The sequence below is a fragment of the Brevibacillus halotolerans genome, assembly GCF_026891775.1.
Classification (GTDB): domain Bacteria; phylum Bacillota; class Bacilli; order Brevibacillales; family Brevibacillaceae; genus Brevibacillus_B; species Brevibacillus_B halotolerans.
This window is the reverse complement of sequence record NZ_JAPTNK010000002.1, coordinates 171,862-287,204: the sequence shown is the minus strand read 5'-3', so window position 1 is coordinate 287,204 and position 115,343 is coordinate 171,862. Positions and strand designations below refer to the sequence as shown.

At 42.0% G+C, this 115,343-nt stretch carries 122 protein-coding genes (2 of these 122 only partly in view); 24 read left to right on the top strand and 98 right to left on the bottom strand.

The genetic code is table 11. From position 1 onward, the window contains the following. From flhB to O0550_RS04115, 35 genes are all read right to left on the bottom strand, one after another. On the bottom strand, positions 1 to 961 hold the 5' portion of the coding sequence (gene flhB, locus O0550_RS04285; protein WP_003336926.1) for a flagellar biosynthesis protein FlhB. It extends 140 nt beyond the left edge of the window; only the first 961 of its 1,101 coding nucleotides appear in the window; its start codon is at positions 959 to 961; its stop codon lies beyond the left edge, outside the window. Then, a complete protein-coding gene (gene fliR / locus O0550_RS04280) occupies positions 961 to 1,740 on the bottom strand; it encodes a flagellar biosynthetic protein FliR (protein ID WP_003336925.1) in 780 nt (259 codons plus the stop codon). The genes flhB and fliR overlap by 1 nt, the downstream gene beginning before the upstream one ends. A gap of 3 nt (positions 1,741 to 1,743) precedes the next feature. Next, entirely contained in the window at positions 1,744 to 2,013 is a 270-nt protein-coding gene (gene fliQ, locus O0550_RS04275) for a flagellar biosynthesis protein FliQ (RefSeq protein WP_003336924.1), read from the bottom strand. Positions 2,014 to 2,028: 15 nt separating this feature from the next. Then, positions 2,029 to 2,811 (bottom strand): flagellar type III secretion system pore protein FliP, encoded by a 783-nt coding sequence (gene fliP / locus O0550_RS04270; RefSeq protein WP_022584399.1) that lies wholly within the window; start codon positions 2,809 to 2,811, stop codon positions 2,029 to 2,031. A gap of 2 nt (positions 2,812 to 2,813) precedes the next feature. After that, positions 2,814 to 3,485 (bottom strand): flagellar biosynthetic protein FliO, encoded by a 672-nt coding sequence (locus tag O0550_RS04265; RefSeq protein ID WP_003336922.1) that lies wholly within the window; start codon positions 3,483 to 3,485, stop codon positions 2,814 to 2,816. A gap of 6 nt (positions 3,486 to 3,491) precedes the next feature. Next, positions 3,492 to 3,854: a response regulator gene (locus O0550_RS04260; RefSeq protein ID WP_003336921.1), complete on the bottom strand. Its 363-nt coding sequence runs from the start codon at positions 3,852 to 3,854 to the stop codon at positions 3,492 to 3,494. Positions 3,855 to 3,880: 26 nt separating this feature from the next. After that, the gene (gene fliY, locus O0550_RS04255; protein WP_022584398.1) at positions 3,881 to 5,254 is read right to left on the bottom strand and encodes a flagellar motor switch phosphatase FliY; all 1,374 of its coding nucleotides are present in this window, start codon (positions 5,252 to 5,254) and stop codon (positions 3,881 to 3,883) included. Continuing rightward, positions 5,247 to 6,242 (bottom strand): flagellar motor switch protein FliM, encoded by a 996-nt coding sequence (gene fliM / locus O0550_RS04250; protein ID WP_003336919.1) that lies wholly within the window; start codon positions 6,240 to 6,242, stop codon positions 5,247 to 5,249. Before fliM ends, fliY begins: the two co-directional genes overlap by 8 nt. A 55-nt stretch (positions 6,243 to 6,297) precedes the next feature. Further along, on the bottom strand, positions 6,298 to 6,747 hold the full coding sequence (locus O0550_RS04245; protein ID WP_003336918.1) for a flagellar basal body-associated FliL family protein: 450 nt from the start codon (positions 6,745 to 6,747) through the stop codon (positions 6,298 to 6,300). Between the two features lie 15 nt (positions 6,748 to 6,762). Next, positions 6,763 to 6,978 carry a flagellar FlbD family protein gene (locus O0550_RS04240; protein ID WP_003336917.1) on the bottom strand — a complete coding sequence of 72 codons (216 nt, stop codon included), beginning with the start codon at positions 6,976 to 6,978 and terminating at the stop codon, positions 6,763 to 6,765. A gap of 96 nt (positions 6,979 to 7,074) precedes the next feature. Next, a complete protein-coding gene (flgG, locus tag O0550_RS04235; protein WP_003341384.1) occupies positions 7,075 to 7,872 on the bottom strand; it encodes a flagellar basal body rod protein FlgG in 798 nt (265 codons plus the stop codon). An 81-nt stretch (positions 7,873 to 7,953) separates the two neighbouring features. After that, the gene (locus tag O0550_RS04230; RefSeq protein ID WP_022584396.1) at positions 7,954 to 8,358 is read right to left on the bottom strand and encodes a TIGR02530 family flagellar biosynthesis protein; all 405 of its coding nucleotides are present in this window, start codon (positions 8,356 to 8,358) and stop codon (positions 7,954 to 7,956) included. A 25-nt stretch (positions 8,359 to 8,383) separates the two neighbouring features. Continuing rightward, a complete protein-coding gene (locus O0550_RS04225; RefSeq protein WP_258425678.1) occupies positions 8,384 to 9,718 on the bottom strand; it encodes a flagellar hook-length control protein FliK in 1,335 nt (444 codons plus the stop codon). 56 nt (positions 9,719 to 9,774) lie between these two features. Further along, entirely contained in the window at positions 9,775 to 10,677 is a 903-nt protein-coding gene (locus tag O0550_RS04220; RefSeq protein ID WP_181748001.1) for a MotE family protein, read from the bottom strand. Positions 10,678 to 10,691: 14 nt separating this feature from the next. Beyond that, positions 10,692 to 11,144, bottom strand: coding sequence for a flagellar export protein FliJ (fliJ, locus tag O0550_RS04215; protein ID WP_035318512.1), 453 nt, complete (start codon positions 11,142 to 11,144; stop codon positions 10,692 to 10,694). A gap of 1 nt (position 11,145) precedes the next feature. Next, positions 11,146 to 12,468 (bottom strand): flagellar protein export ATPase FliI, encoded by a 1,323-nt coding sequence (gene fliI, locus O0550_RS04210; protein ID WP_101668690.1) that lies wholly within the window; start codon positions 12,466 to 12,468, stop codon positions 11,146 to 11,148. Then, positions 12,465 to 13,301, bottom strand: a complete 837-nt coding sequence (locus tag O0550_RS04205) for a FliH/SctL family protein (RefSeq protein WP_176489402.1) — start codon at positions 13,299 to 13,301, stop codon at positions 12,465 to 12,467. The genes fliI and O0550_RS04205 overlap by 4 nt, the downstream gene beginning before the upstream one ends. Further along, entirely contained in the window at positions 13,285 to 14,298 is a 1,014-nt protein-coding gene (gene fliG / locus O0550_RS04200; RefSeq protein WP_003336908.1) for a flagellar motor switch protein FliG, read from the bottom strand. The genes O0550_RS04205 and fliG overlap by 17 nt, the downstream gene beginning before the upstream one ends. 12 nt (positions 14,299 to 14,310) lie before the next feature. Next, the gene (gene fliF, locus O0550_RS04195) at positions 14,311 to 15,885 is read right to left on the bottom strand and encodes a flagellar basal-body MS-ring/collar protein FliF (RefSeq protein ID WP_003341395.1); all 1,575 of its coding nucleotides are present in this window, start codon (positions 15,883 to 15,885) and stop codon (positions 14,311 to 14,313) included. Between the two features lie 37 nt (positions 15,886 to 15,922). Beyond that, positions 15,923 to 16,225 (bottom strand): flagellar hook-basal body complex protein FliE, encoded by a 303-nt coding sequence (gene fliE, locus O0550_RS04190; RefSeq protein ID WP_003336906.1) that lies wholly within the window; start codon positions 16,223 to 16,225, stop codon positions 15,923 to 15,925. Positions 16,226 to 16,244: 19 nt separating this feature from the next. Then, complete coding sequence (gene flgC, locus O0550_RS04185; RefSeq protein ID WP_003336905.1) at positions 16,245 to 16,706, bottom strand: flagellar basal body rod protein FlgC; 462 nt, start codon at positions 16,704 to 16,706, stop codon at positions 16,245 to 16,247. A gap of 3 nt (positions 16,707 to 16,709) precedes the next feature. Continuing rightward, positions 16,710 to 17,120: a flagellar basal body rod protein FlgB gene (flgB, locus tag O0550_RS04180; RefSeq protein WP_003336904.1), complete on the bottom strand. Its 411-nt coding sequence runs from the start codon at positions 17,118 to 17,120 to the stop codon at positions 16,710 to 16,712. 345 nt (positions 17,121 to 17,465) lie between these two features. Then, the gene (codY, locus tag O0550_RS04175; protein WP_003336902.1) at positions 17,466 to 18,245 is read right to left on the bottom strand and encodes a GTP-sensing pleiotropic transcriptional regulator CodY; all 780 of its coding nucleotides are present in this window, start codon (positions 18,243 to 18,245) and stop codon (positions 17,466 to 17,468) included. Positions 18,246 to 18,302: 57 nt separating this feature from the next. Next, positions 18,303 to 19,703, bottom strand: coding sequence for an ATP-dependent protease ATPase subunit HslU (hslU, locus tag O0550_RS04170; RefSeq protein WP_003336901.1), 1,401 nt, complete (start codon positions 19,701 to 19,703; stop codon positions 18,303 to 18,305). Positions 19,704 to 19,709: 6 nt separating this feature from the next. Then, the gene (gene hslV / locus O0550_RS04165) at positions 19,710 to 20,261 is read right to left on the bottom strand and encodes an ATP-dependent protease subunit HslV (RefSeq protein WP_003336900.1); all 552 of its coding nucleotides are present in this window, start codon (positions 20,259 to 20,261) and stop codon (positions 19,710 to 19,712) included. Positions 20,262 to 20,267: 6 nt separating this feature from the next. Next, entirely contained in the window at positions 20,268 to 21,194 is a 927-nt protein-coding gene (gene xerC, locus O0550_RS04160; RefSeq protein ID WP_258425677.1) for a tyrosine recombinase XerC, read from the bottom strand. A 61-nt stretch (positions 21,195 to 21,255) separates the two neighbouring features. After that, on the bottom strand, positions 21,256 to 22,569 hold the full coding sequence (trmFO, locus tag O0550_RS04155; protein WP_258425676.1) for an FADH(2)-oxidizing methylenetetrahydrofolate--tRNA-(uracil(54)-C(5))-methyltransferase TrmFO: 1,314 nt from the start codon (positions 22,567 to 22,569) through the stop codon (positions 21,256 to 21,258). A gap of 60 nt (positions 22,570 to 22,629) precedes the next feature. Continuing rightward, on the bottom strand, positions 22,630 to 24,708 hold the full coding sequence (gene topA, locus O0550_RS04150; RefSeq protein ID WP_003341403.1) for a type I DNA topoisomerase: 2,079 nt from the start codon (positions 24,706 to 24,708) through the stop codon (positions 22,630 to 22,632). Positions 24,709 to 24,792: 84 nt separating this feature from the next. Beyond that, complete coding sequence (gene dprA / locus O0550_RS04145) at positions 24,793 to 25,881, bottom strand: DNA-processing protein DprA (protein ID WP_258425675.1); 1,089 nt, start codon at positions 25,879 to 25,881, stop codon at positions 24,793 to 24,795. A gap of 142 nt (positions 25,882 to 26,023) precedes the next feature. Then, positions 26,024 to 26,926: a succinate--CoA ligase subunit alpha gene (gene sucD / locus O0550_RS04140; protein WP_003336895.1), complete on the bottom strand. Its 903-nt coding sequence runs from the start codon at positions 26,924 to 26,926 to the stop codon at positions 26,024 to 26,026. 54 nt (positions 26,927 to 26,980) lie between these two features. Then, positions 26,981 to 28,141, bottom strand: coding sequence for an ADP-forming succinate--CoA ligase subunit beta (gene sucC / locus O0550_RS04135; protein ID WP_003341407.1), 1,161 nt, complete (start codon positions 28,139 to 28,141; stop codon positions 26,981 to 26,983). Positions 28,142 to 28,348: 207 nt separating this feature from the next. Further along, on the bottom strand, positions 28,349 to 29,410 hold the full coding sequence (locus O0550_RS04130) for a hypothetical protein (RefSeq protein WP_258425674.1): 1,062 nt from the start codon (positions 29,408 to 29,410) through the stop codon (positions 28,349 to 28,351). A gap of 36 nt (positions 29,411 to 29,446) precedes the next feature. After that, positions 29,447 to 30,337: an AlbA family DNA-binding domain-containing protein gene (locus O0550_RS04125; RefSeq protein WP_003341411.1), complete on the bottom strand. Its 891-nt coding sequence runs from the start codon at positions 30,335 to 30,337 to the stop codon at positions 29,447 to 29,449. Between the two features lie 507 nt (positions 30,338 to 30,844). Then, positions 30,845 to 32,032, bottom strand: coding sequence for an outer membrane protein assembly factor BamB family protein (locus O0550_RS04120; protein ID WP_003336891.1), 1,188 nt, complete (start codon positions 32,030 to 32,032; stop codon positions 30,845 to 30,847). A gap of 398 nt (positions 32,033 to 32,430) precedes the next feature. Beyond that, on the bottom strand, positions 32,431 to 34,365 hold the full coding sequence (locus tag O0550_RS04115; RefSeq protein WP_003341412.1) for an ABC-F family ATP-binding cassette domain-containing protein: 1,935 nt from the start codon (positions 34,363 to 34,365) through the stop codon (positions 32,431 to 32,433). Between the two features lie 279 nt (positions 34,366 to 34,644). Here O0550_RS04115 and O0550_RS04110 point away from each other — a divergent pair, with 279 nt between their 5' ends. Then, on the top strand, positions 34,645 to 36,222 hold the full coding sequence (locus O0550_RS04110; RefSeq protein ID WP_258425673.1) for a YifB family Mg chelatase-like AAA ATPase: 1,578 nt from the start codon (positions 34,645 to 34,647) through the stop codon (positions 36,220 to 36,222). A gap of 340 nt (positions 36,223 to 36,562) precedes the next feature. Further along, the gene (locus O0550_RS04105; protein ID WP_003336887.1) at positions 36,563 to 36,814 is read left to right on the top strand and encodes an AbrB/MazE/SpoVT family DNA-binding domain-containing protein; all 252 of its coding nucleotides are present in this window, start codon (positions 36,563 to 36,565) and stop codon (positions 36,812 to 36,814) included. A gap of 305 nt (positions 36,815 to 37,119) precedes the next feature. Here the strand turns inward: O0550_RS04105 and O0550_RS04100 are convergent, their stop codons facing one another. The 26 genes from O0550_RS04100 to O0550_RS03975 all read right to left on the bottom strand — a co-directional run bounded on the left by O0550_RS04100 (position 37,120) and on the right by O0550_RS03975 (position 60,512). Further along, the gene (locus O0550_RS04100; RefSeq protein ID WP_035318515.1) at positions 37,120 to 37,500 is read right to left on the bottom strand and encodes a YraN family protein; all 381 of its coding nucleotides are present in this window, start codon (positions 37,498 to 37,500) and stop codon (positions 37,120 to 37,122) included. After that, positions 37,500 to 37,808 carry an EscU/YscU/HrcU family type III secretion system export apparatus switch protein gene (locus O0550_RS04095; protein WP_003336885.1) on the bottom strand — a complete coding sequence of 103 codons (309 nt, stop codon included), beginning with the start codon at positions 37,806 to 37,808 and terminating at the stop codon, positions 37,500 to 37,502. Before O0550_RS04095 ends, O0550_RS04100 begins: the two co-directional genes overlap by 1 nt. Positions 37,809 to 37,828: 20 nt before the next feature. Continuing rightward, entirely contained in the window at positions 37,829 to 39,904 is a 2,076-nt protein-coding gene (locus O0550_RS04090) for a hypothetical protein (RefSeq protein WP_181747990.1), read from the bottom strand. Positions 39,905 to 40,054: 150 nt separating this feature from the next. Beyond that, positions 40,055 to 40,837 (bottom strand): ribonuclease HII, encoded by a 783-nt coding sequence (gene rnhB, locus O0550_RS04085; RefSeq protein ID WP_258425672.1) that lies wholly within the window; start codon positions 40,835 to 40,837, stop codon positions 40,055 to 40,057. Positions 40,838 to 41,047: 210 nt separating this feature from the next. Further along, a complete protein-coding gene (gene ylqF / locus O0550_RS04080) occupies positions 41,048 to 41,944 on the bottom strand; it encodes a ribosome biogenesis GTPase YlqF (protein WP_003336882.1) in 897 nt (298 codons plus the stop codon). A gap of 31 nt (positions 41,945 to 41,975) precedes the next feature. Further along, a complete protein-coding gene (gene lepB / locus O0550_RS04075; RefSeq protein WP_003341428.1) occupies positions 41,976 to 42,536 on the bottom strand; it encodes a signal peptidase I in 561 nt (186 codons plus the stop codon). Between the two features lie 173 nt (positions 42,537 to 42,709). After that, positions 42,710 to 43,057: a 50S ribosomal protein L19 gene (rplS, locus tag O0550_RS04070; RefSeq protein WP_003341429.1), complete on the bottom strand. Its 348-nt coding sequence runs from the start codon at positions 43,055 to 43,057 to the stop codon at positions 42,710 to 42,712. Positions 43,058 to 43,310: 253 nt separating this feature from the next. After that, the gene (gene trmD, locus O0550_RS04065; RefSeq protein WP_101668700.1) at positions 43,311 to 44,057 is read right to left on the bottom strand and encodes a tRNA (guanosine(37)-N1)-methyltransferase TrmD; all 747 of its coding nucleotides are present in this window, start codon (positions 44,055 to 44,057) and stop codon (positions 43,311 to 43,313) included. Positions 44,058 to 44,071: 14 nt separating this feature from the next. Then, complete coding sequence (gene rimM / locus O0550_RS04060; protein ID WP_003336876.1) at positions 44,072 to 44,593, bottom strand: ribosome maturation factor RimM; 522 nt, start codon at positions 44,591 to 44,593, stop codon at positions 44,072 to 44,074. Continuing rightward, complete coding sequence (locus O0550_RS04055) at positions 44,590 to 45,009, bottom strand: YlqD family protein (RefSeq protein WP_003336875.1); 420 nt, start codon at positions 45,007 to 45,009, stop codon at positions 44,590 to 44,592. The genes rimM and O0550_RS04055 overlap by 4 nt, the downstream gene beginning before the upstream one ends. A gap of 138 nt (positions 45,010 to 45,147) precedes the next feature. Next, a complete protein-coding gene (locus O0550_RS04050; protein WP_003336874.1) occupies positions 45,148 to 45,375 on the bottom strand; it encodes a KH domain-containing protein in 228 nt (75 codons plus the stop codon). A gap of 21 nt (positions 45,376 to 45,396) precedes the next feature. Further along, on the bottom strand, positions 45,397 to 45,672 hold the full coding sequence (gene rpsP / locus O0550_RS04045; RefSeq protein ID WP_003336873.1) for a 30S ribosomal protein S16: 276 nt from the start codon (positions 45,670 to 45,672) through the stop codon (positions 45,397 to 45,399). Positions 45,673 to 45,767: 95 nt separating this feature from the next. After that, positions 45,768 to 47,210: a signal recognition particle protein gene (ffh, locus tag O0550_RS04040; RefSeq protein WP_003341439.1), complete on the bottom strand. Its 1,443-nt coding sequence runs from the start codon at positions 47,208 to 47,210 to the stop codon at positions 45,768 to 45,770. Between the two features lie 11 nt (positions 47,211 to 47,221). Next, positions 47,222 to 47,560, bottom strand: coding sequence for a putative DNA-binding protein (locus tag O0550_RS04035; protein WP_003336871.1), 339 nt, complete (start codon positions 47,558 to 47,560; stop codon positions 47,222 to 47,224). Positions 47,561 to 47,721: 161 nt separating this feature from the next. Beyond that, positions 47,722 to 48,735 carry a signal recognition particle-docking protein FtsY gene (gene ftsY / locus O0550_RS04030; RefSeq protein ID WP_003336870.1) on the bottom strand — a complete coding sequence of 338 codons (1,014 nt, stop codon included), beginning with the start codon at positions 48,733 to 48,735 and terminating at the stop codon, positions 47,722 to 47,724. A gap of 71 nt (positions 48,736 to 48,806) precedes the next feature. After that, entirely contained in the window at positions 48,807 to 52,379 is a 3,573-nt protein-coding gene (gene smc / locus O0550_RS04025; protein ID WP_258425671.1) for a chromosome segregation protein SMC, read from the bottom strand. A 342-nt stretch (positions 52,380 to 52,721) separates the two neighbouring features. Further along, entirely contained in the window at positions 52,722 to 53,411 is a 690-nt protein-coding gene (gene rnc, locus O0550_RS04020) for a ribonuclease III (protein WP_003341446.1), read from the bottom strand. A gap of 33 nt (positions 53,412 to 53,444) precedes the next feature. Next, positions 53,445 to 54,686 carry a beta-ketoacyl-ACP synthase II gene (gene fabF, locus O0550_RS04015; RefSeq protein WP_003336867.1) on the bottom strand — a complete coding sequence of 414 codons (1,242 nt, stop codon included), beginning with the start codon at positions 54,684 to 54,686 and terminating at the stop codon, positions 53,445 to 53,447. Positions 54,687 to 54,817: 131 nt separating this feature from the next. Beyond that, the gene (gene acpP, locus O0550_RS04010; RefSeq protein ID WP_003336866.1) at positions 54,818 to 55,051 is read right to left on the bottom strand and encodes an acyl carrier protein; all 234 of its coding nucleotides are present in this window, start codon (positions 55,049 to 55,051) and stop codon (positions 54,818 to 54,820) included. A gap of 52 nt (positions 55,052 to 55,103) precedes the next feature. Next, positions 55,104 to 55,844, bottom strand: coding sequence for a 3-oxoacyl-[acyl-carrier-protein] reductase (fabG, locus tag O0550_RS04005; protein ID WP_258425740.1), 741 nt, complete (start codon positions 55,842 to 55,844; stop codon positions 55,104 to 55,106). Further along, complete coding sequence (fabD, locus tag O0550_RS04000; protein ID WP_003341450.1) at positions 55,844 to 56,800, bottom strand: ACP S-malonyltransferase; 957 nt, start codon at positions 56,798 to 56,800, stop codon at positions 55,844 to 55,846. The genes fabG and fabD overlap by 1 nt, the downstream gene beginning before the upstream one ends. A gap of 33 nt (positions 56,801 to 56,833) precedes the next feature. Further along, positions 56,834 to 57,847 (bottom strand): beta-ketoacyl-ACP synthase III, encoded by a 1,014-nt coding sequence (locus O0550_RS03995; protein ID WP_003336862.1) that lies wholly within the window; start codon positions 57,845 to 57,847, stop codon positions 56,834 to 56,836. Further along, positions 57,844 to 58,857, bottom strand: coding sequence for a phosphate acyltransferase PlsX (gene plsX, locus O0550_RS03990; protein ID WP_003336861.1), 1,014 nt, complete (start codon positions 58,855 to 58,857; stop codon positions 57,844 to 57,846). Before plsX ends, O0550_RS03995 begins: the two co-directional genes overlap by 4 nt. A 32-nt stretch (positions 58,858 to 58,889) precedes the next feature. After that, positions 58,890 to 59,456 (bottom strand): transcription factor FapR, encoded by a 567-nt coding sequence (gene fapR, locus O0550_RS03985; protein WP_003336860.1) that lies wholly within the window; start codon positions 59,454 to 59,456, stop codon positions 58,890 to 58,892. Positions 59,457 to 59,629: 173 nt separating this feature from the next. Beyond that, complete coding sequence (gene rpmF, locus O0550_RS03980; protein WP_018670782.1) at positions 59,630 to 59,800, bottom strand: 50S ribosomal protein L32; 171 nt, start codon at positions 59,798 to 59,800, stop codon at positions 59,630 to 59,632. Positions 59,801 to 59,993: 193 nt separating this feature from the next. After that, entirely contained in the window at positions 59,994 to 60,512 is a 519-nt protein-coding gene (locus O0550_RS03975; protein WP_003336859.1) for a YceD family protein, read from the bottom strand. Between the two features lie 167 nt (positions 60,513 to 60,679). Between O0550_RS03975 and O0550_RS03970 the strand changes: the two genes are divergently transcribed. After that, complete coding sequence (locus tag O0550_RS03970) at positions 60,680 to 61,912, top strand: nucleotidyltransferase (RefSeq protein ID WP_258425670.1); 1,233 nt, start codon at positions 60,680 to 60,682, stop codon at positions 61,910 to 61,912. Between the two features lie 15 nt (positions 61,913 to 61,927). On the opposite strand, the gene O0550_RS03965 is transcribed toward O0550_RS03970, so the two are convergent. Both O0550_RS03965 and O0550_RS03960 read right to left on the bottom strand, forming a co-directional pair. Continuing rightward, positions 61,928 to 63,016, bottom strand: a complete 1,089-nt coding sequence (locus O0550_RS03965; RefSeq protein WP_258425669.1) for a SepM family pheromone-processing serine protease — start codon at positions 63,014 to 63,016, stop codon at positions 61,928 to 61,930. Next, positions 62,973 to 63,806 carry a patatin-like phospholipase family protein gene (locus tag O0550_RS03960; protein ID WP_181747980.1) on the bottom strand — a complete coding sequence of 278 codons (834 nt, stop codon included), beginning with the start codon at positions 63,804 to 63,806 and terminating at the stop codon, positions 62,973 to 62,975. The genes O0550_RS03965 and O0550_RS03960 overlap by 44 nt, the downstream gene beginning before the upstream one ends. 133 nt (positions 63,807 to 63,939) lie before the next feature. Here O0550_RS03960 and ylbJ point away from each other — a divergent pair, with 133 nt between their 5' ends. Then, positions 63,940 to 65,157: a sporulation integral membrane protein YlbJ gene (ylbJ, locus tag O0550_RS03955; protein WP_003336855.1), complete on the top strand. Its 1,218-nt coding sequence runs from the start codon at positions 63,940 to 63,942 to the stop codon at positions 65,155 to 65,157. 96 nt (positions 65,158 to 65,253) lie between these two features. Here the strand turns inward: ylbJ and coaD are convergent, their stop codons facing one another. Next, positions 65,254 to 65,748: a pantetheine-phosphate adenylyltransferase gene (gene coaD / locus O0550_RS03950; RefSeq protein WP_003336854.1), complete on the bottom strand. Its 495-nt coding sequence runs from the start codon at positions 65,746 to 65,748 to the stop codon at positions 65,254 to 65,256. 1 nt (position 65,749) lies between these two features. Beyond that, positions 65,750 to 66,316: a 16S rRNA (guanine(966)-N(2))-methyltransferase RsmD gene (gene rsmD / locus O0550_RS03945; protein WP_022584370.1), complete on the bottom strand. Its 567-nt coding sequence runs from the start codon at positions 66,314 to 66,316 to the stop codon at positions 65,750 to 65,752. A gap of 431 nt (positions 66,317 to 66,747) precedes the next feature. Between rsmD and O0550_RS03940 the strand changes: the two genes are divergently transcribed. Both O0550_RS03940 and ku read left to right on the top strand, forming a co-directional pair. Continuing rightward, the gene (locus tag O0550_RS03940) at positions 66,748 to 66,891 is read left to right on the top strand and encodes a hypothetical protein (RefSeq protein ID WP_003336852.1); all 144 of its coding nucleotides are present in this window, start codon (positions 66,748 to 66,750) and stop codon (positions 66,889 to 66,891) included. 80 nt (positions 66,892 to 66,971) lie between these two features. Beyond that, positions 66,972 to 67,952, top strand: a complete 981-nt coding sequence (ku, locus tag O0550_RS03935) for a non-homologous end joining protein Ku (RefSeq protein WP_258425668.1) — start codon at positions 66,972 to 66,974, stop codon at positions 67,950 to 67,952. A gap of 70 nt (positions 67,953 to 68,022) precedes the next feature. On the opposite strand, the gene O0550_RS03930 is transcribed toward ku, so the two are convergent. Further along, positions 68,023 to 68,568 (bottom strand): glutathione peroxidase, encoded by a 546-nt coding sequence (locus O0550_RS03930; RefSeq protein WP_003341463.1) that lies wholly within the window; start codon positions 68,566 to 68,568, stop codon positions 68,023 to 68,025. A 173-nt stretch (positions 68,569 to 68,741) separates the two neighbouring features. On the opposite strand from O0550_RS03930, the gene O0550_RS03925 reads away from it, so the two are divergent. The 6 genes from O0550_RS03925 to O0550_RS03900 all read left to right on the top strand — a co-directional run bounded on the left by O0550_RS03925 (position 68,742) and on the right by O0550_RS03900 (position 73,413). Further along, positions 68,742 to 69,371: a YhbD family protein gene (locus tag O0550_RS03925; RefSeq protein WP_121474757.1), complete on the top strand. Its 630-nt coding sequence runs from the start codon at positions 68,742 to 68,744 to the stop codon at positions 69,369 to 69,371. Continuing rightward, positions 69,372 to 70,094, top strand: coding sequence for a polymer-forming cytoskeletal protein (locus O0550_RS03920; RefSeq protein ID WP_003341467.1), 723 nt, complete (start codon positions 69,372 to 69,374; stop codon positions 70,092 to 70,094). 56 nt (positions 70,095 to 70,150) lie between these two features. Beyond that, positions 70,151 to 71,089 carry an ATP-dependent DNA ligase gene (locus tag O0550_RS03915; protein WP_003341468.1) on the top strand — a complete coding sequence of 313 codons (939 nt, stop codon included), beginning with the start codon at positions 70,151 to 70,153 and terminating at the stop codon, positions 71,087 to 71,089. Positions 71,090 to 71,194: 105 nt separating this feature from the next. Then, positions 71,195 to 72,091 (top strand): non-homologous end-joining DNA ligase, encoded by an 897-nt coding sequence (gene ligD, locus O0550_RS03910; RefSeq protein WP_258425667.1) that lies wholly within the window; start codon positions 71,195 to 71,197, stop codon positions 72,089 to 72,091. 130 nt (positions 72,092 to 72,221) lie between these two features. Next, positions 72,222 to 73,016, top strand: coding sequence for a prolipoprotein diacylglyceryl transferase (lgt, locus tag O0550_RS03905; protein WP_258425666.1), 795 nt, complete (start codon positions 72,222 to 72,224; stop codon positions 73,014 to 73,016). Between the two features lie 157 nt (positions 73,017 to 73,173). Continuing rightward, on the top strand, positions 73,174 to 73,413 hold the full coding sequence (locus tag O0550_RS03900; protein ID WP_101668710.1) for a hypothetical protein: 240 nt from the start codon (positions 73,174 to 73,176) through the stop codon (positions 73,411 to 73,413). A 32-nt stretch (positions 73,414 to 73,445) separates the two neighbouring features. Here O0550_RS03900 and O0550_RS03895 read toward each other — a convergent pair whose 3' ends face one another. The 4 genes from O0550_RS03895 to O0550_RS03880 all read right to left on the bottom strand — a co-directional run bounded on the left by O0550_RS03895 (position 73,446) and on the right by O0550_RS03880 (position 76,821). Then, on the bottom strand, positions 73,446 to 74,453 hold the full coding sequence (locus O0550_RS03895) for an inorganic phosphate transporter (RefSeq protein WP_003341477.1): 1,008 nt from the start codon (positions 74,451 to 74,453) through the stop codon (positions 73,446 to 73,448). After that, positions 74,446 to 75,063, bottom strand: coding sequence for a DUF47 domain-containing protein (locus tag O0550_RS03890; RefSeq protein ID WP_258425665.1), 618 nt, complete (start codon positions 75,061 to 75,063; stop codon positions 74,446 to 74,448). Before O0550_RS03890 ends, O0550_RS03895 begins: the two co-directional genes overlap by 8 nt. A 457-nt stretch (positions 75,064 to 75,520) precedes the next feature. Further along, positions 75,521 to 76,219: a GGDEF domain-containing protein gene (locus tag O0550_RS03885; protein ID WP_068791689.1), complete on the bottom strand. Its 699-nt coding sequence runs from the start codon at positions 76,217 to 76,219 to the stop codon at positions 75,521 to 75,523. A gap of 179 nt (positions 76,220 to 76,398) precedes the next feature. Beyond that, the gene (locus O0550_RS03880; RefSeq protein ID WP_258425664.1) at positions 76,399 to 76,821 is read right to left on the bottom strand and encodes a VOC family protein; all 423 of its coding nucleotides are present in this window, start codon (positions 76,819 to 76,821) and stop codon (positions 76,399 to 76,401) included. 282 nt (positions 76,822 to 77,103) lie between these two features. Here O0550_RS03880 and O0550_RS03875 point away from each other — a divergent pair, with 282 nt between their 5' ends. After that, entirely contained in the window at positions 77,104 to 77,553 is a 450-nt protein-coding gene (locus O0550_RS03875) for a MarR family winged helix-turn-helix transcriptional regulator (protein ID WP_003336836.1), read from the top strand. A 165-nt stretch (positions 77,554 to 77,718) separates the two neighbouring features. On the opposite strand, the gene O0550_RS03870 is transcribed toward O0550_RS03875, so the two are convergent. The 3 genes from O0550_RS03870 to O0550_RS03860 form a co-directional block, all read right to left on the bottom strand. Continuing rightward, complete coding sequence (locus O0550_RS03870) at positions 77,719 to 79,392, bottom strand: diguanylate cyclase (protein WP_258425663.1); 1,674 nt, start codon at positions 79,390 to 79,392, stop codon at positions 77,719 to 77,721. Between the two features lie 444 nt (positions 79,393 to 79,836). Continuing rightward, positions 79,837 to 80,448 carry a YhcN/YlaJ family sporulation lipoprotein gene (locus O0550_RS03865; RefSeq protein ID WP_003336833.1) on the bottom strand — a complete coding sequence of 204 codons (612 nt, stop codon included), beginning with the start codon at positions 80,446 to 80,448 and terminating at the stop codon, positions 79,837 to 79,839. A 320-nt stretch (positions 80,449 to 80,768) separates the two neighbouring features. Beyond that, positions 80,769 to 81,761 carry an NAD(P)-binding domain-containing protein gene (locus O0550_RS03860; RefSeq protein WP_258425662.1) on the bottom strand — a complete coding sequence of 331 codons (993 nt, stop codon included), beginning with the start codon at positions 81,759 to 81,761 and terminating at the stop codon, positions 80,769 to 80,771. Between the two features lie 809 nt (positions 81,762 to 82,570). Between O0550_RS03860 and O0550_RS03855 the strand changes: the two genes are divergently transcribed. Both O0550_RS03855 and O0550_RS03850 read left to right on the top strand, forming a co-directional pair. Then, a complete protein-coding gene (locus tag O0550_RS03855) occupies positions 82,571 to 83,776 on the top strand; it encodes a S8 family peptidase (protein WP_035318518.1) in 1,206 nt (401 codons plus the stop codon). 303 nt (positions 83,777 to 84,079) lie between these two features. Then, complete coding sequence (locus O0550_RS03850) at positions 84,080 to 84,322, top strand: hypothetical protein (protein ID WP_258425661.1); 243 nt, start codon at positions 84,080 to 84,082, stop codon at positions 84,320 to 84,322. Between the two features lie 18 nt (positions 84,323 to 84,340). On the opposite strand, the gene O0550_RS03845 is transcribed toward O0550_RS03850, so the two are convergent. Beyond that, positions 84,341 to 84,997, bottom strand: a complete 657-nt coding sequence (locus O0550_RS03845; protein WP_258425660.1) for a hypothetical protein — start codon at positions 84,995 to 84,997, stop codon at positions 84,341 to 84,343. A 416-nt stretch (positions 84,998 to 85,413) separates the two neighbouring features. On the opposite strand from O0550_RS03845, the gene O0550_RS03840 reads away from it, so the two are divergent. From O0550_RS03840 to O0550_RS03825, 4 genes are all read left to right on the top strand, one after another. After that, complete coding sequence (locus tag O0550_RS03840; RefSeq protein WP_003336822.1) at positions 85,414 to 86,040, top strand: stage II sporulation protein M; 627 nt, start codon at positions 85,414 to 85,416, stop codon at positions 86,038 to 86,040. 73 nt (positions 86,041 to 86,113) lie between these two features. Then, the gene (locus O0550_RS03835; RefSeq protein WP_050816493.1) at positions 86,114 to 86,500 is read left to right on the top strand and encodes a DUF2500 domain-containing protein; all 387 of its coding nucleotides are present in this window, start codon (positions 86,114 to 86,116) and stop codon (positions 86,498 to 86,500) included. 296 nt (positions 86,501 to 86,796) lie between these two features. Then, the gene (locus tag O0550_RS03830; protein ID WP_003336820.1) at positions 86,797 to 87,438 is read left to right on the top strand and encodes a GTP pyrophosphokinase; all 642 of its coding nucleotides are present in this window, start codon (positions 86,797 to 86,799) and stop codon (positions 87,436 to 87,438) included. Between the two features lie 167 nt (positions 87,439 to 87,605). Continuing rightward, positions 87,606 to 88,223, top strand: a complete 618-nt coding sequence (locus O0550_RS03825) for an ImmA/IrrE family metallo-endopeptidase (protein ID WP_003341503.1) — start codon at positions 87,606 to 87,608, stop codon at positions 88,221 to 88,223. 380 nt (positions 88,224 to 88,603) lie between these two features. On the opposite strand, the gene O0550_RS03820 is transcribed toward O0550_RS03825, so the two are convergent. The 3 genes from O0550_RS03820 to O0550_RS03810 form a co-directional block, all read right to left on the bottom strand. Beyond that, positions 88,604 to 89,125: a hypothetical protein gene (locus tag O0550_RS03820; protein WP_258425659.1), complete on the bottom strand. Its 522-nt coding sequence runs from the start codon at positions 89,123 to 89,125 to the stop codon at positions 88,604 to 88,606. A gap of 334 nt (positions 89,126 to 89,459) precedes the next feature. Next, positions 89,460 to 89,741 (bottom strand): hypothetical protein, encoded by a 282-nt coding sequence (locus O0550_RS03815; protein WP_003341509.1) that lies wholly within the window; start codon positions 89,739 to 89,741, stop codon positions 89,460 to 89,462. A 267-nt stretch (positions 89,742 to 90,008) separates the two neighbouring features. Further along, positions 90,009 to 90,359, bottom strand: a complete 351-nt coding sequence (locus O0550_RS03810) for a YolD-like family protein (protein WP_258425658.1) — start codon at positions 90,357 to 90,359, stop codon at positions 90,009 to 90,011. A gap of 119 nt (positions 90,360 to 90,478) precedes the next feature. Between O0550_RS03810 and O0550_RS03805 the strand changes: the two genes are divergently transcribed. Both O0550_RS03805 and O0550_RS03800 read left to right on the top strand, forming a co-directional pair. After that, positions 90,479 to 90,925 carry a MarR family winged helix-turn-helix transcriptional regulator gene (locus tag O0550_RS03805; RefSeq protein ID WP_022584357.1) on the top strand — a complete coding sequence of 149 codons (447 nt, stop codon included), beginning with the start codon at positions 90,479 to 90,481 and terminating at the stop codon, positions 90,923 to 90,925. A gap of 12 nt (positions 90,926 to 90,937) precedes the next feature. Continuing rightward, on the top strand, positions 90,938 to 92,206 hold the full coding sequence (locus O0550_RS03800) for an MFS transporter (protein WP_258425657.1): 1,269 nt from the start codon (positions 90,938 to 90,940) through the stop codon (positions 92,204 to 92,206). Positions 92,207 to 92,265: 59 nt separating this feature from the next. On the opposite strand, the gene O0550_RS03795 is transcribed toward O0550_RS03800, so the two are convergent. Both O0550_RS03795 and dinB read right to left on the bottom strand, forming a co-directional pair. Further along, positions 92,266 to 92,649 (bottom strand): YhjD family protein, encoded by a 384-nt coding sequence (locus O0550_RS03795; protein ID WP_003336812.1) that lies wholly within the window; start codon positions 92,647 to 92,649, stop codon positions 92,266 to 92,268. Further along, a complete protein-coding gene (gene dinB / locus O0550_RS03790; RefSeq protein WP_003336811.1) occupies positions 92,646 to 93,881 on the bottom strand; it encodes a DNA polymerase IV in 1,236 nt (411 codons plus the stop codon). Before dinB ends, O0550_RS03795 begins: the two co-directional genes overlap by 4 nt. Before the next feature lie 68 nt (positions 93,882 to 93,949). Here dinB and O0550_RS03785 point away from each other — a divergent pair, with 68 nt between their 5' ends. Both O0550_RS03785 and O0550_RS03780 read left to right on the top strand, forming a co-directional pair. After that, positions 93,950 to 94,207 (top strand): hypothetical protein, encoded by a 258-nt coding sequence (locus O0550_RS03785; RefSeq protein ID WP_217992972.1) that lies wholly within the window; start codon positions 93,950 to 93,952, stop codon positions 94,205 to 94,207. Next, the gene (locus tag O0550_RS03780) at positions 94,167 to 95,456 is read left to right on the top strand and encodes a hypothetical protein (RefSeq protein WP_258425656.1); all 1,290 of its coding nucleotides are present in this window, start codon (positions 94,167 to 94,169) and stop codon (positions 95,454 to 95,456) included. Before O0550_RS03785 ends, O0550_RS03780 begins: the two co-directional genes overlap by 41 nt. A 272-nt stretch (positions 95,457 to 95,728) precedes the next feature. Here the strand turns inward: O0550_RS03780 and recG are convergent, their stop codons facing one another. The 13 genes from recG to O0550_RS03715 all read right to left on the bottom strand — a co-directional run bounded on the left by recG (position 95,729) and on the right by O0550_RS03715 (position 110,809). Further along, positions 95,729 to 97,783, bottom strand: coding sequence for an ATP-dependent DNA helicase RecG (gene recG / locus O0550_RS03775; protein WP_101668716.1), 2,055 nt, complete (start codon positions 97,781 to 97,783; stop codon positions 95,729 to 95,731). Next, a complete protein-coding gene (gene sdaAA / locus O0550_RS03770) occupies positions 97,776 to 98,666 on the bottom strand; it encodes an L-serine ammonia-lyase, iron-sulfur-dependent, subunit alpha (RefSeq protein WP_003336806.1) in 891 nt (296 codons plus the stop codon). The genes recG and sdaAA overlap by 8 nt, the downstream gene beginning before the upstream one ends. Positions 98,667 to 98,763: 97 nt before the next feature. After that, positions 98,764 to 99,429 (bottom strand): L-serine ammonia-lyase, iron-sulfur-dependent subunit beta, encoded by a 666-nt coding sequence (sdaAB, locus tag O0550_RS03765; protein ID WP_003336805.1) that lies wholly within the window; start codon positions 99,427 to 99,429, stop codon positions 98,764 to 98,766. Between the two features lie 93 nt (positions 99,430 to 99,522). Then, on the bottom strand, positions 99,523 to 100,680 hold the full coding sequence (locus tag O0550_RS03760; RefSeq protein ID WP_050816494.1) for a Ger(x)C family spore germination protein: 1,158 nt from the start codon (positions 100,678 to 100,680) through the stop codon (positions 99,523 to 99,525). Further along, positions 100,664 to 101,773 carry a GerAB/ArcD/ProY family transporter gene (locus tag O0550_RS03755; RefSeq protein WP_035318526.1) on the bottom strand — a complete coding sequence of 370 codons (1,110 nt, stop codon included), beginning with the start codon at positions 101,771 to 101,773 and terminating at the stop codon, positions 100,664 to 100,666. The genes O0550_RS03760 and O0550_RS03755 overlap by 17 nt, the downstream gene beginning before the upstream one ends. Then, entirely contained in the window at positions 101,757 to 103,307 is a 1,551-nt protein-coding gene (locus tag O0550_RS03750) for a spore germination protein (RefSeq protein WP_003336802.1), read from the bottom strand. Before O0550_RS03750 ends, O0550_RS03755 begins: the two co-directional genes overlap by 17 nt. Before the next feature lie 326 nt (positions 103,308 to 103,633). Next, positions 103,634 to 104,371, bottom strand: coding sequence for a YheC/YheD family protein (locus O0550_RS03745; protein ID WP_003341531.1), 738 nt, complete (start codon positions 104,369 to 104,371; stop codon positions 103,634 to 103,636). Further along, on the bottom strand, positions 104,371 to 105,498 hold the full coding sequence (locus O0550_RS03740; RefSeq protein ID WP_258425655.1) for a 2-aminoethylphosphonate aminotransferase: 1,128 nt from the start codon (positions 105,496 to 105,498) through the stop codon (positions 104,371 to 104,373). Before O0550_RS03740 ends, O0550_RS03745 begins: the two co-directional genes overlap by 1 nt. Then, positions 105,498 to 106,661 carry a phosphonopyruvate decarboxylase gene (aepY, locus tag O0550_RS03735; protein WP_258425654.1) on the bottom strand — a complete coding sequence of 388 codons (1,164 nt, stop codon included), beginning with the start codon at positions 106,659 to 106,661 and terminating at the stop codon, positions 105,498 to 105,500. The genes O0550_RS03740 and aepY overlap by 1 nt, the downstream gene beginning before the upstream one ends. A 20-nt stretch (positions 106,662 to 106,681) precedes the next feature. Next, positions 106,682 to 107,569, bottom strand: a complete 888-nt coding sequence (aepX, locus tag O0550_RS03730) for a phosphoenolpyruvate mutase (protein ID WP_258425653.1) — start codon at positions 107,567 to 107,569, stop codon at positions 106,682 to 106,684. A gap of 258 nt (positions 107,570 to 107,827) precedes the next feature. Beyond that, positions 107,828 to 108,685 carry a DegV family protein gene (locus tag O0550_RS03725; protein WP_003341536.1) on the bottom strand — a complete coding sequence of 286 codons (858 nt, stop codon included), beginning with the start codon at positions 108,683 to 108,685 and terminating at the stop codon, positions 107,828 to 107,830. Between the two features lie 18 nt (positions 108,686 to 108,703). Beyond that, a complete protein-coding gene (locus O0550_RS03720; protein ID WP_258425652.1) occupies positions 108,704 to 110,431 on the bottom strand; it encodes a DAK2 domain-containing protein in 1,728 nt (575 codons plus the stop codon). A gap of 12 nt (positions 110,432 to 110,443) precedes the next feature. Further along, complete coding sequence (locus O0550_RS03715; protein WP_003336793.1) at positions 110,444 to 110,809, bottom strand: Asp23/Gls24 family envelope stress response protein; 366 nt, start codon at positions 110,807 to 110,809, stop codon at positions 110,444 to 110,446. Between the two features lie 229 nt (positions 110,810 to 111,038). On the opposite strand from O0550_RS03715, the gene rpmB reads away from it, so the two are divergent. Then, a complete protein-coding gene (rpmB, locus tag O0550_RS03710; protein WP_003341540.1) occupies positions 111,039 to 111,227 on the top strand; it encodes a 50S ribosomal protein L28 in 189 nt (62 codons plus the stop codon). 280 nt (positions 111,228 to 111,507) lie between these two features. Here rpmB and spoVM read toward each other — a convergent pair whose 3' ends face one another. The 6 genes from spoVM to O0550_RS03680 all read right to left on the bottom strand — a co-directional run. Continuing rightward, positions 111,508 to 111,594: a stage V sporulation protein SpoVM gene (spoVM, locus tag O0550_RS03705; RefSeq protein ID WP_035292591.1), complete on the bottom strand. Its 87-nt coding sequence runs from the start codon at positions 111,592 to 111,594 to the stop codon at positions 111,508 to 111,510. Positions 111,595 to 111,617: 23 nt separating this feature from the next. Next, complete coding sequence (locus O0550_RS03700) at positions 111,618 to 111,794, bottom strand: hypothetical protein (protein ID WP_022584347.1); 177 nt, start codon at positions 111,792 to 111,794, stop codon at positions 111,618 to 111,620. A 226-nt stretch (positions 111,795 to 112,020) separates the two neighbouring features. Next, the gene (locus O0550_RS03695) at positions 112,021 to 112,737 is read right to left on the bottom strand and encodes a thiamine diphosphokinase (protein ID WP_003342786.1); all 717 of its coding nucleotides are present in this window, start codon (positions 112,735 to 112,737) and stop codon (positions 112,021 to 112,023) included. 459 nt (positions 112,738 to 113,196) lie between these two features. Continuing rightward, complete coding sequence (locus tag O0550_RS03690) at positions 113,197 to 113,919, bottom strand: amino acid ABC transporter ATP-binding protein (protein WP_003336789.1); 723 nt, start codon at positions 113,917 to 113,919, stop codon at positions 113,197 to 113,199. Next, positions 113,912 to 114,571, bottom strand: coding sequence for an amino acid ABC transporter permease (locus O0550_RS03685; RefSeq protein WP_031309001.1), 660 nt, complete (start codon positions 114,569 to 114,571; stop codon positions 113,912 to 113,914). The genes O0550_RS03690 and O0550_RS03685 overlap by 8 nt, the downstream gene beginning before the upstream one ends. Before the next feature lie 67 nt (positions 114,572 to 114,638). Next, positions 114,639 to 115,343, bottom strand: the 3' portion of a protein-coding gene (locus O0550_RS03680; RefSeq protein ID WP_258425651.1) for a transporter substrate-binding domain-containing protein. It continues 108 nt past the right edge of the window; the window shows 705 of its 813 coding nt (coding positions 109-813); its start codon lies off the right edge, out of view; the stop codon is at positions 114,639 to 114,641.

Below are 115,343 nucleotides of genomic sequence, written 5' to 3'. Positions count from 1 at the left end.
CTACGCGGTTCTTTTTGGCGATTTCTCGGATTTTCAAAGCTAAAAAATCCTGACCTTTAGCAATCACCGTCGGCGCCATCATTTCAGCAGAATCATACTTAATCGCTACCGCAAAGTGAGTCGGGTTGGTAATAATGACATCTGCGTTAGGAACTTCCTGCATCATGCGGCGCATGGCCATCTGTCTTTGGCGTTCTTTAATTTTACTTTTGATGAGGGGGTCACCCTCCATTTTTTTATGTTCATCTTTAATGTCTTGTTTGGACATGCGTAGATTCTTTTCATATTCGTAGCGTTGATATAGATAATCAAGGAATCCTAAGATAACCAACAGCATTCCGACTGAAATCCCCAGCTTCACGACCTGCCAGCCTGTAAACTCTAGCACTGCTTCGATTGTGGAAAAGGAAAGCCGTGGAATCTTATCCTTGATGTCCCATAAAATCATGTAAACAACAATCATTCCTGCTGTAATCTTTAAAATAGACTTAAACAATTCAACAAGAGTCCGCATCGAAAAAATTTTCTTAAAGCCTTCGATTGGATTTAATTTTTCTAGTTTAAATTGAATTGGTTCTAAGGAGAAAAGCACCCCGACTTGCAAATAGTTGACCACTAACGCGACCAACATGCAGACGCCAAACACCATACCCAGAATCTTGGCTGCCTCCTTGACGACCTGCAGGGTAATCACCTGAAGATTTTCAGCATTTACTTCCCAGGTCGCATAACTGCCCAACGATTCGCGTAGAATGCCTTCAAAGATGCCTAACATCCAAGAGCCAGCGATCATCAACAAAAAAAATACGGAGCTGATCATAAAAGCGGGGGCCAAATCTGAACTTTTGGCAACCTGCCCTTTTTTGCGAGAATCCTGACGTTTTTGAGGAGTTGCTTTTTCTGTTTTTTCGCCGTTAAAAAATTGCAAGTCTACTGTCACAAAAAAACGTGGATAACTCATCATGCTCCTCCCAAAATCAAGATCAATTCCGCCATAGCCTGAAACATCTTGGAAATATAATTACTAAGTACTAAAAAGAATCCAGGCATGATGAAAATGAGCATTAAAAAGCTAATTAACAGTTTCAATGGAAGACCTACCACAAAAATATTAAATTGTGGAACCGTTTTGGCGACAATACCAAGAGAGAGGTCTACCAGAAATAAGGCAATAACAATCGGTATTGCCATCATGAAGGCGCTCAAAAACATCTGCGAAATAGCCTTCAGCATAAACTCTCCAAATGCTTCAGAAGAAAACGAGACTCCGAGTTTGCTAATCGGGATGGTCTGATAGCTTTTCAGAATGCCCTGAATCATCAAATGATGTCCATTAATACTCAAAAAATATAAGGTAGCTAGGATTTCCTTCAAACGACCCGAAATTGGTACATAAGCACCTGTAGCCGGATCTACAACGTTAGCCATAGCTAAACCCATTTGCAAATCCATGAGTCCACCCGCTACCCGTACAGCCGAAAACATGAGCTGTAGCAAGAACCCCAATAACAAGCCCACGATCGTTTCCTTTACTACATAAGCAGCAAAAGTGATATCCAGCGGAATTTTATCCAAAATGGGTACATAGGCAAAACTGATGAACGCCATAGCAGCAGCGAAGCCAATCTTAAACTGATTAGGCATACCGCGTTGCGTAAATAGTGGAGCCGATACCACAAAGGAAATAATTCGCACAAATACCAGCAGGTACATGGGCAAGAACGTTTCAATCAGTTGCATATTCTACCCCACAAATCTGTACAGGTTACCCATGATATTTGCTGTAAATTCAATGACAATCCGTAGCATCCATGGACCAAAAATGAGCAAGGAAAGAAACACGGCTACGATTTTGGGAATGAACGCCAACGTTTGTTCTTGAATTTGTGTTGTTGCCTGAAAAATACTCACCATTAGCCCGACTAACAGCGCAATTCCCAAAATAGGGGCAAGCACGATCAATATGGTATATACTGAGGATTGCGCAATTTGTAAGATCATATCTGATGTCATGTTTCATCAGGCCTCCTAGAAGCTTAAAAAGAGTGATTTCACAACGAGATACCAGCCGTCCACCATGATAAACAACAGGATTTTAAACGGTAGTGAAATCATGACAGGCGGGAGCATCATCATCCCCATCCCCATCAAAATACTAGCCACAATCATATCGATAACCAAAAATGGAATAAACAACATAAAACCGATTTGAAAAGCTGTTTTTAATTCGCTGATGGCAAAAGCAGGAACCAAGGCTACTAAAGATACATCTTCTATTGACTTTGGTTTTTCAGACTTCGAGTATTGCAAAAATAACGCTAAATCCTTTTGTCTCGTCTGCTTTAGCATAAACGATTTTAGAGGAGTAACTGCTTTATCCAACGCTTGTTGCTCCGTAATTTTCCCCTGCATCAACGGTTTTACTGCGGTATCGTTAATGGTTTGAAATGTAGGCGCCATGACGAAGAATGTTAAGAACAACGCCATACCCACAATCACCTGGTTAGGTGGCATTTGTTGAGTAGCTAAAGCCGTACGTACAAACGACAACACCACTACAATACGCGTAAAGCAAGTCATTAAAATTAAGATGCTGGGTGCTAAGGCTAAGACCGTGAACATTAACAGCAGTTGAATCGTAGAAGCTGTTTTCTCAGGAGTATCTGCTCCCCCGCCGATCTTAAACTCTACCTGTGGAATTTTGGTTAAAAGTCCTGCTGCATCTGATGTACTTGCTTCAGCAACCTGTGTATAGGTCATCAAACAAAGAAACGTTGCACATATGAATAGAAGTGGCAAAAATCTGTTCATGACTAATCCCCTTTGCGGCGGTTCTGTTCCCATTGATTCTTTTGTTGCTCCGCATGGGAGACTTCCCGCCACTGTTCGTCCAGTAGCTGATCAAAAGAGGCATCTGTTTGTTGAGTGTGCGTGGATGTAGTCTTAGATTGTGCTTGAAACAAATGACCAAGCTTATTCCATGACCAGTCAGGAGTTGTTTTATTCTCGATATCGGCCAAAATAACATCCAACTCATCACCAGGCGGAATCTGCCGGATAAGCTGAATATTTTCCCCCACGCCTAACACATAAAGCGAGTCGCCAATCATCACCAATTGAATGGACTTACCTGTTCCAAGAGAAAAGCCTCCTAAAGTTCGAAATGGGCCACTTTCTCGAAAACCGCCAGCTTGTCTCTTTCCTAGCCATTTGAACAACAGATAGATTAGGCCGACAACTACTGCTAATGAAAAGACGATTTGGACCACATACCCAAGAATACTAGGGCTTTTTGGAACTGGAGAATCCGTAGATAACTCTCCCCCAGTCCCTTGTTTTCCCTGTTTTGCATCCTGCTGTAACCAGTCAAAAGCTGACCCTTCTGTCTGTTTTGCCTCCGCATAACTCACTGTTGGTGAAGGCGCTACTACAGCAAAAACTAGTAACATTGCCACGAACAAACTACGAATGTTCATTGCATTCATAATCGTTTAGCTCAACGTCTTTTTGATGGCTTCGATTACTCGATCCGCTTGGAAAGGTTTTACGATAAAGTCTTTCGCACCAGCCTGAATAGCATCGATAACCATAGATTGTTGTCCCATTGCGGAACACATGATAACACGAGCATTAGGATCAAGCTTGCGAATTTCCTTCAAAGCTGTGATACCATCCATCTCTGGCATTGTAATATCCATTGTTACTAAGTCAGGACCTAACTCCTTATACTTCTCAACTGCTTGGGCACCATCACTTGCTTCCCCAACAACCGTAAAACCATTTTTCGTCAAGATTTCCTTTACCATCATTCTCATAAATGCTGCGTCATCCACGATTAACACTTTGTTAGACATCCTACTGTTCCTCCTTAAAGATCTGCTTATTGTAACTTCTGTACACGATCCCATTGACTAATTATATCGGTTACACGCACACCGAAGTTTTCGTCAATGACAACGACTTCACCTTTTGCGATCAGCTTGTTGTTGACTAATATATCAACAGGCTCACCCGCTAATTTGTCTAACTGAATAATAGAACCAGCAGACATCTCTAGTATATCGCGAATTAGTTTTTTTGTACGACCCAACTCTACAGTTACCTGAAGTGGAATATCCAATAGCAGCCCTAGGTTCTGCTCATCTGACTGAGCAGCATTATTCCCTTGGAATGGGGCAAATTGTGCTGGTTGAACATTCGCTGCCGCTACCGGTGAGTTAATCGCTCCCCCAGCCTGTTGTGGAGCCTGAGCATATGGCTGCGGATATGGCGGGTATGGATACGGATATGGAGCATACCCTTGATTTGGCGGATAGCCATATGGTGCTGGTTGCGGCGGATACGGATGCGGTGGTTGTTGTTCATAACCACTCGGAGCCGCCCCCATAGGCATACCAGGTGTTTGTTCCATAACTGGCTGTTGCGGTGCTGATGCTGCCATTGGTGCTTGTGCTGCAGGTGTTCCTTGCGGAGCTACTGCTGGTTTTCCAAAATCCATGGACGCTTCATGCATGATAGAAGCTGTTGCTGATGTCTCAACCATCTCCGGTCCTTCACTTCCCATCAAACGACTAATCATTTGTTTGGCAAAATTAATCGGTAAAAGCTGCATAATGTTAGAATCAATTAGCTCTCCTTGATCTCCAACCTTAATTTGGAAGGAAATCTTGACAAGCTCCTCACCGCTAGGCAATCCTTCTTCTCCTTGCCCATTCTGTAGGTCCATCATATCAATCCCAGGAGGAGAAATGTTCACTAATTGATTAAAAATAGTCGACATCGAGGTTGCGGCGGAGCCCATCATTTGGTTCATTGCTTCCTGCACAGCACTCAAATGCATTTCTGATAGCTCAAGAGCATTATTTCGACCATCGCCACCCATCATTAAATCTGCAATGACAGAGGCATCTGCTACCTTAATAACAAGCATGTTGATACCTTGAAAGCCATCCGTATATTCAACATGCACCGCAACATGCGGTCGCGGAAATTCATCGACTAACTCACTTCTCTTCACGATGGAGACTGTTGGTGTCGTAATATCTACCTTTTGACTTAGCAGAGTAGATAATGCAGTTGCTGCACTGCCAAACGTAATATTACCGATTTCACCTAAAGCATCTTGCTCAAAGGGAGAGAGATATTCATCAACATCGGCGATGCTGTTCTCCACTTGTGTTGGCTCCTCAGAGAGGTTATCGTTGGCTTTTAGCAAGGCATCAATCTCATCTTGAGACAACATATCTCTACTCATAGTTTTCCTCCCCCTCCTCTATCACTTCATCGATTTGTACAGCTACCTTACCTTTTAATGTACCTGGCTGCCCGTAGAATTTCAGGCAATCGCCCACTTTGATATGTAATCTGTTATCGATGGTTTGGTCCAATTGAATGACATCACCTTGAGTTAGTTGTAAAAATTCTCGTACGGTGATGGTGCTTGTTCCTAGTTCCGCACAAATCGGCAATTTAGCAGTTTTGACTTGATCTTCTAAAAGCAGTCTTTCTGCTTCATCTCGTTGTCGTCGTTGTGTTGAGAACCAGTATTGCCCTGATAATTTTGGCATGATCGGTTCTAATACCACGTGCGGCAAGCAAAGATTAATCATGCCTGTCGTATCACCAATCTTGGTGCTAAAGGAAATAACAGCAACAATTTCATTAGGTGAAACAATCTGCATAAATTGCGGATTCATTTCCAGAACTTCCAAATATGGATCTAATTCGATAATTTGTTTCCAAGCTTCGTGAAAACTATCTAGCGCCTTGCTGAAGACGCGTTCCATTACGGTCGTTTCAATCTCGGTCAATGCCCCCATTTTATCTGGGATCATTCCTTGACCGCCCAATAATCGATCCAACATCGCATAAGCGATATTTGGATTTACTTCCATTACCATTCTACCTTCTAAAGGCGGTGCCTCAAAGATATTTAGGATGGTCATCTTCGGTATAGATCGGATAAATTCGTCGTAAGGCAACTGGTCAACAGAGGCGACATTAATTTGCACGAAGGTCCGAAGCTGCGCTGAAAAATAGGTAGTTAAGAGTCTGGCATAATTCTCGTGAATTCGCGTAAGTCCGCGGATCTGATCCTTAGAGAAGCGAAGCGCTCGCTTAAAATCATATACCTTGATTTTTTTCTCGGCATCTTCTTTTTTAAGTTCATTAGCATCCATTTCTCCAGAGGAAAGAGCAGCTAATAACGCGTCTATCTCACCTTGTGAAAGTACCTCGGCCATGGCGGTCACCTCCTTTTGCGCTTTGTTTCATCCCACTCATCGTTTTTCTCATCTCTTATGTCTTTTTTAGGTTCGTTGTGCTAACAAGAATGATTCTACCATCTTGCATAATTGAATTCACATCATTTAGGACTTTGGCCTCAAGCTTGTTAATGCCTTCTGTACCTTTTAGATCCTCTGGAGTTAATCCAGCCAAGCTTTTAATAATAACCTGCTTTACTTGCGGCAATCTTTTTTCTAGCTCAGCTTTGCCTTCTTTACCGTCTGCTGTAATGCTAAAACGTACTACCACGAAGTTATTGGTTAAGAGGTTAGTGGTAATATCATCGGTATCTACCGAGTATTCCTTCATTTCATCTGCATTTAATGCTTTTACTACCTCTGCTCCGTTCGTTTGTTTTGCTGGAGCAAACGTGTACATGTACATAAAGAATGCTGCCACACCTAACAGAGTGATAGCAATTAGAATAATAAGTGCCATATTTACTAATTTATTTTGAAACATAGCGGCCTCCCGTTATTAGCTAGATTCGCCTGGTTGTTTAAGCGTCTTTGCCAAATACGATTCCTGATAGAACTGCTTCATTTGAAGAATGATGTCTTCGACTGTCTCTTTGACCAGATACTTTTTGCCAGTGGTTAAGGTAATAATCGTATCTGGTGTTGCTTCTACTACTTCAATATGAACCGCGTTTAAATAAAATGTGTTTCCGTTAAAACGGGTCAAGCGAATCATCGAACGACTCCTTTCAAAGGTGGCAGAGGAGGAGTTATTCCTCCTCTTGCCTTATCGTTGTGATGCGGATGATTACTTCTTACTACTAGCTGTTACCTAGCGTTTTAGGTTAATCAGCTCTTCCAAAACGGTGTCGGAAGTGGTGATAATACGGGAATTCGCTTGGAAACCACGCTGTGCAACAATCATTTCAGTGAACTCTTCACTTAGGTCTACGTTGGACATTTCAAGTTGACCTGAGAGAATTTTAGAGTTAGCCGCTGTTGGAGTAGTCGTTTCCATTTCAATGTTCCCTGATGCTACTGTCGTTTTAAATAGGGAACCACCCACTTTTTCTAATCCCCCTGGATTTGGAACTGTAACCATACCTATTGTAGCAGCTGTTTGTACTTGTTGATCGTTCCCAACAGTAGTGATTACCCCATCAGAACCAATTGAATAAGACACTACATTATCTCTCTCAATCTGAACAGGTTGTCCAGTCTCATCTAGTAGCTTCATTCCTTGTGGGTTAACAAGAAATCCCTCAACATCGCGTTCAAAGTTACCGGCACGAGTCAGATATTTATTCTCTCCATCCGAAACCACGAAGAATCCATCACCTTCAATAGATAAATCAGATGTCAAATTCGTGGTCATTGGGCTACCAACAGAGTGAACGACGTTAATGGCAGCAACTGTGGTTCCCAAACCTATTTGCTTTGGATTAACACTACCGCGTGTTTCAGATGGTCCTGATTCACTACCAACCTTTTGGCTTAAAATATCCTGGAACATGACACGGCTCTTTTTAAAACCAACCGTATTCACGTTAGCAATATTATTACCAATTACATCTAATTTTGTTTGAAAACCCTTCATGCCGGATACACCGGAATACATCGAACGAATCATCAATAAACCTCCCTTTTTCATTTATGGATTACCTCAGTCATTTGGCAACCCGTGGGCTTCCTACATGAGGGCCGGCCCTATTTATACAAAGACTGCACTGTCAATATTGGTAAATACATTTTCCTTCATTCGGCTTTCATCCATAGCCGTAATTACCTTGTGATTCGAGATGCTTACGACATAGGCGACATTATCCATTAAGATTAGGGACTCTCGTGCTCCTTTGTCCCTCGCCTTTTGAAACCCACTCTCCAACCGCTGCATATCTTCTGGTTGCAGCTCAATACCACTCTCACGCATCCTCTGTACCGCATGCTGGCTAAAGGAGAGGGCTTTTGGAGAGGAGCTCTGACTCTGCTGGGCCGTTAAGGAATCAGAAAGCCATTGATCAAATGGCTTAGTCGCTGGTTGCGAAGCTCCCGTCTTCTTAGGAGTGGAGAGCCGCGAAGGATAATAGGTGCTTCCTACACGTATATGATGGTTCAAAGCTATCCCTCCATCCTTATACCCTTTATGCGTTCAGGTCTACGCGAGATGCTCCTAGCCTTCTACTGCTTTCACGCTCGCTATCGAGAACACTGTCAAAGGAAGCTTCTGCTTGCTCGTTCTGTGTACCTTGATCCTGTGATTGCTCACGAGCCTGCTGACCACCATTTCCTTTGTCCTGATCAAATGAGAATGTGGAATTAGTGTTTTGTTGGCTTACTTCCAGCTTATCCACTTGTATCCCCTGCTGAGCAAAAGCGGTTCTAAGCTGAGCCATTTGTTGATCCAGCATGTCTTTGCCATGTTTGGATTCGGCAATAAAGTGAGCGGTAATCACACCATTGTGTGAGCTAATACGCACATCAACTTTACCTAGCTCCTGTGGATAAAGGATTAGCTTTGCTTCCGTTACCCCTTGGAGTGTTCCTACTTTTAGCTGACGGACAAATATATCCGTAACCTGCTGTGGCATCTGTTCTGCTCGAACAGGGAAGCTTCTCATTTCCGGTGCTGTAGTTGATTGCTTTTGTACCGGAGTAGCTGAAATGTTCTCCACGTGAAGTTGAGCGGTCGCATCTACGTCTCCATCAACGGTCTCTTGGTTCATAGCTACTGGTGTGATTGCTTCCTGCATGGTAGCTTGGAACGATTTCACCTGAATACCCGCTTCCTGACCATATTGGCTCAGTGCATGATGAACTCGAACGGGTTTCATCTGAGTAGGAGTTTGGTTGGAAACCTCTACTCGATTAGCTGTAGTAGGCATCAACTGCTTTTTCAATTGAGGAGTAGCCAATACGGATTGTTGCTCTTCTAAAGCCCCATCCTTTTGTAAGGAAATCCCCATTTGTCCCAGCGTTTTTTGCACGGTTTCAAGCAATTTTTGATAATCTCCCTTTGCTTGATCAGGAGTCATCGACGGTAGCTTCTGCAACAAATCAGTTAATTTGTTAGCATCCTCCGCAGACATTCCCTGTGCTGTTAATGCTTGAAGTAAGGTTTGTTTTCCTTCATTCGTTGTGAGTGTGATGATTGGAAGCTTGCCGGCAGTAGCTTCCTCAGCTTGTCCATCCTCTACGCTGATTTGCTGTTCCTGTGGCAAGAGCATCTGTTGATTGGCTCCTAGCAACTGCTGAAGCATCGCCATCAGATCCTCCAAAGCACTTGCATCTTCATCAGAAAGACCCGGAAACTCCACTTCAGACATGTTAGTAAAGGCTCCAACCGCTAAGCCTAATTGCAAAGAAAAAATTCCTTGCTCCTGGCCGGCAACAGAAGCCTGTCCTCCATTTACTAGTGGAGCCGCTCCTGTTGTGGCAGGTCCCATAGGCATCACAGCTTGCATGTTTCCAATATTCATCTAATCACCTCCTATATAATTTCGTTGCTATGTAAACGATGAAGAACATTTGTACTTCATCGAGGCAACGCATTCGTCAAGCGCGCTGCTAATTCGGGGTTTGTCTTGCTAATTTCACTTAGAAACTCGCCCCGTTTATTGTCAGATACTTGTCCCAGTACGCTTAAAGCACGTTCTGAATTAATTTTATACAGTGAGATTAAAATTTTAGATGCATCTCCTGCATTCATAGATTCAAAGCTTTTCATTAACTTCTCTGCATCTATTTTGCTTGATTCCCTAGTTTCACTTAAGGCTTTCGTTAAAATTTGGACCCGCTGTTGTAAGGCTGCTATGTCATCATCCTTGGAAATTTGATTATCCTTTAGCAGAATAGAAATATCCGCGGCCTTTTTTGGGTCCATCTTCGCCAGTAGCTGAGCCTGTTGATCTGTCTTCATTTTGGAAAGAACAACAACGGCTTCCTCCTTGCTAAGATTACTTACGATCGCAGCTGCATTTTTAGCCGACATAGTGCTGTATATCTTAGCTAAATCCTGAAACTGTTTTTGTCTTTCTTCCTCTTCTATGCGCTTTTCTTCCGTTGCTTTTTGTAGATTCGCGATTTGTTTTTGTAAAGATGCAATCGTGCTATCTTTTTGGCTTACCTCTTTATGCAATTGATCAGCAGCCTGTTTGCTCTTAGCTGCCTCCTCATTTACCTGAGCTTTTTTTGCTTCCGTTTTGCTATCTTCTTTGCTACCTTCTACCGTTTGGCTAGTTGGTGTATCGTCTGGTATCAGCTTTTCTACATATGGAATGTTATTTAGCCAATCTTTTACGCTTCCCACGACATCGTAGCCAAGGAGGCTTGCCAAGATTCCAGCTAACAAACTAGCAAATAAGGCAGGAATAACAATGATGTATAAGAGCCACTCTAGCCTGTTATACTCGCGTTCCTCCTGGATTTCCTCTTCCATGAAGACGCCTCCTTTCACACCTGCTTCAATTGTCGGAGGAATCGATTTGTGCCGATCTCATCCATTTCTTTTTGTTCTACTTGGTTTTGCCATTCTATATATTTGGTTTGCGCTTTATCACGCAGGGTTGACCACAGCTTGGATTCTTGCAAATGGTAGTGCAATTTCTCCTTGCATCGCTCAATTTCTTTATCACAACCAATGATGCGGCGTCTTTGCGTTTCAATCTGGCGGTCAACTACCTGCTGAAATCTCGTTACTGCTAATAAGTCAGATGCGCTGCATGCAGAATGTTGCATATCCACAAGCGAATCGGACATCGTATTTCGCTTATCAACAAGTCGATATAGCTTTTGCTCTTCTTGTTGTTTTTGTTGTACCGATCGACCAAATGCCCATTGTGCTTGTTCTGTTTCTTTTTCCTTTAAATCAAGTACTTTTTGCATATGGAAGCGAAAAGGCTTCACGTTACATCACACTCCCAAAATGAGCGGTTAATGCTTGCAGAGTCGTATCAAAATCGGAGGGCTCATTAACACCCTGTGCCGTAAATGCCCGAATCGTCTCTCTATGACGAATAGCGGCATCAATTTCTCGATTCGTTCCCGTCTTGTACGCTCCAATATTAATTAGATCCTCTGCCTCTTTATATGTAGCCATGTGTCGTTTTAATTCCTGAGCTGCTTGTAAGTGCTGTGGAGTGCAAATCTCACTCATTACCCGACTCACGCTTTGCAAAATATCAATCGCAGGAAAATGCCCTCGTTGGGCAATTTTGCGATCCAACACAATATGACCATCTAATATCCCCCGCACAGCATCGGCTATTGGATCATTCATATCATCAGAGTCAACCAATACGGTATACAAAGCGGTAATGCTGCCTTTGTCTGATGTACCTGAACGTTCCAGTAGCTTAGGCAACATAGCAAATACAGACGGGGTATATCCGCGTGTAGCTGGTGGTTCACCAATGGCGAGACCAATTTCACGCTGAGCCATAGCAAAACGTGTCACAGAATCCATCATTAACATCACGTTAAGCCCACGATCTCTAAAATATTCAGCAATCGCAGTAGCAATCATCGCACCTTTAATACGAATCATTGCTGGTTGATCTGATGTAGCAACTACAACAACAGACCGTTTTAATCCCTCTTCGCCCAAATCTCGCTCGATAAAGTCCCGCACTTCACGTCCACGCTCTCCGACAAGAGCAATAACATTAATGTCAGCAGTCGTATTGCGAGCAATCATACTCATCAAAGTACTTTTTCCTACCCCAGAGCCGGCAAAGATACCTACACGCTGACCTTTTCCCATTGACAATAAGCCATCTATAGCTCGAACACCTAAACTTAGGGGTTCTGCTATTCTCGGTCTTGTCAATGGGTTAGGTGGCATGTTATCAGTTGGATAGTTCGTTAGTCCATAGGGAAGCGACTCATTTGATAAAGGACGACCTAAACCGTCAAGAATACTTCCTAAAATTTCGGGTCCTACCTTCACTGATAAAGGTCTACCTGTAGCTACTACATCACATCCAGGACCGATGTACGACAAATCACCAAGTGGCATTAATAGAACCTTTGTATCTCGAAACCCCACCACCTCAGCCATAATTGGCTCTTTGTGATGAGGCGATTCAATCATGCAAATCTCACCTAACTTAGCTTCAGGTCCCTGGGATTCTACAGTGAGTCCCACTACCTGTGTCACCTTGCCATTTATCCGGTGAGGCGTGATTGTTTGCATAGCAACTTTATATTTTTCTGCGTTTAATGTAATCATTGGGATTCACTTCCCCGCGCTACGTCCATCAGAATTTGTTTGATTTCTTTTAGTTGGGTATCAATTTTGGCATCCACGCTTCCGTAGGCTGTCCGAATAATGCAACCTTCATCTTCAACGGCATAATCTGGATAAATGCCTAGTTCCGCTTGTCCATCGATTAACGAAAGCAATTGTTCACGGTGTTCTTCGACAAATGGATACAGTTTGTGATTCACCAAAATAGATACTTCTCCATGCGAGCGTGAGCTTTTTAAAGCCTGTCGAACAATCTCAACGACCTTTTCAGGTGCCAGCGTCAGCTCATCATGAATGATTTTACGAGAGATATCTAAGCTCAGTTCTACTAAAAATGGCTCGGCTTCCGCTATAACCTTCTCTTTGGTCTCATAAGCTTGCGTTAAAACATCCTTAGCCTTTTGAACATTTTCCTCCTGTTCAAGACGTGCCTGCTCTAAGCCCTGCTCCTGACCAAGAGCGTATCCTTCCTCACGAGCCATTTCCTTAGTCTGCTGCGCCATTTCCTCTGCTTCTTTTTGCTTTTGCTCCCACCACTCGGCTATCTCCTGCCGTGCTTGCTCGCGCAATTGCTCTGCTTGATTAGAAGCATCAGCCATAATACTTTCAGCTAGCTCTTCCGCATCTCGTATAATGGCTTTCGCTTCTTCTTCAAGTTTCTGATGATCAAAAACTTTATTTTCCAGCAACATTTCGTCTACTTCATCCGTCTGTACTTGTAAAGCAGCATTCATTTTCTGAGTTACTTCAAGTACATAGGCATCTACAGACTGGACATATCGATTTGCCTTAAAAATCCTAGACAATGATATCATCTCCTCCACCGCGGGCGATGATGATTTCTCCAGCTTCTTCTAAGCGACGAATAGTAGCAACAATCCGGGATTGTGCCTCCTCAACATCACGCAATCGCACAGGTCCCATAAACTCCATTTCTTCTTTGAAGGTATCTGCCATCCGTTTGGACATGTTGCGGAAAACCGTTTCGCGAACTTCTTCACTTGCCACTTTAAGCGCAAGCTGTAAATCGTTGTTGTCCACATCGCGAATAACACGTTGAATGGAACGATTGTCCAGTGTAGCAATGTCTTCGAATACAAACATGCGTTTTTTGATCTCTTCCGCAAGCTCTGGGTCTTGAATCTCCAGTGAATCAAGGATGGTTCGTTCTGTACTACGGTCAACACCATTTAAGATGTTTACGATTGATTCAATGCCACCCGCTTGTGTGTAATCTTGGGTTACAGTTGCAGAAAGTTTTTGTTCCAATACCTGTTCTACCTGGGCAATTACCTCTGGAGATGTACTATCCATTAAAGCTATCCGTTTAGCTACATCTGCCTGACGATCCTGCGACAGTGATGACAAGATCATGGAAGATTGCTGCGGTTCTAGATAAGCTAGAACCAATGCAATGGTTTGTGAATGTTCATTTTGAATAAAGTTAAGGATTTGACTAGGGTCCGCTTTTCTAGCGAAGTCAAACGGGCGCACTTGCAAATTGGCTGTCAATCGGTTCAAGATATCTAGCGCTTTGTTTTCTCCTAATGCTTTTTCCAAAATTTCCTTTGCGTAGGTAATACCACCTTGTGCTATTACTTCCTTGGCAACTGCAATCTGATGGAATTCTGCTAGAATTTTGCCTTTTTCTTCATGATCCACTTTACGTACACTGGCAATTTCCAGTGTAAGCTGTTCAATCTCATCTTCACGTAAATGCTTAAATACCTGTGCCGAGACATCTGGACCAAGCGAAATGAGCAAAATCGCAGCTTTTTGCCTTCCAGTTAACTCTTTTGCGACACGAGCCACTATACTCACTCCTTAGTCTTCTGCTAGCCACGTACGAAGCAGAACGACGAACTCGTCTGGATTGCTTCGAGCCAATTTTTCCAGCTGTTTACGAACCACCGCTTCATCTGTATCATCTTCCAAAGAAGATAGATCTGGAATATCAGGCGATGGAGTAAACGGAAATTCCTCTTCGAACTCTTCCTCTTCTTGCTCTTGCTGTTTGCGTCGACGAATAAGCATAAACGCAAGTGCTCCTATGGCTAATAAAGCTACTGCTCCGACTCCATACATCACGGTTGGAGTAAAGAAGCCATTGTTGTTATCATCTTGGTTTCCGGAGAACGGTTTTGCAAAAACAGAAATACGCTTGTTCACTTCATCATCGGGTAAATTCTTATTGCTGACGGCTACACGAACAACATTACCAATTACTTTTTGTATGTTTTCTTTGGTAGCGTCATCCAACGTTCCTCCATTTGGAGGCTCAACCCCAACGTTGATAGAAATATCGACAATTTGATATGGACTAGCGGTTACGTTCTTCGTTATACGATTTACTTCACGATTGACAGTATCAGACAGCTCTTCATATTCACTATTGCTACCTTGAGTTGTAGCAGACTGATAACTGCCAACTTGGTTATCACCTGTACCGGCTACACCACCGATCGGCGGAGTTCCTTGTCCGGTATATGCTTTTGATAATTTTTGAGAACTAATTATAATACCTTCATCATTTACAACAGGTGAAACTAAATTTTCTACACGGTTTTCTTTTGAGAAATCCATTTGTACCATTGTATGTACGACAACTTTATCTCGGCCCATAATGGTGGATAGCATGTTGAATAAGTTCTTCTGTATTTCTCTTTCTACTTTGTTACGTATCCGTTCTTGCTGTTCAAAAGCAGTAAGTGAATTGCCCTCTTCTTTACCAGCTAACTCCAATGTATTGGAATACTGATCGGTAATCGTTATGTTTTCTACAGGTAAGTTTTTCACTGAGCGTGAAACAATATGATACAAAGATTTGATTTGTGCATCGTTTAATTGAGTACTTGGGTCTACCTCTACCATGACTGATGCTGTGGCTTTATCTGTGTTGTCCGTGACAAACGTGGTTTCTTCCGGCATGGTTAGGATAACTTGGGCAGTACGAACCCCTTTGACTTTTTCCAAGATTTTTCGAATCTCCTGTTGAAGAGCATCTTTCTTCATCACTTCAAACTGGCGATCGGTCATGCCAAACATATTATTAGAGAAGATTTCAGAGCTGATCCCAGCATCCTTAGGAATTCCTTGAGCTGCTAAATCAACTATGACATCTTGCGCCATTGTTTGCGGCACTTGAATACCTGTCCCATTTCCAGTTAAACGATATGGGATGTTTTTTGCTTCTAGTTCTTGTTTTATCGCACCAACTTCTTGCTCGCTCAATCTGTCATATAAATTTACATATACAGGACGAGAAGCTATGTATAAATAAAGGGAAAGCGCGATAAGTAGGAAAAGAGCTGAAGCACCTATCAATAATTTTTGTTTTTTCGTGAGCTTGTCCCACATTGTCTTTATCTTGTCTCGATATAACAATAAACGTTCGTTCATGGTTCACCTCTACAGAGCTGCATACCCGTTTGGAACCTTACACCTGCATGCGCATGATTTCCTGATATGCTTCGATCGCTTTGTTACGTACTTGCATCGTCATTTGTAACATGAGAGAAGCTTTTTGACCCGCTACCATCACCTGATGGACATCGGTCACTTCTCCTGCGGCATATTTTATTGCCATTTCTTCTGAAACTAATTGCGCCTGATTCACCTGATCAAGGGCATCGGTCATATAGGCCGAGAAATTGCGCGCTACTTCAGCCGGTGAAGCTGTATTTTTTACTTGTTGTAGCGGCTGTGCATTTATGACTGAACCTATGTTATTAATTTCCAACTGTCAGTCAACCCCTTTATTATTTACCATTAATCTCTAGTGCTTTTTGCATCATGCCCTTTAATGCATTCATAGCTGTAACATTTGCCTCATAAGACCTAGAAGCAGAAATCATGTCAACCATTTCTTTTGTCACGTCTACATTAGGCATCAGGACGTAGCCATCTAGGTCCGCGTCCGGGTGTTCAGGATTATAGACCCTTTGAAATTGACTATTGTCCTCTTTAATCCCGGTAACATGTACCCCAGATTCCTGACGACCTGCTACATTCCCGACCGCTGCTTGTAGAAGATTGTCGAATGACTCTCCTGTTCTTGGTGATAATTCTACCATCTTACGTCGGTACGGTTGCCACGCCCCATTTACGAATTTCCCACGAGTCGTATTGGCATTTGCGATATTAGAAGCAATCGTATCCAGCCTTAGCCGATTGGCAGTCAAGGCAGAGGCACTTGTATCAATTCCACGAAACAGACTCATCTACTATCTTCCTCCCTCAACAACACTCTTCAGTTTCGTAAAGTATCCATTTGTTAGCTGAACTAGACCGTTATACCAAATGGTGTTCTTGGCCTGTTGGCTCATTTCAAAATCAATGTCCACATTGTTTCCATTATTTTGAATTGATGTCTGGTTGTTCGTTATGGTCCGGGCCTGAGGGATATTACCTAAACCTGTGCCAAATGGAATGTGTCTCTGATTCGTTCGATATGCTTCTAAGGTTCGACCACTATTTCCTTCCAATGCCTCCTTCAGCAAGCTTTCAAATACTACATGCTTGCTCTCAAAATGAGGAGTATCAATGTTAGAAATATTGTTGGCAATCACTTTTTGTCTAAGCATAGCGGCGTCCAATGAGTTTTCTAGTACATTTAATTGCGTAGATTGAATCAAGTTTCTCTCCCCTCCTTTGTGCCTAAGCTTACATTTTTCTTCTATTTTCTTTGCAATTCGACATCTAACACGCACCTATAATACCATGAAGAAAACTACTAAGAAAGCCCTATCTTACTAGGACTAGGAAAAATGTTACAAAAGTCTCAATTGGTTAAAATGCCTATAAAAACAGTGCTTTTTACCAATTTTGTCACATTCGTTTCATAAATGTATTAATAATGTGAATACTTATTGTGAATACTATATAACTAAGTGATAAATATGAAAAAAAAGAGAAGAAGGTCAATAGACCTCCTTCTTCATTTTTCAACAAAGCGCATAACAACTGGGTTTTATGTCAGTTTATGGCGTTTTAAGCTTTTCTAATTCCGGAAGAAGTTTGCCATTTAGAACTTTAATAAATGTACCCTTCATACCCAAAGAACGTGATTCAATAACACCAGCACTCTCTAATTTTCTCAAAGCGTTAACAATTACAGAACGCGTAATACCTACGCGGTCAGCAATTTTGGAAGCAACAAGTAGGCCTTCTTTCCCATCTAGTTCTTGGAAAATATGCTCAACCGCTTCAAGTTCACTATAGGACAATGAGCCAATAGCCATTTGTACAACAGCTTTGCTGCGCGCTTCTTCTTCAATTGCCTCAGCACGTTCACGCAAAATTTCCATCCCTACTACAGTAGCGCCCACTTCAGTTAGAATTAGGTCACCTTCAACAAATTCTTTATTTACACGAGCCAAGATCAATGTACCCAATCGATCTCCGCCACCCATAATTGGAACAATTGTAGTCCAACCTGTAGGGAATACTTCTTTCATTTCCACTGGGAAAGCACTATGTGGACTGTTTACATCAAGGTTTGCAGATGTTTCTTCAACTTTTAATAGACCATTGCTATATTCTTCTGGGAAACGGCGATCTTCAAGCATTTTGCGAATACGATCATTGTCGATTTCCTGTGCAATTGCATATCCCAGTAATTTTCCTTTTCTACTTAAAACGAAAATATTTGCATCAATAACGTCACTTAGTACGCTTGACATTTCATTAAAATTAACCGCGTTACCAGCCGTTTTTTGAAGCATACGGTTAATCCTTCTAGTTTTTGTTAGTAAATCCATCGTATATTTCCTCCTGACATCTTCTCACAAATAGATCGCCAATATATATATTTCTCTCTATAAAATGTATTGACTTAGGTCGCGATTCTGTACAATGCTATTTAACTTTTCTTGTACATATTGAGCGGTAATATTAATCACACTCAGGTTAATTTCTGTTGCTTCAAAAGATAAATCCTCAAGCAATTTTTCTAATAGGGTGTGAAGTCTTCTTGCTCCGATATTATCGGTACTTTGATTCACCTCTGTTGCCAATCGTGCTATCTCATGTATAGCATCTTCAGAAAACACAATTTTAATTCCTTCCGTTTCCAAAAGGGCTTGATATTGTGTAATTAATGCATTTTTAGGTTCTGTCAATATTCTTATAAAATCTTCGGCTTTCAGGCTTGAAAGCTCTACTCGAATCGGGAAACGCCCCTGTAATTCCGGAATAAGATCAGATGGTTTGGCTACATGGAACGCTCCAGCAGCCATGAAAAGCATATAATCTGTCTTCACTGGTCCATACTTGGTCATAATCGTAGAGCCTTCCACAATCGGTAAAATGTCACGTTGGACTCCCTCTCGTGACACGTCAGGCCCACGACTATCCTTTCCGGCGATTTTATCAATCTCGTCGATAAAGATAATCCCAAATTGTTCAGCTCGAGCTATTGATTCTTGAGTCACTTCATCCATATCCACCAGCTTTTGAGCTTCTTGTTGAATCAAGATTTTACGTGCTTCTCGGATGGTCAGCGTGCGTTTTTTGGTTCGCTTAGGCATTAAGCTCCCAAACATTTCCTGCATCTGATTCCCCATCTGCTCTGCACCAGGAATTTGCAACATATCGAACATGGACGGTGACTGATCTTCTACTTCTATTTCGATCTGTTCATCCTCAAGCTGACCTGCCGCTAGCTTCCAGGCCATTTGTTTTCGTCGTTGCTCTAGGGTTGGATCTTCCTGATCGCTTTTTTCGGTTTGTTGCTGGTTAGAAAATAACATCTCAAAAGGATTCTTAAAGTTGTTTTGCGGTTTCTTTGAAGGAAGTAAAAGCTGAACTAGCGCTTCTTCAGCATTTTTCTCCGCCTGTTCCTTGACTTTTTCCATCTTTTCCATTTTGACAATTCGGATAGATGATTCCACTAAATCGCGTACCATCGATTCTACATCGCGACCTACGTAACCGACTTCTGTATATTTTGTAGCTTCTACTTTTATAAACGGAGCTCCGGTTAGCTTTGCGATACGACGCGCAATCTCCGTTTTCCCGACTCCAGTCGGTCCAATCATCAAGATATTTTTAGGAATCACTTCATCCCGAATTTGTTCCGGCAAGCGACTACGACGATATCTATTGCGAAGCGCTACAGCAATGGCGCGTTTGGCCTGCTGCTGCCCTACAATGTATTTATCCAAATGTTCTACAATCAAGCGGGGGGTCAATTGCTCCCAATTTAATAACAAGGACATCTCTCCCTACCCTTCCATTTTCATGTCTTCAATTACTAAATTCGTATTCGTAAAGACGCAAATTTCAGCGGCTGTTAAAAGACTGGCTTCAGCAATCTGTCTAGCAGTAAGCTCTGGTGCATATTTTTTCAAAGCCCGTCCCGCTGCAAGGGCAAAATTTCCGCCTGACCCGATGGCTAGTATGCCGTCGTCCGGTTCAATAATTTCACCATTACCTGAGATTAAAAGAAGATGTTTGCGGTTACAAACAATCATCATGGCCTCCAAACGGCGCAATACTTTATCAGAACGCCATTCTTTAGCTAGCTCGACCGCCGCTCTCTGTAAATTCCCATGATACTCTTCCAGTTTGCCTTCAAAAAGTTCAAACAAAGTAATTGCATCAGCTACAGAGCCAGCAAATCCTGCCATAACTTCCTCTCGATATAGTCTTCGTACTTTTTTGGCTGTATTTTTCATTACCATACTGTTGCCAAACGTAACCTGACCGTCTCCTGCCATCGCCGCTTCACCCTTATGCTGGACGGCAAAAATGGTTGTAGCATGAAATTGTTCCATAGTCGTTCACCCCCTGTGAAAATTTGCACGCGGATGTGCAATATCGTATACCTCTCGTAATCTTTCTTTTGTAATGTGAGTGTATACTTGTGTAGTGGAGATATTCACATGTCCTAATAGCTCTTGTACCGTCCGCAAATCTGCCCCTGCATTTAGTAAATGAGTTGCAAAAGAATGACGGAAACTGTGCGGTGAAATCCCTAGATGAAGGGCTGCTTGCTGTAGATACTTATCTACCATTCGGCGCACACTACGATCAGATAAAGGGGTTCCCCTATAATTTAACAAGAGTATTGGGTTATCTTTTTCAGCCTTGGCTAATAACTTCGGACGTCCTGCCTGTAAGTATTCTTGCATAGCTTTGATAGCAAAACTCCCAATTGGCACATATCTTTCCTTAGCACCTTTACCGAACACAAGAGCAATTCCATTCTGAAGGTCAACATCATTAATAGACATTGTTACCAATTCAGACACGCGCATTCCACTTGCATATAAAAGTTCCATAATAAGGAAATCACGAAGACCAAGCGGTGTAGATGTATCAACTACTCCCAATAGAGCTTCTATTTCATGCGGATACATAAAGGTAGGTAGCTTCTTCTCTACTTTTGGTGTAGAAACCATTTGGAAAGGATTTTGATCCAAATGCTCTTCACGCATTAAAAAGCGATAGAAGCTCCGCAAGCTAGACAGCTTTCTCGCAATACTTCGACGGGAAAGACCTTTTCTCGCAAGATGAGCTAAAAAAGACCGACCATGTAAATAAGAAACAGCAGCAAATTCATTGATTTGTTGCTGTTTCATAAATACGACAAATTCATTGATATCTGCTACGTATTGCTTCAGCGTATGAGGAGAGACGTTTTTTTCCACCTTTAGGTAATGGATGTAAGATGTGATCCATACGGAAAACTCTGATGAATTGTCCATCTGAGATGTACTCCTCCCAAATCACATATATAGTAACATAGTGGTAAACAATGAAACAACTTTAATTATGTCTTTTATGTGTAAAATTCTGAATACTGCCAAGCGCACGTTCAGCAAGCTTTTCGTTTTTTTCCTTTTTGTTCCTGATTTTAATTCCTAAACTTGGTAAAAGACCAAAATTAGCATTCATTGGCTGGAAATGTTTGGCGTTGGTTGTTGTGATATAATGTGCCATACTGCCCATTACGGTCTCAACCGGAAGAATGATTTGCTCTTCACCCTTAGCAAGACGCGCTGCATTGATACCTGCTAGTAACCCAGAAGCCGCAGACTCAACATATCCCTCAACACCGGTCATCTGTCCAGCAAAAAACAAACTATCTCTATCTTTGTATTGATAAGTTGGTCGTAGCAACTTTGGTGAGTTGATAAATGTATTGCGATGCATAACTCCATAGCGAATGATTTCACAATTTTCCAATCCTGGAATCAATTGAAAAACCCTCTTTTGCTCTGGCCATTTCAAATGAGTCTGAAAGCCTACTATGTTATACAAAGTTGCAGCGCTATTGTCTTGTCTTAACTGAATAACAGCATGTGGTTGTTCCCCAGTACGTGGGTCTATTAGCCCTACTGGTTTCAACGGACCAAACAGCATGGTTTGCCGCCCGCGAGAAGCCATGACCTCAATCGGCATGCACCCTTCGAAAAAGACCTCTTTTTCAAATTCCTTTAGAGGAACGGTTTCAGCAGAAATTAATGCATCATAAAAACGATTAAATTCCTCTTCGTTCATAGGGCAGTTTAGGTATGCCGCTTCCCCTTTATCATACCGAGAAGCAACAAACACTTTTTCCATGTCAATTGAATCCTTCTCAATAATAGGGGCCGCTGCATCATAGAAATACAGATACTTTTCTCCCGTAAGCTGCTTTAATTTATCGGAAAGTGCTGGAGAAGTAAGCGGACCAGATGCAACGATCACAATTCCCTCAGGAATCTCCGTAATTTCTTCATTAAGTACCTCAATTAACGGATGGTTACGTACTGCTTCCGTAACATACTCTGCAAATTCATGACGGTCAACAGCCAAGGCCCCACCAGCAGGAACCTGGCATTGATCGGCTGCCTTCATGATTACAGAATCAAATTGACGCATTTCTTCTTTTAAAACCCCAACGGCATTGGTTAATGAATTAGCTCTAAGCGAATTGCTGCAAACCAATTCAGCAAATTTATCTGTGTGGTGCGCAGGAGTTTGCTTAACCGGTCTCATTTCGTACAGCTTTACAGCAACACCAGCCTGAGCGATTTGCCAAGCAGCTTCACTTCCGGCAAGACCTGCTCCAACCACAGTTACAAAAGGTTGTGTCATGGTGAAAAATCCTCTCTATACCTACTATTTAATTAATCAGGGGAATAGAACTAAAAAGTTCTAAGAATCCCCTTCTTCTTCGTAATCACATTTTGTGCAGACAATATTTACGCCTTGTTTTTTTCGTTTCTTTTCAACAAGCAACTCGCCACACTTTGGACAAGGTCTGGAAATTGGTTTATCCCAGGACAAAAATTCACATTCCGGATAGTTGGTACATCCATAGAAAATACGATTCTTTTTGCTTTTACGCTCAACTACCTCACCACTTTTACAGCTAGGGCATTTAACACCGATATGCTTAACAATTGGTTTGGTATTTCTACAGTCTGGAAACCCAGAACAAGCGAGGAATTTTCCGAAGCGCCCTAATTTGTAAACCAAATGCTTACCGCATAGCTCACAAATCTCATCAGACACCTCATCCTTTAGCTCCACTTCCTTCATTTCTTCTTCTGCAACTTTAACCCGTTCAGAGAAGCCTTGATAGAAAGAATCGAGAACCTTTACCCAGTCTGCTATCCCATCCTCAACCTGATCAAGCCCACCTTCCATTCCAGATGTAAATTCTACATCTAAAATCTCAGGGAAAAACTCTTCAATCAAAGAGATGACGATCTGACCAAGCTCGGTAGGTATAAACCTCTTCTCTTCTAAAGCCACGTATCCACGCTTTTGAATTGTTTCTAGAGTAGGAGCATAGGTGGATGGACGACCAATTCCGTTTTCCTCTAACGTCTTGACCAATCTTGCTTCCGTATAACGCGGCGGTGGCTGTGTAAAATGCTGTTTTGGTTCAATGGCTTTCTCAGATAGAAGCTGCCCTTCCTCGATTGGAGGTAACAGCTTATCATCTTCATTGGAACCGTCATCATTTCCCTCAACATATACTTTCATAAAGCCTGCAAATTGTACTTTAGAACCGCTGGCACGAAACATCACACCATTGTTTTCTATGTCTACGCTCATTGTATCGAGAACGGCTGAGGCCATTTGACTTGCTAAAAAGCGTTCCCATATTAAGCGATACAATCGCAGTTGATCTCGACTTAAGTATTCCTTCATGTCATCAGGCGTACGTAAGACAGACGTGGGGCGAACTGCTTCATGAGCATCCTGAGCATTTTCCTTCTTCGGTGCTTGACGAGGTTCCTTTACAGAAAACTCCTGCCCATAATGATTGTTTATGAATTCCTTCGCTTCGTCTTGAGCGATTTGGGATACGCGTGTTGAGTCAGTACGCATATACGTAATTAAACCGACTGTACCTTCTTTGCCTAAATCAATACCTTCGTATAGTTGTTGAGCAATCATCATCGTCTTAGCAGTACGGAAATTAAGCTTACGAGCGGCTTCCTGTTGCAAGGAACTCGTGATAAACGCAGGAGCCGGATGACGCTTGCGTTCCTTCTTCTGCACTTTTACGACTCTGTATTCGTCTTTCTTGATTTTTCTCAAAATCTCTTGGACATTCTCTTCTGAAGAGAGTTCTACCTTTTCGTTAGCATATCCATAAAAACGAGCTTCAAATGGTTTTTTATTGGATTCTAATGTAGAAGTAATCGTCCAATACTCTTCAGGAATAAACTTCTGAATCTCTTTTTCTCGATCGTTTATCATTTTTACTGTTACAGATTGTACACGACCTGCACTCAAGCCCTTACGTACCTTTTTCCATAAGATAGGACTAATATTATAGCCCACGAGACGGTCTAAAATTCTGCGAGCTTGTTGAGCGTGAACCAAATCCATATTAATGTGTCTTGGATGCTTAAATGCATCTTTAATAGCTTCTTTCGTGATTTCATTAAACACTACACGTAGAGGCTTTGTCATATCAAGACCAAGATATGTGGCTAAATGCCAAGCAATAGCTTCCCCTTCACGATCCGGGTCGGCTGCGAGATATACTTTAGTCGCTTTCTTAGCTGCATCTTTCAATCCTTTTAAAATGTCACCTTTACCACGAATGGTTATGTATTTGGGTTCAAAATGGTTACCAACATCAACCCCCATTTGACTTTTAGGGAGGTCGCGCACATGGCCCATTGACGCTTTCACGACATATTTGCTGCCCAGATATTTACCTATCGTCTTTGCTTTCGCCGGGGACTCGACGATAACGAGAGTATCAGCCATTCTATTTTTTTCCCCCTTACAAAATGAATCTCCCCTATTATTCAATACGGGATATCCATTTGTCAAACTTCTAATATTTTCCTTCTACACTTCTCTTCTTCTATAAAATTGTCCAGCTTCCTCTTCAACCAAACCTTTTCCTACCAATAAAAGTAAAAAAATATGAAAATCACTCTGAAATTCCTTTGCTATTTTACCCCTGATCTCATCGATATGAAGACTCTTCTCCTGCATACTTGACAATAGTGCTATTTCACCTGTTGATAAATCTATCGCCTTCGTATCTACAGATTTTTTCTGGAATGTAGCTTGTAAATGATAAGGTAGTTCCTCTATGATATCTTCTAATGAACCTATTAATTTCGCTCCTTCTTTAATTAAGGAATGAGTCCCTTCACTTCCTTTAGCAAAGATGGAACCAGGAATAGCAAATACCTCTCTATTTTGTTCCAAGGCACAACGAGCTGTAATAAGTGATCCGCTTTTCTCTGCTGCCTCCACAACTATTGTCCCCCAGCAAAGTCCGCTAATAATCCGATTGCGTTCAGGAAAAAAACCAGTCCTCGGAGCTGTCGCTTCTGAATATTCAGATACAAGCAATCCATGCTGTGCCATTTGCGTATATAATACCCTATTTTGCGCGGGATAAATCCGGTCCAGTCCGTTTCCAAGAACACCAATGGTTTCCGCCCGATGTTGGAGTGCAGTTTGATGCGCTATGGTGTCAATTCCTTTCGCTACCCCCGACACAATGACCATGCCAGATTTTGCTAAACCACTCACCAACATCTTACAAGCATCTCGACCATAAGCTGAAGGATTTCTTGTTCCCACAACTCCAATCGAGATTTTATGCAGCAACTCCAAATTCCCACGATAATATAAAAGGATGGGAGGGTCAGGTATTTCGCGTAAATTCTCTGGATACTCTTGATCCCAATATGTAATAAATTGGATTTCCTTCCGTTCCCTTTCTATTTTATCCTCATACACCTGTTTTGCAGTGAGACTAGTAAGAAATCTCCCGTCTTCCTCTCTTTTCTCGAACCAATTTAGGTTATAAGGAGGTTCAAAGCCTCTCTTTTCTTCATATATAGCCCACAACGTTTTTCTTCCTACTCCACGCTGTCTACTCAATGTATATACCCAATCACGTTCCTCTAGCACTTTCATCTACCTTCACTCTTTCTTTTTCTTCATTATAAAAAGAGTAAGAGGGGGAGCACAAAAATAAAAAACAAAAAGCCAAGCAAACCCAAACATGTCTCCAAGTCTTGTTTTGGAGTAGTTCAGCTTGTTGACTTTTTGTAATCAATTATTTACTCATTACTTTATCTAGCATTCCTTTTTCTGTCAGGAATTCTACTAATGTTTCACCGATAACAGCAGGAGTTTTAGCAACACGTACACCGCATTCCTCTAGTTTAGCAATTTTCTCAGCGGCTGTTCCCTTACCACCTGAGATAATCGCTCCTGCATGACCCATACGTTTCCCTGGAGGAGCTGTTTGACCACCGATGAATCCAACCACCGGCTTTTTCATGTTAGCTGCAATCCATTCAGCCGCTTCCTCTTCTGCTGTACCCCCAATTTCTCCGATCATAATAACCGCTTCTGTATCAGGATCTTCATTAAATAGTGCTAATACATCGATAAAGTTAGTGCCGTTTACTGGGTCGCCACCAATACCAACTGCTGTTGATTGGCCCATACCGCGGGTTGTTGTTTGATGAACTGCTTCATATGTCAACGTACCAGAGCGGGATACAATCCCCACTTTGCCTGGAGTATGGATATATCCTGGCATAATCCCAATTTTACATTCTCCTGGAGTAATGACCCCTGGGCAATTCGGACCGATTAAACGCGTCTTTTTGCCTTCCATGTAGCGTTTTACTTTAACCATATCAAGAACAGGAATTCCTTCGGTAATGCAAATAACTAAATCAAGATCGGCATCTACTGCTTCCATGATGGCATCTGCTGCACCTGCTGGCGGTACGTAGATTACAGAGACAGTGGCTCCTGTTTTTTCTACAGCTTCCACAACGGTATCAAAAATTGGAATCCCGTCTACTTCTTGTCCACCTTTTCCAGCGCGTACTCCACCTACCATTTGTGTTCCGTATTCAACAGCACCGCGAGTATGGAACAAAGCTGTAGAGCCTGTAATCCCCTGTGTAATCACTTTCGTATTTTTATTAATTAAAATACTCATCGCGTATGTTTCCCACCTTTTTATCGTCTTCTTGCTTCTGTAACGGACAACATGCTACTTTACGAGAGCAACGATTTTCTCGGCTCCATCAGCCATGGAATCAGCTGCAACGATATCTAATCCTGAGTCCTTCAGAATTTGTTTACCAAGCTCAACGTTTGTACCTTCCAGACGAACGACTAGAGGCTTGTCTAAACTTACTTGTTTCGCCGCTGCTACTACACCGCTCGCGATAATGTCGCATTTCATAATACCGCCAAAGATATTGATGAAGATACCTTTCACCTTAGGGTCTGACAGAATGATCTTGAAAGCTTCCGTTACTTTCTCTTCTGTCGCACCGCCCCCAACATCAAGGAAGTTAGCTGGATCGCCGCCATAGAATTTAATAATATCCATGGTTGCCATTGCTAAACCAGCACCATTTACCATACAACCAATGTTACCATCCAGAGCGATATAGGATAGATCATATTTAGAGGCCTGAATCTCTTTTTCGTCTTCTTCTTCTAAGTCACGTAATTCCACTACATCAGAATGACGATAGAGGGCATTGCTATCAAAGTTTAATTTTGCATCTAAAGCCATTACTTCGCCGTCACCTGTGACAACTAGGGGGTTAATTTCAGCGATGGAACAATCCTTGTCAACGAATGCTTGATATAAGCTCATCATGAAACTAGCTGCTTTATTAACTAACTCAGTAGGAATATTGATCGCAAAAGCCAAGCGACGAGCTTGGAATGGTAGTAAACCCGTAACAGGATCAATTACTTCTTTAAAGATCTTCTCAGGTGTATGAGCTGCTACTTCTTCAATCTCCGTACCGCCTTCTTCTGATGCCATCATGACAACGCGATTGGTGGCACGATCCACTACTACCCCTACGTAATATTCTTTCTTAATGTCACAGCCTTGCTCAATTAGTAAGCGCTTAACTTCTTTGCCTTCTGGACCTGTTTGGTGGGTTACAAGGACCTTACCAAGAATTTCGTTTGCATATGTACGAACTTCATCCAGATTCTTAGCGACCTTAACACCACCAGCTTTTCCGCGACCACCAGCATGGATTTGTGCTTTTACCACTACGACCTGGGTGCCAAGCTCTTCTGCTGCTTTCACTGCTTCATCTACGGAAAAAGCTACTCGGCCTTCCGGTACCTTTACTCCGTATTGTTTTAGTATCTGTTTTCCTTGATACTCATGAATGTTCATTCTGCAACCTCCTATGGCAGTTTGAATCAATAATGGTGAGCAAAAGTATAATTTCTTGCTAGACCAAGCAAAAACCAGCCCTAAAAAGCTCTGGTCGGACAAAAAGTGTCAATGTTATGACGTATTTATTTTACGATAAGATATGAAAAAAGTCACTCACTTAATGGTACGTTATCATTTATGAACTCAGTAAATTATTTAGTCTTCTCACGTAAACAGAATAGCCTCTATATTCGCTTGTAAATTAGGCCAATAGTATTTCTTCCCTTGATAAAAAACATAATTTCCTTCTATCTTCATCGGATATCGTTTTTTATTGAGAGAAAAGGTTAGGTTCAATGATGTATGGGGGCTGTCTTCTTGTCGCCACATGGTAGAAGTAGAAGGCTGGGTACGTGAAAGCACACGAATGACTTGATGAATTTTGCCCTGCTGTATCAGATTTTGTTTGATAAGATAGGCTTCTCGTTTATTGTCGTGAGCTCGGATATCCTCTGCTTCTAATTGTGTTGCTTCATATAATTCCTCCCATACTGACTTTTTAGGACTATCTGGCAATAACTTAGATATGAGTTGATACAAGGAAGGATTTGTTTTGTAATATATCGTTTCCCTTCCTACCACACAGCGAAGCAATGTTGGTTGAAGCAGTTCATAATGAGGTTCACTCGGTCGCTGAGGATATTTCATCTGAAAGGAAGGATAGATCGGGTAAGCCTGGACAGGTTGATCTACCATTTTGCTATCTGCTAACAACCTGATAGCCTCCTGAGCTACTGTCCCTTTCACTGTTAAGGTTTTGGATTGGGGTAAATCCAGTGCTTTGAATTCTACCCCATCCAATTCTTGAACTTTTATGATAGCTAGCCCGAGTTGCTTACGTGCGGTTTGGTAGAAGACGCTGGCATTTTCACCTCGATATGTATTGTTTGCATAGGTGAAGCCCTGCTCGCCAACCTCTAAAACCAGTGGAGCCTCTTTTTGTCTATAGGCAATTAGTCTAAATTTAACTTCCTGATCCTTCAGCCTATCCTTTGACATCATCAAAGATAGACGACGGCCGGTGAAGTTTTTCTCGAATTCTTCTATAGATAGTGGTATTTCTTGTCCTGTTGTAGTGAGGACAGAGACTCCTTCCAATGCCTGAAAAACCTGTGAAAGGTCTACTTTTTCCTCAGACCCATAGCCGTTTGATTGCGTGGAGCACCCAACAACGACAAGACAAGTCCATATAACGGACATTAAGCAAACATGCCAGCTTTTTTTCACGCATGTCCCCTCCTAATCTACTTCTATGTTGTCTATCTACAGCAGTCCTAGACGACGGCTTATATCGCTGCCTAATCTACGCTTTACATAAATTTCGCCGATTTGATGAGGGTCCTTCACAATAAAGGAGCGATTGTTGGTTCGAATGGAGACATATTTTTCATTATTTTTATCTAGTCCGCATATCAATTCATTACCAACCTCTACGAATATACTAACTACAAATTTCCCCTCAACCTCCCGTAACGAGATTTTTGGAAAAGGATGTAATATCGGCGTAGTTTTAATTTGAATATATTGGGTAATAGCAAGTAAGTATTTATCTGGATCACCATAATGGGCAAGCTCATCGTTAACACCTATTATCTTTGAATCATCGCTAATCCCTAAAAATATATTTCCATTATTACTATTGGCAAAGGCGACAATCGCTTTGATGATCGCTTGCTTTGAATGTAAGAAGTCCTGTTTAAATTCAATCATATCGTTCTCACCCAGCTTAGTAGCGATGATTGGGTCATCCAGCCTGCCAAGATGGCGAAAACGACTCAGTGCTCCTAGTCGATAAACATAATCCTCAAATAGATCGGCCGGTAATGATATATCTTCAATAACTGCATCCATTTTCTGCCATAGCTGATAGGTTTCTTTAGAAAAACACATATCGAATAAAACCGTGCTTCCTAACGATTTCATGTTCATCCCAACTGCGACACTGTTGCGATAGGCAGGCTGATAAGTATCCACTCCTCTTACCTGCATAACCCCTTTTTCAATAAGGAAGTCAAAATAGATACGCGGTAATACAAGTAACCGTTTAAGCAGCATCGGATGGAGAGAAGGAAGACGATCATGGAACAAATCAAACAGAATTTCATTTTCCGAGACACGATGGATCTCGGCAAGAAAAGTACATAAGGTTTTCATCATTCACCTCGTTGCCCCTCTAGTGTTTTTATGAAGATGTTCATTATGCAGACTTTTTGTTCAATCATTCATCCTGTAAGAAGGCTCCTTGCTCTTACATTCTTATTCCTTTTTAGTTTATGTTATCTATACTCATTTCAATTAATTTTTCTTATCATACTAAAGTAATATTACAAAACAAAGACAAAAGCTGATTTGATTTCAATTTCTTCGTTCTTACTGTTTTGTTAACAGAAAAAGCGCCCCACAATGGAACGCTTTTCTGAAAATGAACGTATTTAAAAATATTGTTTCATTAAATAGTCTACCCAGTCTGGCATTTGTATATCTGAAACATGATCAAAAGCTGGAAAATATGGGTGGTCTCCTAATACGATGCTTCTTCATACCGATCCGTTATCGAATTTTTGATCCATACCAAAAAGGGAATCACTCATTAACAACCATAAGTGATTCCCAATCAATCCATATGTGTAGGCTAGCCTCTTGCCTATTTTTTATAATCTGTTACTTGCCAACAGCCGTCACACGTCCATTTTGAGACACAAGATAAATAGTACCATCTGCACCGATAGCAGGTGCTGATACCGTATTGTCTTTCATGTTGTATTCCCAAATTCGATTTCCTTTTTGATCAAGCGCACGCAGCACACCGTTTCCTGTTACCATGTAAATCACTCCATTGGCGTCAAGGATTGGTGCCGATTCAATTTGATGTCCTCCATTATAGGACCACTTGGTTTTCCCGTTTTTAGAATCTAACGCAAAAAACATACCGCTATCTGTTCCAACGTAAAGTGTTCCATTAGAATCAATAGCAGGGGATGAGGTTATTTTTTTTCCAACAGAAGTAGACCATTTTTCTTTCCCATTGGATGCAATTGCGTATATCTTTCCATCTTCCGTACCCAAATAAAGCGTACCATCATTTCCGATAACCGGAGATTGCTTCATTGGAGCATTCAATGCCAATGTCCATTTCGATTTTCCTGATGCTGCATGAACAGCATATAATTTACCGTCAGAATTTCCTACATAAACCACTTGATCCTTTGAAATGATTGGCGCTGTCGTTACTGGGGCTTTTGAGCTAAATGTCCATTTCTCGGAACCATTCTCGTTAAAAGCTTGTAGTTTGCCATCGCCCGTTCCTACATAAATCGTGCCATCTGAACCAAGAGCAGGGGATGTAGTTACTTCACCAACCGTACGTTTCTCCCACTTTTTCACTCCGCTTGGGTAAACAGCAAACAAGAGGTGTTCAGTCGACCCCGTATAAATCGTTCCATCCTTCCCAATTACACTACTGGTCAGATCGCCTTTGAGCAGAGTTTTCCAATTAATGCGCCCGTTTTGATATGCATAAAACTCTCCCCCATTAGAGGTTACGTATATCGTGCCATTAGCTGTAACTACAGGTGAGGATTTGATAGATTTTCCTGATGTAATCGACCATTTCTCAACTGGGTTAGGAGCAACATTATAACGCGATTGGCGGGTCCAGTTATATGTAGAAGGTTGTGCTGCTTGATAATCATAGCTACCAGCGTGATAACCTGTTCCTTGCGTAAAGGCTGTTGTTGTTTGAACTGGCTTCACGGCTACAGGCTTAGCCAAAATTGCCTGAGGTACTACCACTGAAGACAAAATCATGGTTCCCGCTACTAACAGTTGGATTCTATTCTGTTTTTTCATGTTAATTCCCTCTCTCTTCCACAGGTTTTTAATGAATTGATCATGTTATGCTTTTATTCCGACTATACGCACAGAAAATGATGGGTTTACTACCAGAAACGTGCGTGATTTCCTTTTGAATATACTGTAAATTGCTAGGTGAGTCTACCGTTTATTGTCAGGTAATTTCACCCATTCTTTCTTAGGACTTTTGTCTGAATATTAGTAAAGATGGGTGAAGATGGTCATTGAACCCATGGTATCATTTTATGTAAAGCGCCTTATAGCATAAGTTTACACGTTTGACATAGGAATGAATCAGTGTGGTTTTTTCCCAAAAAAAAGAAGGAAGGTTTCTTCAACCTTCCCCTCCATGATCCAACAATTACCTGTATGCTGTTAGACCCTTCATCATTTAGTTATCCTCTTTTATTGGCTTCCTCTAGCTCTTCCACCATAATCGATAGCTCAGTCCAACGTTCCATAGCCTGCTCCAATTGATTGGCTATCTCCTGTTCCTGAGCAAACAGCTCCTGCGCTCGCTCTACGTTACTACCAGCATTTGCAACCTGATTTTTTATCTCTGAAAGCTTTTCCTCCAAATCAGCAATACGATCCTCTATTTCATCCCAATCTCGTTGGTCTTTATAGGATAATTTTTTGGTTCGGTTTCCACCCCTATTGGCTTGGGCAGATGACTGATCTGATTTTTGTTCATTCGCTTTTTCCTTTGCTGCTTTTTCAGCTAATGCTTTCTCTTGCTTGCTCTCGTCTAGGTACTCCGAATAATTTCCCATGTAATGACGAATTGTCCCTTGCCCTTCAAAAGCAAACAGATGCTCAACCGTTCGATCTAAGAAATAACGATCATGGGAGACAGTAATCACAGCCCCTGGGAAGTTATCCAGGTAGTCTTCTAAGATACTAAGTGTTTGGATATCCAGATCATTGGTTGGCTCATCAAGGAATAAAACATTGGGTTCGCCCATTAACGTCCGTAGCAAATACAGACGGCGACGCTCCCCACCAGACAGCTTAGAAATATACGTCCATTGCTGATTAGGAGTAAATAAAAATCGTTCCAGCATCTGTGAAGCAGACAAGGTAAATCCATCTGCTGTTTTGATTTGTTCGGCTACTTCTTTGATATATTCAATGACCCGTAGATTACCATCCATCTCCACATTTTCTTGTGTGTAGAACGAAAGCTTAACCGTTTCACCTGTTTCAATTGTTCCGCTATCAGGCTGAATACGACCTGCAAGCATGTTTAGCAGTGTTGACTTCCCGCTACCATTAGGTCCAATAATCCCAATTCGATCTCCAGGTACTACAATGTAGCTAAAATCAGTAAGCAGTCTACGTTCGCCAAAAGCTTTAGAGACCTTCTCTGCTTCAATGACCTTTTTACCTAGACGACTTGCCCCCAAAGCAATATCAAGCTTAGCCTGTGGCCCCTCCACCTTCTTGTCTCGTAGCTCTTCAGCTCGCTGCACCCGGGCTTTTTGCTTCGTAGTTCGGGCTTTAGCGCCTCTTCTTAGCCATGCCAGTTCTCTACGCAGTAGATTTTGGCGTTTGCTTTCTTGAGCCAATTCATTCTCTTCACGCTCTGCCTTCTTTTCTAAAAATGACGCATAGTTGCCCTCATAGCTATACAGCTTGCCGTTGTCCAATTCAAAAATACGATTTGTAACGCGATCGAGGAAATAACGGTCATGGGTTACTAGTAATAGTGCACCTTTAAAGGAAGAAAGATACTCTTCTAGCCACTCTACTGTTTCATTATCAATATGGTTGGTCGGCTCATCTAAAATAAGCAAATCGGCAGGCTGAATTAGCGCACGTGCCATCGCTACCCGTTTACGTTGTCCACCAGATAACTCGGCTACTTTCTGCCCAAACTGGGTAATGCCTAATTTGGTTAGTATCGTTTTTGCCTTCGTGTTTGCATCCCAAGCATTCGTTGCATCCATTTGTTGCTGGGCACGTAATAATCGTTGTAGCTTTCGCTCATTTTCCTGATCCTGCTGCAGTTCTTCCAAAGAAACCTCATATTCCCGTAGGGCCTGCATAAGAGGAGTATCTCCATAAAATACTTGCTCAAGGACAGTTGAATCTCCATCAAATTCTGGATTCTGCGGCAAATATTCTACACGAAAATGATTGGAATGAATAATCTCCCCCTGATCTGCTTCCTCTATCCCTGCTAGAATTTTAAGCAAGGTAGACTTACCAGTACCATTTACGCCAATCAACCCAATCCGTTGATTCTCAGCAATATGAAAGGAGATCGTGTCAAACAAGACCTTTTCTCCAAAACTTTTTTTAATATGTTCTACTGTTAGTATATTCAATTTGACCATCCTTACTTCTATATAAGATGTCCGTTCGTAATACTCTACAAAATCCGTTTTTAACGAAACGTAGAGTAAAATATTGTTATCGTACATGGACTTACTTCTCATTGTACAAAATGACAGGCCTAATGGGAACAGCTAGCGGGATTTTGAGACACGAAATCATTTTTGTTGCAGATACCCTTTAACTTTTTATACAGTCAAACTTAGATGGCTTGAAAATGGATTATTCTAGTTCAAATCAATTCGTAACGACTGGTAAAGGGGTTATCTAACATGTATGCAAAAATTTATTCAGCTACCATTCATGGAATAGATGGCATGCTAGTTACAGTAGAAGTGGATATTTCGAATGGATTGCCACATTTTGAAGTGGTGGGTTTAGGAGGTAGCGCTATTAAAGAAGCACGGGATCGTGTCCGAGCCGCCTTACGAAATTCCGGATTTGACTTCCCTATGCAGCGAATTACCGTCAATCTAGCCCCCGCAGATGTGCGAAAAGAAGGCTCCGTTTTTGATTTAGCTATCGCCTTTGGAATCTTGCTAGCATCTAAACAAATTGAAATGACATCAGCTATTCCACTTATTATCGGTGAGCTGGCGCTAGATGGTAGCTTACGTCCCATTCCAGGTGTCTTGCCCATGCTACTGGAGGCTCAGCAAAGAGGATTTAAGAGAGTAATTTTGCCCATTGCCAATCAAGCAGAAGCAAAACTTGTTCCCTTAGAAATTCTGCCTGTACCCCATTTGCGAACCGCTGTGGAGGCTAATAAAGAAAAGGAATGGGTTCATGTAAGCGATCCTGCTGCATCTCATTTGGACTGCACTAATTCAAGTCCTATTGAGCTTAACACCGAAAGTAGACATCCTCCTGATGCGATTCCTACATATGATTTTGCTGATGTCATGGGACAACATTTCGTAAAAAGGGGTCTAGAGGTTGCAGCCGCTGGATTTCATAATGTAATGCTAGTTGGTCCACCCGGCTCTGGAAAGACCCTATTAGCCAACTGTTTTCCAACCATCATGCCTAAAATGACTCAGGAGGAATCCTTTGAGGTTACTAAGATTTACAGCATTGCTGGCTTAACAACGCGACATGGGCTTATTGAGACTCGCCCCCTGCGTGCGCCACATCATACAATCACCCAAGCCGCTCTAGCAGGTGGAGGATCTCAAATTCCACGTCCGGGAGAATGCAGTCTGGCTCATGGCGGAATTCTTTTTCTTGATGAAATGCCTGAATTTCCCAGAGGTGTTCTTGAAGTGCTACGACAGCCCCTTGAAAATGGCCACATTACCATAAGTAGGGCCAAACAAGCCTATTTGTATCCAGCGCGTTTCTTACTAATTGGATCTATGAATCCTTGTCCATGCGGATATTATGGTTCCAAAGATCAAAATGTCTGTCGATGCTCACCCTCACAAGTATTAAAATATCGTTCAAAAATTTCTGGTCCCTTGCTAGACCGCATCGATATTCATTTGGAAGTGCCTCGTGTTTCAGTCGAACAGTTAACTAAGCGAGAGGGGGAGGAAAATTCAGCTTCAATCCTCACACGTGTAGAGATGGCTCGAAGTATTCAACGTCAGCGTTATCGTCAAAACAAGCGCTCTTCATTTAATAGCTCAATGACTGGACAAGATTTACGAGCATACTGCTCTCTTGATAAAGGCGGGCAGGAGTTAATGAGCATAGCTTTTAATCAACTGGGACTGAGCGCTCGTGGATATGATCGAATTGTTAAAGTAGCTCGTACGATTGCTGATTTAGATGGTTCTGAGAACATCAAAACCTCACATGTAGCTGAAGCGATTCAATATCGTTCACTTGATAAGGCTGTTTTAGCATGATCCAAAAATATCTCTTCAAAACAGGTTAGCCATACACCTTTTTGGGGTAAATCTTTGTTGAGCATATCTGCTATCTATGAATTCCTGAACAAGTTGTCCTTCGCAAAAGATAGCATTATGTTCATACACTGTTTAGCAGATTGGGTACTATTTTACGAGTAAGAATCATAATAAGTAAACAATCTCATGTAAGCGGAATCAACGTTATAAATGTTAGGAGAATATTCACTTTTTTAAAAGAAGTAAAGATTGACTTATTTATTAAATATTGGTACGATAATAATCAGATAACCTGTCGAATTTTGACTAAATACATCTGACAGAGAGGGGATTTACACCTATGAAATCAACAGGTATTGTAAGAAAAGTGGATGAACTAGGACGTATCGTTCTTCCTATTGAATTGAGACGCACATTAAACATTGAGATCAAAGATCCTATGGAGATCTATGTAGATGGAGAACGCGTAATCCTGAAAAAATACTTGCCATCTTGTATCTTCTGTGGAAATGCTGACCAAATTACTCACTTCAAAGGTAAAATCATTTGCCATGATTGTCTGAATGATATGCCTGTTAGCACGAAAGAATAAGCTTTCCTTGTTACATACGCACTAAATATGTTTTCCTTTATGTATAACTAAAGAAACCGTTCTCTTCCTCGGAAGAAAACGGCTTTTTTATTTCATCCTGCAAAATGTGGTTTTTACAAAAAAATGGCTGTCTTCACGTCATCCCCGACTAAAGACAGCCAAACCAGATGTATTACTTAATATGGAGGAGTTACAACTCGTCGAGTACATTGTATTGTACGCTTGAAGATATATTATTGATGTAGTTAAATCACTATGAACGGCCTATTTCTTGCAAATTTAGGTGCTATCATATTAACCATTGCCTAAATACATTTGTAATGCTCAAGACCTTCTCCACTCTGTGAAAGATCAGGCGGAATCCATACTGCAATGGCATCAATTCGAAATGAATCATAGGACTGAGTATGATTTTGCAGATAGGCTAGAGCTAGCTGTCGCAATTTTTGCTGTTTGCGTGGTGTGATTGATTCAACAGGACTCCCATACCTAGGAGTAACTCCTTTTTTACCTATACGAGATCGAACTTCAACAAACACAACTGTTCTCTGCTCCATTGCAATAATATCAATCTCTCCCTGAGAAAGTCGGACATTACGACCAATAATACTGTAGCCTAGGCTTTCAAGGTAATCACATGCTCTCGATTCCCCAATTTGACCAATTAGCCTTCTTCGGTCTGTCATTAACTCCACTCTTTCTTCTCTAACCGATAAACAAACGCAAGAATTTCTGCTACCACCTGATATAATTCAGGGGGAATTTGCTGCTGTAAATCCAATTTAGACAGAACCTCTAATAATGAAGGGTCCTCCTGAACAGGGATGTTATGCTCTTTTGCCTTTTGCAGGATACTTTCAGCAATATAACCTCCCCCTTTAGCAACCAGACGTGGAGCATCGTCCTGATCCTCTTTATAGCGCAACGCTACTGCCTTTTTTAATCGTGGTACTGATTTTTCTTGAAAGTCATTGTTGGTAAAGGACCGATCCATTACGTTCCCCCCTTCCTATATTAGACACGCAAATCAACACCTGTGTAATTACTGTTTAATTGCTCTGTTTCTCTTATAAGTCCCCCGTTACCAGATTTGGCTTCTGGTAATGGCAAGACACGTAAAATAGATAGCTGATACCCTACTTCTTGGAGTTGCTGAGTAAACGTTTGCTTTTCTGACTGAATCAGCTTCTCCAACCAAGGTTGATCATTATAAACCTGAATTGTTGTAATTCGATTGACAATACTCACATCCACCATGGTCATTCCTAGCGCATGTAGATCTAATTGAAAAAATAATCTACAATTTCCCGGGTCTAATTGCCCACCTTTTTGCTTACGTGCCTCCACTTGTACAAAAGCCGTATCTTCTCCTTGCTCAGTTTTAATTGGAATTTGCATCATCACATGTGTCAGTGGTTGTGTTTGCTGAGAAGTCGACATCATTAATTGTTGTCCGGTAATATGCTGAAGCAATTGCTCTGCTGTTTCCTTTAATACTAAAGATACGCCTTGGGAAGCCTGTGCAACTTGTAATAACAAACTTTTTATATTTTGTAATTGCTGCTGATCAATTGCTTCTTTGCCTGTCCGTCCAGCCTGAAAAATATGTCTTTCATTAGAGACACCTAATAGTTCCAGTTTTTGTTGTAAAATTCCAGTTTCTTTCCGTAACTGAGCTTGATTTGCTGACGTTCCCTCATTTGATTGGGAAGATACTGCTTGATTACTTATTGTAGATGGCTGTTTCAATGATTCTTCTGGAGCAAGCATGCCAGAAGCTTGAATCTTAGTATTTACAGAAAAATTCTGCATGGGAGCTTGCATACTGGTTTGTTGTTGTCTATTTTGGTTAGATTCCCCTACACCTGTGAGTGTTTGGTTGCTATTACCTGTGATAATGACTGATTCTGTAAGAGTGCGTGTATTGCCAGATGAAGGAAGGGAAGACGATTGACCTGTACCTTCTGTTTGCTTCAGAGTAGCCGGGCCATTTCCTCCATTTATCCCCCCATTCAATCGTGTTTGCGCATCTGCTTCCGCTCCACTTATAACTCCAGCATTTCCTCCTTGTTGTGCATTTGAACCTTGAGTGGATGAAAAAGGTGCCGTGTTATCAAATAAGGCTGACGACATAGGTCTCTGTTGGATTGGAACTTGATTCAAAAGATTCGTCTGTTGCCCTGTTTGCTGGCCGATACCAACAGATGAGGTACCATTTTGTACTCCTGTCCCTGTTTGTTGCCCTGCTTCAGCTTCTTGATTGCCAATATGTTGAGGCAATGACGTTTGCGAAGGATTCCCAATCACTTGTTTTCCCAACATTCCTAAGTTCCCGTTTAGCAAAGGGGGTTCTTCATTGAGCTGTAGCGGCAACGACTGTAATAAGCTTGCAAGTGTTCGTAAGGTTTGTTGTAATTGTGGTTGTGGTGACACAGAGGCTGAAGAGCCACCTTGCGGGGTTGTTTGAGTCTGCTCATTAGCCCCCGTAGCCTCACTTTGCAAGGAAAGCGTAGCGAGTGTATCGGTCACCTGCTGTAAAAAAGCGCGAATAGAGTCTGATATGTTATTTCCAAATAAAAAGCTGCGCAACGCCAAGACTACATCCTGTGTAATTGGGATTTGTTTCGTAAGTGCTGTCTGCACTGCTTGCATGACATCTGTACCTGATCCTTGCGTCTTTATTATCTGACCAAGCTCCATTAATGTTTGCTTGTTTACAGGCAAATTCTTATCAAGTAAAAATTGCAGAGCTTCTTTTAATTCTGGTTGATTCGGTAAACCAAAAGAGCGCAATAAACCCTCCTGAGAGGCTTCCTTTGTGGTTTGACCTGCTTCCGTATGAACCACTTTTAACGTAAGTGGTTCTGTATTCCCCTGAACCTGTAACCATGCTTTTTGGCCTGCTTCCAAATTCGTCTCCATTTTAGCTACCATCTGCATTCCGCCAATTTGCACGATAGCACCCTGATCTGGAAGTACTTTTACGATGGTTCCCTTTACCACCTGATTCGGGCTTAGCTCTATCTGTTTGCTTCCGCTTGTGCGGGTTTGCTGCAGCATATTAGATAGTAATTGACCAGCTTGGATCATCGGTTCCTCCTCCTTTCATGTAAAACGAATAAACCTTTATTCCAAAAAGAAATTTTATGTACGAAATAGGCTGAAATGATTCTTATCAATGCTGATTTTGATCAGGAAAGATTTTTGGCCACTCAAGCCTCGAACATATCTTATCCCCCTCTATCCAGTAATAAGCTCCTTAACTCCCCCAAAGGTTTTGCGATGCAACGCAGAAGGGCCATGCGTGCGTAAGGCTTGTAAATGTTCGGCTGTGCCATAACCAGCATTTTGCTCAAAGCCATATACCGGATACTCTGCCGCATATGCTTCCATAAGACGGTCACGCGTCACTTTTGCTACGATTGATGCAGCTGCGATCGAAATACTTTTGCCATCACCGCCAATAATCGAGAGTTGTGGAGCTTCTAAACGCGATAGATGTACAGCATCAATTAAGCAGAGGTCTGGAGTGATTCCTGCGTCATTTATGGCTGTATACATTGCTTCGCGCGTCGCTTCTAGAATATTAATTTCATCAATGCGTTCAGCAGAAACGATCCCAATACCTACAGCGATTGCTTCGCGCATAATAACTTCATAATAAGCTTCACGCATGGTGACATTTACCTTTTTCGAGTCATTTAAACCTGGAAGATAAAAATCAGCGGGTAAACAAACGGCTGAAGCAACCACGGGCCCTGCTAGAGGCCCTCTTCCAACCTCGTCTATTCCTACTATGTATTGATTACCTTGTGCCCAGTATAATTTCTCTGTTTCTGTCATAGCTTCCCAAAGGGCTTGCTGCTTTTTCAAATGATTTTCCTGAGCAATAAATCTACGCCAAATTGCTTGGACGCCTTTTCTTGGGTCTGTAGAAAGCTCCAATCGTTCCTCAGAGGAAAGCTGGTCAGCTCCTTCGACCCATTCTCTTATCTTTTGTATCGACATTTCCGCAATGTTCATTAATTCTCTCTCCCGACTTCCTTTACATTCTTTCTTTATTCTATCGTAAGACTAGCCCCGCGACAAAAATTTTTCGCATCTATCGTAACCAAACAATCTATTACAACCATTCTTACATAGTGCAATCTGATTGAATGATTCACACATTTTATCATTTGATCAAACAACTAAAAACCCCTGCCATGTAGGCAAGGGTCAATACGTACATTTTTATTCATCATAGATAGAACGCGGCTCGCCAATGGTTACTTCCATTTCCCAATCAATCGGACGTTCTAACGAAATTTGCCCAATCTTTCCTGAGCGCAGTTCACGTAGCAATAGCTCAGAAGCTTTGTCATAGTCAATATATCCACCTGACGCCATACAGCCACGTTTTTTACCGATCATTTCTAGTAATTCTACGCCATCCTCAGGTAAATCAGTCAGCTTAAAGCGGTCTTTTAATCGCTCTGGATAGTAATGCATCATATAACGAACAGCATACAGGGCCACCTCAGAGAAATCAATCAGTTCATCCTTAATAGCACCACTTGCAGCTAATCGTAATCCTACCATTTGATCTTCAAACTTAGGCCAAAGAATACCTGGTGTATCCAGAAGCTCTAGTGTATCGCCCATTTTTACCCATTGCTGCGATTTGGTCACGGCAGGACGATCTCCTGTCTGTGCAACAGAGCGTTTTGCTAAACGATTAATCAGTGAGGATTTACCAACGTTTGGAATACCTAAGATCATGATTCGTACTGCTCTTGCCAGCATCCCACGATCTGCACGTTTTTGTAACATATCTGAGGCTAACTCCTGGCAAAGCTCAGGGAGCTTATTCACTCCTCTTCCTGATAAAGCATCAATCGGTAGCGTACGGAGGCCTTGTTCTTTAAAATATCTTATCCACATTTCTGTTACAGATGGATCAGCTAAATCCGCCTTGTTTAGCAATATCAAACGTGGTTTTTCTGCCACGATCTCATCGATCATCGGGTTACGACTAGATAAAGGTAGTCTTGCATCCAGAAGCTCGATGACCACATCAACCTGCTTTAATTTCTCCGTAACCTGGCGGCGGGCTTTAGCCATATGTCCCGGAAACCATTGGATTGTCATCGTACATTCACCTACTTTGTTTACACAGCTATTAGCGTGTCATGCGTATATCTTTTAACGGCCAGAAGACAAACTCTGCCCGGCCTACCACCTTGCTTATTTCAACTGGCCCAAACTCTCGGCTATCTGAACTATTTTGGCGATTATCCCCCATTACATAAATATGTCCGGGTGGAATCGTTATTTTTTCGAAAGGAGTGGTTAGTGGTAGATCCTTCTCTTTTTGCGCAATTTCACGTTTCTCTTTTAAGTATGGCTCTTCCACTGGCTTATCATTAACGTACAAAACATCATCTTTTACCTCAACGGTATCTCCAGCAACAGCGATAACCCGTTTGATATAATCTCTCTTCTCAGACGCATGGAATACGATAATTTCCTCACGTTGTGGCTCTCTTAGATGATAGAGAGCTTTGTTAACCACGAGTTTTTCTTCGTTATGCAAAGTAAAATCCATGGAATGACCCTCGACGATAAACGGGGCAAATAAAAAGGTACGGATGAAGAATGCTAAAGCTATGGCTATGACAATCGCTTTAATCCATTCCCAAGCTTCATTTTTCTTCTTGGTAGTCGAGGCGTTTTCGTTCATAATCTTTCCTCCTGCTCTAGAGTCTCATTTATCTATTATATATGACAGAAGATATCTTTACACTTTATAAGTGCATCTATCTGAGATGAACTGTATATTCTAGAGAACTGAGGGCATTCAAAACAGAATGTAACTGAAAAAAGGGGGACTGGCAAGCAGCCCCCCTCTTATTCTTATCGACGAATTTCTTTAATGCGAGCAGCTTTACCTACGCGATCGCGAAGATAGTACAATTTCGCACGACGTACGCGACCATGGCGAACTACTTCAAGTTTGTCGATCTTCGGTGTGTGTAGTGGGAATGTACGCTCAACACCCACGTTGTAAGAAATCTTACGAACAGTGAAAGTTTCGCTTACACCAGTACCACGGCGGCGGATAACAACGCCTTCGAACACCTGAATACGCTCACGAGTACCCTCGATAACCTTAACGTGTACACGTACAGTGTCACCAGGACGGAACGCAGGAAGATCCTGTTTCAGTTGTTCTTTTTCCAATTCACGAATAATTTGATTCATCATGATTCACTCCTTCCACACAGACGTTCTTACTCGCCTTACTTGTTAAACCTCTGTTAGGTTAACGAACGAATAGCGGACCGTCGTAGTCAGTGGCAAAATTGCCACAAGTGATATTCTAGCATAACTATAGGCCGTTAACAAGCATTATTAGAAAATAATCAAGGATAAAATTCTCTCAATCTACTACTATAACTGGATGATCAAAAATCAGTGGCAAATTGGAAGGATTAGTCTTCCCATGCTTGTAATATCAAGCGTTACTTTCTTCCTGCTGAATCTCTATTAGTAGCTTTTCAATTTCTTTGGTTTTCTCAATCTTCTCCAGTAACTCTGGTCGACGTTGCAGGGTGCGCTTTAGAGATTCTTTCAGTCTCCATCTCTCAATGTTCGCGTGATGTCCAGACAAAAGGATATCAGGCACCTTCCAGCCTCGGAAATCAGCAGGGCGTGTGTAATGGGGATGCTCTAAAAGTCCCGTAGAAAAAGAGTCTGTGACAGCAGACATTTCATTACCGAGAGCGCCTGGCTGTAAACGCACAACACTATCAATCACAACCATAGCGCCTAATTCTCCACCTGTTAGTACATAATCGCCTATCGAGATTTCATCCGTGACCAGATGCTCACGGATTCGCTCATCGTAGCCCTCATAGTGACCACAAATAAACAAGAGGTGCTCTTCACGAGCTAACTCCTCAGCCATTTTCTGATCATATCGTCTTCCTTGCGGGCACATTAGAATAATACGCGGTTTCGAGGTACCCTCACGAGCCTGAAGGTCTTCCACGGCATCAAAGATCGGATCTGGCTTTAAGACCATGCCACCACCGCCTCCATAGGGAGTATCATCTACGTTGCCGTGTTTGCTTTTCGAATAATCGCGAAAGTTAATGACTCCAAAATCGACGATTCCTCGCTCTGCTGCTTTTCCTAAAATACTGGTAGATATTACCCCTGTAAACATCTCTGGAAACAGTGTTAGTACGTCAATACGCATGATCTAACTCTCCTCTATAGCAATCCATCCATGAGGTGGCAAATTACTTTTTTGTTCTGAACATCTACCTCTTTAATGCAATCATCAATGAAAGGTAGCATAATTTCTTTGCCCTTGTTACCTTTTACTACCCAAACGTCATTGGCACCTGGCTGTAAAACCTCTGTAATCTTGCCTAATACCTCACCTGTGTCCGTAATCACTTCGCATCCAATAAGCTGATGAATATAAAATTCGTCTTCTTCAAGCTCTAGCAGTTCCGTTTCCGGAACCTTTAATTCTCCACCCTTATACTTTTCCACGTCATTAATAGATGAGTAGCCTTTAAAGGTTAAAATGGTAAAATCTTTGTGTTCGCGATACGAAGCTATTTCCACAATCACTGGTTCGGTTAAGCTTGGATGGAACAAATGTAATTTATTCCCCTTTTTAAAGCGAACATCTGGGAAATCTGTTGTAGAAACGACACGCATTTCTCCACGTAATCCCTGTGTATTAACCAATTTTCCTACTGTATAAAATTTTGGTTGTGTCACAAGCTTTTGCCTCCTTGACGTATTTCTATTACAATCCCGTCACGAATGATAATTTCAGCATCTGCCATTTTTTCATTCCAACGGTCCCCTACTTTCATTTCAACTTGACTTTTAAGGGTTTGCTGATGGAGTTCACTTTCTAAGGGAAGCCTTTCTACTTGTTCAAGTTGAATAGAAATCAGTTCCAATTTCTCACGTAGGGCTCCTTCTTCCTGATCCAACCTCTCCAGAGCCAGACGTACCCCTTCGCTTCCTCTTTTTTCAGCCTCAGCTAATATTTTTTTACGCTGGAATCGCCATTGCTCCAATTCCATATGCACATATTGTGCTTGTTTTTCATATTCTTCCCGTAATAACGCCTTAGTTTTCTCTGTCAAAACAACTTTTACATGCACCAATCTCTCAATGCTGATCATAGGAACCGCCTCCCGACAGCTAAGAAGGTTATTTCGTTGCTTTCCTTTATATAAACACATGTAGTAACACTATATTTTGCATGTGGGGTTAACACGTATGTAGATACGAAAAAAGACTGGAGAACCCCCCAGTCTTTTTTATACGATTTCAACGGTAATCCGCTTATCAGTCTGAACTGCAGCAGCCGTTACAACCGTCCGCAGGGCTTTCGCAATGCGACCTTGTTTTCCAATAATCTTACCCATATCATCTGGATGAACGGAAAGCTCGAAAACTAAGATACGCTCCTTGTCCACTGCGTTCACTTTCACATGTTCCGGATGATCCACAAGAGCTTTCGCGATCGTTTCGATCAAAGCCTTCATCTAAAGATCACCGTCCCAATCTTACTTCTTGCCGATTTTTGCTTCGTGTACTTTCGCAAGTACGCCTACTTGAGAAAGCAAGTTACGAGCTGTATCGGTAGGTTGCGCTCCGTTCATGATCCATTGAACAGCTTTCTCGCTGTCAATGTTAACCACTGCTGGTTGAGCAACTGGATTGTAATAGCCGATCTCTTCAATGAAACGACCATCACGTGGGGAACGAGAATCCGCAACTACCACACGGTAGAAAGGAGCCTTTTTAGAACCCATGCGCTTTAGACGAATTTTAACTGCCATGTTGTTCACCTCCTAAAAGAATCAACGAAAAACGTTGTATGTGTCTATATATCTGAACTATCGCCTTTATAGAGCGAAGAGAGTTCAAGCTTACATTATTTAAACGGATTAAATGGGAAATTGAAGCCACCTTTTTTATCATCGGCATCTCCGCCCATGCCACCAAACGGATCGATCGGTGCATTTCCTTTAAAAGGAAAGAATCCGCCTTTTTTCTTGCTTTTCTTTTTCATTTTGTCCGTCATGCCTGTGAATTGCTTCATCATTTTCTTCATATCCTCGAATTGCTTGATGAAACGATTCACTTCCTGGATCGTGGTTCCGCTACCAGCAGCAATACGCTTGCGGCGGTTTGCATTCATGATATCAGGGTTAGCCCGCTCTTCCTTTGTCATCGACTTCACGATGGCCTCCGTACGAGCAATTTGCTTTTCATCCACCTTTAGATCCTTCATGCCCTTCATCTTATTCATGCCAGGCAACATACCCAACAGGTCCTCAAGCGGCCCTAGCTGACGCATTTGCTGCATGGAATCCAAGAACATGTCAAAAGTGAATTCCCCTTGGCGCATTTGGCGCTCCATCTCTTTTGCTTTATCCACGTCGACGCTTTCCTGTGCTTTTTCTATCAAGCTCAGTACATCGCCCATTCCCAGAATGCGTGATGCCATACGATCTGGATGGAATGGTTCCAAAGCATCAAGCTTTTCACCCATTGCTGCGAACTTGATCGGTTTACCAGTCACTGCTTTAACAGAAAGGGCCGCACCACCGCGTGTATCTCCATCTAGCTTAGTAAGAATCACACCTGTAAGCTCTAGTTGATTGTTAAAGCTCTCTGCTACATTGACTGCATCCTGACCAGTCATAGCATCCACAACCAACAAAATCTCATCTGGCTTTGCCACTTCACGCACTTGTTGAAGCTCTTCCATGAGAGTTTCATCAATGTGCAGTCGACCCGCCGTATCAAGAATCACATAATCGTAGTGATTTTCTTTAGCATGTTCAATCGCTTTCGTAGCGATTTCTACAGGACTTACCTGATCACCCATAGCAAATACAGGAGCACTCAATTGTTCACCTAGTACTTGTAGCTGCTTAATGGCAGCAGGGCGATAAATATCGCAAGCAACCAGCATAGGCTTACGATTTTGTTTTTGTAACAGCTTGGCCAGTTTACCGGTTGTGGTCGTTTTCCCCGCACCTTGTAGACCAACCATCATAATAACAGTCGGTGGTCGGTTAGAGACAGCCAGCTTGGAGACGTTACCGCCCATAAGCTCAGTCAGCTCTTCATTTACCACTTTAATAACCATTTGTCCTGGCGTTAAGCTTTTCAAAACATCTTGTCCAACTGCACGTTCCTTGACCCGAGCAACAAATTGTTTCACGACTTTAAAGTTAACGTCTGCTTCCAATAAAGCCAGACGCACTTCCCGCATCGCCTCATTCACGATGGTTTCGTCGATTTTACCTCTGCCACGCAGCTTATCAAAGGCGCCCTGCAATCGGCTTGCCAAGCTTTCAAATGCCATATGTGCCCCTCCTAATCCATCTCTGACAGTTGGCGGAGCAAGATAAGCAATTCCTCTCTCGTATCGTCCCCACCTGTGGCCTCTACCAGATTGATCATCATTCTCACAACCTCTTGACGCTGTTCATACTTCGCTGTTAGCTTCAGCTTTTCGTCATATTCATAAAGCTGCTTTTCAGCTCGCTTGATATGATCATAAACGGCTTGTCGGCTTACTTCATGCATTTCTGCAATCTCGCTTAACGATAGATCATCCAGGTAGTAAAGCTCAAGGTATTCACGTTGCTTTCCTTTTAACAGAGAAGCATAGAAGTCAAATAAGAGATTCACTTGATTCGTTTTTTCCAGCATGGAACCAATCCTTTACAGTTAGATCGGTTGCTACTGTGTAAAGTTTTTTTCCTTTACAGAGCCAAGTAATATACTATACAATCCTGCGCCTACTGTCAAGTCTTTTTGTTGACATTAATTTTTTCAAGATCTATTCTGCAAAAACAACGCTCGTAAGCTTGCTATTCTTGCTCGGATTCAGCTTCCTGCTCTGTCTCTTTTTCAATCAAGCCAGCAAACAAAGCATGAACGAATTGTTCTGGATCAAAGGCTTGTAAATCATCCATTTTTTCACCCAAACCTACATATTTCACCGGTATATCCAGCTCATTGCGGATAGCAATAACGATACCGCCCTTCGCTGTCCCGTCTAGTTTGGTCAAGACAATACCTGTCACGCCAGCGGATTCCCCAAAAGCCTTAGCTTGGTTCATAGCGTTCTGTCCAGTCGTCGCATCCAGAACCAGCAATACTTCATGAGGAGCATCTGGGATTTCACGTTGTAGGACACGGAAGATTTTATTTAGCTCTTCCATTAGATTCACCTTGTTTTGCAAACGACCTGCTGTGTCGCAGAGAAGAACATCTGCCTTACGTGACTTAGCCGCTTGTACCGCATCATAGATAACGGCTGCCGGATCAGCGCCCTGCTGATGCTTAATCACATCTACACCAACACGGTCGCCCCAAACCTCCAACTGTTCAATCGCAGCAGCACGGAAGGTATCCCCTGCTGCCAAAACTACTTTTTTCCCTTGTTGTTTAAACATATGAGCCATTTTACCAATCGTAGTGGTTTTTCCTACACCATTAACCCCTACGAATAACACAACGTTTAAACGTCCTTCCTCTATCTGTAGTGCCGTATTGTGGGCTTCATCGTTGCGTAATAGGTTAACTAGCTTTTCCGATAGAATCGGTTGCAAGTCTAGGGCATTCTCGATTTTGTGCTTGCGAACCTCTCCTCGCAAATCATCAACGAGCTCCATCACCGTATTTACGCCTACATCGGCTGCTATTAGAATCTCTTCTAGCTCCTCGAAGAAATCCTCATCAATTTTTTTGTAGCGACGGACTAAATCCTCTACTTTCTCTACTAAAAGATCTCTTGTTTTGGTTAACCCATCCGTAAACTTCTGCGTTACCTCTTCTGATTTTTTTACGATGGAATCACGAAGTTTTTTAAAAAAGCTCACAACTGACCCTCCTTGAATGTTGTCTGTTTGTTTTGGTGAATCGGCGAGTCTTAAAAGACTACAAATACGATCTATGAAGCGGATTCAATCAGTTTTTTCGTATCTTCAAGCTTAACAGACACCAGCTTGGAAACGCCGCCTTCCTGCATAGTGATACCGTACAGGACATCAGCACTCTCCATAGTTCCTTTCCGATGTGTGACACAAATAAACTGGGTCTCGCCGCTAAATTGATGCATATATTCGGCAAAGCGGCTAACATTGGCTTCATCCAGCGCAGCCTCTACCTCATCTAATACACAGAATGGCACTGGCTTCACGCGCAGTATAGCAAATAAGAGAGCCATAGCTGTTAATGCGCGTTCTCCCCCAGATAATAACGCTAAATTTTGTAGTTTTTTACCCGGGGGTTGGGCTACAATATCAATCCCTGTTTCCAGTAATCGATCTGGTTGTGACAACAGCAGATCCGCCCTACCTCCTCCAAATAACTGCACAAATACATCTTGGAATTGAACTCGAATCTCATCAAATGTCTGTTGGAAGCGGCGTGACATCTCTGTGTCCATTTCAGCAATCACCTGATAGAGCATTTCTTTTGCCTCTATTAGGTCCTCTTCTTGTTTCCGCAAGAAATCTAACCTCTCTGCTAGGCGATCAAACTCTTCAATTGCACCTAAATGAACGGTTCCGAGTGCAGCTATTTGCTTCTTCAATCCATTAACGATTCCCTGCTGCTCAGCAATCTCTCCCAACGGAGGATATTTTTGCTTAGCGAGATCAAAGCTTAGCTCGTACTCTTCTGATAGTTTGTTTAGCAAATGATCTAATTCTACTTCATACCGGTTTCCCTTTACTTCTTCGGCATGCAGCTTCTCTTCAAGTGCTTTTACTTGTTTACGAATCTCTTTTACCTCAAGCTCCAATTGCTCCTGCTTAGCAAATAGACTCGATCGATCTCCACGCCGTTCGGAAATCAGATTGGCTACACGGTCCTTATCCTGACGAAGCTCAGAAATTTTTTCATCCAGCTCTCCAAAAAAGGAATCATTATTATCATCTAGGCTATGCAGATCCATCAAAGCCTGATTTGCTTCTTCCCATTCCTTTGTCAATAAGGTACGTTGTTCACGTAAACGCTCCACCTGTTCGATTCGAGAGGCATGCTCCTGCTTTACTTGTGCCACGAGGACCTTCAGACTGGTAATCTGCTCATTCATTTCTTCCTTGCTAAGCATATGCTCTTTTCGTCTTGTTTCGGCTGTAGCGATGGCAGTTGTGAGCAAATGCTCTTCTTCCTCTAGCACCTTCAATTGCTGGCTAAGTTCTGTCAGCTTATGCTGAGCATCATTCATCTCTTTTTGATAAAGAGCCATATCCTGATCAAGTACAGCCATACGCTCCCGTAAGGATTTTCCAGATAACTCCGCTTGTTGCAGCAAACCTTTTAATTCCTGTTCACGTAAGCGAAGAACCTCTCCTTGTTCACGTAGCTTTTCCTGTTGCTCTTCTGCTTGTTTCGCTGTCTTTGTAACAGCTTCAATGCTAGCCTTCTTCTGTGCAATTTCATTTTGCAAGGTATCTAACATGCCTTCTAGCTCTTCTACCTGACGGTTGCGGCCTAGAAGATTTGCATTGTTCTTCTTCACAGCTCCGCCCGTCATAGAGCCGCCTGCATTAACGATATCACCATCTAGCGTGACCACCCGATAGCGGTAATGACAGCTTCTGGCTACACGGTTTGCCTGCTCCAAGGTTTCTGTAATGATGACATTGCCAAGCATAGACTCGACAACAGCCCGATAGGCTTCATCAAAGGAGACAAGACGACTAGCAATGCCTACCACTCCGCTTTCATTGCGCAATTGACGTTCATCTTCACTAGTAAGGGAACGAGAACGAATGACCGATAGTGGTAAGAAGGTAGCACGGCCCAGATTATGCCGTTTCAGGTAGCCAATCGCTTCACGCCCCGCTGCTTCATCATTTACGACTACATTTTGCAGGGCTCCTCCCAAAGCAACCTCAATAGCAGTTTCCACCTTGCGCGGCACTGTCATGAGCTCGGCAACTGCTCCATGGATTCCCTTCATGCCTTTTTCACGAGCGCGTAGGATTTCTTTAACCCCCTGCTGGAAGCCCGCGAAATCATGCTGCATCTCTTTTAATAGGTCTAGCCTAGAGCGCGTAGCTTCGCGTTGCTGTTCAAGACGGCGAATCTCCATTTCAGCCTCTTCGATTTGTTGCTCTTGTCCACGGGTTTGGGCCATGAGTTCACGGAAACGGGTTAGCGTTTCATTTAGCTTTTGCTCAATTGTTGCAAGCTCAGAGGCATGCCCTTCCCCTGTATTTAGCTGAGTAGATTCTTCACTAACTAGGCGATCTCGGTCTGCCTGCAAACGCTCCATTCGTGCCTTGCTGGTATCACGCGTCTGTTCCTGATGCCGAATATCATTACGGAGGCGAGCCATTTCATTAAGCTTGTCGAAGTAATCGCTTTTCAGCTTCTCCAGATCATCTGTCAACCCACGCACGACCACTTGGAATTCAGATTCCGCCTTCTTGAGCTTTCCTTCTGCTTCTCGCATCTTTCCCTTGGCTTCTTCTCGGCGTGCTTCTTCCGCTGTCAGCTCTTCCTCTATGACATGCTGCTTCTCGGTTAATCGGTGCATTTGCTCCATTGTTTGCTTACGATTCGCTTCTAGATTTCTTTTGCGCTCCCGCAATACCTCACGGCGGCCCTCTACCTTCTCCGCCTCTTCACTCACCGTAAGCAAAACCTGCTGTAGCTCTTCAATTGATTCGTCAATCTGATTAACCTTGTAGCGAGCCTGCTCTAGCTCCGCTTCTTGCTGCCCTGCTTGTGCGGCACGCTTGGCTAATTGATTTTCTAAATCAGCAGATTTTCTTTTCGTTTCCTCCCATTTGGCATGCGTCTGCTCGATTTGCTGCACGTAGAGAGCTACCTCATGCTGGATAAGCTTTTCATGTAGGCCTTTATAGGTCTTGGCTTTTTCCGCCTGCTCCTGCAAGGGACCTACTTGCTCTTCTACCTCATTGCGAATATCATAAATACGCACTAAATTTTGGGTTGTTTCATCCAGTTTCTTTTCTGCTTCCCGCTTGCGAGACTTATATTTTACAATTCCGGCTGCTTCTTCAAAAATGCCCCGGCGATCTTCTGATTTCGTGCTCAGTATTTCTTCGATTCGGCCTTGGCCAATGATAGAGTAGGCCTCTTTTCCTACACCTGTATCCATAAACAGTTCCATGATATCCTTTAATCGGCAGGAACGCTTATTAATAGAATAGTCGCTGTCCCCTGAACGATAGACTCGACGTGTTACGGTCACTTCGGAGTATTCGGTATCCAAAGAGCCATCCGAGTTATCTAGGGTTAAAGATACTTCCGCGAAATTTACCGGTTTGCGCGTATCGCTACCGGCAAAAATAATATCCTCCATCTTGGAGCCGCGAAGCGATTTAGCGCTTTGTTCACCAAGTACCCAACGAATCGCGTCCGATACATTACTCTTGCCGCTCCCGTTTGGACCAACTACCGCAGTCACTCCCGGTACAAACTCCAATTCGGTCCGGTCTGCAAACGACTTAAAGCCGATCAGTTCCAACCGTTTTAAATACATGATAATCTCCCCTAAACATACTCAATCCTCTTTAACTCTCCTAGTTTATCATAGATGACCCATTTGGCGTAGGGTGACTTGGGAAATACCTGATTTTCTGTATTTGTAGAAAAAAAATTGCCCTGCACTTTGCTACTTATTCATTCGTTAATGGTACTTTCCAATTAATACTTTGGTCTACCACAAGCGTTTCATCGAACCCTGTTTCTCGAAAAAACGTACATATGATTGCAAAATAATTTGCAAATAACTTTTTCAGTTTCAGTAAAAAACTAGGCTTCTACCTTGTAGACACACAAAGTAGAAGCCTAGTTTTTAACATGCTTTCAGCTATTTTTTACGTTACGCTTTCGTTTCAATTTTCATGAGAGCAAGTGCAGCAGCGCGTTGTTCTGCTTCTTTCTTGGAACGACCGGAGCCTACTCCCAACTGATTTCCATTCAATATCACTTCGGATACGAACTCACGGTTGTGGGCAGGTCCTCTCTCCTGCAAAATGCGATAAATGATTTCTCCCAAGCTGTCCTGTTGAACAAGCTCTTGCAATTGACTTTTAAAATCGGTCACTTGTGTAAATTCACCTTTATCAATGCGCGGATACACATATTTTTCTAGGAATTGAAAAACCGCATCCAAGCCTTGATCAAGGTACAAAGCGCCGACAAAGGCTTCAAAAACGTCAGCAAGGAGAGCTGGTCGTTGTCGCCCACCTGTAAGCTCCTCGCCTTTTCCCAATAGCACCAGTTCACCAAACTGAAGCAACTCTGCAAACTTAACGAGTGACGGTTCACATACGATCGCCGCACGAAGCTTGGTCATTTCACCTTCACTCATTTTCGGGAACATTTTGTAGAGAAATTGGGAGACCGTTAGCTCCAACACCGCATCGCCTAGAAATTCTAGGCGTTCGTTGTCGGAAATCCGTTTGCCCCTTTGCTCGTTCACATAGGAAGAATGGGTGAATGCTTGCCGCATCAAGGACTCATCAGTAAATACGATTCCGATTTTTTCTTGCAGCTCTTTAAAATTCATCCCTCTTTCACCTTCCCTCACCGAATGCATGCTCTACTCCGCATAACGTTTTAAAAGAATGGTCGCATTATGCCCACCAAAGCCAAATGTGTTAGACAAAGCATATTCTACCTTTGCCTCTCTCGCTTTGTTTGGTACATAATCCAGATCGCATTCCGGGTCAGGGTTCTCTAAGTTGATGGTTGGAGGTAAAATCTGATCACGCAGGGCATAAGCTGACGCCATCGCTTCGATAGCTCCTGTCGCTCCCAACAAATGACCTGTCATTGATTTGGTAGAACTCACAGCTAGCTTGTAGGCGTGCTCACCAAACAGGCTCTTAATTGCTTTTGTTTCAGCCACATCACCGGCTGGAGTAGATGTACCATGTGCATTGATGTAGTCCACTTGCTCTGGAGATACACCCGCATCCTTTAACGTATTTAACATACAGCGTCGGGCACCGTCTCCATTTTCATCCGGAGCAGTAATATGGAACGCATCAGCGCTCATACCATAGCCAACTACCTCGGCAATAATGGTTGCTCCACGCTGTTTAGCATGCTCTAGCTCTTCCAAAACCAATACTCCAGCACCTTCACCCATAACAAAACCATCTCGACCTTGATCAAAAGGGCGACTTGCCTTTTGTGGCTCGTCATTGCGAGTAGACATTGCCTTTAATGAACAAAAACCAGCCATACCCATCGGACGAATTGTCGCTTCTGTACCACCTGTAATCATAGCATCGGCTTGACCGAACTGAATGAGACGGAAAGCGTCACCAATTGAATTCGTACCTGTTGCACATGCAGTGATTGCACTCGAGGTTGGACCCTTTGCACCTAGCTCGATAGAAGCAATTCCAGAAGCCATGTTAGCGATTAGCATAGGAATAAAGAACGGACTAACGCGACGCGGACCCTTCTCCATCAAAATTTGATGTTGTTCTTCCCATGTACTAAGTCCACCTATTCCTGAACCAATATAGACACCGATACGCTCAGCATTCTCCTCAGTAATGGTCAAATTTGCGTTTTTCACTGCTTCCTTCGCTGCTGCTAGACCAAACTGCACGAAACGATCCATCCGACGTGCTTCTCGTTTGTCCATATATTGTTCGGGATCAAAATCTTTAACTTCTGCTGCAATTTTTGTAGGATAATCGGTTGGGTCAAAATTCTCAATCCGGCTGATCCCTGATTTACCTGCAAGCAGGTTCTTCCAAAGAGTTTCTGGGTCTTTTCCAAGTGCGGTTATACACCCAAAACCCGTAATGACTACTCTACGTCTCATGTTCATTCACCTCTATATAAATCAGCTTGCGCATCCTAGCTTAACATTATTAGTAACGTATCGTTTGTTGAAAAAATCACCTATTTGCGTAAAGGGAGAAGCCCCGTCGAAACGGAGCCCCTCCTTAGCGATTACTTGTGGGAAGATATGTAATTAACTACTTCACCCACAGTAGTAATTTTTTCTGCATCTTCATCAGAGATCTCTAGGTCGAACTCGTCTTCTAATTCCATAACAAGCTCAACAACATCAAGGGAGTCTGCCCCTAGATCTTCTTTGAAAGAAGCTTCTAACGTTACTTTATCTTCGTCTACGCCTAAACGGTCAATGACGATTTTCTTAACACGATCAAGAATTTCTGCCACTTACTTCACCCCCTCTCACGTATTATACGGGATGTCTCTTGTAAAAACCAGTTTACATATACATACCGCCGTCTACATGTAAGGTTTGTCCTGTCATGTAGCTTGAGGCATCAGATGCTAGGAAAAGTGCCACACTAGAAATTTCGTCAGCCGATCCAAGACGGTTAAATGGAATCTGTGCTAAAATTCCACTCTTAACGTCTTCCGGTAGAACATCTGTCATATCAGTGTCAACAAATCCCGGAGCAATCGCATTTACCTTAATGTTTCTGGAAGCGAGTTCACGAGCAGTGGTTTTGGTTAAACCAATGACTCCAGCCTTGGCAGCCACATAGTTAGCCTGTCCTGCGTTACCTAATACACCTACAACCGATGTAATATTGATAATGCTTCCGCTGCGCTGTTTCATCATTGGACGAGTCAACGCTTTTGTCATATTAAATACGCCTTTTAAATTGACGTTGATAACCTCATCCCATTCTGACTCTTTCATGCGCATTAAGAGATTATCCCTAGTAATTCCTGCGTTATTTACGAGAATATCAATTTTTCCAAAGCGCTCTAGCGCTGCTTTTACCATATTCTCCGCTTCTTCTGTATTTCCTACATTGGCGCGAATCATAATTGCTTCACGACCCATTTTTTCGATCTCAGCTACTGTTTCCTGAGCTTTCGCTTCGTTTCCTGAGTAATTAACGATGATATTGGCTCCGGCTTCCGCATATTTTAGTGCGATGGCACGACCGATACCACGAGAAGCCCCTGTAATCAAAGCTACTTTACCTTCTAACATTAACATGCTTCTCCTCCTCCAACGAATTCAGTAAGTGAATCCATGTCTTGCAGGCTAAAGATTTTTATGTTGGCTTCTTTTGGTGCAATTTTTTTCACCAAACCAGCTAATACTTTTCCGGGACCGATCTCAATAAACGTAGTGACGCCTTGCTCGATCATCCAAGCAACTGAATCCTCCCAAAGAACAGGAGAAGATACCTGTTCAACCAAGCTCGTAGCAATTTCGCTAGAATTCGTCACAGGACGTGCTGCAACATTCGTCACTACTGGTACATTGGCATCGTTTATTTCGATATCTGCTAAAACAGCCTGTAAAAGCTCAGCCGCTGGTTGCATCAAGGAAGAATGGAAAGGTCCGCTAACATTTAGTGGCATGACGCGCTTAGCGCCCGCTTCTTTTGCCAGTACTCCCGCTTTCTCTACACCTTCAGCACTACCTGAAATGACAATTTGCCCTGGGCAATTCATATTTGCAAGCTGAACAGGGTATCCGGCTTCGGTAACTTGTTCACATATGCCTCGCAACTTTTGGCGATCCATATTAAGTACGGCCGCCATAGCCCCTTGACCAGCAGGCACTGCTTGTTCCATATATTGTCCACGTGCACGCACGGTTTTCACAGCATCGGTAAAGCTGATTGCTCCTGCGGCTACCAATGCAGAATATTCGCCCAAACTGTGTCCTGCCACGAAATCTGGCTTCAGATCAGGGCATTTTTCTTGTAAAACCTTAAGAACAGCAACGCTCATGGTCAAAATAGCTGGCTGCGTATTTACTGTCAAACGCAGCTCCTCTTCAGGTCCTTCGTAGCAAAGATGTGAAAGCGAGAAACCTAGTGCTTCATCCGCCTGACTAAAAATCGCTTTTGCCGCTGATGATTCTTCACATAACTGCGCTCCCATTCCAACAAACTGAGAGCCTTGTCCTGGAAAAACAAATGCTAGTTTACTCAAATCCATTCGACTCCAATCCCTGTGTACTTCGTATTATTCGCCGTTTTGCTCACGTGTGCACCATGTGAGCAGTGCTGCTCCCCAAGTCAAGCCGCCACCAAAGCCAACGAGAATAACATTGTCTCCTTCTTTAACTCTTCCCGCTTGGATAGCTTCATCCAACGCAACGGGAATAGAGGCAGACGACATATTTCCATAGCGATCTAAGTTAATTACCACTTTATCCTCTGACAAACCAAAACGTTTCACAGCCGAATCAATGATACGTAAATTTGCTTGATGTGGTACCAAGAGATCGATTGCTTCCTTTTCTAGTCCTGCTTTTGTTAACACGGTGTCAGTTGCACTGTTCATGACTCGTACAGCAAATTTAAAAACCTCATTGCCAGTCATGGTCAAATAGTGCATTTTGTTCTCTACGGTTTCTTTTGTAACTGGGTAACGAGAACCGCCACCTGGGAGAGATAGCAACTTAGCACCTGATCCATCCGCACCTAGGTCAAAGGCTTTAAAGCCCATTCCCTCTGGAACAGGACCAAGAACAGCCGCTCCTGCGCCGTCACCAAATAGTACGCATGTATTACGATCTTCATAGTTTGTGATTTTGGATAATGACTCTACCCCGATAACCAGCACATAACGATACATGCCGTTCGCGATAAATTGTGTAGCAGTCGTCACCCCGTAAATGAATCCCGTGCATGCTGCGGAAAGGTCGATAGCCGAGGCTTTCTTAGCACCCAATCTTTCTTGTAATATGCATGATGTAGATGGAAAGGAATGGTCTGGAGTTACTGTTGCCACAATAATCATGTCAATGTCTTCAGCACTGATGTTTGCCTTGTTCAGCGCTCTCACGGCAGCTTCATAGGCTAGGTCTGAAGAAGCTTGATCTTCCGCACAAATTCGACGTTCACGAATCCCTGTACGAGAGGTAATCCATTCGTCAGAGGTTTCCACCATCTTTTCCAAATCGGCATTACTTAACACTTTATCAGGTGTATAGGAGCCTGTTGCCAGGATTCCTACAGGACGTAATCCATTCATTCTTTTTCCCCTTTTCCGCTATGATCGATCTGTAGCTCCTTTAAGATGAGCTGATTGACATCAGACTTGCAAAAACGCGCCGCTGCTAGCAGGGCATTTTTAAATGCTTTTGCATCGGATGAACCATGCGCCTTAAAGACAGGTCGTTTCAATCCAAGCATCGGAGCACCACCGTACTCTGCATAGTCCATGCGGTTAGCAAAACGTTTTAGACTTGGCTTTAAGATGGCAGCAGCCAGTTTATTCATGAAGGTTGAGGTAAGCTCACGCTTCAACTGAGAGAAAATAGCTAAAGCCGTTCCCTCTGTATTTTTCAATAAAATGTTGCCAGAGAAGCCCTCACATACTAGTACGTCGCAAGCATCCTCTAGTAAATCTCGCGCTTCTACGTTCCCAATAAAATGGACCGGACTCTCCTTTAGCAAGGGAAAGGTGCTTTTAGCCAGTTCATTCCCTTTCGCTTCTTCTGTACCGACATTTAGTAGACCAACGCGTGGCTTTTTTATGCCTAACACTTTTTCTACATATAGGCTACCCATAATAGCATATTGCACGAGGTGCTGGGGTTTCGCATCCATATTGGCGCCAACGTCAAGCACCAATGTAACGCCACCCTTGATTTTGGGAATCATCGCAGCTAGAGCCGGACGTTCAATTCCCTTCATGCGTCCCGTAATCAATAAGCCCGCTGTCATCAATGCTCCGGTGTTACCAGCAGAAATGACCGCCTCTACTTCCTCTTGACGCGCTAGTTCTACTGCTTTTACTAAAGAAGAATCTTTTTTACGGCGCACAGCTTTGACCGGTTCTTCATCTGTTGCTATTTTTTCTGTTGTATGTAAAATCTCAATATTAGATGGACGGGGTGTAGGCAGATAGCTGCCAATAGCTGATTCATCCCCAACTAAAACAATTTGTAAGGAGGGTTCAACAGCGATAGCCTCCAAAGCGCCTTCTACGGCACTGCGGGGTGCATGGTCGCCCCCCATGGCATCAAGTGAAATACGCAAGTACAATTCCCTCCTGTTTTTTCCTGACCTTACTACTCACGGATACGAAAAACTCTAAACGTAGCAGTAAACACATTTTCCCCTTGAACCTTCGTTTCGACGCGCACCTTGCTTTCGTCCCCTTCCGTAGAACGAACCACAGCCTTAGCAACCAGCTTCTCGCCTTGCTTCACAGGCCGAATAAAACGCATGCGGGCTGTAGCCGTTAAAGCAACATCCGCGTCGATAACAGCAACCGCCAGGGAGTTTGCTTGAGCAAAGATATAATGCCCACGAGCAATCTGTGTTCGAGTAAACACATACTCCTCTGTTATTTCTAAGACAGAAATTCCATAATCATCCAGTTGCAGATCTATTACTTCGCCAATCACCTCTTCAATTCCTAGTGATTTGACTGGATCCAAACTTTTCTCTGCAACAGATTTAATCCGTTCACGTAATTCCGGTATGCCTAGCTCTAAACGATCCAGCCGTATTGTTTGGATGCTAACATCAAACATCGCGGCCAAATCTTCATCCGTAGCGAATGGATTTCGTTCTAGACTATCCACGAGCTGTCTTTGACGATCTCTCTTAGCTATGCGAGCGATTTTCGGCACCCCCCTTAGCTTTTTCTATCTATGCTTACGAGTTGTTTTTAATACCAGGTACTAAATTAGTATACGGGAGGGAGGCTATTTTTACAACCCTATTCATAAAAATAACTTAATCCGTTAGATTCCCCCGTTTGAATAGAAAAAAAGCAAGGTGATCACCTCACCTTGCCTCTTACTTATTGAACCACTTTCTTACCTTTGTAAGTTCCGCAGCTTGCGCATACGCGGTGAGCTAGTTTGTGTTCGCCGCAGTTATCGCATTTAACCATACCTGGAATCTCTAATTTGAAGTGCGTACGACGCAATCTTTTACGAGTTTTGGAAGTTCTACGTTGAGGTACTGCCATCTTCCTTACACCTCCTTCGAAGTCAAAATGTCTGAAGGTTCCCCATATAGAAACTCAAGGCATAAAGCCGTAAGTGAAATGGTTATCTGTGGAACCGATGTATGTGGGTTAGGGCTAATTCACAGGAATCGACCAACCCGTTCAAAAATGAAGCAATTCATCCAAAGAGAAGCGCTTCATCTTGAAAACAAGCTTATTCTTCTGCTTGAATGAAGAATTTTTTTAGGGCTTCTAAACGCGGATCAATACGTTCTGTGGAACAATTGCATGACTGTTCATTGCGGTTAATTCCGCAACTCGCGCACAGTCCCTGACAATCCTTGGAGCACAATGGGAATGCTGAAATTGACAACAAGAAGTCTTCTTCCAGGAACGGGTCCAACTCGATCTCTTCGCCAGTCACCTGATGAATATCGCTATCCTCATCAAATTCGATATCGGATGTATTCGGCGCAAAGGTTTCAGAAAAAGGAATCGAAAGCTGTTCCGTGTACGGTGTCAAGCAACGCGCACAAACGAACTTAGCTTCTGCTTGTATTTCTCCCTTGATATAGATTAAGCCACCGAGCTCCATAGCCTCTCCTGTAACAGTAACAGGTGATAAGTCTCGAATCTCTTGATGACGCTTCTTTAAATCCTGGGAATCCAAGTTTGTTTGAAAAGGAAGTGGTTCTCCTTTTCTGTGGTGCAATTCTATTAGTTTAATATTCATGTTATCACCTCATGCACAACAAAGATGATTATAGCTTTTGCCTACATCTTTGTCAACCTATTTTCCTTGACACCTTATCGGCTGCAAATAGAATTTGCCAGAACAAATGAACTTGTCTACACTACCAGTACAGATAGGTTCTGGTAGAAAGGATGTAATTTTTACAAATGAAATCAGTGGGCCTTATAGTAGAATACAACCCTTTGCACAATGGACACAAGCTTCATTTTGCATTAGCGAAAAAAATGACAGGCGCTGATGCCTGTGTCGCCGTCATGAGCGGCAACTTTTTACAACGGGGTGAACCTGCCATCGTCTCAAAATGGGCTCGCACGGAAATGGCTCTGCGTTTAGGTGTTGATTTGGTAATTGAACTCCCTACACTCTTTGCCACCTCGAACGCTGAGTTGTTTGCCCACGGTGCGGTCTCACTGTTAGATCGCATCGGAGTAGTTGATACGCTATGCTTTGGTTCGGAGTGCGGAGACATTAGCTGGATGAAACAAGCGGCACAGCTACTCGCGCATGAAGCACCTGAATTTTCTCATTTACTAAAAGCAGGGTTACGCGATGGTCTTCCGTATCCTAAGGCATATGCTGAAGCGGCTCACACGTACCTCACCGATCACGGCATTCACGGCGCAGCTCTCGATCAACCAAATAATATACTCGGTTTTAACTATCTCCTATCACTGGCTAGGTTAAACAGCAAAATTGTACCTGTCACCATCCAACGTCAAAAAGCAGGCTATCATCAAGAAACAATCACAGACGAGCAGATAGCAAGCGCTACCGCTTTGCGAAAAATATTGACAGAGCAACAACAAAAGATAGCAGCAGTCGCCGGATACGTACCGAGAGCTACTGTAGAAGTGTTGCAACGTGAATGGCTTTCTGGGCTTTGTCCTATGACGTGGGAAAATTTCGCTCATCCTCTATTCCATCGTCTGTTACAGCTCACTGCACAAGAGCTTGCTACGTATCATGAAATAGAAGAAGGAATGGAACATCGGCTCCTTGAATCGGTACGGCGATCAAAAACCGTTGCACAGATGATCACCTCTGCTAAAAGTAAACGATATACGCAAAATCGCATTCAACGTATGTTGCTTAACGTGCTACTCGATGTAAAAAAAGACCAGATATCTGCTTTCAACCTCCGCCATGGCGCCTCATACGCCCGTGTACTTGGGTTCAGCCAGAAGGGAAGAGCATTACTTCAGCAGGCTAAACAAAAAAGTGCAATCCCCCTCTACACGAATGTAAGGGATGGATTGCACCCTATGCTTGATGTTGATATTCGATCAAATGCTTTGTACCGTTTGGCTCATTCGACTCAAATCGAGCAGCCCTTTTTGGAAGAATATCGCCGGATTCCTTTACAAATCACACCTGAGTAAGAGAGATCTTTTCTTTTACTCTGTTCCCTTTGGCTTTAGGTGCTGAAGGTATTGTAGTGCATCATCTACCGTTTTTACTGGAACAATCCGCATAGAGGTATGAATACGTTTCGCCGTTTCCACCGCTACTTCATAGTTTGATTTATCGCCGCTTGTATCGTTTGGCGCAAAGAAAATTTCTGCTCCTGCGGCATCAGCGGCGATAACCTTGTGATTGATGCCACCGATCCTTCCTACAGTACCATCGGAATTCATTTCACCCGTTCCAGCAATACGATAGCCACGCGTGATATCGATTTCTGGACGCAATTGATTATAGATTTCCAAGGTAAACATTAAGCCTGCGGACGGTCCACCAATATTATTAGCGGCAATCGTAATTTTCTTATCAAATAGGATGCGTTTTTGATCCTGCGGTGTAATCCCAAACCCAGCTCGATGGGACGTTGCTCCATTATTTTCCGGTAATTGCGCCAGAATCAATTCCGCCTGTTCTTGTTTTCCATCCCGTTTAAATTGTAGTTGGATAGCATCACCAGCCTTCTTACCTTCCAATAAGAGGAATAGATCATTCTTATTTTTAACCGGCTTGTTGTTCAGCGAGGTAATGACATCTCCCACCTTCAACACGTTTTTAGCTGGAAAGCCATCCATTACCGACAAGACTAAGACTCCTTGATCCTCCATTTTGACTGGATAGCCAGCTTTTTTCAGGGCGACCGCTTCTGCAACCTGCTGCGATCGCTGCATCACCAACAGCTCCCGTTTTGCATACTCCTCATCGCTTTCACCCTGCGCTGTAATAAATTTATCGGAAATGAGATCAGCATCCTTAGAAAATTGTGCGTATAAATACGTTAAAGGTGTTGCTCGGGACATGCGTACAGTGGTCAGCATAAATGTACCCTTCTCATCCTTTACGCCGCCTTCTACGGTAATCATAGGCGAAAGCTCTTTAGCCGTCCCAGCACGCTGTACATAATAAGGCATAGGTATATAAGTACTAATGACCATAAGAATCATAATGATCATAGCTACCAGGACGGCTATATTCCGTTTATTAGTTCGTCTTAAGCCCTCGTTCGATTGATTTTCGTTTTGCATCTGTTTCCTCCCAATTCTTTATCATCTCTTTAATTTGATCAATATGCTTTCGAGCCGCTATCTCTCCTAATTCGACAATTGAATCTATTTGTGTAAAAGACAAGCTACCGATGTGACCTACCTCTGGACGGATCACTAAATCTGCTGATAGCATCCTATGGCGCAAAATTTCACGTTCCATTACATCTATCGTTTGAGCAATCACATCAAAGATGCTTGACACTTTCATTCTGGTGTCAAAATTCGCTACATCAATGGCCAGGACTAGATCAGCCCCCATTTCTTTCGCAACGGTTATCGGCACTCGATCAATTACACCTCCATCCACCAGCATTCTGCCATTTACCTGCTCTGGCACAAAAATTCCTGGCATAGCAATACTGGAACGCACAGCGATATCTACAGGTCCCTCTGTAAAAACAACTCGTTCTCCCGTCTCTATATCAGTTGCTACAATTGCTAAGGGAATTTGTAGTTCTTCAATATTTTTGCCATGAGTTAATAAGCGGATGATTTCTTTTATCTTTTGACCGGCTACCAATCCCATATGAGGGACCACTAAATCTAACCAGTGCTTGCGCTTTAAATTTATTGCCAATTTCTCCATCATGTCTGGTCGAATTCCATTTGCATAAAAGGCCCCTACCAAGCTCCCCATACTGCTTCCTGCTATAAAATCAACAGGAATATCATGCTCTTCAAGTACCTTTAGAATACCGATATGAGCCAATCCACGGGCACCCCCCGCTCCAAGTGCTAAACCAATGGTTGGTCGTTTCTTGTCTGTCATAAAAAACGCCTCCTCCCCTCAATCATATGAAAACAGCCCACTTCTCCATTCATTTTTTAGCTAGTAGAGAGTATGAATAGTTTGTACCTCTCCAACGTAGACATGTACTAACGCTTACATCCGGGAGGGTTATATGTCGCATCGTTCTCCTTATCTCACAATTAGTTTAGCGATTTTGTCGCTCCTTTTGGTTTTTGTACTTATTATTAATCCGGAGCCATCCTTTCAAGCTGCCGTTCGCGGCTTAAACATTTGGTGGGAAGTCGTCTTTCCTGCTCTTCTCCCCTTTATATTTGTATCGGAGGTTCTGATGGGAGTTGGTGTTGTTCATTTTATCGGGGTATTACTGGAGCCACTGATGCGTCCTCTCTTCAATGTCCCGGGTACAGGAGGGTTCGTGCTGACAATGGGGTTCTCTTCCGGCTATCCAGTCGCAGCCAATCTAACCACGCGTTTACGAGAGAAAGGCCACATTACAAAAGTTGAAGGGGAAAGGCTCGTTACCTTTGCTACTACGGGAGATCCACTTTTTGTTATCGGTGCAGTAGCCGTTGGTTTTTTTAACAGTGAACAGCTCGGATATGTAATCGCCTTTACCCATTATGGTGCTGCAATCCTGCTTGGCATGCTTTATCGTATGTACTCCCCTGTTTCCCCCATAACAGCGATTTATGAAAAATCACAGCATCCCTTACTTTACCGGGCCTTACAAGCTATGCATCGTGCCAGACTCAGTGATAATCGCCCCTTCGGCAAGCTAATGGGAGATGCCGTGCAATCCGCTCTACAAACCCTAATGGTGGTCGGGGGCTTTATTATCATGTTCTCTGTCTTGCTTCAAATGATGCAAACCGTTGGCATTACCAGCTTCTTAAACCGGGTTCTCTTTTTATTGCTGGGCCCGTTTGGATTTACAGACGCGATGGGTAAGGCTGGCTTAGCTGGGTTATTTGAAGTAACAATGGGTGCTCAAAATACTAGTGAAATTCAGAATATCTCGATGATGGTCAAAGCAGCTATTACCGCTGCCATCATATCCTGGGGTGGTCTAAGCGTCCATGCACAAATTGCAAGCATTTTAAGCAAAACGGATATTAGCGTGAAGCCTTATCTCATCGGGCGGGCTATCCATGCTATTTTTGCAGCGGTGTTAACAATCGTGTTCTGGAAACCACTTACGATCATCACGCAAAATGTAAATACAAGCATCCCAGCATTTTTACCTAGCGAGCACTTACTTCAGGCTAAATCGTGGTGGCTTATTTTTTCTCAAATGAGCACCATTGCAGCTTGTATCGCAATTGTCTTATTTTTAATTTGTTTTTTATTACACAAGCTTTGGAAGCAATAATGGCCTAATATGTATACAAATAAAGGAAGGGTAAGAAACCCGCGTTCCTTACCCATTTATTGAAGCCTTTCCCTACAGGCCGGCTAGCAACCATTCCTAGCTGTTTCCCTGTAATTCCTGAAACTTTAACCGCATCGATTGCTCTACAATCGGGGGCACCAAATCAGTTACATTGGCATCATACTTGGCAAGCTCCTTTACGATGCTTGAGCTTAAGAAAGAATATTGATTATTTGTCATGACAAACAGTGTTTCAATCTCCTCATCCAGCTTGCGATTAATAGAGGCCATCTGCATTTCATATTCAAAATCAGATACTGCCCGTAAGCCCTTTAACAAGACCCGAGCCTCTTTTCTTTGCATATAATCAACCAACAAGCCATTAAAGGTATCTACTTCTACATTAGAATACTCGGCTGTTACTTCACGTAATAATGCCATGCGCTCTTCTAATGTAAATAACGGCTTTTTATTTGAATTAACCAGTACAGCCACAATAACCTTGTCAAAAATTTTAGCTCCACGCTTAATGATATCTAGATGCCCATACGTGACCGGATCAAAACTGCCTGGGCAAACTGCTATTCTCATGCTAGGAATCTCCTTCCACTATATAGCGATAAATAGTAACCCTCGTATCTCCATAAGTAGAGCAACGATATTGCTCACACATTCCAATCTGTTCAGGTAAAGTTAGCTTAGCATCATGCTCGGTCACAATCCAAGCATCAGCGGCTACCATATGTAATTGTTGGAGTTGTTCAATCTCTTGCTCAAGCTTTTGCTTTGCATAAGGAGGATCAAGAAATACTAAATCAAATTGCACCCCACGAGTAGAAAGCACCTTAAGGGCACGTGCTGAATCGATTTTATAAACCTCTGCCTGCTCATCCAAACGCAAGGTTTTAAGATTTTGTTTGACCGTGTTAAAAGCTTTGTTGTCACTGTCTACAAAAATGGCCTTTGCAGCACCCCGACTAAGAGCTTCAATCCCTAAGCCTCCTGTCCCTGCATATAGATCCAACGCCCATTCCCCATCAAAATATGGTCCGATCATGTTAAAGATGGATTCCTTTACCTTGTCTGTTGTGGGCCTTGTGCTTGTACCAGGCACGGCAGCTAGCGAACGACCTCTATGTTCTCCTGAAATCACTCTCATTTTCTCTTCACCTAACTTGTATACATATCCGTTGTCACACTTTTTCGTGAGACAGTAGTTTTCATACTACCATATAGGAAGGAAAAACGTAAAATTTTCAATCCAAACGATAAAAAATATAAATCAGGATGTATAACTTACCAGTTTGCTGGTAAAAATGTGTTACAAGCGATGCTATGGTGTCGCTGACAACCGCGGAGAAGACTTACGTTTCCCCATAAGCTCTTCCTCCGGTTTCTCCTCTCCCATAATTGAAGTCAGTTCAGTTGACACCTCATGTAGATAGGAGCATGAAGGTGACAGGTTTCCCTCGTGGAAACAGCTTGAATGACTGCCTCACTCTTTTTAAGAAGAAGTGAGGTATTTTTTTGTCCAAAACAGAGATATTAGTAAACGTCCCCATTCATAAAGAATAGAAGGAGAGAACCAGCATGGCTGCTAAAAATCCATCAGAACGTAAGATTAAAGCCTCTAAAGCTCAATCGCAGGCGGATCGCACTGGTGTTGGAATCGAGCGTGCCCGCGATATGCAATCGGAAGCGGATCTTCTTGATGCCAAGAAGCATAACCAATAAATATTGTTGACGTCCCAAAAGTTACATGCCAATACATTATGCCTCCTTGTGGATACTACTTCTATAAGGAGGCGTTTTTTATGCACACCGTTTGGAAAGGTTCCATTAGTTTTGGTTTAGTGAATATCCCTGTTCGTATGTTTACAGCAACAGAAGACCGCGATATTCGTTTTCGTCAATTGCATAAGGAGTGCCATACGCCCATTCGGTACTCCAAGGTTTGCCCAACCTGTGACCGTGAAGTAGCTTCCGATGAAATCATAAAAGGATACGAATATGAAAAAGGTAATTTTGTTATGATTCAAGACGAGGATTTGGACAAAATCGCCCCCGAAACGAAACGGGCTATTGAAATTGTCGATTTCGTTCAACTGTCAGAAATTGATCCCATTTACTTCGATAAAAGCTACTACCTCTCTCCACAGGAAACAGGGGAAAAGGCTTATTCCCTCTTACGGGTTACTTTGCAGCAGACCGGTAAAATCGCAATTGCTAGAATCACCTTGCGTAATAAAGAAAGCTTGGCCGTATTACGTATCTATCAAAATGGTATGGTGTTAGAAACGATCTTCTATCCCGATGAGGTACGCTCCTTAACTCAAGTACCAGCTCTCCCTCAAGCAGATGCGCCACTAGTCGAGAGTGAGCTAGCTATGGCCATTCAATTAGTCGAAAGCATGTCTCGTCCCTTCCACCCTGAACAATACCAAGATACGTATCGACAGCATTTACAAGAGCTCATTACGACAAAACTGGAAGGGAAAGAGGTGGCAACAGCGCCTTCCGCACCACGCGCTAATGTCATTGATCTCATGCAGGCATTAAAGGAAAGCTTGGCTCAAGCTGAAGCCCCCCAAGAGCTGGCAACAAAAGAAACAAATGAGAATCGTGACATCGTGGAACGATATCCTGAGCCGCGGCCTATTGCTCAGAATCCCAAAAAGAAAAGCAAAGCATCTACAACTGCGGCTACAACGAAGCTAACCCCTGATACAAGCACTACCAGTGTAACAAAAGCCTTGCGACGAAAGAAAACACAGACACCGAATACGAAATCATAACGAAAAAGCTGAGGGCCCAGCTTGTTGCTCTCAGCTTTTTCATTTTTACTTTCTAGGATAGCTGATATGTCTATAATACATCCTTAATTGGAGCTTCTAAATCCATTGGCTCAACAGGCGACTCAAAACGCCCCACTACCTTCCCTTCTCGATCCACTAAAAATTTTGTGAAATTCCATTTTATAGAGTCATCCATCAATGTCTCAGGAAATTTTTCTTGTAAAAACATATGTAAAAGTCGCCCAGATGCCTGTGACTCATCAAAGCCAGCAAATGGAATTTCCTGACATAGATAACGAAAGAGCGGATTCGCATTCGTTCCCTTTACATCCGTTTTCGCAAATACCGGAAATTTCACCCCATAATTCAACTCGCAAAACTGAGCAATTTCCTTGTTATTTCCTGGTTCTTGTTGCTCAAATTGATTGCAAGGAAATCCTAAAATTTCTAAACCATCATCTCGGTAACGGTCGTACAGCTTCTGTAAATCTGTATATTGCGGTGTAAAGCCACATTTGCTAGCTGTATTAACAATAAGTAAGACCTTCCCTTTATAACGTTCTAATGACACCGTTTCCTCATGCATTGTTTGTACGGAAAAATCAAAAATGCTCAAACAAATCACCATCCTCTCTCTACATTATAATCATTCTAAATAAATTACGGCAATTATTTTTGCACTTACATACACTTTTGATCCATTTACAACGTAACATTGTTATGTTACGATCGTTTGCACAAAGTAAACTTCTATCCTTACAAAAGGAGGTCACCCAAATTAACCAGGAATTGCTTTCAAAAAAACAATTGCTAGAGCAAACCGGAATCTCCTACGGCCAGCTTTACCGCTGGAAACGTAAAAATTTAATTCCCGAGGACTGGTTTATTCGCAAGTCAACCTTTACAGGGCAGGAGACTTTTTTCCCTAAGCAGGAGATCCTGCATCGAGTGAACAAAATTCTAAGTCTGAAGGACGATCTTTCACTAGATGAGTTGGCAAATATGTTCTCTCCTATTCCTTTAGATCATGCAATGAATAGACAAACGATCCTTTCTCGAAACATTGTTACACAAACTTCACTTGAGCTATATGAGGAATGCTTTGCCAAGCAGCAGGAATACTCTTTTGAAATCGTCTTGTCCTTGTATGCTGTTGATCAATTACTGCTCAGCGGTGAGTGTAGTCGAGAAGAAGCCAAAACCGTTCTGCGCACCTATGCAGCTAACTATGCTTCCTTACAGGGGAAAACGGCTGAACTTATTCTTGTTAGAAAAATGGGCGTATCCATCTGTTTAATCACATCATCTCCTGAAGAACTATTTTGGGAAGAGCATGCTCGAATTGTTGCCCGTCTTTCTCTTCCTGTTTTACTTGAAAATTTGAAGCAGAAATGGGACATACTCAAGGAGGAATTGTAAATGTCAAGAAAAGAACCCGATGATCTCGTAATCAATGGTTCCATGAAAATACCCGGAGGAACTTTTCATTCTGTCAAAATAGCTGGTAGTGCAAAAATCACGTCTGATCTTGTATGTAAGGAATTTTCTTGCGCGGGGCATGCTACTGTGGATGGAGATGTTGAGTCTGAAACCTTTGTCGTTCGAGGCAACTCCTCGGTTCATGGAAGCGTCGAAAGTCAAATCTTGAAAATTAGTGGAAATACAAAAGTCAATGGTCAGGTTAAAGGTCAGGAAATTAACATTGATGGCAGTATTTTGGTTGATGGCTCCTGCCATGCAGAAGAGATGAGAGTACGTGGCTATACTAAAATTGCTGGCGATTGTGAAGCAGAGTCCTTTCAGACGTATGGCTGCTTTCAAATAGAAGGATTACTAAATGCGGGACGAATTTATATTCAGCCAAGCGGTGAATGCAGAGCAAAAGAAATAGGCGGGGAGCATATAGAAGTAAAACGACGCGGTTCCTTCCTCCCTTCCCTGCTTCGCCCGTTTTTTTCCAACAGTCTAACTACACATATTATCGAAGGCGACGATATTTATTTAGAAGACACCAAAGCCACCATTGTCCGTGGCAATCATATCACCTTAGGTCCAGGATGCGACATCCAGCTCGTAGAATACAAAACGAGCCTTATTTGCGATGATAAAGCAAATGTGAAGGAAAAAGTTCAGCAGCAATAAAATCTGTTAAGAAAGCGATCTGTACATCTAATCATTCCATTGTTACGAGGTGGCATATGAACCCAATCATCCCATTTGAACCAACCATTTGTGAAAGTATTCCTCAAGGCTCTGAATGGATAGCTCAGATTAAATGGGACGGTGTTCGCATCTTAACCTATTTTGATGGTCAACAGGTTCAGCTATTTAACAGAAGAGGCAATGAACGAACCTGGCACTACCCTGAAATCACAAATATAGCTACGTATAGTTCAGCCACTTCCCTCATTTTGGACGGTGAAGTAATTTCCCTTGGTTCTACAGGAAAACCATCCTTTCATGAAGTAATGCGTAGAGATGGAATTCGCCGTCTTGAAAAGGTATCTCATATAAAATCCCAGGTTCCCATTACTTATATGATCTTTGATATCTTATTTGTTAATGGGGACTGGGTCAATCATCTTCCCCTACGCGATCGAATGGAACTGCTACAGCAGTGGATCAAGCCTTCTGAGCATATTCAGTTGGTAACCAGTCATCCCGACGGACATGCACTATATAAGGTTGTACAAGAACATCAATTAGAGGGCATTGTTCTAAAAGATCTAACAAGTAGCTACCTTATCAATGGAAAGGATAAGCGTTGGCAAAAGAAAAAATACTACCGTGATCTAATTGCTGTTATAGGCGGTGTTACATTTCGCGATCAGGTGGTCAACTCGCTTCTATTAGGACTCTACACACCCGATGGTCATTTACACTATATTGGTCATGCTGGTACAGGAAAACTGACAAACGCAGATTGGTTAGCATTAACACAGGTTATCAAGCCGCTCCTTCAAAAGGAGATGCCCTTCATGAATCGACCAGATCGGTATAAGGATGCCAGTTGGCTTTCACCTGAACTAACGGTAAAAGTGCATTTTGCTGAGTGGACAAGCGGTTTAACATTGCGACAACCAAGTATTCAAGCCTTTGTCGATGTACCAGCTCAGTCATGTCGATTTGATGTGTAATATTTGCGGAAATGATCTGGACAAAAAAGAAGCGGATGCTGTGAAGCAAATACAGAAATATCGGGAAGAATAAGGCACATCCGAATAGCAGGAGGTGTTTATTCCTTGGCGATTGCTACGAAAGAGTATCGTTTAGAGATCGAAGGAAAAGAACTAGTTATCACCAATCCCGATAAGCCTCTTTGGCCTAAAGCCAGCGTAACCAAACTCATCTATTTACAATATCTCATACAAATGGCTCCTTATTTACTCCCTTATACAACTGATCGATTTTTAACTGTGATTCGCTATCCGCATGGAGTCGAGGATAAATCGTTTTACCAAAAAAATCTTCCAGATTATGCGCCAGAGTGGATTCCACGTGCTGTAGATGGCTCTATCACCTATGCATTGTTAAATGATACTGCCACACTGATCTGGATGGCCAATCAGGCTGTATTAGAATGGCACATTGCTTTTCATACCTATCAAGAGGAATGGCCTACTGAGTTGGTTTTTGATCTTGATCCATCCACTCCCGATTTTAGAGATGCAATAGAAGCTAGTTTGTATCTAAAAGAGATTCTGGATGAGCTACAGCTCAACAGCTATCCCAAAACATCGGGGGCCAGTGGTATCCAAGTTTATATTCCTATTCAGCCAGGCTATGCTTTCGAACAAACTCGAAAGGTAGGAGAATTTATTAGTAACTATCTGACGCAAAAATATCCGAAAACATTAACCATCGAACGTTTGACGAAGAATCGAGGAACGAAGTTATATCTCGATTACTTACAGCATTGGCGCGGCAAAACATTACCCGCTCCCTACACAACCAGAGCCAAGGAGCTAGCAACAGTCTCCGCCCCTCTAAGCTGGTCGGAAATAGAGAGTGTACATCCTAGTGATTTTACTATCCACACAATGCCTGAACGGGTCAAACAAAAAGGAGACTTATTTCTTCCTTTACAACAGCGAGAAAATCGATCTACTCTAGATCATATTTTAGATATATTAAGCTAAGACATAGACGGATTTTTTGTTCCAATCCTTATCTTGATAGAAAAACAGCTTTCGTGAGAATGGAGGAGGAAATACGTGTGTATTCTATGTTATACTTTCCCCATGAGTAAACATGAGGAGGAGATTCACTTTGTATGATCCGATTGCCTTTTCCATCGGAAGCTTAGATGTCCATTGGTATGGACTTATTATGGGGACTGCTTTTTTAGTAGGAACATATCTCGCGCGTTATAATGCCAAGCGCTCTGGTATAGATCCCGATCACATTTTAAACATGGTAGTCTGGATTATTCCTGCCGCTATTGTTTGTGCTCGTCTTTATTACGTAGCCTTTGAGTGGAACACGTATAAAGAGAACTTGCTCGATATCTTTAAGGTCTGGAATGGTGGTCTGGCAATCCACGGAGGACTCATTGGCGGATTCATCGCTGGTGCTTTGTATATAAAAAAATACAACCTGCCTTTCCTTACATTAGCAGATGCTATGATGCCTAGTGTTATCTTGGGTCAAGCCATCGGTCGTTGGGGTAATTTTATGAATCAGGAAGCACATGGGGATGTAGCTTCTGCCGCATTCATGTCTCACTTCCCTGCCTTTATCCGTGAACAAATGTTCATCCAAGGTCAATACTACCATCCTACTTTCTTGTATGAATCCTTGTGGAATATACTTGTCCTTGCTCTCTTATTATTGATGCTGTACCAGTTCAAAAAATTTGATGGGCAAATTTTAGGCAGTTACCTGATTTTATATTCATTTGGTCGTTTCTTTATTGAAGGAATGCGTACAGACTCCTTGTATCTCGGACCTTTACGCATCGCCCAAGTAATGAGCCTTGTTTTGATGGCAGCAGGCTTCATTGTCCTAGTTTACTGCTATCGCAGACAAAAAAAGATCGGTTCCAAGCAAAAAGATAGTATGTAGCAAGACCCATAAATAAAGCACTCTGTCCCAGTAAAAGGGGCCGGGTGCTTTTGTTATTTTCAGAAGAGCTGTTGCTCGTTTAAAAAAAATAGAATCAGGTCATACTGGATTTACAGTCATAATCGACTGGCATTTCTGATAAGGAAGGGCTGAAAAAATGACTAGTGAACTGTTAGAAGAATATTTAGATCACGTTGTAATTGTGCATTATCAGCTAGCCAACGCTTCGAATACGCTCCCCGCCCATCATACAGAAGAAGGGTTGCTTTATGATTTTGACAGTGCTGGAATCTTGCTATGTCAAAAAAATCTGTGTTATATTCCATTTCATTCCATCCAAAAAATAGAAATAAAAGCTAGGCCCACTCTCTGGCAACGCTTAACAGGAGTGTCCTAGCTTTTAGCTTATAATCTTACTATTGTTACATTTTATAAAAACACATCAAGAACACGATAGCTGACAGCAGCTAAGAGAGCTACTGTTGGAAGCGTAATCACCCATGTGAAAACGATACGTCCTGCAACCCCCCACTTAACAGCAGAGAATTTCTGTGAGGCACCTACCCCCATAATAGCGGAGGAAATAACATGAGTGGTACTAACCGGCAATTTCAGAATCGTAAATAGAGTAATGATAAACGCAGAGGATATATCAGCCGAAAAGCCTGAAATCGGCTTGATCTTCATAATCTTGCCACCTAGCGTTTTGATAATTCTCCATCCCCCAACAGAGGTTCCGAATGCCATGGCAAGAGCGGCTGAAACCTTCACCCATAGCGGGATATCTGTTGTTGTAGCGAAACCACCTGAAACCATTGCAAAAGTAATGATTCCCATCGTCTTCTGTGCATCATTTGCACCATGGCTAAATGCTTGCCAGGAAGCAGACAGCACCTGTAAATAGCGGAAGCCTCTGTTTGTCTTGTGATAAGGCATGTTAGCGACGATTTTGGAAACAAGTTTAATAACAATAAAGCCAACTACAAAGGCAATGAGCGGAGAAAAAATCAAACCTTGAATGATTTTGATAAAGCCACCATAATTAACCGCACTAAAGCCTTCAGCTCCTACCACCGCACCTGCAATTCCACCGATTAATGCATGGGAGGAAGAGCTAGGAATACCGAACCACCAAGTAATCAGGTTCCAAAGAATTGCAGCCACCAAAGCAGCAAGAACTACCACTAAACCATTTTCTAGCTGAAATGGGTTAGCAATATCGCTACCAATCGTTTTGGCAACACCTGTATAAGTAAGCGCACCGACCAAGTTAAAGATCGCAGCCATGAGAATGGCCGTACGTGGGCTTAGTGCACGGGTTGACACCGAGGTTGCAATTGCATTGGCTGTATCATGGAATCCGTTGATAAAGTCAAAGCTCAAAGCCATAATCACCACAAGAATGAGGATGATTAGTTCTGGCGACAGATTAAGCATTCTTCAGCACAATCCCTTCAACCAGATTAGAGACGTCCTCAGCAAAATCAGCACAGTCTTCCAGTTTTTCATATATCTCTTTCAGCTTAATCGCTTCAATTGGGTCTTGCCCTGGTGTATTTAACAGCTCAGAAACCATTTTGCGATAGTTCGCATCTGATTCATGCTCAAGTGCTTTAATATCCTTTGCGATACCCTCCACTACGTTATGATCCAGCTTACGTAGAGTGCGAATCAATTCAATTAGTTTAGAGGTTAGCTGGTGTAGGATATTCGCTTGAGCTAGAACACGCTTGTCTACTTGTTTTACCTGGTAGAGATACATGCATTCTGCAGTACCATCAATCAAGTCAATAACGGAATCCAGTGTATGAGCCAACGCGTGAATATCCTCACGTTCCAACGGTGTGATAAATGTTGAGTTCAACTGGTTCATTATTTGACGACCAACAGCATCGCCTTCTTTTTCAACTGCTTTAATTTCAGCTACTTTCTCCTGTAAATTTTGGTAGTTACTAACCATTTCAAAAAAGAGATGGGAACCTTTATGTACAGTCGCAGCTTGCTGTTCAAAAAGATCGAAGAATGTTGTTTTGTTAGATTTGATCATGGAAGAAATCTCACTCCTTCAGAATTATCACCTCTACGATTATATAAAACATGGTTTTCTACGTAAATTGATTTATAGTCAAAATTCGACAAAACTATGTTAAGTTTTTGTAAAGATATTAATAAGATTTGATAAACCGCTAGATGACAGGGTTTTTAGCACTTTTATTTTTTATTTATTTGCAAAAAAATCCTTTATTTCCTCCATGAAAATTAAACAAAAACATACTTATTTTGTATTTATTGATAATTTATACATTAATTTACTGGTAATATTTAGATATTTTTTGATACTTGATCGCAAATTGTTAACAAAATGTTTGCTTGCCAAATTCATAGGTCATTTGTATCAGATGCTCTCCCATTTTTTTCGTCATCAAAAAAACCAGGGGGTATCCTGGCTTCATCTTAGCTCTTTTCTATTGTGTACGTTGTTACATGCATTCATGTATATGTGTTTAATGAAGTGGAATGTGGTTGGTGTCACGATGCCAAAATTTTATCTCCCCGCCTACTGGACCACTATATAAGCAATCACGTTGTTTTTTAGCTTGGTACATAATTTGGTCTGCATAGGCAGTAAGCTCCGTAGCTGTAGCAGCATGATCGGGATAGGAAGCTACCCCTATACTAACTGTCACTTCGCCTACTTCCTGTCTAATTTTGTTCTGTAAACGCAGACCTACATCCACTCCTTCCTCTAGGCAGGTATGCGGAAGTAGCACCACAAATTCCTCTCCTCCCCACCGTCCAACTAGATCATTTTCCCTGACATTTTCACGTAAAAATCCCGCAAAGCGCTTCAAGAGCCTATCACCTTCCAAGTGACCATGCTCATCGTTGTATTTTTTAAAATGATCCAGATCAATAACCAGTAATGTGACTGAATATTCGTGGATTTTTGCTTTTTGAATTTCCCTGTCCATCATTTTAAAAAACTGTCGATTAACCAGAACCTCTGTTAGTGAATCATGATGAGCCTGTTTTTTATAGTCCTCAAGCTTTTTTCCATAATAAAAGCCGCATGCACCTTGGAGAACTGCTAAAAAAAATGGAACATAGACAGATTGAAAAGAGACCTGAGAAACGGCGCCAAGCCACCACCATAAGCAACCGAGCAGAAATCCGATACCTGCTCCTCTATATCGATATCTCAATTTGATACCTCCCTCAAGCCGGACGCTGTTTCATAAAAATCAGAAGTAAATCTTAAGTACCATATTCTCTAGTTCATTTTACCCACTGATTCTGCTCATTTCAAGCTGTAACATTTCCAAATTGCACCTAGAAAAAGGATGCATCTATGTTTTTTTCCAAATTATAGGCAAGAGATGATTTAGGTCCAATTACTCATCCTTTGATGCAATGTACTGGTATGTAGTTCTAGCATAATCTTATCGGGATCATGAAAATATACGCTTTTGCCCCCTCCACGAAAAATGGGGCCTTTTACTAGCATGATTTCCCTCTTACGTAGCAGATCCACTGCTATGTCAAAATTCTCCTCGTTTATATAGAAGGCACAATGATGAAGGTGCTGTTGCTCAAGTTTAATCGGAAATATTTCCGGCCTCTCCAATAGGCATATCCAAGCACTTCCCCATTCCAAGTATGCATCTGTTCTCCCTTGATGAACCATTTTCATTTGCAATTTCTCACAATAGAAACGTAAAGATTGTTCCAGATTTGAGACCTGTAGAGTGACATGACTAAAGCCTATAACTCCTATATTTCCAGATGAAATTGCCTGTTCATTCATGTTTTTACTCGCTCCTTATCATCATTTCTTTTCCAATGATACCCCTATCCAAATGGAAAATCCCTAGCACGAGTCTAATAAACCCCTTCTACACCTATAATTTTTGCCACAAACATTTTCCTTACCAAAAGAAATATGCTGTTAAAACATACTATCCTCCCGCTTTTTCTTTTCTGTTTCCTTAGACATTACACGAAAGCATCGTGTGTCTTGCTTTGACGAAGCTTTCTATCTGTGGTTATATAAAAGGAAAACGCTTTTTGAATGGAAAGGACCCTGTTTATGAACCCTAGCTCGTACTTAGCTGATGTATGTAATAGTTTAGGTCATAATCTTCATCGAATTGGTCAGCTTACCCGTGAGGAAACGAATAAGGTATTAAAGCCTTACGATCTCACCCCTGAACAGTGGCAAATGCTTGCTGTCTTATATAAAACAAATGGTGTTACCCCAACAGAACTAGGGGAGATTACCTTACGTGACAAAACGACTATCTCTCGAATTTTGCCTGGATTATTTAAAAAGGGATTTATTTATAAGGAAGCACATCCTCAAGATTCCCGTAGTTATGTGGTTAAGCTAGTAGATCAGTATCAAAGTATGGTAGAAGAATCATTAATGAAAATCCGAGAGCATTATCAAACTAGTTTTTTTGCCCCTCTATCAAAAGATGAGCAACAGCAATTATTACAGTTGTTAGTTAAATTACGCAAAGGTGTAGGCGACTTGTAAGCATTCGGTTTCATGCCGCTTATTGTCGATTATAGGCATTATTTCCACGGAAATGATGCCTGTATTTTTTATGAAGCTTTTTATGACGCTTTTTATGACAGAAAAAAGAGTAAGATCGCTTGATCGTAAGCCTCTTACTCTGTTGATACACATATAGGTTTGTCATTACTCGGCATACAACAGCCTCTTTACACGCAATTCCAATTCAAGCATTGAAAACGGTTTTGACATATAATCGTCTGCTCCTAACGACAATCCTTGAATGATATCTTTTTGATTATTTCTTGCTAAAAGCATAATGATTCTCATCTTACGTAATGCTTGATCTTGTCGAACTATCTGTAATAAGGAAAATCCATCCAGTTCGGGCATAATTCCACCTAAAATACAAAGCTGTGGTCGCCTTTTCCTCATAGCTTCCAGCGCCTCTTTCCCATCTGTGGCTTCTACGATATCCACTTCTAAATGTGCAAGCTTTGTTCTTAGGATTGAGCGAATCATTGGATCATCATCAGCTATAAGTAAGCATTTTTTCTTTTTTGCTTCCGGCTCATTTCGAGGCTTGTCCCGTTCCAGCTTAGCTCTAACAATTTGGTTACGCCCTTGGCGCTTCGCCTTGTACATAGCCCGATCAGCTAGCTCCAGCCATTTGTGCTGCGGCATTATATGGTCCCAATCAGCAACTCCTGCCGAGAACGTAATATGAAAATCTCGCCCATCTATTTGTAATACAGGAGATTGCTGTAGCTGATCTCGGATTCTCTCTAAAACCATTGTAGCCTGCTCAGCAGACGTCCCAGGGAAGGCAATTACAAATTCCTCTCCTCCATAACGCGCTAATATATCTGTTTCACGTAAGCTTTGTTGTATTTTATGTCCCACCCCTTGTAATACTAAATCACCAATATGATGTCCATAACTATCATTAATTTTTTTAAAATAATCGATATCAAGAAAAGCTATAGAAATGGGCTCCTGTTTCCTGCGGGTTTGAGCCAGTTCTACCTGCAACTGGTGATCAAAAGAACGTCGATTGTTCACTCCTGTTAATGGGTCACGAAAAGCCATATGCTCATAGTACTGAGTTCTCGTAAGCAGACGGTAGATACAGGCCTCCAGTTCCTCAAAATGGAAGGGTTTGGTTACATAATGATCCGCTCCCATCCGATAACACCTAATCTTATCCTTCCTATCCTTCTTTCCAGATAATACGACAAGTGGAATCCACTTTAAGACGAGATCATTTCTTACATATTCAAAAATCTCATACCCAGACTGAGTTTGCATCGTTAGGTCGAGCATGATTAAATCAAAGGTTCGTTCCCATAATAAACGCTTCGCCTCTTCCGCACTATTAGCCTCTTCCACAAGATATCCCTCTTGAGAAAGGCGTTTGAGTAAATAGGCTCGCGAAACATCATCGTCATCAATTAAAAGCAATCGATATGCTTTTTTATTTACTAGCCGATCCTCCTGCATTTGTTTCTCTTCCTGTACCGTTTCCATGTGACTCAAGCTCAGTTCCATTTTTAATTGACTAATTAGCATATGAACTTTCTGAAGCTGTTGAGGAGCCCGTCTTTTTTCATAATCCGTTTGTGTCCATTCCAATTCCTTTAGTAATAAATCAGCTACGTTGCCAATTGCCGCTAAACCATAGATAGAGACATTCTCCTTCCAAGTCTGAGCAATGTGGTAAATGGCTTGAGCTGACTGCCGATTTTGTTCATAAACATATTGCTCCAGATACTGCTCCATACGTTTTAGTTGATTTGTTAATCCTCTCAAAAATAACTTACGTGCCTCATATAACTGTTTTTGATTTTTATTTATACTCATGGCAACATGTCACATCCACTTCCATCCGCTCCCCCATCAGTTCAAAGCAACGATCATATATAAAAGCTGGTAACCGATTGTAGGAAGTAGAGAGCGGTACCATACTTAAAGTGCTGCTTGCTTCTAATAGGGATTTGTCTTCATTGGTTTTATATGTTTGGTATTGGCTATTACATATATGACGATAAAATTGTTATTTTTGTTACCTGTAATACATATCCAATCGTACATGTAATCCCTATTTGAGCAACCTAATCATTCTGTAGCAACCCCTGCCCTAGACTTGATCACGAGTTAATCATTCTCGCTACACTCCCTTGCGTAGAACTGCTACATTTTTGTACCGTTATTTATCTCATTTTGCGAAGTGTAATATGATTATGTATATTTATTTGAAAATAAAAAGGCGGCAGGTACTTTAAAGTACCTGCATACCTATAATCTCTAGTAAGCACCAAAGCCCTCTGTATATGCACCTACATCATTAATTAAACGTCTGAATTCACTGTCGTCCACATACTCACCTGCCAACAATCTGTCATGGACAGATAGAATTCGTTTATACATTTTATAATCAGGCGTAATAAAGACGAGACGTGCCTTATCCTGACGAATTAATGTGTCTCGTATGCCCCGAATAATCCGATTATCGTGTCCATCAACATTTAATTTTAAGCTTAGCTTTGGTCGTAGTTCACTCGTTGGATCACGTTGAATCGGTTTTCGTTCATATTTTCCGTTAGGAGTTCCATCTGTGATTACACCGATCAACATGGTATCTCCATAAATAATCGCTTTTGCATCGAGTACGCCAGGCACCTTCTTAGCCCGTTCCTCCACGGCGGTTAACTGATAGCTATTTGTATTTTTTCCTTGGTACATCATTTTCACTGGTCCAGGTTCTACAAATTCATGGTTATTGCGACGATCACTTTTGTAATCCTGAATGCCAATTTGCGTATTCGTGCCACCTGGAGAACGGGTAGCACACCCCACTAGAGATAGACTCAGTACCATTGCTAAGCTCCATATCATAGCCGTATATATTTGCTTCATGCTAACACCCCCAGTAGTTATAGCATGCTTGTTTTAAAGGGGTTTTACTCGATTAGCCGTAATGGTAAAAGTTCTTAAGAAACAGAAGGTAACATAACAAATAGACCTCCCTGACTTATGCCACCAACGGAGGTCTATCTTCGTTTCCTTTTGCAAAACAATGTCATTTTACAAATAAATAGCTCATGGGGAAATTTCGTTTGCATAATACGTACTCTTGGGTCTAGCAGAAATATCTCGGGCCTGATTTATTTAGCCCTGTTCCGACTGCCACGGACTCTCTTTTAGCGAAAAAAATAGCTGTTTAATACACATCTTGTCTACACAAGCTCAATTTCTTGACCTATCCCCGCTTGTCTCGCCTTTTTATAGATTGCCCAAGCCACTCCTACATCCATTACAGCTAGACCTACTGATTTAAATAATGTTACCTCATTCGTAGTTTCTCTTCCTGGCTTTTGACCGTCCGCAATCTCCCCTAGCTCAGCGTACACCTGTTGGCTGGAAAAACCCCCCTCCTGTATAGGAAGTAGCAAATCTCCCGACTCTGCTAAAGCCGCTTCCTTCCCCTCTACAATCACTTTATCGGCCTTTGTAAGTACATCTGTAGGAATCTCCTGCATATGAGGCTGAAATGATCCTATCGCATTGATGTGAACTCCCGCAGATATTGCGTCTGCTGAAAAAACGGGGTTTGTTGCATTGGTTGCTGTAATTACAATATCTGCCCCCATAACAGCTTGATTTGCCTCTGGTACGACGTGTATCAGCAAATCTCTCCCTTGTTGGGATTGCTGTAGCTCTATTTTAAGTTGCTCCGCCTTTTGTTGCGTGCGATTATATAGCCGGATCTCCTTAAGTGGTCGAACCGCTAGCATTGCTAAGATTAATCCTTGCGCTTGTGCCCCTGTACCAATCACTCCAAGAATGCTGGCATCCTGACGAGCCAAATGCTGGGTAGCTAAACCAGATACTGCGCCCGTACGTATGATCGTCAAATAAGACGCATCTAATAACAGAAGGGGTTCCCCCGTCTGCATATCACACAGAATCATGAGCCCTGTAATACTAGACTTCCCCTTTGTCTTATTATCTGGAAAAAAGGAAACATATTTCATGCCAAGGCTCTCCATAGCTGGAACAAGAGCTGGCATAAACAAAGCTGTACCGTTGCCTTGTTTTACAGGTACAGACAATCGAATGGGACTAACTGTTCTTTTGTTCGAAAATTCAATCAAAGAATGCGACACGGCTTCAATAGCTTCTTTCATACTAAGCAACTGTTTCACTTCCTGTTGCCTTACAATCAGCATTTTATCCTCTCCTTGATGTGATTTGTCATACATCTATTCCCTTCTGCTCTTTTTTACTTTTTGTGCAAATGCATTCTTTTCCTGCTAATTCAATACGATTTATTTCTGTTCAGTTGAAGCGTTCCCGATTTATAACCCTGTAAAATTAAGTCCTTATTAACACTTCCCCCTCCTTTTAGCTTGCAACACAGTGTGAGGTTTGTGGGTAGTTGTTCAGATTGTTCACATTCCGTCGTTTTTTGCTTCCTGCTCTTTTACTCGTTTTTCAGTTTATTAGCTGTAAAATTCCTCACTTCACCACAAAACCTCTTTCCTCTCCTATACAAATGAAGGAATCTATACAAGCTTTAGCCTCCATTACAGGCAAATTAGTCAAGGAGACTGAAATAAAATAATAACTTAATTTTCCCTAAACTTACAAATAATGTTTTTAGCAACCTCGATACAACTATTTGATCTGATATTTTTTGATAATTCCATAAATTTATCCCGAAAAATTTAGTCTTTTTTTCTCCATTTCTCTAACATGTTACGAAAATGTTTCTAGAATTCCAGATTACTTTTATATATAGATTCTCCTGATTTATTCTTTATTTATCTAATTTTTATATATTATCTCCGATTTTTTTACAAAAACCAATTGATTCCTACAAAAAATAATGACAAAAATTGTTATTTTAAAATTAACATTCTGACATAAAATGATAAATTTAGACATTTTTTGTCGATAAGTTATATATTGTGTTTTTTCGTAATTTTCGTATAATTTAGACAGTAACAAAATATTTTATAAGGAGATGTTGTTAAAAATGAAAAAATCACTAAAAGTCCTTTCTCTTTGCACCGCGTTAGCCACTCTCTTGCCTATCAATGTTTTCGCTTCGATGACTGAAAAAGTTGAGCATCATGTACAATCCGCTGATGCTCCCGCAAAAGGTGAATTTAAAGATGACGAAATATTGGTTAAATTCAAACAATCTTTAGCGCCTATTGACACAGAACAAATTCATTCTACCCTAGGTGGTGAAGAAGTAGAAGAGTTGGGTAACGGAACTTCAGAATGGCAATTAGTAAAAGTTCCAGATGGACAAGCTGAGGAATTCAAACAAAAATATTTATCGGATCCCAATGTAGAATCTGTTGAGTACAACATGCTGTATCATGTAGATTACACACCAAACGATCCTCTGATCAGCAGCCAATGGCACCACAAAAAAATCAATTCATATGAGGCATGGGATGTTATTAAAGGGTCCACAAAGAAAATAGCTATTTTAGACACAGGTGTTCAATTAGACCATCCTGATCTAAAGGATAGCCTGTTGCCTGGAACGAGCTTTGTCCCTGGTGTAACCTCTCCCAATGATGACCATGGCCATGGTACGCATTGCGCAGGTCTAGCTGCAGCTATCGGTGACAATGGTATTGGGGTAAGCGGAGTTGACGGTTCAGCTAAAATTATCCCGGTAAAAGTTCTAAATGCTCAAGGTTCAGGCTACACCTCTGACATCATCAAGGGAGTAACTTGGGCTGCTGATAATGGCGCTGACATTATCTCTATGTCACTTGGAGGCGGTGCTTTCCAACAATCCTTCCAAGATGCTATTAACTATGCTTGGGGCAAAAACAAAATCATCGTAGCTGCCGCAGGTAACAACGGATCTTCCTCTCTTACCTATCCTGCTGCCTACAACAACGTACTTGCTGTAGCTGCTACTGATTCTAACGATGGACTAGCTTATTTCTCCAACTATGGAAAATGGGTTGACATTGCTGCTCCTGGTGTATCAGTATACTCCACTTACAAAAACAGTGGCTACACCAATATGTCTGGTACGTCCATGGCTACTCCAGTTGCTGTATCTGTTCTAGCATTAACTTGGGGTAAACAACCGAATGCTACAAACCAACAAATCGTCGATCGTGTATTATCTACAGCCGATCAAACATCTGCTACAGGCACTAGCTACCAAAATGGTCGCGTAAATGCATACAAAGCAGTTAACGGATTTTAAGTCCAACATAACAAGATCGGTTGATACAAATTGAGCCTTTGCCTTTGAACAACCAGTTACTTCAAAGACTTAGCTAGAGGGAGCGAATCAACAGCATGACAATGAGCAATCAAGCTGAATGTACATTCTAAAAACAGCCCTATGACTGGATGGCATTACTCCACTCCAAGACAGGGCTGTTTTCATTATGGCTAAGTTTACATACATCGTATTGCTTCTAAGCGCCCCCATGATTATGATCTTTTTTCTATTGATGTACAGGGGAAGAATAAGCGGCAAATTACACACGCTAAAGAATATCAGATGTCAGACCTGTCAATATCATCGGATGGACAGAAGCTATTCTTCACCAAATTTACCAATACTTCTGATAATCGCGACTTTAGCCAAGATAAGCTCTCGTTATTTGCTACCGATTTACAGGGAAAAACGCTGGCTAGCTATCTACCAGTCAATGAGGTACTCGGAACTCCTGAAATGTATGATGTTCATATTTCACCAGATAATAAGCAAATCACCACTTTACATAAGCATACTTTTTCATAAACATATTTAGCCTTCCTTCTATAGTTTCCGTTCATGCCCCTCTGCCTGCACCATAATTTCTGGACTTGTAATGCTACCGCTCACTCTTCTTTCCGATTCGTCGGTTTGATTTGTTTGGGCCAGACGAATCTGAAACGGCATTTCAAAAATCTCTTCTGCACGTGGTTGAATTACATACTCGGCTCGCAAGGGTTCTGGCTCAGTAGTGTTATCATCGAATAGATGAAAGGGCATATCTATGGAAAAATGGACTTCTTGCCCACCGTAATTTTTAATACGAAATTGACAGCTTCCTTTCATTAGCCCATCTGTGTCACTTTGATAGTGGCAGAAGCTTCTTTTTTTCTCATAATCAAGGGCATAGACACCATTGGCAATAAAAGATTGAAACCCGCTTAAAAGAAGATACGTTGCAACTGGCACGGCAATCCATAGTGTCACAATTGTTTTACCTGCTCCGTATTCTTTCAGGAAAAGGACAAGCACAGAGATAAATAATAAGAGAAGGAATATACCATCTACGTGGAATGACTCTATTCTGGTAGGAATGCCTATCTGCTGTAAAAGTCGGTATAATATCGTGGTATTATGTGGAAAGGAGGCTTTCAGAAGGAGCAACAAAGCTAAACTAATCCAAGCCGCCCAGCGTAGTTTTTGATGTTTTTTAGGGATCAAAGAAACACTCCTTTCTCTTGGCTCAGACTGTCGGCTTACAATTGGGACGTTATCAGCGCACATTCTAGATGGGGAAGGCTTCGTTTTCTTTATTTTACCATTGTTTTCCCGATTGCAACATCAACTTCTGCTTTCTTTTTCATTGAAAAGAATTTTTAGTTCATGCTGTTTTGTACCACAAGGAATTCATGCTCAACATGTTCTTAAATTTACTTGGATGGTAATATAAATAATATGGTTATAGGTCTTTAGTAAAGGAAAGCAAGTGTAAGCACCCCTGAATCATTTCAAGCTTTAAAGAACTGAGGTGAATACCAAACCGCATTACATGCGTATTATTGTTGCAATCATGATTTTTAGGTGTACATAACTAAGTAGACAAACCATTATTTTTAACTGATAAGGAGAGAAATGCTATGCTTCGTGATTTGTATGCCCAAGAATGGGAACATTTCCGCAAAGATTACAAGAAAGGTTTTTGGATTGTTACATTCGTGGCTTTAGTCACCGCTGTTGTTTTTTATATGCTCATTGTAAAAAATCCGCAAACGGTTAAAGAGCTGTTGACTACACTTACTCAAGCCTTTGAGGCAAAAGGGATCAAGTCGGGCGGAACACCCACCAATTTTTTCTGGTCCATTTTTAAAAATAATACGCAAGCGACCCTTCTGTCCGTGGTAATCGGAATCATTCCGCTAATTGTTTTACCTGCCTTTTCAGGTATTATCACCATTAGCACGATTAGTATTTTACTTGCTTCTGTTGCGATTCAGAACCAGCCTTGGATAGATATCTTAGTTTACGGAATCCTCCCTCATGGCATTATTGAGATGATTGCTATTTTCTTAAGTGGAAGTGTTGGCATTTTTCTTAGTCTTACTGTGTTTCGCCGCCTATTTTCGCGCAATCGACATCAGTATTCTGTTAAAAATGCGATCCTCCAGTCACTTAAAACCTATATTTTGGTTATTTTACCGCTTGTCTTGCTCGCAGCACTTATTGAAGGCTATGTGACACCCATTCTGATTCACAAGGTGGTATAAACTGTAAACCGCTGCTACTTATGCTATAATACAAGTGAATATTCCCTATTTTTGTAATTAGGAGGATTCCACTTTGTTTTTTTCTAATCCACTTGAGCTTGGTTCACCCATGTTTGATTTTACGTTCTCTTTTATGGCTAACGTGATTCCTGTGATTGTAATTGGTTGCTTTATTTTTGTGATTGGTCGTGCTCTATTTACCTGGACAACTAATAATCATTCTCCCGTCGAAAATAAACAAGCTCACATTGTTTCAAAGCGGGTTCAAGTGTCTGGCGGTTCTGGAAATCATGCTTCCCACACTTCATATTATGTAACCTTTGAATTAGTGAGTGGTGAACGCAAAGAATTTCAATTGTCTGGATCTCAATACGGACTGCTAGCTGAGGGAGACCATGGTATCGTTTCTTATCAAGGAACACGTTTTAAAGGCTTTCAGCGTCAAACTACTTCGGCTTAATACTCCATTTTACATTGATCATACATGAAGCTGTTATTGTTTCTTGGTAAAAATATTGGTTAAATGGTCTAGACTGTTGATTGCAAAAAGACGAGCGCCTGTTTGTTTGAAATGATGTCATATTTCCCTGATCTGACGTTGCTGTTTCAATCAGCAACGTCCTTTTTCGCCGCTTACACATTTCTCCCACAACCATCAGGTACAATCATCACGTACAATAAATGAATTTTGCTCACCGTGCCTATGAATTGGATTTAGGCTTGCATACAAGTCACAGAAATACAAGGAGCGTACCTATGCTAGAAAATATGGATGTCTGGAAAAACATGGCCTTTCATTATCAATTTGCTTTACGCGAGTTGGAAACGAAGATCATGATCGTGAATACAGAATGGAAGCTGCAAGATGGATATTCCCCTATTGAACATATTAAAACGCGTTTAAAAGAACCGGCTAGTATCATGAAAAAGCTAGAGCGTAAACGTTTGCCAAAGACTTTAGAAAGCGTGCGAGACAAGCTGTTTGATGTAGCTGGTGTTCGAATCGTTTGTGCCTTTGTTGAAGACATTTATCGCATTGCGGATCATTTTAAACAGCGAGAGGATTTGCGCCTTGTTGAGATTAAGGATTACATAGCCTCTCCAAAGCCAAATGGCTATCAAAGCCTGCATCTCATCGTTCAGGTCCCTCTCGTTCTAAATGAAGGAACACAATGGGTAAATGCAGAAATTCAACTACGGACCTTAGCTATGGATTTCTGGGCGAGCCTTGAGCATATTTTGTACTATAAGTACGACAAGCAGGTGCCGCCTTATGTCTTACATGAATTGACTGAGGCCGCTGAGGCAGCAAATAGCTTGGATCAAAAAATGCTGCGATTGCGTAAAGAAATCTTAAATGGGAAAGAATTTAAAGTAGTTGCCGGAGCTAAGGCATAGCTGTTCTCCCCGTACAAAAGAAAAAGGATAATTGGACGCGTCCCGTACGCTTGCAATTATCCTTTTTTTTCTTATATACGACCATCATATAAAATTAAGCAGATATTCCTTAGAACACGAACAAATATTCCTGTTTTTAGGGTATAATTTAGAGGGAGGAGGTTTTCATGAATCTCGAATTATATCAAATGACACCCTTAGAGGAATGGATTACAGCTAGGTATCAACGACATGGATTTCTAGCTCCTGAGGAATTACACCTGGAAGAGATTGCAGAGTTATTTGGAGGAGAAATTGCTTTTACAAGATTACCATCCCACGTAAGATGGTGCGAGAATAGTGGAGACTTTCTGATTTTTTTACAGCAGCATCTCTCAGAGGTAGATCGACGAGCCGAATTTTTTCATGAATTATGTCACCCGTTGCGCCATTCTGGCAATCAGTTGTCATTGCCACCTGCTTTACGCGACTTACAGGAAATGCAAGCCGGACACTTTCAGTTGTATGCAGCTATGCCTTTTTATTTGCTTCAAACCTTACCCATGCCTAAATACGAACGGGATTGGTTACACCAGCTAGCTCTAGCTTTTCGGGTCCCCATCTCATTGGCTTCCCGCCGCTGGGAGCAGATCAAGCGCCGAATCTGGCTAGCACAGGAACAAGAATGGAGTATGATGGTATATCAGCAAAAACAAAGGTCAGCTCTGAAGAGACCTTCTCTTACTCCCGAAACGAAGCGCCTGCTTAGTCAATTGCAAAAACAGCTGTCGAGGGAGTGGGATTAGCTTCTTACATGTTTTCTCCAAGAACCTTGATTCACGGAAGAAATGTGGAAATGAAAGTTTAAGCTTTATTCCTGATAGTTATCTAGAAATTTTTATTGCCAACCATTTATTTACTTTATGTACGAATGAAAATATGACTATTTTACTCAGCAAGGACTTTTTACTTTATTGCATTTTACATATTTTAAAAACCTTTACTTATTTTCAACTTATATTTTTAGTACAAATAAGCTTCATTTCCCTGAGCTATAACTTCCCATTGCCAGCAACAGTAGCGTGGTTTTCTTATTGATTTGGATGCTTTATCTTCATCATTACTCAGATTTGTTGGGATGCGGTATACTTACTCTACTTAAGTGACCGCTTCCTCCTCGTTTTGTTCATCTAACTGCCTGTTCAGCTGCAATATCTAAAAATACCGTACTATATACTTCTTTTATATTTTTATCCGTTTTTTTATCATCTTTCAATCCGTAGCCTTTGATTTTGATGACCTCCTTATTTGTTCCTTTTAAAATTCCCATGATATACATTCCATCTTTTATTTTCGGTGCACTTTCATAGGTCATATCGTCTTCGGTAAAAGGAAGGTATGAGCTTGCGCTATCTACAAAATAAATGGAATATTTCCCAGTTTTATAGATTGGCTTATAAGGCTTTTTGGAAGCTTCTTGTAACATATCAGGCATAATAAACAAAGCGTCTAACGTTATATTCTGTTCCTTTATTAATCTATCCAATGTTAGTTCTATAAATTGGACATTCTCTTCGTTAACCGATGGCTTAGATCCTACAACCCCAATATTTAGCATGTTTTTACTTTCTTCCACCGTTTGATTTCCTTGACATCCAGATAAAACAAATAACAATAGGGGCAACACCAAACAAAATATTTTTTTCAACCAGTATTCCTCCTTTAAAGGATTTTAGAAACTCAACTTCAATCTTTACCACTCTTATTCCTGCCAAAATAATTAATTTTTACATTTCTTCCAATTTATCTAACTATATTTTAGATTCAATTCCTTTTTTATAATTAACGGGTTAATCATAATTCAATCACTCTATGACCCAAATGATTGACTTTTGAAATAAGAACTATGGAAGGAAGAAAGAAAGAAAGTAAATAAAAAGCTCTCTTTCCCAATGAAAGAGAGCCATGTAGCAGTTGCATTCGTGTGTAATTGGTTTCATTTTAATAAGTTTAGTTTATGATTATTTTCTTTTTCGTTTGACCTATGATCCGCTAGCGACATCTACTTGCTTTTTAACAATATGGTGGCCAATATCTAAGCCTTTTGCTAGCAATTCTTCTTCTGTCAAAACCGTCAGCTGTTGATTCTTTGAAGGCATCGGCATCAATCCACCTAGTGGACTGAGCATGCGGCAGTTGGTATCAGTCTCGATCACGACGTACAAGCCCTTCTTTTCCATCTGTTCAATCAGATTCGCCCAACGCTTCGCATCCATTACTTCCGCGTGCTTGGTTAAAACCATGCCCATCTCTTGTGCTAACATTTATAATCCCCTTTTGTGCTCACGTGTTTTCGTAAAAATCTCACGTTACATACAATACAGCCAAAACGCTTTCCAACGCAAAATGCATTTTCACGCAAAATTCCAGCGAAAAATCCATAAATTCAATTAGAAACGTAAAATAGATCGTTCAATCTTGGCCAATCATGATTTTTTGCGTTACTACTCATTTTCTCTCTATTTCCATGATATTTACTTAGGTTTATTTTATTTTTTTCCTCAAATTATTTTCCAGACCCCTACAAACTTTTACCAGCTATCCTCCACTTCAGCCGCCAGAATCGTCTGGCAGCTAATCCAGGACACCCCGTGCTTTGTCTGCAACTTAAGTCGTTGTGACACAGGATCAACATGCAGAGCATGCCCGATCATGCATTGCTCCCCCGTATCATCGTAATAGCGCAATGTCAGCAAACGCTTTTGTTGTAAGCCTTGAAATAATGTGACGCTAATGCTGGCACGCTCCTCTTCATCTAGATCAGGCGGACAGTATCTCTCTTGCTCTGCTTTCATTCGCAGATATAGCTCCCGATGCTCTGGCAAAATAAATCGGCTAGTCGCAAAAAGATTTTCCTTCTTGGAAACAGGCTTATTTTTCATGATCGTCACTGCTTTCTTTTTCCATTTTTTACTTATACAAAAAGTACAGATATTTACAAGAATAGTTGTCTTACATATAATTGTTGTAGCAAGTATTTTTGAAGAAAGGAGGAGCCCCTTTGACCAAACAAATTGTTTCGGAGGACTCTATCGGCTTTATGCTGGGGCAGACCTACCGCAAAATCGTTTATCTGCTCTCTTCACGCTTAAAGGATTTTGACATTACGACGGAGCAATTTTCCCTTCTGTATCAATTGGATAAACAAGACGGGATCAATCAAAAAGAACTAGCACACCGTACATCTAAAGATCAACCAACAACAACCCGAATTTTAGATGCACTGTATAAAAAAGGCTTGATTCACAAAAAAACGTCTGAAAATGATCGCCGCGCTTTTTTGCTTTTCTTAACCGATGCTGGCAAAGAAATGGTCAAACAGACACTCCCCATCGAGCAACAAACGATTCAGGAAGCACTCCAGAACATCTCGGATGCTGATCTAGCGTTTATGAAACAGCTTTTACAACAAATGAGTGAGAATGCTCAAAAACAGATAGAGTCTTAGGAGTGGTACGTTTTGATAGGAGAACAAGAGAAACTTTGGTCTAAACAATTTATATTGTTAACAATTTGTAATCTGCTGTTATTTCTTAATTTACAAATGATCCTTCCCGCTTTTCCGGCCTATGTGAAAGAAACCTTCTATGCTAATGATTTTACGATTAGTCTAGTAACAAGTCTTTTTGCCTTGTCTGCTATTGTGACACGGCTATTCGCAGGTGAGTTGTTAAAGCGGGGAAAGATCACTTTCCTATTATTCACGGGCTTAGCAATTGCTGCTCTCTCTACAGCCGGCTATTATTGGTGCGGAACTATTGCTGTCTTGCTTGTTATGCGCGTTTGTTACGGGATTGGCTTTGGGATGTCTAGTACCACCTTTCCCACAATGGTTTCTCATGTCATTCCCATTCGCCGTATGGGAGAAGGCATGGGTTACTTCGGTTTATCTACCAGCCTAGCTATGTCTATCGCACCAATGATTGGATTATGGGTATTAGCAACGTATGGCTTTGGTACATTAACTGCCTCTTCTACCCTATTGATTTTATTGATCTTCCCTTTGCTGTACCTCGTTTTACCCAAGCAACAATCAATAGCAACGGAAAATGCTGAGTCTATTAGACAAACGGACCCTAAGACGTTCACTACGCAATCCACGTACAAAACCATATCATCCAATAGTAGCTCTTCCTTTTTGGATAAGAACGTCTTGCTTCCTTGCCTGTTAAATCTGTTGCTATCAGTTACCTATGGCGGCTTACTGAGCTTTTTGGCCTTATTTGGAAAAGAAATGCAAATTGACAATGTAGGTAACTTCTTTTTGTTTAATGCACTAGCGATTCTGTGTATTCGTCCGCTTTCTGGCAAGATTTTTGATCAAAAAGGGCATGTAGCTGTTTTGATTCCAGGTGCTTTATTGGTAATCGCTGGTCTGCTTTCTCTTTCCTTTACGACTGGTATGATCGGTCTAATTGGTTCGGCTGTGTTGTATGGACTCGGTTATGGAACTCTCCAGCCTTCCATGCAAGCGTGGATCATTAAGGAAGTAAGTCCAGATAAGCGAGGAATGGCTAATGCTGCCTTTCTCAACTCGATTGACTTAGGAGTTGCCATCGGTTCTATGTTGCTCGGCGTAGTAGCAGCTAGTGCCAATTATGCAATCATGTATCGCATCTCTGCTTTAGCCATGGTGACCTATTTGCTCATTTATTTATTCTTCTTAATGACACGTGGAAAACGTATGAAAAGAGAGCTAGCCAAGCACGCTGAGAACGTAAAAATGTAACCGTAGCGAGTAGGATCATGCACGCCAGATGGTAGTGCATACAACGCTGGTATCATTCACTAGCGACCGTTTCCTGCATCACCTTGTTGCGTCTCTCCCGTCAGCCATTGTTGGACGCGCTCCTGACATTCTGCCCGCAATAATTCGGGGGAATAGAGGAATTCGTGTACATAGCCGTTCAACCGAACCTGTACGCGATATAAGCCTTCTTTGGTCTGTGCGCCAATCACCTCGCATCCTCTGTCTAGTAGGGCTCTGCGCAGATCATGATGTCTACGCTCTGCCCAACGTGACAGATGCTCTAATAAATGGATATAGGACAGAGACAATGGAATCTGTCGCAAAGTCTGCTGATCCACCATCGCTACTTTAAATAACAAGCCAAATAAAATAGATTCACGCACATGCTCCTGCCACTCGGGTGGCACGGTTGACTGGCTCATTTATAATGTCCTCCAATCTTGTGTGCCCTCTCCTTCACTTGACCAGCCGAGAGTATCGATACTGCGCGCATAATCGCATCATTGCCAAAGCGAGATCGAATTCCATCCATGGTGTAGGCAAGAGAACGCTTTTTCATTTTGTCTTCAAATAAGCTAAGCTGACAAACATCATCCGGGGTCAATTGGCCAATCTGAACGCCCACGCTACGTACTGGAGACTGCTCCCAATGACGCTCAAACAATTCTAAGACAACAGCATAAATCGTCATCACATCATTGGTTGGCTCCAGCATTTTCATCTGTCGAGAAAAACCTGTTGGTACGTCAAAATCCGCCCCTCTGCATCCTACAGCTACGACCCAGCCCATTAGTTGCTTGCTTCTAGCCCTTCTACACACTTCTTCACATAACTCCAACAAAACCACCTTAATCTCTTCCGCTGTATGATAGTCACGTGGCAATGTCATATGATGACCGATCCCCTTCTGAACATCATGCGCCTGAACCGATACAGGTGACTCATCAATGCCATGTGCAGTCCGCCACAGCACCTCTCCATTTACTCCAAAACGTTTCATCATGACATCAAGCGATGCTTCTGCTAACTGACCAATTTTGTACATTCCCATCCGATGAAGATGCCGCTTCATCCGTGAACCCACACCAAACAGCTTGTCGATCGGTAACTGCCACAGCGTTTCAGCCAGCTCCTCTTTTTTTAGCCAAAAAATCCCCCCTTCCTGCTTTTTAGCCATATCGCAAGCCATTTTAGCCAGCACCTTATTTTCGCCAATTCCTACTCGGCAGACTACTCCTGTCTCCATGAGAACACGCTGTCTAATCCTAGTCGCAATCGCTTCTGGATCATTCCCAAATAATCGCAGGCTCCCCGTAATATCAAGGAACTGTTCGTCAATCGAGAAAGGCTCCACTAAATCGGTAAAGGACTCAAAAATAGCCGTAATGTGCCCCGCTACCTCTAAATAACGCTGCATGCGGGGGCGTACTACCACAAGCTGGCGGCACTTTTGTTCGGCTTTCCACAAGGGCTCTGCTGTAGTCACACCATATGCTTTCGCTAACGAACAAGCAGCTAGTACCACACCGCTCCGTCTCTTCGGATCACCAGCCACCACGACAGGTTGATCACGCAGTTCTGGATTAGCCGCTTTCTCAACGCTTGCATAAAAGCTTTGCATGTCAATTAGAAAAATCACCCGCTTCTTGTTCACCTCAAACACCCCTATCGAACATACATTCCTGTCGAATAGTATACCAAACACTTGTTCCTATTTATACTATGAACCAGGAGGTAATTTTATACAGGAATGAAGCACTTCAGCATGAGAAAATAAACGGAACAATTGGAGATGCTGCTACATGTAAATGGAGTAAACCAGATCAGCAGAATCAGGTTAGCTTTTGCCTAGAAAAAATTCGAGCCGAGGTTGATCGGTATACGTTTCCCGTGAAACCTTCCAAGCAAAATAACGTACTTACTATAGAGGTGATTAAGAGTGGACAAGCGCATACAGGAGATTATTACGGCTACAAGTGAAAAATTTGGCCTTCAAACGTATCACTTACATACGAGCCGTTTATCGACAACCGTGGATTTGATTCGTGGCACAACCTATCAATTGAACATGGAATGGTTTGTAAACGGAGTAACAGAACGTACGGAGGATGATGTAAATCCACCCGGTACGGCCGTAATTGAATATGATATTAGCTCCAAACGCTATAAAAGTGTTATTTTTGTCGGTGGAAAAACTTTTTCTACAAGCTCTACACGCTTTTCAACCCATTCCGAAATAATAGAGTGGATAGAAGCAGAAACAGGCCTACGCCATGCCGAACAGTTCATTCCAAGCGATCGGACACACTCCTCCACCATCCATCATTTTAAAGCCTGCCATAATGGGATTCCTCTTGCCCCAGGTGGAATGATAACAGTAGAGCATAATGATAAAGGACAGCTTCTTTCGTTTACAGTAGGTGGCGTGTTTCCTATAAAAGAAATGATAAAAGAGGAGCCTTATGCATTGGCCCTAGATACAGATGTCATACAGATCGCAAAGGAACAGGTTAGCTTAATCGAATTTCCTTCAACAGAGCAAAACAAATGGATTTTGGCTTATGCACTTGAGGAAATTTATATAGCCCATGATTTATCAGCAACTTATCCTTTTGAATTTATGATAGATAATCGTTTTTGCTTGAAGGTTGACCATGTTTTTCATTGGGTCACACCATTAACGCTAACGTATGAGGAACAAAATCCTTTCCTATTTCAGAATCAGCCGGAGGTGTCTGCCAAGCAAGCATTTGCTAATGAACCACACCCAGATATGCTACCTATTACACGGGAAGAGCAGCAGCAGGCTATTCATGCAATCTCCGACTTTTTGCGTTCTATGTACCCAACAGAGTCAGGACAGTGGAAGCTAACCCATCTATATCGGCAAAACAGCTACATTCAGGCTGTACTCCGGCCTGTTTCTAGTCCCACTAAATTGATCTCACCTAAAATCACAATATTCTTAGACCCGAAACAACTGCAAATCGTCTCGTATTTTGATAATCAGCTCTTTTGGAAAGAGGTACATGGAAATCTAACGCAAGCTGAGCCCGTCACCATTGACAAAGAACTTGCCTTCGAACGGCTTAAACAGCATCTTACTCTGACGCCCACGTATGTGTTGCATCCAGAAAGAACCCATTATGTATTGTGTGGAAAGCTAGATTGCCACTATGGAGTGCTAGGAATAAATGGTGACGTTATTTTATTAGATTCCATCGATTAGAACGTGCCTTGACCACCTATTACCACACTAGTTTTTCTAAACAAGAATGTGTTCCTTGAACATACGTACATCAAAACGATCCGTATTTCCGCCGTTTTCCAAATGAAAGCCCCCTCACCCTTCTAACATTAAGAAGAGTGAGGGGGCTTCTTACATCGTCCTAAACAAACGTGTATTCTTATTCGAAATCTTTTTATCATCCTAGCAAAGTAAAAAAATCAAAATCATTTGCATCCATATCAAAAGGAGCAAGCATAGCCATTTATACTAGTCTAATCTAAAACGGTACCATCCAGAATTCCCTGCTCTCGCAAATAGGAGCGTAAATATTCATACGCAGGCTCTGTCCAGAACTCATCCTTATTGACCATAACCGCTGCTTCCTGACGAGCTACCTCTAACGCTTTATAGTCGCTTAGTAAATCTGCTACCTTAAAGTCAGGAACCCCGCTTTGCTTAGTACCAAAGAAATCACCTGGACCACGTAGCTCCAAATCGCGTTGAGACAGTTCAAAACCGTCATTGGTTTCGCACATGACACGCATCCGTTCTTTTCCAACCTCTGATTTTGGATCGGCAATAAGTACACAATATGATTGATCAGCCCCACGACCGACACGTCCACGCAACTGATGCAACTGAGCAAGACCAAACCGCTCAGCATCATAGATGACCATAAAGGTTGCATTCGGCACGTTTACCCCAACCTCTACTACGGTTGTAGAAACAAGAATTTGAGTCTTTGCACGAGCAAACGATTGCATGACCTCATCCTTCTCTTTCGATGGCAAACGCCCATGCATCAAGCCTACCTGATACTCCTGGAAATACATGCTTAATTGCGCATGTACATCAATCGCATTTTGAACGTCCAGCTTGTCGGATTCTTCGATTAAAGGACAGATTACATACGCTTGGCGACCTTGTGATAATTCTGCTCGCATGCGTTCTAGCACTTGATGAAACTGCTCGTGCTTAGCCCATGAGGTCTCTACTGGTTTACGTCCAGCCGGCATCTCATCAATTACAGAGACATCCATATCGCCAAAAGCCGTGATTGCCAACGTACGTGGGATCGGTGTAGCTGTCATGAATAAGACATCTGGACAAAGCCCCTTGTTGCGAAGGACACGACGTTGTTCGACCCCAAAACGATGCTGCTCGTCTGTTATCACCAGTCCCAGCTTAGAGAAAAATACATCGTCCTGAATAAGTGCATGCGTACCAACTACTACATCCAAGCTTCCTGATTGCAAAGTTTCAAGCAGCTCACGTCGTTTTTTGCCTGTAACAGAGCCTGATAACAGCGCAATCCGTAGTCCCAATGGCTCCAATAAGCCTGTTAATGAGTGCAAATGCTGCTCGGCCAAAATTTCGGTGGGCACCATTAAAGCCCCTTGAAAACCAGCTTTTACTGTAGCATACAAAGCAATAGCTGCTACCACTGTTTTACCGGAGCCTACATCCCCTTGCAATAAACGATTCATTGCATAGGGAGCCTGCATATCATCAAGCACCTCTTTTACCACACGCTTTTGAGCTCCTGTTAACGGAAACGGTAGGGAACGTACGAATTCTCGCACCAGCTCCAGCGGAATGGCTTGGGCAATCCCCTCTGTTTGCTGACGTGTTATCCGTCGAAATGCCTGCATTTTTACTTGAAATAAAAAAAGCTCCTCAAACATAATACGGCGGCGCGCTTGATGACCTTCTTGTGCATTGCCTGGAAAATGGATCAGCTCAATTGCTTCATGACGCGGCAATAAACGATAACGTTCTACTAGTTCCGGAGGCAGAATCTCAGGAATTAGCTTGCCGTATTTTTCAAGGGCATGCTGAATCGTTTTGCGTAAAAATAAAAGATTAACTCCCGCACTTAACGGATAAACCGGGACGAGATCATTACGTTTCTTGGCCCGCGGTGAATCCTTTTGTGTCATTTCACTCACGGTAATTTGTAGTTTATGCTTGTCCCATTTACCTGTAACTACGATCTCTTTACCAGTAGATAGCTGTGTTTTAACATACATTTGGTTAAACCAAACAGCCGTGACAACTACACGATCCATGACAAGCTTGACGCTGATCCGCGATTTCTTTTTGCCAAAAAAGCGAACAGAGGGCTCGCCGTAGACTGTGCCTACAAGAGTAACCCTCTCCTCATGCTTCACTTCAGTTAGATCGCGAATACGATAATCCTCATAACGCGATGGAAAATACTCTACTAAATCCTTGATGCTGTATATGCCAAGTGCCTCTAAATCTTTAGCCCGCTCGGCTCCAATGCCATAGAGATTGCTAACAGGACCAGCTAATAAATCAATCATGCTGTTTCACCGGCACACCAAAGATTTTCGCCTCAATTGCACGGCCTGTCTTCGTATCCGCCAACCCGCCTTGTGCCGTTTCCTTCAGGGTATTTGGCATGCTACATCCGATACGATACATCGCTAAAATTACCTCATCAGTAGGGATCACACTCTTAATGCCCGCCATTGCCATATCGGCAGCTACGGTTGCGATAGCGGCCCCCATTGCATTACGCTTCACACAAGGAACCTCAACCAATCCTGCCACCGGATCGCATACTAAGCCAAGCATATTCTTCAAAGCGATAGCTACCGCTTGTGCTGATTCCTCTGGTGTACCTCCAGCCATTTCAACGATCGCTGCCGCTGCCATCGCTGTAGCAGAGCCTACCTCCGCTTGACACCCACCGGCTGCTCCTGAGATGAAAGCATTGTTAGCAATGCAATATCCAATCGCTCCCGCTGTAAAAAGGTAATTCACCATTTGCTCGCGTGTTGGATTTAGTTTTTCTGATACAGCAAACAAGGTTCCAGGAACAATCCCACAGGCACCTGCTGTTGGTGTGGCAACAATCGTCCCCATCGCTGCATTTACTTCATTAACAGCCACAGACATGCTTACCGCGTTAAGTAGCGTCTTGCCAGATAAAAACGGCTTTTCTTTCATATATTGTTGCAGCCTTTTAGCATCTCCACCAGTCAAACCACTATATGAACGAATGTCCTCGGTCAATCCCCGTTGCACCGCTTTTTCCATCACATCCAGATTGCGATACATCTCTTCCATAATAGACTCACGAGATCGCTCAGAAAAGTTCATTTCTGCCTCAATCATGATTTGAGAAATGGGTTTCCCTTGTGATTCCGCCAGTTCCACTAATTCTGCTACATTGCGAAACATGGACCTCAACTCCTTTTGCACTTACCTTCCAGCTCTATCTCTATTCCATAAAGGGCTTTATTTTTCACGACAATATCCAATTAAAAGCAGCTCCAAGCTACACAGTAGGTAGCAACAATACCTGCTCAATGGACGACAGTTTTTCCATCTCCTGTATTGTAGCCTGATCAACCAGCGTATCTAGCTCAATGATCATGAGAGCTAAACTGCCTCGCTCCCGTCGTGATACCTCCATAAAGCCAATATTGACACGATGCTCAGCCAAAACCTCGGACACCTTAGCAATCATACCGAAACGATCCTCATGGAAAACCAATAATGTAGGAGCGCTTGCTGACAATGTTAATTGAAACCCATTGATTTCAGTAATCAGCATTTTGCCCCCGCCAATGGAAATTCCAACAATCTCTACACTATCCTGCTCATCTGAGAGCTTAATCCGAGACGTATTCGGATGCTCCGTCTGTAGCTCTGAGGTAGTTAGGATCACTTCAATTCCAAAGTCTTTGGCTATTTGGATGGAATCTTTTAATCGTAAGTCACTTGTATCAAAATCAAGGATTCCTGCCACAGTCGCTACATCTGAACCATGACCCTGATAGGTTTTTGCAAAAGAACCATAGAACGTGATTTCCGCCTTCTTTGGTTGCCTCCCAAATAAAGTGCGAGCAACGCGTCCAATTCGAGCCGCTCCTGCTGTATGTGAACTGGATGGCCCAACCATCACGGGTCCAATAATATCGAAAACGCTTTTAAATTTCATTTGAGCAGCCCTCGCTCTCCCAAAAGTCTCGTACACCTTATTGTATCGTAGGTTAGGGAAATCGGCTACTTCTAAAAACACATGTTACTCAATCTATTCGATTACTCCTCGGCTTTCTATATTGATAGTCGGCAGGATATTCACCCGTGCTTTTGAAAATTGAGCAGGCCACTGATCTTGGATTTTTTTCCAATGCGGATACTGATACGCTCTTGCATACCATCCAAACCCGAATGGGTCCAATTTTTTTTGTTGTACCTTTTTTATGAGCGTCTCCATTTCAGTTTTCATTTTATTTTCTATGAAATGTGCCAGCTTATCCTTTTCTTTTTCCAAATCAATCGGTAAGGTTCGTTCAATAACTCGGACGTCCATTTCCAGATGAACCGTAAAAACAAATTGATTATCCTGATAGGAGGTTTCTATCTTTGGTTTTAATCGTTGAATATTCACTGTCACAAAGCCTTCCTTTTTCGCTTTACCTGATGACTGACCTTGCGAAAACGAAGCTGTTGGAACTGCTATGGTATAAGAGATCGGAATTTTGGCTTTCCGCTGTAGCATTAGCAGATACAAATTCTCTCGACGATTCAAGGACAAATGCTGTCTTCCTTCTTTGTCTAAGAGAGCCGCTCCCAATACGACGATCCCATTCTTATCTTTTTTTACCTCCGCGATAGCCGGTGTGATTCCCTTGTCATATAGCAATGTATGAAATTTTTGAAGAGTAGTTTCTATCCCTTGATTAAGCTTGGCACTATTTTGAAGAGAATCTGTAATATAGCGAGGCAGGATGGATTTATCCGGGAAATTACTATTTACAAGATCAGACATGGAGCCTTTAACTCCTACCATCACCATATTCGCCACATTTTTAGAATCACGAAAGGATACATCCAGATCAGGAACAATTCCCTCCTTTAACATTGCCTCCCCGAACAGTAGAACCTGTACTTTTCCTACAACTACCTGTCCTTGAGCCACACTGTTGAACACGTCCTTCGCTTGTCGAACAGTGTGTGCTTTTGCTCCATAGACAGCATATTTCTTTTTTGCATCTTTATCAAAGATCGGACTCATTTCATAGACTAGTATTTGGTTGTCAGGGGTCCGATCCATGGCATAAATCAGCGCTAAATTAATATCCTCCACAAGAACCTGATCTCCACAGCCGCTTAAGCCGAACAAACAGGCACATGCACCCATGCAGCTCAGTAGCTGTGACACTTTACTTTTACCCCGCTTTTTCATTTAACTGTCGCCCCCTCCATCGGCTAACCAGCATGGTATACAATAAAAAGAGTACTGGAAACGCAAATACCGTGTAATAGCCCATCCATTCCCACGAATTCTTCCAAAACGTAATACCTGTATACGATGGCTGATAAAACAGGTAGCTAAGCGCATAGATAAGTAAGATAGTGTAAGGCATCTGCCAATCCGTTTTATGAAACAGTTGCGAAATATTCTCCATCGCGAAAAAGAAGTAAGGGATGACAGACGTGGAAAAAATAAAGATATAAAAGGAAAGATAAACGATCTCAAAACGCTCGAGAAAAGAAAACCGAACCGGCTTGACCAAGGTGAGCGTAGGCCAAATAAATTTTGTAATTTCATCTGGGCTAAAAAAGGTAAAGCAGCTAAACGTAATTTGCAAATAGACGAGCAGCGTAATTGTATTTGCAATGATGACCCCTTTGACTGCTTGCTTTTTATTCTCCAAATAAGGATAAAACAAAAAGATCCATTCAAAGCCTAAGAACGCTAATATCGTTGTTTTCACTCCATGTAAGATAGGCATCCAGCCCTCTTTAAACACTGGCAGCAAGAAAGTAAGATGACCATTCTTTAATGAGAACAGCAAAATTAGAGGCATCCACAAAGTAAAGAAAAATACGAACACCTGATATCGGCAAATTAGGCGAATGCCTCCTCTTAGACCAATGTAAGTACAAAAGAGAAAGAGAGCAACTATCAGAAATGTCATTGTATTAGGTAATACCCATTCTTTTATAATATAGATGCTCGTATAAAAGATCGTGATAGCCCCAAGCAAGGAATATAGAATCCAGACCACCATGATTGATTTCCCCAAAAAGGAGCCTACATAGTAAATCAACACATCGAGCATCGTTTTATTTGGATGCTTAGACATAATCCCGATGATACAAAGACTGATAATAATCGTACACAAGTATCCGATAATAATAGAAATCCACCCATCAGTGCCAGCTACACGAGACAAATCTGCTGGTAGATTCAAGATGCTAGTACCTAGCTCAATTCCGCTGATCGTTAAAATAAATTGCAGGAGAGAAATTTTCCGATCACTCAATTTTCTCATGATGTTCACCATTCCCTCTGCCATTGTCTCCCTGTCGATCAACCTGCTTTGGTTTAAGCTCGATTGGCCGTTTCTTCATCATCCACACTGGTAAACGAATGAAGGTATCTTTTAGTTCGGAAAAATGCAAGGGTGAAAAGGAAGCACCATATGGTGTACCTAACGATTCCAATGAGAGCAGATGCAGAATAACGAGCATAAGCCCCCAAATGATACCCACCATCCCAAATAAAGAAGCAGCCACCATCATAGGAAACCGAATCATACGAACTCCAGCCGACATCTCCAAATTCGGAATGATAAAGGAAGCAATCGCTGTCAAAGCAACTACAATCACCATGATATTACTGACCAAACCAGCTGATACTGCCGCTTGCCCTATAACGATACCGCCTACAATACCAATGGTTTGTCCAATAGGAGCTGGCAATCGTAATCCGGCTTCACGGAGCATTTCCAATACCATTTCCATAATAAATGCCTCAAGAATTGGCGGGAGCGGCACTCTTTCACGCGATTCTCCAATCGTCAAAAGCAAGGGAAGCGGTATCAATTCATAATGAAACGATACAGAAGCAATATAGATCGCAGGAGCCAAAATTGCGATAAAAAAAGCAACAAAACGCAACAGGCGAATAAAAGAAGCAGCAAACCATCGAACACTATAATCATCTACGGTTTGAAAATATGAAAAAAAGGTCATGGGAGCCACTAACACTCCTGGTGACCGATCCATGATGATGACGACTCTACCTTGCAGAATATGGGAGGCTGCTGTATCTGGACGCTCTGTCATAGAGAATTGAGGAAAAGGAGTAAATGCTCGATCCTCCAAATATCCTTCTAGTTCTCCTGTATTTAAAATAATATCGACTGTAAGCGACTCTAATCTTTTTTCAAGCTCGTCCAAAATCTGAGGATTCGTCACATCCTCCAAATACAAGAGTGATACTTTTGCTCCACCGCGTTCTCCAATGGTATGTTCCTTAACCTTCAGCTCCCTGCTAGGAATGTAGCGCCGAATCATAGAAATATTGGCATTCGCTGTCTCGATAAATCCCTGGTGAGCACTTTTAATCGCTGATTCAATCTGCGGCTCCTGAATAGCACGCTGGGGCCAGCCTTGAGCCTCTATAAGAAAAGCCTGAGGAAACCCATCCATAAATATAATGCAGCAACCATGAAACAAGGACTCCTCAATCTCAGCCCATAAATTAATTTGTTTGATTTTGCCTACAAATAATACAGATTCCATTTGTTCAGGATATACGGTTTCAGCAACCAACAAGGGATGAACAATATCTCGATTCACAATGGTTTTGTCAATCAAACCATCTAAATAAACCAATAGTGCCTTCTCTCCTGTTTTTAAAGGAAGCTCACGCATAGTCAAATCCGGAATTCCAGAGAATTTCTTCTCTAATTGATTCAAATTGCTATACATCGAAGAGTCAATACAGGCAGAATCTGAAGTCTGGCTTCCTCCTGCCTTCTGTCCCTGTCTGGTTGTCCAATATCGTTGGAAGAATGACATGACCTCACCTTTTTATTCAATGTGAACCTCTGCGTTCCAGTTTGCTGTTGTAGCCTGTATATGTATGGTTTGCCAAAAAGGGAATAGAGATTCTCATATAAAGGGAAAAAACAATACCGAAATATCCCGAACATTAAAAATGAATAGGATTCCATGGGCGCACCTGCTACATCAGCTTGTCTTAGCATACTTTAATATCCCAGCAAAATAGGTAACCAACGTGACAACCATTCATTCATAAAAGATTGCCACGTTTACGTTACAAGAACCTTACTATTCTAATATGATCCATTGAAAAACCGATCCTTTACTTCCAAAGTCCCTACTTATCTACCCTTTTGATATGCCAAAATTCGATACACCATAGCTTTATCACCCAGCTTGCGGAAGTGAGAAATAGCCGGATAATGATTTGTTTCAATAATCCATACCTTCCCCTTCTTATCCAATCCCATATCCATTCCATAGGTACGATGCGATGGAAATGCTACTCTTAGCCTTTTTGCGGACATTAAAGCCACCTGTTTAACATTAGAGAGGAGAAGTTGATTCGAATGATTTTTAAGTGATGATTTTTGAAGTGCCCTTTGAACGTGCAGCATCTTTCCTTTACTCCTAGTATTATTGGTGACGAAATAACCTTTGCCAGCTACTTTAGCTGCTTTGGCAGTAACTTTCCACGAATCAGAATATCTTCTGCGCTGTACAATGATCCGCATATCAAAAGGACGTTTACGGATTGTAGCAAGGGAAATTCGCCGTTGAATCATATAAGCAGTCGATCTTATCTTTTTTTTGATGTAGCGATAAGTCCGTTTTTTCCCTTTGATGGTCTTCCTTTTATTTTCACTGTGTATATTAAATTTACGATCCCCTAGTGAAGATACTTGAATGACGCCCGCCCCTCCCCTTCCCCTGACAGGCTTTAGAATCACCTTTCCATACCGATTAATCAAATCCCAAAAGGCGCTTTTTGACATCCGTTGTGTTTCCGGCAAGTACGGTGCTAAACTTTTTGATCGTTTTAAAAATAAATATTTTGACCATTTATTTCTTGCTCTCATTAGGCATCTTCCTTTGCAAAAGGATAACCAATGGCTTGTAAATAACTTTCTAGGATACTCAAAAAATCCTCAATATCCTTATAGGTAATATCCCCAATATTTGCCACCCGAAATGTTTTTGAATCTGCAAATTTCCCAGGATAAATGGTAAAGCCTTGATCGTATAAATAATCGTGCATTTCATTGAAATGGTATCCGCTACAATCAGGCTCAACGATGGAAGTAATGATTTTGGAATGATGCTCCTTTGGAATAATATAATTCAAATGAAGCCTATCCATGCCTTTGATTAATGTTTCCCACGATTTCACATATCTTTGGTATCTTCTCTCTACCCCCTCTTCTTTCAATTCGTCGATCGCTTGCTTTAGTGCATAGAAGGTCTGGACAGGAGGAGTAAAACGCATTTGACGGGACTCACAAAAAAACTGATATTGTTCATAGAGACGTAGGTAATAATTTTTGGGCTTATTGTCCCGGATACGTTCCAATTTCTTTCGATTGGCAACGACAAATGCGACACCTGCAAAACCCTGTAGATTTTTATTAGAGCTTGCAGCCAAAAAACTGATATTCATTTTGTCCATTTGAATGGGAACGGCCGCATATGAGCTCATTGCATCCACAATCATATCAATATGATATTTTTCGCAAATGGCTCCAATCGCTTCAAGATTGTTTAAAAGACCAGTAGACGTTTCGTTGTGAACTACGGCTAGGTGGGAGATTTTTTGGCAGGAATTTTTGATCGTGTTTTCTAGTGCAACTAAATCGATTCCATCATCGTGAGGACTAGTGAATTCGAGGAGGGGCAGATTGTAGGCTTTGGCAATTTCACATATGCGCTTTCCGTACGCACCATTGTTAATGACAAGTACAGCATCATCGCGCACAACAGAACTAATAATAGCTTCAACAGCTGCTGTACCGGACCCGCCAAACAAGACCGTCGTGTAATCCTTCGTATCAGCAACCAACTGGGTAAGCTCTGTAGATACAAATTCCAATAGGTCACCAAATTCTGTTTCGCGAGGACAAATATCAGGAACTACTTGAGCGTATTTCACACTATCCGTTGTTGTGGCGGGACCGGGATTCAATAAAATATTTCTCTTCACGATCTGCATCAGATATCCCCCTTTCCAAAACGGGATACATTGCTACTTGCAAACGCCTGTAGCCTCTCTTTTACTTCATAAGGCTTTATTTTAGGGCGACCAAGCTGCTCCATGGAACCTTTGGCAATTCTCAAATAGAGAAAAGTAAGTCCTTTCGTTTGTTTCCATTCTCGAATGGAGGCTTCCAATTCCTTCAAGCTGTGAATGTAGGTGGATGTCAGATACCCGCAGGCGGAAGCAATTTCTACAAAATCAATCGTATGCGATACGGTGCTTTGTCCACCCGTAGAATCGTGGGCATGATTGTCGAGTAGAATGTGGAGCATATTGTCTGGAGCATAGTACCCGTTTGTAGCCAGACTCCCCATACGCATCAGCATGGAACCGTCCCCGTCAATAACAATAATCTCTTTATCCTTTTTGGTTAGGGCTAGACCGAGTCCTAGAGAGCTAATGCATCCCATAGAGCCAACCATGTATAAATTATTGTTAGCATCTTCAATTTCATACAGTTCCCGTCCCGTTTTTCCAGTTGTGGCAAGCTGAATTGTTTGACTATCTTTTAGTGCGTTAATAACCTCCAGCGCTTCTGAACGTTTTGGAACAGCATCCTGTTTATCTTTTTGCTTTTTATATAGATTGCCTTTCCCAGAAGGCTCTTGATTGAACAGCTTAACCTTTTCAAAGGTTTTCTTTCTGACAACAAAGAAAAAAGACTGATTCGCTTCCACATATTCATTAGCTCGGTTAATCTGCTCCTTCGCTTCTTCTATATCGACCGATAAAAATTCCCATTTTACTTGCATTAAATCCAGAAGCTGTGTCGTTATTTTGCCCATTAATTCATGCTGTGGCTCATCTTGAATCCCTTCTTCTCCTCTCAAACTGACAAATCCAAGAACTGGAAGACGAAAAGGATAATTGAGTGATACTAAAGGGGAAACAGCATTGGTCAGACCGGAATTTTGCATAAAAACAACTGCCTTTTCTCCTCCTAACGCTACTCCAGATGAGATAGCTATAGCTTCGCCTTCATTGGTAGCCCCCACATACGTACATTCATTTTTGACATAGTTGATAAAATCCTTTAGAAACGAACAAGGAACTCCACAGTAAAATTGGAATCCCCGCTTTCTCAATTCATTAACAAACAGATTCGTATTTAGCACCATTAATCATCCTTTTTTTACATCTAGGATTTAAGTCCGTTTCCAGGGAGATATTTCTTTTCCGCTTCCTTTAATTCATCCGCATTCTGTAGATGGAACACATCGTCTAACGTTGCCAAATTCTCTTCCACCTGAATGAGGCTTTTCTGTTCAAAGATTTGCTTCGAGGTTTGCTGCATAGCAACAATTGAAGATCTCAGATTGTGATTCGCCCAGATGACCATACTCACACCCAATTCTTCAAATTTGTCCACCGGTGTTTTGTAATATTTAGTCGGTACGATCACAATAGGATGTCTAAACGCCCATTCTTTCATGAAAGCATCAATTTCTGTGACATCGGATCTTTTACTGTGGATCAGAATAGCATCCGCTCCCGCTTGTCGATAAGCTTCAGCTCTTTGTAAGGATTCTTCTAGCCCCCACCCTGCAATGAATGCCTCTACTCTTGCCACAACAACAAAATCCTCATCTGTTTGACTATCCTTCATCGCTTTAATCTTTCCACAGAACTCATCAATATTGGCAAGCGGTTGCATTTCACTTTTGATAAACGAATTGGTTTTTGGAAAAAGCTTATCTTCAATGCATACACCCGCTATGCTCCTTTGCTCTAATTTTTTTACCAATCTCCTTGCATTATTGAAGTTTCCATAACCCGTATCGCCATCTAGCAAAATTGGTACAGAAGTAGCATCACTCATAAACTCTAATACATCTAGCACTTGGGTCCAGGACGCCTCATTGTTGTCCCTCACACCCAGTGAAGCCGAAATGGTCAAACCACTAGCCCAAATTCCTTTAAAGCCACAATTCTCTGCAATTTTGCCTGATAATCCGTTATGAGCTTCCATTAAAAATTCAATTTCTTCAGAACGAATGAGCTGCTTTAATCGTGTTGTTTTTTTCATAAGGACCTCCATTCCATTTGGAGTCTAACTATTTTTTATCTTTATCTTATGAATAATTATAGGACGTGTGCCAAAATGTTTCGTTTATAATGAATTCATCATATGCTCATCTGCTGGATATCAACCCCACTCTCTTATTTGTACGAATGCAAAACAAAAACACCTTACCTAATCGCTATTTGCACGATTCAAGCAAGGTGTCCCTTATTCTCTTGGTTTTTCGTGAACCTTTATTCACAATAAAATGTTGTGTTATTCCTACTCTTTTACCATTGCGCAGGCAATTCCGCCTGGTCCAATATGTGCTCCGATAACAGGACCAATTTCGGATATATAGGTTTCAATTACCTGGAATTCCTGAGCGACCCGCTCTTTTAACGCCTTTGCTTCTTCTAACGCATTTGCATGCAGAATGGCTACCTTTACTCTTGCATCGGCAGCATAGGATTTTAGTTCATTCAGCATCCTAGCCACTGCTTTTTTATTGCCGCGTACCTTGTCAAAGGCGTACACAGCACCATTTGCATCTAGCGACAGGATCGGCTTAATGTTTAAAAGCGAACCAATAAATGCGGAAGCGCGACCGATTCGACCGCCTTTTTGTAAAAACTCCAAAGTGTCGATGATAAAGAAATTCTGCATTTGCTGAATCATCCGGTCCACTTCATCCAGAATTTGTTGTTTAGAGCATCCTGCACGCGCCATTTTAGCTGCTTCAACAACAAGGAGTCCCTCAAACATAGCACCCTTCTTCGAGTCAATAATCGTCAAGTCTAGGTCTTGTTCGAGCATTCCCTTGCCAATAACAGCGGATTGATACGTACCCGATAACTGACTGGACAACAAAATAGCAATAATGCAAACATCCGCACCATGCTTCTCACTAATTTCTTGGAATTTTTGAGAGAACTCTACTGGTGATGGCTGAGATGTTCTTGGAAATACGTCGGACGAACGTAAACGCTCAAAAAACTCAGCAGAGCGTATAGTGATTCCATCCAAAAAGGTTTCAGCACCAAAGCTCACCTTCAAAGGAACGATCTCAATACCTAGCTCTGTAATCAGAGCTGGATCAATATCTGACGCACTATCCGTAACAATTACAATAGGTGACAACGTAACATTACTCCTCTCCTACTCGACAGCAAAAATGAAAGGATAAAGTGGTTGTCTACCAGAAAGGATCTCAACTTCCACATCCTCAAATAAATCCGCTAGCATTTCCTCTAGTAGGGCCCCCTGCTCTTCGGAAGCACCTTCACCATAGATAATTGTAACCAGCCCTGTCTCTTCATCTACCATGTTTTTCAAAAGCTCCATAGCACTGTCCATCATGTCTGCTTGTGCTGTAATGATGGTTCCTTCGTTGATTCCAATAAAGTCACCCTCTGCAATTTCGACATCCCCCATTTTGGTATCTCGAACCGCATGCGTAACCAGCCCTGTTTTTACCTGCTCCAGCGCTTTTGTCATCATTTCTTTATTGCTCTCTAATTCTTCTCCGCCATTAAATGCTACCAACGCTGCCATCCCTTGTGGCACACTCTTCGTCGGAACAACAGCAACAGGTACACTTGCCAATACAGCCGCCTGTTGTGCAGCCATGATGATGTTTTTATTATTTGGTAGGATAATCATTTTTTCAGCGTGAAGCTCTTCAATAGCCTTTACCAAGTCTTCGGTACTTGGATTCATGGTTTGTCCACCTTGAACCACTACTTGTACTCCTAAGCTTTGGAAAATCTCCGCGATTCCGTCTCCTGCTGCTACCGCAATAATTCCATAAGGTACTGGGAGCTCTTGCTCATCTTTGATTGCTATAGATGCTGATTCAGCCTGTACTTCTTCAGAAGTCACGTGAGCTGTTTCTTCACGCAGGATATTAGAATGCTGTTCACGCATATTATCAATTTTAATTCGATGTAGTGAACCGAATTGCTGTGCATAGTTAAGCACATTTCCTGGGTGTTCAGCGTGAATATGTACTTTTATGACATCCTCATCAGATACAACCAGCAATGAATCTCCCATTGTATCTAATTGCGCACGGAACGTGGCTTCCGCAAAAGGCTTTTTATTCGCTTCTGTACTTCCGGTCAAATACACCATGAACTCCGTGCAATATCCATACAGAATGTCTTCTGTTTTTAATTGAGATTGAGCGCTATGCTTCTCTTCAACCAGATCATTCATATTCTGTAACGTAGTAGCTGTGCCAGGCATCTGTTTTTGCTCAACAGCCTTCTCACCATGCAAGGCACGAACAAAGCCCTCGTAGATGTAAACCAATCCTTGCCCACCGGAGTCAACAACGCCTACCTCTTTTAAGACAGGCAGATATTCAGGGGTTTGGCTTAGAGTAAGCTTTGCCTGTTCAAAGGTTTTGTCCATCACAGTAAGGATGTCATCCGTCGTCCGAGAGATTTTAACAGCCATTTCAGCAGCTTCACGTGCTACCGTAAGAACAGTACCCTCTACTGGTTTCATTACCGCCTGATATGCTGTATCCACGCCCATTTTTAATGCATCTGCAAACGTGCGAGCATCGATGGTTTCCTTACCTGCCACCACCTTGCTAAATCCACGGAATAATTGAGACAAAATAACACCTGAGTTTCCGCGGGCCCCCATTAAAAGTCCTTTTGCCAACGCCTGAGCTGAATTACCGATGTGTGCAGACTCTTTACGGGAAAGCTCTTCTACACCAGCTGTAAACGTAAGATTCATATTTGTACCAGTATCGCCATCTGGAACAGGGAACACGTTTAAAGCATCTACTATTCTGTAGTTCGTATGCAGGTTATTGGCGCCTAGATAAACCATCTGACTAAATTGCACGCCATCAAGACGCTTGTGTACCACTACTTTTCCTCCTTACAGTTCACGGTCTGTTCTGACCCCTTGGACATATATATTAATCGCCGATACCTCGACTCCTAGCGTTTGTTCGAGTGTATATCGCACACGGCTCTGCACATTGCCAGCCACTTCAGAAATCTTTGTACCATAGCTCACAATAATATGCAAATCTAAGCTAACATCGTTATTCTCATTGCGAACAACAACGCCTTTACTCAAATTATCCTTTTTTAGAAGTTCTGCAATTCCGTCCTTTAATGCTTTACGGGAAGCCATACCCACCAATCCAAATACTTCCATGGCGGCCCCGCCAGCAATTCGAGCGATTACTTCCTCACTAACATCAATTTTTCCAAGAGGTGTATTCATTTCAACTGGCATTTCAGGTTCCTCCTTTTACAAAAGACCAATCCGTATAATGGTATATCTTGTACTTCACCCCATTCTACTATAAGTAAAGTGCGATTTGAAGGTTTTTTCATTTGTCGAAATAGCCACAGGGAATTTCCTGTCAAGTATTGCAATTGACAGCTTGCTATGATACTATGGATCAAGCTGTTCTTATGCCCGTATTGGGCTTGTTTAATAGCTTCAAGGGAGGTGGATGTAAATGTCACGTAAATGTTTTGTTACTGGAAAAACAGCGAAAGCTGGTAATGCGCGTTCTCACTCTATGCGTGCTAGCCGCCGTACTTGGGGTGTTAACGTTCAAAAAGTGCGCATCCTTGTTAACGGGAAACCAAAACGCGTTTATGTAAGCACTAGAGCTTTGAAATCTGGTCTTGTAACTCGCGTATAACTCAGCAAAGGCTGAGCTAGAAGCGAATCAATTTGTTTGATTCGTCATAGAATGGGTCTGTCCGGTCTTTGACTAGATACGACAACGTTGCACTTACATGTAACATGTAAAAAAAGCACCTTTCATGGGTGCTTTTTTTATTTACTATTATTATCCCCTAAGATGGGAATCATCATAAATACCAAGGCATCCACCTACCAAAAAATACAGGGTGAATGCCTGTTTAAAATGCTGATGGGCAATCGAATGTCGCCTCTCATCTGAGCCACATCCTCAGCGTTTACTTGGCTTTCTTATTGAAAGCTTCAATCATGGCGCGAACCATACCACCTAGAATTTTCGGCAACTTGATCGTATAGAAACGCATCTTGACCCCTCCTTACTCCGGAATTACTTGTGATGAAATAAAAACCAGCCTGTTGCTATGAGTGCTGTTCCCAAGATGGCATACCACACCCAGAGGGGCATCGTATTCAAAATGAGGATAAGTCCACCCACTCCAAAAATGACTCCGAGAACGCGCTTGATTGCCATCCCCTGCTTCACGTGAAACGAGCGAAAACTCATACCAGGTCGCACCCCCCTTAGGCTTATTCCGTAATAAAGCTATTACATACATATTCCGAAGAGGGTCAAACATATGTCCAGTATGCCGGGGAAAAATAGAAAAACTTCATCACGTAAGAACAGTACCTGCCTACCTGATATGTATATGCGTCCAAAGTTCATTTGTTGCTAGTTTTTCTAGAAAAATCAATAGCAGCAGGTAAGAATCCAAAGCCTGTGTAAAGATTTAACAATCTCGGGCTGCGATCACAAATAAATCCCCTGATGCACGTTCTATTTTGCCATATTCACTTGCCCATTCATTACTAATCCCAATAGAGGAGCCAAATGCAATAGTCGCATCGGTCAATGGATAAGCAAAGCCTGTTAAATAAATGCCGGTCACCTCCTGCGAAGCTGGCACTAAGGACAGAAATTCACCGGAGTGTCCGCGAAGATTGACGTTTGGAAAATGATCGGATAACAGCATGACACGATTTTGTCGATTAACAATCTCCATCCAGACACCTTCACGATGCGCTTTTTTTAACAGTGATAAATTGGCAAGCGAATGATCCAATCTACTACCTACCGCCCCATACATTATGATCTTGAAGCGATGATCTGGATATAAATGCACGACACCATCCTCGCTATCTAGTGTAGCACCTAAATCACGCAAATGCTCTCGTGCCGCCTCCATAGCGATCTCTACGGCAATTTCCGTGTCAGTGGCATTCTTCATGGCGGAGAACTTTTTAATAGCAATACCTGCCTCCTGAAGCAGTCTAAGCCCCTCTTCCTGAATGGTATCAAAATCCCCCACGGCAATATGCGGGATCATCCCTCCTTCTAGTAAAGCAATCGCTCCCCCGTCCACTCCGATTAATAAATCCTCTCTCTCCAACTGCGGCAGCATATCGAGGTCTCCACCTGTGCAAATATGTATAGTAAAATCAATCATTATGCTTACATTCCTTTCTCCAGTACGTGCCTCTTAGTAGTTTTTTCATATCAAATTGTTTTAGCTCATTTAGGAAGCTACTCTATATTGTACGGTCGCTCCTAGGGGAAGTAAACGTAAGCCTAGTATAAAACCATTGAATTTATGTAGAATCTCAAACACTCCAATTTCGTACTCTTTGTCCTCGACATGCTAAAATAAGAGCCCTCTATGTTTCCTCCTTTATACAGAAGAATTCCATCTATATATACTATATATTCCCCCTTCATTCTATTTGTTTTCTAATCATACGCATACGGACAATATATCGGAATACCAAAAATGTCCCATCAAAAATCACTACTTTGAATACTACATTACCAATGCATAAACATGAATAAAATTGAGTTTCGACACGAAAAAAGGTGCTGTCCAATAGGGACAACACCTGCCTTTTACACTGCTTTTTATTTCGGCTTTTTATAATACTTTTTCCAAAAACTGACGGGCACGTTCACTTGTTGGATTTGTGAAAAACTCCTGCGGGGAGGCATCCTCAATTAGCAACCCGCCATCCAAAAACAGTACACGATCTGCCACTTCACGAGCAAAGCCCATCTCATGTGTAACAATTGCCATTGTCATACCAGAGTTCGCCAGGCTTTTCATAACTTCTAAGACCTCTTTGACCATTTCTGGATCAAGAGCAGACGTGGGCTCATCAAAGAGCATAATCTCTGGTTCCATTGCTAAAGCTCGCGCAATCGCAACGCGTTGCTTTTGCCCACCTGATAAGCTACTTGGATAGACACCTGCCTTATCAGCCAGCCCAACGCGTTCCAAAAGCTCCATTCCCTTTTTCTCCGCAACCGCCTTTGTTAATTTTTTTACCTTGATTGGTGCGTAGGTCAGGTTTTGCAGGACCGTCATATGTGGGAACAAATGAAAGTGCTGAAACACCATTCCCACTTTCTGCCGAATCTCTTGGATGTTTCCCTTCGAGTTGGTAATATCCATCCCGTTGATCATTACTTGTCCCTTTGTAGGCTCCTCTAGCATATTCATGCAACGTAAGAATGTAGATTTGCCCGAACCAGATGGCCCAATAATAGCAACTACATCCCCTTTTTTAATGCTGGTACTGATTCCTTTCAGAACCTCCAGTTTCCCGTATGCTTTATGCAAACTTTCAATTTTAACCATTACGACGCAGCCTCCGTTCTAGCCATGTAGACAGTAGCGTTAAAATCATAACCAAAATATAGTACTGTAAGCCTGCAAACACTAAAGGCTCAAAATAAATATACAATTGACCCTTGACGACATCTGCACGACGCAAGATTTCCGCCACTCCAATAACGGATACTAAGGATGAGTCCTTAAGTAAGGTAATAAATTCATTCATAATGGCAGGTAAAATGTTACGAATCGCCTGAGGAAAAATAATATCCTTCATCATGCGAGAGTAAGGAACCCCTAATGCCTTAGCCGCTTCCCACTGCCCCTTGTCTACAGCCAAAATTCCAGCGCGCATGGTCTCTGACAAATAGGCTGCGGAATTCAAGCTAAAAGCGAGAACCCCAGCAAATAAAGCTGGAATCTGATAATCCGTTAATTGCGGAATGGCATAATAAATCAATAAGAGCTGAACCAGCAATGGTGTACCACGAAAAATACTTGTATAAAAAGCAGCAAATACCTGTAAAAATTTGCTATTGGATATTTTGCATAGGGTTAGGATTGTGCCCAGAATAAATCCGAAAAAAACCGATAAAACCGTAAATTGTAAGGTAATTCCCATACCCTCTAGCATGTAGGGTATATGTGGTGTAAGCACTGAAAAATCTATTGGTATGCTTGTATTCATGTTTTATGTTCACCTCTGCTTCATCATCTTGCCCTGTAAAAAAAGCAGACTGGGATTATTGTCCCAGCCACTTTTTAATCAGTTTGTCCATTTCACCGTTTTCTTCCATCTTTTTCAAGATTTCATTAAACTTTTCCACATGTTCTGATCCTTTTGGGAAAGCAATTGCGTAACCTTCTGTATTATTTGTTGTCATAACCGTTGATTGCAAACCAGGGTTTTTCTCCAGGAAGCCTTGGGCGATGGTATTTTCTACAACTGCCGCCGCAGATCGACCCGTAACCACCTCTTGAATGATTTCTCCCATTTTATTTAAGGAAACCACCTCAACCCCAGTAACCTCTTTCGCAATCACTTGAGCGGCCTTTTCTTGCATAGAGCCAATTTGAGCGGCTAGCCGTTTACCTGATAGCTGTTCTGGCTTGATAATAGGCGAGTCTTTTTTACTCACTAATGTATTTTTTGCTTCATAATAATTATTGGAGAAATCTACATTCTTCTTACGCTCAGGTGAAGTGGACATCCCCGCCATTACGAAGTCTGCTCGTTTTGATTGAAGAGCAGGAACCAGACCATTAAAATCTGTATCCACTACTTTTAATTCATAACCAAGTTCCTTTGCAATATAAGTAGCAATATCGATGTCCATCCCTACAATTTGGTCATTGCCATCCTTTGTTTCATGGAATTCATACGGATAGTAATCCGCTGACGTGAACATCGTTAAGGTTTTAGCCGCTGCTTGATCTGTGTTTTTGTT

Coding starts and splice junctions, on each gene's coding strand:
- O0550_RS03865 (WP_003336833.1), bottom strand. CDS start 80,448: ATGAAGCAAATATATACGGCTATGATATGGAGCTTAGCAATGGTACTG.
- aepX (WP_258425653.1), bottom strand. CDS start 107,569: ATGAAAAAAACAACACGATTAAAGCAGCTCATTCGTTCTGAAGAAATT.
- O0550_RS03900 (WP_101668710.1), top strand. CDS start 73,174: ATGACTAGTGAACTGTTAGAAGAATATTTAGATCACGTTGTAATTGTG.
- O0550_RS03760 (WP_050816494.1), bottom strand. CDS start 100,680: ATGAAAAAGCGGGGTAAAAGTAAAGTGTCACAGCTACTGAGCTGCATG.
- O0550_RS03700 (WP_022584347.1), bottom strand. CDS start 111,794: ATGAGTTTTCGCTCGTTTCACGTGAAGCAGGGGATGGCAATCAAGCGC.
- O0550_RS04205 (WP_176489402.1), bottom strand. CDS start 13,301: ATGATATCATTGTCTAGGATTTTTAAGGCAAATCGATATGTCCAGTCT.
- O0550_RS04035 (WP_003336871.1), bottom strand. CDS start 47,560: ATGCTGGAAAAAACGAATCAAGTGAATCTCTTATTTGACTTCTATGCT.
- fliY (WP_022584398.1), bottom strand. CDS start 5,254: ATGAGTAGAGATATGTTGTCTCAAGATGAGATTGATGCCTTGCTAAAA.
- O0550_RS03860 (WP_258425662.1), bottom strand. CDS start 81,761: ATGCTGATTGTAAGGCAACAGGAAGTGAAACAGTTGCTTAGTATGAAA.
- O0550_RS03850 (WP_258425661.1), top strand. CDS start 84,080: ATGTCAGACCTGTCAATATCATCGGATGGACAGAAGCTATTCTTCACC.
- O0550_RS03840 (WP_003336822.1), top strand. CDS start 85,414: ATGCTTCGTGATTTGTATGCCCAAGAATGGGAACATTTCCGCAAAGAT.
- O0550_RS04240 (WP_003336917.1), bottom strand. CDS start 6,978: ATGATTCGCTTGACCCGTTTTAACGGAAACACATTTTATTTAAACGCG.
- O0550_RS04225 (WP_258425678.1), bottom strand. CDS start 9,718: ATGAATATTGGAAACATGCAAGCTGTGATGCCTATGGGACCTGCCACA.
- hslU (WP_003336901.1), bottom strand. CDS start 19,703: ATGTCCTTGTTATTAAATTGGGAGCAATTGACCCCCCGCTTGATTGTA.
- fliP (WP_022584399.1), bottom strand. CDS start 2,811: ATGAACAGATTTTTGCCACTTCTATTCATATGTGCAACGTTTCTTTGT.
- trmD (WP_101668700.1), bottom strand. CDS start 44,057: ATGCGTATTGACGTACTAACACTGTTTCCAGAGATGTTTACAGGGGTA.
- O0550_RS03745 (WP_003341531.1), bottom strand. CDS start 104,371: ATGAGAGCAAGAAATAAATGGTCAAAATATTTATTTTTAAAACGATCA.
- flgC (WP_003336905.1), bottom strand. CDS start 16,706: ATGAGTCTGTTTCGTGGAATTGATACAAGTGCCTCTGCCTTGACTGCC.
- O0550_RS03915 (WP_003341468.1), top strand. CDS start 70,151: ATGAACCCAATCATCCCATTTGAACCAACCATTTGTGAAAGTATTCCT.
- O0550_RS04110 (WP_258425673.1), top strand. CDS start 34,645: ATGTATGCAAAAATTTATTCAGCTACCATTCATGGAATAGATGGCATG.
- fliQ (WP_003336924.1), bottom strand. CDS start 2,013: ATGACATCAGATATGATCTTACAAATTGCGCAATCCTCAGTATATACC.
- O0550_RS03785 (WP_217992972.1), top strand. CDS start 93,950: ATGAACCAGGAGGTAATTTTATACAGGAATGAAGCACTTCAGCATGAG.
- rpmF (WP_018670782.1), bottom strand. CDS start 59,800: ATGGCAGTACCTCAACGTAGAACTTCCAAAACTCGTAAAAGATTGCGT.
- O0550_RS03755 (WP_035318526.1), bottom strand. CDS start 101,773: ATGAGAAAATTGAGTGATCGGAAAATTTCTCTCCTGCAATTTATTTTA.
- fliI (WP_101668690.1), bottom strand. CDS start 12,468: ATGATTACATTAAACGCAGAAAAATATAAAGTTGCTATGCAAACAATC.
- O0550_RS04220 (WP_181748001.1), bottom strand. CDS start 10,677: ATGGAAGAGGAAATCCAGGAGGAACGCGAGTATAACAGGCTAGAGTGG.
- sdaAA (WP_003336806.1), bottom strand. CDS start 98,666: ATGTTTCGCAATGTAGCAGAATTAGTGGAACTGGCGGAATCACAAGGG.
- fliM (WP_003336919.1), bottom strand. CDS start 6,242: ATGGCCGAGGTACTTTCACAAGGTGAGATAGACGCGTTATTAGCTGCT.
- fabF (WP_003336867.1), bottom strand. CDS start 54,686: ATGAGACGTAGAGTAGTCATTACGGGTTTTGGGTGTATAACCGCACTT.
- O0550_RS04245 (WP_003336918.1), bottom strand. CDS start 6,747: ATGTTTCAAAATAAATTAGTAAATATGGCACTTATTATTCTAATTGCT.
- fabG (WP_258425740.1), bottom strand. CDS start 55,844: ATGTTAGAAGGTAAAGTAGCTTTGATTACAGGGGCTTCTCGTGGTATC.
- O0550_RS03815 (WP_003341509.1), bottom strand. CDS start 89,741: ATGTTAGCACAAGAGATGGGCATGGTTTTAACCAAGCACGCGGAAGTA.
- spoVM (WP_035292591.1), bottom strand. CDS start 111,594: ATGCGTTTCTATACGATCAAGTTGCCGAAAATTCTAGGTGGTATGGTT.
- coaD (WP_003336854.1), bottom strand. CDS start 65,748: ATGAGAATAGCAGTTTGCCCAGGCAGTTTTGATCCGGTCACGTATGGG.
- O0550_RS03740 (WP_258425655.1), bottom strand. CDS start 105,498: ATGCAGATCGTGAAGAGAAATATTTTATTGAATCCCGGTCCCGCCACA.
- rplS (WP_003341429.1), bottom strand. CDS start 43,057: ATGAATCAAATTATTCGTGAATTGGAAAAAGAACAACTGAAACAGGAT.
- fliR (WP_003336925.1), bottom strand. CDS start 1,740: ATGCAACTGATTGAAACGTTCTTGCCCATGTACCTGCTGGTATTTGTG.
- O0550_RS03920 (WP_003341467.1), top strand. CDS start 69,372: ATGTCAAGAAAAGAACCCGATGATCTCGTAATCAATGGTTCCATGAAA.
- O0550_RS04095 (WP_003336885.1), bottom strand. CDS start 37,808: ATGGATCGGTCCTTTACCAACAATGACTTTCAAGAAAAATCAGTACCA.
- ylbJ (WP_003336855.1), top strand. CDS start 63,940: ATGTCGCATCGTTCTCCTTATCTCACAATTAGTTTAGCGATTTTGTCG.
- O0550_RS03695 (WP_003342786.1), bottom strand. CDS start 112,737: ATGATTGATTTTACTATACATATTTGCACAGGTGGAGACCTCGATATG.
- O0550_RS03795 (WP_003336812.1), bottom strand. CDS start 92,649: ATGAGCCAGTCAACCGTGCCACCCGAGTGGCAGGAGCATGTGCGTGAA.
- O0550_RS04050 (WP_003336874.1), bottom strand. CDS start 45,375: ATGAAGGCTTTGATCGAAACGATCGCGAAAGCTCTTGTGGATCATCCG.
- lepB (WP_003341428.1), bottom strand. CDS start 42,536: ATGAACGAAAACGCCTCGACTACCAAGAAGAAAAATGAAGCTTGGGAA.
- rpmB (WP_003341540.1), top strand. CDS start 111,039: ATGTCACGTAAATGTTTTGTTACTGGAAAAACAGCGAAAGCTGGTAAT.
- sucD (WP_003336895.1), bottom strand. CDS start 26,926: ATGAGTATTTTAATTAATAAAAATACGAAAGTGATTACACAGGGGATT.
- ffh (WP_003341439.1), bottom strand. CDS start 47,210: ATGGCATTTGAAAGCTTGGCAAGCCGATTGCAGGGCGCCTTTGATAAG.
- topA (WP_003341403.1), bottom strand. CDS start 24,708: ATGGCTGATACTCTCGTTATCGTCGAGTCCCCGGCGAAAGCAAAGACG.
- O0550_RS03855 (WP_035318518.1), top strand. CDS start 82,571: ATGAAAAAATCACTAAAAGTCCTTTCTCTTTGCACCGCGTTAGCCACT.
- rnc (WP_003341446.1), bottom strand. CDS start 53,411: ATGAATTTTAAAGAGCTGCAAGAAAAAATCGGAATCGTATTTACTGAT.
- O0550_RS03690 (WP_003336789.1), bottom strand. CDS start 113,919: ATGGTTAAAATTGAAAGTTTGCATAAAGCATACGGGAAACTGGAGGTT.
- O0550_RS03880 (WP_258425664.1), bottom strand. CDS start 76,821: ATGAATGAACAGGCAATTTCATCTGGAAATATAGGAGTTATAGGCTTT.
- O0550_RS03715 (WP_003336793.1), bottom strand. CDS start 110,809: ATGCCAGTTGAAATGAATACACCTCTTGGAAAAATTGATGTTAGTGAG.
- ku (WP_258425668.1), top strand. CDS start 66,972: ATGCACACCGTTTGGAAAGGTTCCATTAGTTTTGGTTTAGTGAATATC.
- fliF (WP_003341395.1), bottom strand. CDS start 15,885: ATGAACGAACGTTTATTGTTATATCGAGACAAGATAAAGACAATGTGG.
- sucC (WP_003341407.1), bottom strand. CDS start 28,141: ATGAACATTCATGAGTATCAAGGAAAACAGATACTAAAACAATACGGA.
- O0550_RS04055 (WP_003336875.1), bottom strand. CDS start 45,009: ATGATCAGCATTGAGAGATTGGTGCATGTAAAAGTTGTTTTGACAGAG.
- O0550_RS03965 (WP_258425669.1), bottom strand. CDS start 63,016: ATGCAAAACGAAAATCAATCGAACGAGGGCTTAAGACGAACTAATAAA.
- O0550_RS03870 (WP_258425663.1), bottom strand. CDS start 79,392: ATGAGTATAAATAAAAATCAAAAACAGTTATATGAGGCACGTAAGTTA.
- O0550_RS03995 (WP_003336862.1), bottom strand. CDS start 57,847: ATGAATGGATTACGTCCTGTAGGAATCCTGGCAACAGGCTCCTATACA.
- xerC (WP_258425677.1), bottom strand. CDS start 21,194: ATGGACAATTCATCAGAGTTTTCCGTATGGATCACATCTTACATCCAT.
- O0550_RS04090 (WP_181747990.1), bottom strand. CDS start 39,904: ATGATCCAAGCTGGTCAATTACTATCTAATATGCTGCAGCAAACCCGC.
- codY (WP_003336902.1), bottom strand. CDS start 18,245: ATGGATTTACTAACAAAAACTAGAAGGATTAACCGTATGCTTCAAAAA.
- recG (WP_101668716.1), bottom strand. CDS start 97,783: ATGATTGATTTATTAGCTGGTCCTGTTAGCAATCTCTATGGCATTGGA.
- rnhB (WP_258425672.1), bottom strand. CDS start 40,837: ATGAACATTGCGGAAATGTCGATACAAAAGATAAGAGAATGGGTCGAA.
- sdaAB (WP_003336805.1), bottom strand. CDS start 99,429: ATGAAATTTAAAAGCGTTTTCGATATTATTGGACCCGTGATGGTTGGG.
- rpsP (WP_003336873.1), bottom strand. CDS start 45,672: ATGGCAGTTAAAATTCGTCTAAAGCGCATGGGTTCTAAAAAGGCTCCT.
- O0550_RS03940 (WP_003336852.1), top strand. CDS start 66,748: ATGGCTGCTAAAAATCCATCAGAACGTAAGATTAAAGCCTCTAAAGCT.
- O0550_RS03960 (WP_181747980.1), bottom strand. CDS start 63,806: ATGACAGACAAGAAACGACCAACCATTGGTTTAGCACTTGGAGCGGGG.
- O0550_RS04125 (WP_003341411.1), bottom strand. CDS start 30,337: ATGAAAACCTTATGTACTTTTCTTGCCGAGATCCATCGTGTCTCGGAA.
- smc (WP_258425671.1), bottom strand. CDS start 52,379: ATGTATTTAAAACGGTTGGAACTGATCGGCTTTAAGTCGTTTGCAGAC.
- O0550_RS04105 (WP_003336887.1), top strand. CDS start 36,563: ATGAAATCAACAGGTATTGTAAGAAAAGTGGATGAACTAGGACGTATC.
- O0550_RS03825 (WP_003341503.1), top strand. CDS start 87,606: ATGAATCTCGAATTATATCAAATGACACCCTTAGAGGAATGGATTACA.
- O0550_RS03890 (WP_258425665.1), bottom strand. CDS start 75,063: ATGATCAAATCTAACAAAACAACATTCTTCGATCTTTTTGAACAGCAA.
- O0550_RS03750 (WP_003336802.1), bottom strand. CDS start 103,307: ATGTCATTCTTCCAACGATATTGGACAACCAGACAGGGACAGAAGGCA.
- O0550_RS03975 (WP_003336859.1), bottom strand. CDS start 60,512: ATGAATATTAAACTAATAGAATTGCACCACAGAAAAGGAGAACCACTT.
- O0550_RS04100 (WP_035318515.1), bottom strand. CDS start 37,500: ATGACAGACCGAAGAAGGCTAATTGGTCAAATTGGGGAATCGAGAGCA.
- O0550_RS03875 (WP_003336836.1), top strand. CDS start 77,104: ATGAACCCTAGCTCGTACTTAGCTGATGTATGTAATAGTTTAGGTCAT.
- hslV (WP_003336900.1), bottom strand. CDS start 20,261: ATGGAACAATTTCATGCTACAACCATTTTTGCCGTCCAGCATAAGGGT.
- ylqF (WP_003336882.1), bottom strand. CDS start 41,944: ATGACAATCCAATGGTTTCCGGGACATATGGCTAAAGCCCGCCGCCAG.
- O0550_RS03810 (WP_258425658.1), bottom strand. CDS start 90,359: ATGAAAAATAAGCCTGTTTCCAAGAAGGAAAATCTTTTTGCGACTAGC.
- trmFO (WP_258425676.1), bottom strand. CDS start 22,569: ATGACACAACCTTTTGTAACTGTGGTTGGAGCAGGTCTTGCCGGAAGT.
- aepY (WP_258425654.1), bottom strand. CDS start 106,661: ATGGTGCTAAATACGAATCTGTTTGTTAATGAATTGAGAAAGCGGGGA.
- O0550_RS04120 (WP_003336891.1), bottom strand. CDS start 32,032: ATGAAAAAACAGAATAGAATCCAACTGTTAGTAGCGGGAACCATGATT.
- O0550_RS04265 (WP_003336922.1), bottom strand. CDS start 3,485: ATGAATGCAATGAACATTCGTAGTTTGTTCGTGGCAATGTTACTAGTT.
- O0550_RS03895 (WP_003341477.1), bottom strand. CDS start 74,453: ATGCTTAATCTGTCGCCAGAACTAATCATCCTCATTCTTGTGGTGATT.
- rsmD (WP_022584370.1), bottom strand. CDS start 66,316: ATGAGAGTGATTTCAGGAGAACATAGAGGTCGTTCGCTAGCTGCCGTG.
- O0550_RS03830 (WP_003336820.1), top strand. CDS start 86,797: ATGCTAGAAAATATGGATGTCTGGAAAAACATGGCCTTTCATTATCAA.
- O0550_RS03970 (WP_258425670.1), top strand. CDS start 60,680: ATGAAATCAGTGGGCCTTATAGTAGAATACAACCCTTTGCACAATGGA.
- O0550_RS04260 (WP_003336921.1), bottom strand. CDS start 3,854: ATGTCTAACAAAGTGTTAATCGTGGATGACGCAGCATTTATGAGAATG.
- flgG (WP_003341384.1), bottom strand. CDS start 7,872: ATGATTCGTTCGATGTATTCCGGTGTATCCGGCATGAAGGGTTTTCAA.
- dprA (WP_258425675.1), bottom strand. CDS start 25,881: ATGAAAGTGCTAGAGGAACGTGATTGGGTATATACATTGAGTAGACAG.